The sequence below is a fragment of the Streptomyces sp. Da 82-17 genome (assembly GCF_046098215.1).
Classification (GTDB): domain Bacteria; phylum Actinomycetota; class Actinomycetes; order Streptomycetales; family Streptomycetaceae; genus Streptomyces.
This window is the reverse complement of the sequence record NZ_JBJURH010000024.1, coordinates 55798-141599: the sequence shown is the minus strand read 5'-3', so window position 1 is coordinate 141599 and position 85802 is coordinate 55798. Positions and strand designations below refer to the sequence as shown.

At 71.1% G+C, this 85802-nt stretch carries 63 protein-coding genes and 1 pseudogene (1 of these 64 running past the window's edge); 28 read left to right on the top strand and 36 right to left on the bottom strand.

Annotation, left to right across the window (positions count from 1 at the left end; translation table 11 throughout):
* Positions 1-89 precede the first annotated feature (89 nt).
* Together ACIDOF_RS31710 and ACIDOF_RS31705 are read left to right on the top strand one after the other, a co-directional pair.
* The gene (locus tag ACIDOF_RS31710) at positions 90-794 is read left to right on the top strand and encodes a CBS domain-containing protein (protein ID WP_409009621.1); all 705 of its coding nucleotides are present in this window, start codon (positions 90-92) and stop codon (positions 792-794) included.
* A 137-nt stretch (positions 795-931) separates the two neighbouring features.
* Complete coding sequence (locus ACIDOF_RS31705) at positions 932-1393, top strand: cyclic nucleotide-binding domain-containing protein (RefSeq protein WP_409009620.1); 462 nt, start codon at positions 932-934, stop codon at positions 1391-1393.
* 537 nt (positions 1394-1930) lie between these two features.
* Here ACIDOF_RS31705 and ACIDOF_RS31700 read toward each other — a convergent pair.
* Both ACIDOF_RS31700 and ACIDOF_RS31695 read right to left on the bottom strand, forming a co-directional pair.
* Positions 1931-3454, bottom strand: a complete 1524-nt coding sequence (locus tag ACIDOF_RS31700; protein WP_409009619.1) for an aldehyde dehydrogenase family protein — start codon at positions 3452-3454, stop codon at positions 1931-1933.
* Positions 3455-3725: 271 nt separating this feature from the next.
* Entirely contained in the window at positions 3726-4988 is a 1263-nt protein-coding gene (locus tag ACIDOF_RS31695) for a GAF domain-containing protein (RefSeq protein WP_409009618.1), read from the bottom strand.
* Between the two features lie 413 nt (positions 4989-5401).
* Here ACIDOF_RS31695 and ACIDOF_RS31690 point away from each other — a divergent pair, with 413 nt between their 5' ends.
* Positions 5402-5773, top strand: a complete 372-nt coding sequence (locus tag ACIDOF_RS31690) for a DUF6479 family protein (RefSeq protein WP_409009617.1) — start codon at positions 5402-5404, stop codon at positions 5771-5773.
* Positions 5774-5906: 133 nt separating this feature from the next.
* Here the strand turns inward: ACIDOF_RS31690 and ACIDOF_RS31685 are convergent, their stop codons facing one another.
* The 8 genes from ACIDOF_RS31685 to ACIDOF_RS31650 all read right to left on the bottom strand — a co-directional run bounded on the left by ACIDOF_RS31685 (position 5907) and on the right by ACIDOF_RS31650 (position 18601).
* The gene (locus ACIDOF_RS31685) at positions 5907-7469 is read right to left on the bottom strand and encodes an FAD-dependent oxidoreductase (RefSeq protein WP_409009616.1); all 1563 of its coding nucleotides are present in this window, start codon (positions 7467-7469) and stop codon (positions 5907-5909) included.
* Positions 7470-7612: 143 nt separating this feature from the next.
* Positions 7613-8245, bottom strand: a complete 633-nt coding sequence (locus ACIDOF_RS31680) for an N-acetylmuramoyl-L-alanine amidase (RefSeq protein WP_409009615.1) — start codon at positions 8243-8245, stop codon at positions 7613-7615.
* A 151-nt stretch (positions 8246-8396) separates the two neighbouring features.
* Entirely contained in the window at positions 8397-9413 is a 1017-nt protein-coding gene (locus tag ACIDOF_RS31675) for an acetamidase/formamidase family protein (RefSeq protein ID WP_409009614.1), read from the bottom strand.
* Positions 9414-9868: 455 nt separating this feature from the next.
* Positions 9869-11293, bottom strand: coding sequence for an FAD-dependent oxidoreductase (locus ACIDOF_RS31670; protein WP_409009613.1), 1425 nt, complete (start codon positions 11291-11293; stop codon positions 9869-9871).
* A complete protein-coding gene (locus ACIDOF_RS31665) occupies positions 11290-12492 on the bottom strand; it encodes an MAB_1171c family putative transporter (protein ID WP_409009612.1) in 1203 nt (400 codons plus the stop codon). Before ACIDOF_RS31665 ends, ACIDOF_RS31670 begins: the two co-directional genes overlap by 4 nt.
* Positions 12489-13958: a xylulokinase gene (xylB, locus tag ACIDOF_RS31660; RefSeq protein WP_409009611.1), complete on the bottom strand. Its 1470-nt coding sequence runs from the start codon at positions 13956-13958 to the stop codon at positions 12489-12491. The genes ACIDOF_RS31665 and xylB overlap by 4 nt, the downstream gene beginning before the upstream one ends.
* Positions 13959-14294: 336 nt before the next feature.
* Entirely contained in the window at positions 14295-15626 is a 1332-nt protein-coding gene (locus ACIDOF_RS31655; protein ID WP_409009610.1) for an SWF or SNF family helicase, read from the bottom strand.
* Entirely contained in the window at positions 15623-18601 is a 2979-nt protein-coding gene (locus tag ACIDOF_RS31650) for a DEAD/DEAH box helicase (RefSeq protein WP_409009609.1), read from the bottom strand. The genes ACIDOF_RS31655 and ACIDOF_RS31650 overlap by 4 nt, the downstream gene beginning before the upstream one ends.
* A 292-nt stretch (positions 18602-18893) precedes the next feature.
* On the opposite strand from ACIDOF_RS31650, the gene ACIDOF_RS31645 reads away from it, so the two are divergent.
* From ACIDOF_RS31645 to ACIDOF_RS31635, 3 genes are all read left to right on the top strand, one after another.
* Complete coding sequence (locus ACIDOF_RS31645) at positions 18894-19994, top strand: fatty acid desaturase family protein (protein WP_409009608.1); 1101 nt, start codon at positions 18894-18896, stop codon at positions 19992-19994.
* A 229-nt stretch (positions 19995-20223) separates the two neighbouring features.
* Entirely contained in the window at positions 20224-20406 is a 183-nt protein-coding gene (locus ACIDOF_RS31640; RefSeq protein WP_409009607.1) for a hypothetical protein, read from the top strand.
* Positions 20407-20552: 146 nt separating this feature from the next.
* On the top strand, positions 20553-24209 hold the full coding sequence (locus ACIDOF_RS31635; protein WP_409009606.1) for a hypothetical protein: 3657 nt from the start codon (positions 20553-20555) through the stop codon (positions 24207-24209).
* 67 nt (positions 24210-24276) lie between these two features.
* Here the strand turns inward: ACIDOF_RS31635 and ACIDOF_RS31630 are convergent, their stop codons facing one another.
* The 3 genes from ACIDOF_RS31630 to ACIDOF_RS31620 all read right to left on the bottom strand — a co-directional run bounded on the left by ACIDOF_RS31630 (position 24277) and on the right by ACIDOF_RS31620 (position 26593).
* On the bottom strand, positions 24277-25209 hold the full coding sequence (locus tag ACIDOF_RS31630) for a hypothetical protein (RefSeq protein ID WP_409009605.1): 933 nt from the start codon (positions 25207-25209) through the stop codon (positions 24277-24279).
* A 178-nt stretch (positions 25210-25387) separates the two neighbouring features.
* The gene (locus tag ACIDOF_RS31625) at positions 25388-25729 is read right to left on the bottom strand and encodes a hypothetical protein (RefSeq protein WP_409009604.1); all 342 of its coding nucleotides are present in this window, start codon (positions 25727-25729) and stop codon (positions 25388-25390) included.
* Positions 25730-25960: 231 nt separating this feature from the next.
* On the bottom strand, positions 25961-26593 hold the full coding sequence (locus ACIDOF_RS31620; RefSeq protein WP_409009603.1) for a class I SAM-dependent methyltransferase: 633 nt from the start codon (positions 26591-26593) through the stop codon (positions 25961-25963).
* A 206-nt stretch (positions 26594-26799) separates the two neighbouring features.
* Between ACIDOF_RS31620 and ACIDOF_RS31615 the strand changes: the two genes are divergently transcribed.
* The 5 genes from ACIDOF_RS31615 (at position 26800) to ACIDOF_RS31595 (ending at position 31928) form a co-directional block, all read left to right on the top strand.
* Positions 26800-27576, top strand: coding sequence for an MHYT domain-containing protein (locus ACIDOF_RS31615; RefSeq protein WP_409009602.1), 777 nt, complete (start codon positions 26800-26802; stop codon positions 27574-27576).
* Positions 27577-27649: 73 nt separating this feature from the next.
* A complete protein-coding gene (locus tag ACIDOF_RS31610) occupies positions 27650-30139 on the top strand; it encodes a nitrate- and nitrite sensing domain-containing protein (protein ID WP_409009601.1) in 2490 nt (829 codons plus the stop codon).
* Entirely contained in the window at positions 30136-30573 is a 438-nt protein-coding gene (locus ACIDOF_RS31605; protein WP_409009600.1) for a roadblock/LC7 domain-containing protein, read from the top strand. Before ACIDOF_RS31610 ends, ACIDOF_RS31605 begins: the two co-directional genes overlap by 4 nt.
* 22 nt (positions 30574-30595) lie before the next feature.
* Entirely contained in the window at positions 30596-31018 is a 423-nt protein-coding gene (locus tag ACIDOF_RS31600; protein ID WP_409009599.1) for a DUF742 domain-containing protein, read from the top strand.
* A gap of 298 nt (positions 31019-31316) precedes the next feature.
* Entirely contained in the window at positions 31317-31928 is a 612-nt protein-coding gene (locus ACIDOF_RS31595) for a GTP-binding protein (protein ID WP_409009598.1), read from the top strand.
* Between the two features lie 23 nt (positions 31929-31951).
* On the opposite strand, the gene ACIDOF_RS31590 is transcribed toward ACIDOF_RS31595, so the two are convergent.
* Positions 31952-32383, bottom strand: coding sequence for a PPOX class F420-dependent oxidoreductase (locus ACIDOF_RS31590; protein ID WP_409009597.1), 432 nt, complete (start codon positions 32381-32383; stop codon positions 31952-31954).
* 76 nt (positions 32384-32459) lie between these two features.
* On the opposite strand from ACIDOF_RS31590, the gene ACIDOF_RS31585 reads away from it, so the two are divergent.
* Together ACIDOF_RS31585 and ACIDOF_RS31580 are read left to right on the top strand one after the other, a co-directional pair.
* Positions 32460-32867, top strand: coding sequence for a roadblock/LC7 domain-containing protein (locus ACIDOF_RS31585; RefSeq protein ID WP_409009596.1), 408 nt, complete (start codon positions 32460-32462; stop codon positions 32865-32867).
* Positions 32868-33098: 231 nt separating this feature from the next.
* The gene (locus ACIDOF_RS31580; protein ID WP_409009595.1) at positions 33099-34082 is read left to right on the top strand and encodes a DUF6397 family protein; all 984 of its coding nucleotides are present in this window, start codon (positions 33099-33101) and stop codon (positions 34080-34082) included.
* A 64-nt stretch (positions 34083-34146) separates the two neighbouring features.
* Here the strand turns inward: ACIDOF_RS31580 and ACIDOF_RS31575 are convergent, their stop codons facing one another.
* The 3 genes and pseudogenes from ACIDOF_RS31575 to ACIDOF_RS31565 all read right to left on the bottom strand — a co-directional run.
* Positions 34147-34644: a tetratricopeptide repeat protein gene (locus ACIDOF_RS31575; protein ID WP_409009627.1), complete on the bottom strand. Its 498-nt coding sequence runs from the start codon at positions 34642-34644 to the stop codon at positions 34147-34149.
* A gap of 89 nt (positions 34645-34733) precedes the next feature.
* Entirely contained in the window at positions 34734-35621 is an 888-nt protein-coding gene (locus ACIDOF_RS31570; protein ID WP_409009594.1) for an acyl-CoA thioesterase, read from the bottom strand.
* A gap of 119 nt (positions 35622-35740) precedes the next feature.
* Positions 35741-38251 (bottom strand): annotated as a pseudogene (locus tag ACIDOF_RS31565) (DEAD/DEAH box helicase); the annotation flags it as partial.
* A gap of 144 nt (positions 38252-38395) precedes the next feature.
* On the opposite strand from ACIDOF_RS31565, the gene ACIDOF_RS31560 reads away from it, so the two are divergent.
* On the top strand, positions 38396-39187 hold the full coding sequence (locus ACIDOF_RS31560; RefSeq protein ID WP_409009593.1) for a metal-dependent hydrolase: 792 nt from the start codon (positions 38396-38398) through the stop codon (positions 39185-39187).
* A 318-nt stretch (positions 39188-39505) separates the two neighbouring features.
* The gene (locus ACIDOF_RS31555; protein ID WP_409009592.1) at positions 39506-40249 is read left to right on the top strand and encodes an SDR family oxidoreductase; all 744 of its coding nucleotides are present in this window, start codon (positions 39506-39508) and stop codon (positions 40247-40249) included.
* Between the two features lie 114 nt (positions 40250-40363).
* Here the strand turns inward: ACIDOF_RS31555 and ACIDOF_RS31550 are convergent, their stop codons facing one another.
* Both ACIDOF_RS31550 and ACIDOF_RS31545 read right to left on the bottom strand, forming a co-directional pair.
* Positions 40364-42145: an ABC transporter ATP-binding protein gene (locus ACIDOF_RS31550; RefSeq protein ID WP_409009591.1), complete on the bottom strand. Its 1782-nt coding sequence runs from the start codon at positions 42143-42145 to the stop codon at positions 40364-40366.
* Positions 42142-44133 (bottom strand): ABC transporter transmembrane domain-containing protein, encoded by a 1992-nt coding sequence (locus tag ACIDOF_RS31545; protein WP_409009626.1) that lies wholly within the window; start codon positions 44131-44133, stop codon positions 42142-42144. The genes ACIDOF_RS31550 and ACIDOF_RS31545 overlap by 4 nt, the downstream gene beginning before the upstream one ends.
* 196 nt (positions 44134-44329) lie before the next feature.
* Here ACIDOF_RS31545 and ACIDOF_RS31540 point away from each other — a divergent pair, with 196 nt between their 5' ends.
* Together ACIDOF_RS31540 and ACIDOF_RS31535 are read left to right on the top strand one after the other, a co-directional pair.
* Positions 44330-45115, top strand: coding sequence for a L,D-transpeptidase family protein (locus ACIDOF_RS31540; protein WP_409009590.1), 786 nt, complete (start codon positions 44330-44332; stop codon positions 45113-45115).
* Positions 45116-45351: 236 nt separating this feature from the next.
* The gene (locus tag ACIDOF_RS31535; RefSeq protein WP_409009589.1) at positions 45352-46848 is read left to right on the top strand and encodes a cation:dicarboxylate symporter family transporter; all 1497 of its coding nucleotides are present in this window, start codon (positions 45352-45354) and stop codon (positions 46846-46848) included.
* Positions 46849-46922: 74 nt separating this feature from the next.
* On the opposite strand, the gene ACIDOF_RS31530 is transcribed toward ACIDOF_RS31535, so the two are convergent.
* From ACIDOF_RS31530 to ACIDOF_RS31520, 3 genes are all read right to left on the bottom strand, one after another.
* Positions 46923-48407, bottom strand: a complete 1485-nt coding sequence (locus ACIDOF_RS31530; protein WP_409009588.1) for a Gfo/Idh/MocA family protein — start codon at positions 48405-48407, stop codon at positions 46923-46925.
* A gap of 302 nt (positions 48408-48709) precedes the next feature.
* A complete protein-coding gene (locus ACIDOF_RS31525) occupies positions 48710-51631 on the bottom strand; it encodes an FAD-binding and (Fe-S)-binding domain-containing protein (protein WP_409009587.1) in 2922 nt (973 codons plus the stop codon).
* Between the two features lie 152 nt (positions 51632-51783).
* Entirely contained in the window at positions 51784-52221 is a 438-nt protein-coding gene (locus ACIDOF_RS31520) for a MarR family winged helix-turn-helix transcriptional regulator (protein WP_409009586.1), read from the bottom strand.
* A 120-nt stretch (positions 52222-52341) separates the two neighbouring features.
* On the opposite strand from ACIDOF_RS31520, the gene ACIDOF_RS31515 reads away from it, so the two are divergent.
* Both ACIDOF_RS31515 and mltG read left to right on the top strand, forming a co-directional pair.
* Entirely contained in the window at positions 52342-54243 is a 1902-nt protein-coding gene (locus tag ACIDOF_RS31515; RefSeq protein ID WP_409009585.1) for an ABC transporter ATP-binding protein, read from the top strand.
* A gap of 89 nt (positions 54244-54332) precedes the next feature.
* The gene (mltG, locus tag ACIDOF_RS31510) at positions 54333-55286 is read left to right on the top strand and encodes an endolytic transglycosylase MltG (RefSeq protein WP_409009584.1); all 954 of its coding nucleotides are present in this window, start codon (positions 54333-54335) and stop codon (positions 55284-55286) included.
* Positions 55287-55402: 116 nt separating this feature from the next.
* Here the strand turns inward: mltG and ACIDOF_RS31505 are convergent, their stop codons facing one another.
* The 6 genes from ACIDOF_RS31505 to ACIDOF_RS31480 form a co-directional block, all read right to left on the bottom strand.
* On the bottom strand, positions 55403-56536 hold the full coding sequence (locus tag ACIDOF_RS31505) for an NAD(P)-binding domain-containing protein (RefSeq protein WP_409009625.1): 1134 nt from the start codon (positions 56534-56536) through the stop codon (positions 55403-55405).
* 219 nt (positions 56537-56755) lie between these two features.
* Positions 56756-57964: an LLM class flavin-dependent oxidoreductase gene (locus ACIDOF_RS31500; RefSeq protein WP_409009583.1), complete on the bottom strand. Its 1209-nt coding sequence runs from the start codon at positions 57962-57964 to the stop codon at positions 56756-56758.
* The gene (locus ACIDOF_RS31495) at positions 57964-59052 is read right to left on the bottom strand and encodes an ABC transporter substrate-binding protein (protein WP_409009582.1); all 1089 of its coding nucleotides are present in this window, start codon (positions 59050-59052) and stop codon (positions 57964-57966) included. The genes ACIDOF_RS31500 and ACIDOF_RS31495 overlap by 1 nt, the downstream gene beginning before the upstream one ends.
* 39 nt (positions 59053-59091) lie before the next feature.
* Positions 59092-59907 carry an ABC transporter ATP-binding protein gene (locus ACIDOF_RS31490; RefSeq protein WP_409009581.1) on the bottom strand — a complete coding sequence of 272 codons (816 nt, stop codon included), beginning with the start codon at positions 59905-59907 and terminating at the stop codon, positions 59092-59094.
* Positions 59880-60761 carry an ABC transporter permease gene (locus tag ACIDOF_RS31485; protein ID WP_409009580.1) on the bottom strand — a complete coding sequence of 294 codons (882 nt, stop codon included), beginning with the start codon at positions 60759-60761 and terminating at the stop codon, positions 59880-59882. The genes ACIDOF_RS31490 and ACIDOF_RS31485 overlap by 28 nt, the downstream gene beginning before the upstream one ends.
* 256 nt (positions 60762-61017) lie before the next feature.
* A complete protein-coding gene (locus ACIDOF_RS31480) occupies positions 61018-61101 on the bottom strand; it encodes a putative leader peptide (protein ID WP_349817350.1) in 84 nt (27 codons plus the stop codon).
* A gap of 155 nt (positions 61102-61256) precedes the next feature.
* Between ACIDOF_RS31480 and ACIDOF_RS31475 the strand changes: the two genes are divergently transcribed.
* Entirely contained in the window at positions 61257-61679 is a 423-nt protein-coding gene (locus tag ACIDOF_RS31475; RefSeq protein ID WP_409009579.1) for a secondary thiamine-phosphate synthase enzyme YjbQ, read from the top strand.
* 54 nt (positions 61680-61733) lie between these two features.
* Here ACIDOF_RS31475 and ACIDOF_RS31470 read toward each other — a convergent pair whose 3' ends face one another.
* The gene (locus tag ACIDOF_RS31470) at positions 61734-62810 is read right to left on the bottom strand and encodes a LacI family DNA-binding transcriptional regulator (protein WP_409009578.1); all 1077 of its coding nucleotides are present in this window, start codon (positions 62808-62810) and stop codon (positions 61734-61736) included.
* Positions 62811-63167: 357 nt separating this feature from the next.
* Between ACIDOF_RS31470 and ACIDOF_RS31465 the strand changes: the two genes are divergently transcribed.
* From ACIDOF_RS31465 to ACIDOF_RS31445, 5 genes are all read left to right on the top strand, one after another.
* Positions 63168-64331 (top strand): ABC transporter ATP-binding protein, encoded by a 1164-nt coding sequence (locus ACIDOF_RS31465; RefSeq protein WP_409009577.1) that lies wholly within the window; start codon positions 63168-63170, stop codon positions 64329-64331.
* A 134-nt stretch (positions 64332-64465) separates the two neighbouring features.
* The gene (locus ACIDOF_RS31460; protein ID WP_409009576.1) at positions 64466-65779 is read left to right on the top strand and encodes an ABC transporter substrate-binding protein; all 1314 of its coding nucleotides are present in this window, start codon (positions 64466-64468) and stop codon (positions 65777-65779) included.
* Positions 65780-65990: 211 nt separating this feature from the next.
* Positions 65991-66914, top strand: coding sequence for a carbohydrate ABC transporter permease (locus ACIDOF_RS31455; protein WP_409009575.1), 924 nt, complete (start codon positions 65991-65993; stop codon positions 66912-66914).
* Positions 66911-67744, top strand: a complete 834-nt coding sequence (locus ACIDOF_RS31450) for a carbohydrate ABC transporter permease (RefSeq protein WP_409009574.1) — start codon at positions 66911-66913, stop codon at positions 67742-67744. The genes ACIDOF_RS31455 and ACIDOF_RS31450 overlap by 4 nt, the downstream gene beginning before the upstream one ends.
* Positions 67745-67806: 62 nt before the next feature.
* Entirely contained in the window at positions 67807-69447 is a 1641-nt protein-coding gene (locus ACIDOF_RS31445; protein ID WP_409009573.1) for a glycoside hydrolase family 13 protein, read from the top strand.
* A gap of 90 nt (positions 69448-69537) precedes the next feature.
* On the opposite strand, the gene ACIDOF_RS31440 is transcribed toward ACIDOF_RS31445, so the two are convergent.
* From ACIDOF_RS31440 to ACIDOF_RS31430, 3 genes are all read right to left on the bottom strand, one after another.
* Entirely contained in the window at positions 69538-70656 is a 1119-nt protein-coding gene (locus tag ACIDOF_RS31440; protein WP_409009572.1) for a sensor histidine kinase, read from the bottom strand.
* Positions 70649-71323, bottom strand: a complete 675-nt coding sequence (locus ACIDOF_RS31435) for a response regulator transcription factor (protein WP_409009571.1) — start codon at positions 71321-71323, stop codon at positions 70649-70651. The genes ACIDOF_RS31440 and ACIDOF_RS31435 overlap by 8 nt, the downstream gene beginning before the upstream one ends.
* Positions 71324-71564: 241 nt before the next feature.
* On the bottom strand, positions 71565-72269 hold the full coding sequence (locus tag ACIDOF_RS31430; protein WP_409009570.1) for a VanZ family protein: 705 nt from the start codon (positions 72267-72269) through the stop codon (positions 71565-71567).
* A 315-nt stretch (positions 72270-72584) separates the two neighbouring features.
* Here ACIDOF_RS31430 and ACIDOF_RS31425 point away from each other — a divergent pair, with 315 nt between their 5' ends.
* Positions 72585-73034, top strand: a complete 450-nt coding sequence (locus tag ACIDOF_RS31425; protein WP_409009569.1) for a nucleoside deaminase — start codon at positions 72585-72587, stop codon at positions 73032-73034.
* Here the strand turns inward: ACIDOF_RS31425 and ACIDOF_RS31420 are convergent.
* The gene (locus tag ACIDOF_RS31420) at positions 73029-75548 is read right to left on the bottom strand and encodes a SpoIIE family protein phosphatase (protein WP_409009568.1); all 2520 of its coding nucleotides are present in this window, start codon (positions 75546-75548) and stop codon (positions 73029-73031) included. The two genes, ACIDOF_RS31425 and ACIDOF_RS31420, sit on opposite strands and share 6 nt — an antisense overlap.
* A 145-nt stretch (positions 75549-75693) precedes the next feature.
* Between ACIDOF_RS31420 and polX the strand changes: the two genes are divergently transcribed.
* Complete coding sequence (polX, locus tag ACIDOF_RS31415; protein ID WP_409009567.1) at positions 75694-77454, top strand: DNA polymerase/3'-5' exonuclease PolX; 1761 nt, start codon at positions 75694-75696, stop codon at positions 77452-77454.
* A gap of 26 nt (positions 77455-77480) precedes the next feature.
* Here the strand turns inward: polX and ACIDOF_RS31410 are convergent, their stop codons facing one another.
* The 3 genes from ACIDOF_RS31410 to ACIDOF_RS31400 all read right to left on the bottom strand — a co-directional run bounded on the left by ACIDOF_RS31410 (position 77481) and on the right by ACIDOF_RS31400 (position 81562).
* Positions 77481-78209, bottom strand: coding sequence for a peptidoglycan recognition protein (locus ACIDOF_RS31410; protein WP_409009566.1), 729 nt, complete (start codon positions 78207-78209; stop codon positions 77481-77483).
* 102 nt (positions 78210-78311) lie between these two features.
* Entirely contained in the window at positions 78312-79958 is a 1647-nt protein-coding gene (locus ACIDOF_RS31405; protein WP_409009565.1) for a flavin monoamine oxidase family protein, read from the bottom strand.
* A gap of 11 nt (positions 79959-79969) precedes the next feature.
* Positions 79970-81562, bottom strand: coding sequence for an APC family permease (locus ACIDOF_RS31400; protein WP_409009564.1), 1593 nt, complete (start codon positions 81560-81562; stop codon positions 79970-79972).
* Between the two features lie 238 nt (positions 81563-81800).
* Here ACIDOF_RS31400 and ACIDOF_RS31395 point away from each other — a divergent pair, with 238 nt between their 5' ends.
* Positions 81801-85802, top strand: partial view of a caspase family protein gene (locus ACIDOF_RS31395; RefSeq protein ID WP_409009563.1) — the 5' portion only. It continues 1233 nt past the right edge of the window; only the first 4002 of its 5235 coding nucleotides appear in the window; the start codon lies at positions 81801-81803; the stop codon falls past the right edge of the window.

The window sequence follows — 85802 nt, the reverse complement described above, 5'->3', positions numbered from 1 at the left end:
GTTCCCACTCCACCGGCCGACGGAGACAGCCCGGGCGGCGGGGATCGATCACAACGCCCTCTGGGCCGAGGAGAGTTGAGGAGTCGGCCATGAATGATTTCGAGAGGTTCTCGGCGGGTGCGGAAGCCCGCCGCGCCGCGCCCGGTCGCACGCCGAGGCCGGACGAGGAGAGGCGTGAGGACCTGCTGACGCGCTACATCGGGGCGGTGGCCTCCGTGTCCGCGAAGCACGCAGCCGTACGACTGTCCGCCGCCGTCCAGAACGCGGAGAAAGCCGAAACACCGGAGAAGACCCCCGCGCGGACCACCCAGGCCGGCAACAGCACTGACACGCATACGGAGCCTCCGCTGGTCCGAGAGGTCATGGACGTGCCGGCGGCATCCGTGCGCGAGGACACGCCCTTCCTGGAGGTCGCGAGGATGCTCACCAGGGAAGACGTCGGCAGTCTGCCGGTGGTGGATGCCGAGGACCACGTGCTCGGCGTGGTGTCGGAATCCGACCTCCTCGCCAAGGCGGCCGTCGAGGCGTCCGGGCACCACCCCGGCGTTCTCGCGCGGCTGCGGGAACGGCGGCTCCACGACAAGGCCCGCGGCGAGACCGCGGAGACGCTGATGACCTCGCCCGCGATCACCGTGTACCCGCGTCAGACGGTCGCCGAAGCGGCTTGGCTGGTCGCCCTGTCCCGGCTCAAGCGCCTGCCGGTGACCGACCACTCCGGACGGCTCGTGGGCGTGGTGCACAGGAACGCACTCCTGAACGCGCTGATCCGGGACGAGACGCAGACCGGTGAGTGACGGCGGACGACGCCCTCGTCGCACGGGGCGCGGCCTGCTCCGATGAGCCGCTCGGCCCGCGCACAGGGACCGGTCGGCCCATGCCCACGGGGCCGGCGCCGGTCAACGCTGAGGACGGAAGAGGAACGGAGACACCCATGCGCTCACCCATACCGACCTCGATCAGCACCCTCCCCGTGACCTGCCGCAAACGGCTCCTCGAACACGCCCAGGAGGTCAACTACCCGGAGGGCACCCGGCTGTTCAGCGAAGGAGGAAGCGCGGACAAGTTCTGGATCGTCCGGTCCGGCGCCGTCTCCCTGGAGATCCGCGTCCCCGGCCGACGCCCGGCGGTCATCGAGAACCTGGGCCCGGGCGACCTGGTCGGCTGGTCCTGGCTCTACCCGCCGTACCGCTGGCACCTCGATGCGACGGCCACCACGCCGGTACGGACGTACGAGTTCGACGCGCGGAACGTCCGCATGCTCATGGACACCGACCTGGCCTTCGGCTGCGCCGTCTCGCACTGGGTGGGCCAAGTCATCGCCCACAGGCTGCAGGCGACCCGCGTCCGCCTGCTCGACCTTTACGCCCCGCACGGCAGCGGAAGCGTGGTCTAGCCGTCCTTCTGCAGCCCGGTGCTCGCCCTTGGCCGGTCCCATGGAAGCACTAGGCATCCTCACCGCATGCAGGACGACCGGCCCGGTGCCCTGCCGCAGGACGTGGAAAGGCCGCAGGGGCCGGTTCCCGGCGAGTTGCGACGGTGTGATCGCCTGCTGTCTGTCAGCGCCGACACGTCCGGTGGGGAAGCGGAACTGCCACCGATGTGACTCCCCGGAGCCTTTGAGGGGGGCGGCGACTCAGTTCCCCGTTTTCTGCCCACCCGGTGCTACGTGGCCAAGTCCATGTCGGGGGGGGAGACCATGGTGGTGTCACGCTCGCCGGACAGGCTAGAGCATTTCTGGAGTCTGAACTCGGGTGCCTGAAGCGGCCGTTGTCCCGGTCAGGCGCCCGAACCACGGCGACCAGGCGTGACGGGGTCGGAACGTCCGGGTCCACCTGGAAGGAGGTGGACCCGATGCACACGACCGCCGCGATTACCACGTGGCGGGCGCCTGACCGGAGCGACAACCCCTTCAGGCGCCCGACTTCAAGCTCTAGAAGAACCCGAGCTTGTCCGGCGAGTACGACACCAGCATGTTCTTCGTCTGCTGATAGTGGTCCAGCATCATCCGATGGTTCTCGCGGCCGATGCCCGACTGCTTGTAGCCGCCGAAGGCGGCGTGGGCCGGGTACGCGTGGTAGTTGTTCACCCACACCCGGCCCGCCTGGATCGAACGGCCCGCGCGGTAGGCCGTGTTGACGTCGCGGGTCCAGACGCCCGCGCCCAGGCCGTACAGCGTGTCGTTGGCGATCTTGATCGCGTCGTCGTAGTCGTCGAAGGACGTCACCGCGACGACCGGGCCGAAGATCTCCTCCTGGAAGACCCGCATCCGGTTGTCGCCCTCGAAGATCGTCGGCTGGACGTAGTAGCCGCCCGCCAGCTCCCCGCCGTGCTCGATGCGCTCGCCGCCCGTGAGGACCTTCGCGCCCTCCTGCCGGCCGATGTCGAGGTACGAAAGGATCTTCTCCAGCTGGTCGTTGGAGGCCTGCGCGCCGATCATCGTGTCCGTGTCGAGCGGGTTGCCCGGCACGATCAGCTCGGTGCGGGCGACGGCCGCGTCGAGGAACTCGCGGTAGTGGCCGTTCTGGATCAGGGCCCGCGATGGGCACGTGCACACCTCGCCCTGGTTGAGGGCGAACATCGTGAAGCCCTCCAGCGCCTTGTCGCGGAACGCGTCGTCCTGCGCCCACACGTCGTCGAAGAAGATGTTCGGCGACTTGCCGCCCAGCTCAAGGGTGACCGGCTTGATGTTCTCCGAGGCGTACTGCATGATCAGCCGCCCCGTCGTCGTCTCACCGGTGAACGCCACCTTCGCCACCCGCGGGCTCGACGCCAGCGGCTTGCCCGCCTCCGCGCCGAATCCGTTGACGATGTTCACCACGCCCGCCGGCAGCAGGTCGGCCACGAGCTCCAGCCACACGTGCACCGACGCCGGGGTCTGCTCGGCCGGCTTCAGGACCACCGCGTTGCCCGCTGCGAGCGCCGGCGCCAGCTTCCATGTGGCCATCAGGATCGGGAAGTTCCACGGAATGATCTGCGCGACCACACCGAGCGGCTCGTGGAAGTGGTACGCGACCGTGTCGTCGTCGATCTCGCTGAGCGTGCCCTCCTGTGCGCGCACCACACCCGCGAAGTAGCGGAAGTGGTCGATCGCGAGGGGAATGTCGGCGGCCAGCGTCTCCCGTACCGGCTTGCCGTTCTCCCAGGACTCGGCGACCGCGAGGAGTTCGAGGTTGGCCTCCATCCGGTCGGCGATCTTGTTGAGGATCTGGGCGCGCTCGGTCGTCGACGTGCGCCCCCACGCGGGCGCCGCGGCGTGCGCCGCGTCGAGGGCGCGCTCCACGTCCTCGGCGGTGCCCCGCGCGATCTCCGTGAACGGTTTGCCGTTGACGGGGCTGGGGTTCTCGAAGTACTGGCCACGCGCGGGCGGCACGTACTCGCCGCCGATGAAGTGGTCGTAGCGCGACTTGTAGGACACGAGGGCGCCCTCGGTGCCGGGCGCGGCGTAACGGGTCATCTCTGCGGGCCTCCCCGGGAACGGCCGCCCACCGTCGGGCGGCGCTCTGCCGGGGAGAGTAGGAACGGGGAGGTTGCAACCACGTTGCCCCTGATGCCCACGGGCGTCGCCACCTGATGCCCACGGGCGTCGCCACCTGATGCCTACGGGCGTCGCCACCTGATGCCTACGGGCGTCGCCACCTGATGCCTACGGGCGTCGCCACCTGATGCCTACGGGCGTCGCCACCTGATGCCTACGGGCGTCGCCACCTGATGCCCGCGGGCGACGACTACAACCCCGCCTGTTCCGCGTCCAGTTCACGCTGCCGCGACCGTGCCGCCGCATGCTCCGGGGTGCCGGGCCGGGTCGCCGCGACCAGGGCCTGCCACACGTCGAGATCGTCACCGCCCCAGGGGCTGTACGCCCAGTCCGCGAGCAGCTGCGGATCGGCCCGCTCGATCAGCGCGTCCCGCAGCGCCCGCTCCAGGAGGTGCCGGAGCCGCGCCACCTCCGGCGCCTGCGACAGCGGCAGCAGCGGTCCGTTGTACGCACTCAGCGCCCCCGACACCGACCCCGCCGCCAGCCGCCGCTCCGCGAGCAGGAAGTCCGCGTCGACCGGCACGGTGAAGCGGTACGGGCGGGACGCCAGCAGCTCCGCGCCGAGCAGGCCGCGCAGCCGCGACAGTTCGGCCCGCAGCGTCACCGGCGACATCGACTCGTCCTCGTACAGGCCGAGCAGCAGCTGGTCGCCGGTCAGGCCCTCCGGGTGGCGGGCCAGGAGCACCGCCAGCTCGCTGTGTCTGCGGCTGAGGCGGGTCTTCCGGCCGTGCGCGACGAGCAGCGCCTCGTCCCGGCCGAGCGCGTACAGCTCGACCGTCTCGCGGCTGGACGGGCGCCGGTCCAGGGCGAGTTGGGACTCCGCGGCCCGCGCGACCGCCTGCACGAACGCCAGGCTCATCGGCTCCGCGAGCCGGTCGCCGCCCGTGATGTCGACGGCGCCGAGCAACCGCCCCGTGTGCGGGTCGTGCACCGGCGCCGCCGCGCACGTCCACGGCTGCACCGGCCTGCTGAAGTGCTCGGCCGCGAACACCTGCACCGGGCGGTCCACCGTCACGGCGGTGCCCGGCGCGTTCGTGCCCATGGCGGACTCTGCCCAGCGCGCGCCCGGCACGAAGTTCATCCGCCCGGCGCGCGCCCGCGTCGCCGCGTGCCCCTCCACCCACAGGAGCCGGCCGTGCGCGTCGCACACCGCGAGCAGATGCTCCCCGTCCATCGCGAACGTGCCGGTCAGCTCCCGGAACAGCGGCATCACCCGGGCCAGCGGATGCTGCGCGCGGTACGCCCCCAGGTCGCCGTCGACCAGCTCCACCCGCGCCGTGCCCTCGGGGCTGACCCGCGCCCTCGCCGAGCGGCGCCACGAGTCGGCGACCACGGACCGGACCGGGCGGGCCACCGTCCCCGCCGACGTGAACGCCGAGTGGGCGCGGCGCAGCATCCGCACCCGCTCGGCGCGGTCGGTGTCCGGCTGGAGTGCCACCCACGGATCGGTCAACTGTGCCTCCCTGAAAGGGCCGTACGGGCCGATCCTCCCGGCGGGGAGTGCGGCCGTGCGCATCCGGCTCCGATGCCCCCGCGCATGCAGCCATCGTCACCCTCCGCGCCCGCACCGACAACAGCCGTGACGACAGAAGACGTGTCCGGACGGTGATGATGTCGTCACACGGGGTTCACGGGGGCGGGCCGGAGAGCTCTTGCCCGGGCTGGTGGGCGCCCCTGCCGATATGTCCGGCAGGAGTAAAATAAACGTGCGAAGAGTGTTCAAGAATGCCCCAGAACGCCTGGTGAGCAATCCCCGGTGAGGCTCGGCGAGACTCGAAGAGCCTGCGGGGAGCGCGAGTTCGTGGATCACCCCGTCTGTTGTGGGAGGTGCGAGGGCACCCCGTGGGTCGCCCCACCAACATGATCATGGCAACGAGTGAACTGTTCGACCTGGCCGCTTCCGATGGCGCTTTCGGGCGGATCGCAGCTTTCATCGGCGGCATGCTCGTCGTCGGTGGCCTGCTCGGGGCCTTCTGGCTGGGCAACAGGATCAGAGACCGGGAGCCGCGCCGGCCGCGGCCGGAGGAGCAGCCGAAACTGCCCGAATCCGGCCCCGTCCGGGAGGAGAAGGAAATGCGCGAGGCCGACGAGGTCCCCCGCGCGAAGCAGGAGAGCGAGCGGCTCATGCCGTACGCCCTGCACACCTCCGGCACGCGAAGGAGCAAGAACCAGGATCCGCCTCGCTGGAATCCGGGTTCCAGCGGATCGTTCGGCAGCGGCGGGATCGGCCACCATTGAGTGAACCGTACTGAGCGAACCGTTCAGCCTCGCCGTTCAGCCCCGAATGGGCCCGGGGCACGCGAAATCCCCGACCGCCTCCCGCACTTGCCGATCACTCGGCAGGACTCGGCAGGACTCCCGGACTTGCCGGTCACTCGGCAGGATCCGCCAGGTCGGGGATTTCGCGCTGCTTCAGCGGCTGCGTCGCCGGGCCCTGCAGCACGGACCCGTCCGTCCCGAACCGCGAACCGTGGCAGGGGCACTCCCACGTCTGCTCGGCGTCGTTGTAGTGCACCAGGCAACCGAGGTGCGTGCACCGCGCGGACAGCGCCGTGAGCTTCCCGGCGTCGTCCCGGTGCACGGCGCACGGCTTGCCGCCCAGACGTACGACCGCGCCGCCCTCGCGCGGAACGTCCGCGAGGGAGTCCGGCTCGCCGGTGTGCAGCCGGTCCCCGATGAAGTGGCCCGCCACCGACGCCTGTTGCGCCACCGCGTGCCCGGCGTCCCGGACCGGCGGCAGCCGCCGCGGGTCGTACAGCTCGGTCCACGCCGGCCGCGGCCCGCCCGCGATGTGCGCCGCGAGCAGCCGCCCCGCCATCACGCCGTTGCTCATCCCCCAGCCGCCGAACCCGGTGGCCACATACAGGTGCTGGCTCCCGGGATGTGCGTGGCCCACATACGGCAGCCCGTCCGCGGAGTCGTTGTCCTGCGCCGCCCACCGGTACACGCTGTCCGCCTCCGCGAACCCCGGCAGATGTGTGCGCGCCCACCCGTCGAGCCGCTCGAAACGCTCCCGTACGTCCCCGTCGCCCGGCTCGAACGCCTCGCCCGTCACGACGAGCAGCCGCCGCTCGGCGTCGTACGGGGCGCTGCGCAGCGAACGCGTGCGGTCCTCCGGGGTGATGAACATGCCGACGGGCGCCGCATCCGTCGGCACAGGCGCGGCGAGGACCAGTTCGCGCCGGGGACGCAGCAGCGTGAGCAGGAGCGTGCGGTCGAACACGGGGTAGTGCGTGGCGATCACCGCGTCCCGCGCGTGCACCGTCACGCCGTCCTCGGTGGTGAGCCGGCAGTGCGTGCCGTCGTGCAGGGCGGTGACGCGCGCCTGCTCGTGCACCCGCCCGCCCGCCGCGACGATCCGCTCCGCCAGGCCGAGCAGGAACTTCCGCGGGTGGAACTGGAGTTGGCCGTCCACGCGCACGGCGCCCGCGACGTCGAAGGGCAGCTCCGTCTCCGTCACGAACGACGCGTCGAGCCCGGCCCTGCGCGCCGCGGCCGCCTCCTGCTTCAGCTCGACGAGCCGGTCCGGGTCGCGCAGATATGTGACGGCCGGAGCGCGCTCCAGGTCCGCGTCGATGCCGAGCTCCGCGCAGAGCGTCACGGTCCGCTCGACGGCCTCCTGCTGCGACAGCGCGTAGAGCCGCGCCTCCTCGGCGCCGTGCTCCGCTTCCAGCCGCGCGTACTTGAGGCCGTGCGCCGACGTCATCTTGGCCGTGGTGTGGCCGCTCACTCCCGCCGCGATCCGGTCCGCCTCCAGGACGACCACGTCGAGGCCCGCGCTCACCAGGTCCCAGGCGGTGCACAGGCCCGCGATGCCGCCGCCGATCACCGCGACGTCCGCCTCCAGGTCGGCGCCGGGCGGCGGGTGGTGCGGTCCGGACGCGGTGACCATCCAGTAGGACGCGTCCACGGTCGGTCGCTGCTGCGTAGCCATGTCGTCCCCTGCGGGTGTGCCTCGCAGGTGTCCCCTGCGGGTGTGCCTCGCCTCCTCATCGTGGCACGTCCGCACACCCGGAGCACATCGGTCCGTCACGTACGGTGGTGAGCGCTCACTCACCGTACGCGGCCTCCCATCGGCTACAGGGAGTTGACCAGGTCCATGTAGTGGTCCCAGTCCCACAGCGGCCCCGGGTCGGTGTGGTCCGCGCCCGGCACTTCGTTGTGGCCGATGATCCGCTCCCGGGTCCTCGGAATGCCGTATGTCGCGCACAGATACGCCGTGAGCTCCGCCGACGACGTGTACATCGCCTCCGTGAACCACTCCGGCTGGTCCACCCAGCCCTCGTGCTCGATGCCGATGCTGCGCGTGTTGTAGTCCCAGTTCCCCGCGTGCCAGCCGACATTCCTGTCCCGCACGCACTGCGCCACGTGCCCGTCCGCGGAACGCACCACATAGTGCGCGGACACCTGCGCGTCCGGGTTCTGGAAGATCGCCAGGGTGTCGGCGTACGTCTCCTGCGTGACGTGCACGACGACGAAGTCGACCGGGTACGTGAGGGGACGGTTCGCCGCCGTGTAGTTGGAACTGCTGGCCGGCACCCACTCGGCGTCCGGATAGTCGGCGGGCCGCTTCGGCAGCCGGGGCAGCTTCGGCAGGGCGTCTGCCGGGGGAGTGGCGAGGAGTGCGATGGGGACGGCGGCGAGGGCGGCGCCCTGCAGCAGACGGCGCCTGGTCGGGCCGCCGGTGGGGTTCCTGCGTGCGCGGTCCATGGCTGAACCTGCCTTTCCTGTGGGGGATTTCAGGTGCGGGATGTGCTCCTCGGGTTGCGCGGTACGGGAGTCGGGGACGGGTCGGTGGGGTGGTGTACGGGCTGCGGGGCTGCTGGGCTAGGGCTGAGGTTGCGGCCTGTGGGCTGAGGGGTCAGAGAGTGCCGAGGGCGGCTGCCGCGCGGCGGAGTGCGGCGTGGGCGGAGCGGTGGGTCTCCCGGTCGGGCAGCCACTCCTTGCGGACCTTCGCCACGCTCGTGTAGTTCGTGTCGCAGACGTTGGCGAGCGGCGACTCCACGGCCTGGGTGAGGAACTGGTACGCGTCCATGTCGCTGAACCCGTAGTCCCGAACCAGCCAGTGCACCAGGTCGAGTTGGGCGATCCGGAACGCGTCCTCCAGGGGGCGCGCGGAGCCGGTCGAGATGAGATGCGTGTCGGACTCGATGCGTGGCCAGGGCGTCGCCAGGCCCTTCAGGAGGTCGACGATCACGACCGTGTGCATCGCGCACTCGACGGCGACTCCGCACGTCTCGCCCTCGCCCTGCCGCGCGTGTCCGTCGCCCAGGCTGAACAGCGCGCCCTCCACGTTCACGCCCAGGTAGCAGGTCACCCCGGCGCGCATCTCCGGCGTGTCCATGTTGCCGCCGTGCGCGTCCGGAACGAGCGCCGACCGCACCTCCAGGTTCGCGGGCGCCACCCCGACGGTGCCGTGCATCGGGTCGAGCGGCAGGTCCACGGTGAACTCGCTGTCCCGCGCCGTGAATCGGGCCGTACGCCGCTCCCGGTCGAACTGCCAGATCCACACCTGCTCCGGAAGCGGAGGCTGCAGCCCGGCCGTGGTGTGCGTGCCGGTCAGAGCGCCGAAAAGCGGCACCGTCGTGGACGCCGCCCAGTCCCGCGCCGGCTCCACCGACACGAAGTGCACGGCCAGGGTGTCGCCCGGCTCGGCGCCCTCGACGTGGAACGGCCCGGTCTGCGGATTGAGGTACGGGAACTCGCACACCTCGGACACCAGGTCCTTCTCGGACCGTACGCGCCCTGCGAAGCAGTCCTCCGTGTACAGGTCCAGGACCGTGCCGGGTCTGATGCGGGCCACGGGCGGCGCGCCGCCGAACGTCCAGGCGTACTCGCCGGGTTCCGGCCGCACGGTCAGGATCAACGGGTCGCTCATCGCGGCACGTCTCCGCTCTGTCGTGGTCATGGGGGCCGTGCCGGTGAACTCTCAACCACCGTACGGCGCACGGGCGTTGGGGCGGAAGAGGGCAGGCCACAGCCCCGCACGGAATCATTGGCCCGCCCAATGACGGCAATCGGCCGCACGATCGGGTTGTGCCCGCGCGGACGGCCCGTCACGCACGCGTACGCCCACGAAATCGGGCTCTGTGAGGGGCGGTTGACGGGGCGGTTGACGGGACGAAACCCGCCTCTACGCCCGTGTGCTGGGCGTGCGGAATCCGTCTCTACGCGCGCGTGGCGAGCGTTCGTGATCTGTCTCTACGCGCGCGTGGCGAGCGTACGAAGGGGCCCTCCACGCGCGCGTGCCAGATGTACGAGAACAACCGCCACGCGCGCGTGGTGCCCGACGAAAACGGCCTCCACGCGCGCGTGCCCCGCCGGCGACCGCGTCTACGCCGGCGACCCCGGCCGGTCGCACTGCACCGAGGCGCGTTCCTCCGCCGTCAACGGCGGTGCGGTGAGCGGCGCACGGCTCGGGCCGCGGAGCGCGGTGAGGACGAGGGCGGGGCGGAACAGGCCCGTCGCCGGGGCGGACAGCGTCATGACCTCCAGGAGGCTGCGGGTCGCGTACGGACGGGACGTCGCCGTGGCGGTGAGGCGGTCGATGTAGCGCTGCCCGGCGCGCTCCAGGAGCGTGGGCCGCGGCCCGGTCGCGTCCGGGTAGAGCACGTCCTGCCCGGCCGCCATCTGCCACGCCATGTCGATCGGCCGGGCCACCGCCCGCTGCACACGGCGCGCGAGGCCCAGCGCCTGCGGCCCGTTCCTGCGCAGCTCCGCCCGCAGCGCGAGCACCCCCTGCGCGGCCACCGACATGCCGTGCCCGTACACCGGGTTGTACGTCGCCACCGCGTCCCCGAGCGCGACGAAACCCTCCGGCCAACCCCGGGCCTTCTCCAGGAAGCGGCGCCTGTTGTACGTACTGCGCGACAAGGTGACCTCGTCGCCCAGCGGCTCGGCATGCGCGATGAGGTCGCCCACCACCGGATCGCGCACCTCGCGCGCGAACCGCTCGAACCCGTCGGGGGACTGCGGCGGATGTGCACCGCGCGTGCCGCACAACGTGACCAGCCAGCGCCCGCCCTCGACCGGCGCGATGATCGAACCCCGCCCCGGCGTACCCCTGTTGGCCTGCGGCTGCACATTGACCAGCGGGAAGTCGCCGACGCCGGGCGGAGCCTGGTACAGGCGGCTCGCGTACAGCACTCCCGCGTCCACCTCCGCCTCGCGCACCGGACCGACGCCGAGCCCGGAGAGCCACTGCACCACGCGCGTGCCGCGGCCCGAGGCGTCCACCACCAGGTCGGCGGGGAACTCCTGCACACCACCGTCCACGGAGTGCGCCCGCACCCCGCGCACCCGCCCCGCGGACCCCAGCAGGCCCGAGACCGAAGTCCGTTCGAGCACCCGCACCTGCGGCAGTTCGAGCACCCGCCGCCGTACGCAGAAGTCCAGCAGGTCGCGCGTGCAGGAGATCAGGAACTGCATCTCCGCGTCGCCCCGCCGGAACCAGCCCTGCGGCGTCATCGACACGAGCGCAGACGGCAAGGGTATGCGCCGCGCCCCCGCGGCGAGCCACTCGTCGACGACACCGGGTAACAGCTGCTCCATCGCGCGGGCGCCGCCCGACCACAGGATGTGCGCGTGCCGCGCCTGCGCCAGGGACTTCCGCGGCGACGGCTCCCGCGGCAGGGTGTCGCGCTCGACGACCGTCACCTCGTCCACCTGCTCGGCGAGCGCCGCGGCGGCCAGCGTGCCGGTCAGGCCGCCGCCGATCACTACGGCGCGGCGGGGGCGAGGGCGGGGGAACGTGCTCATACGTGTTGTCCTTCTTCTTCGGCCGCCTCCCGGCGGAACCGGGCCACGACCGTCGAATGACGCATGGCCTGCGAGATCCTGCGCAGATCGCTCTCGTCCGCGGGGATCGGTTCGTGCGCCCCACCGGGCCGTGCGGGCACGTCCCGGCCCGCGGACGGCCGGTCCGGAGCGACCCGTTCGAGGTGCGCGGCCACCGCGATCATCGCCGCAGCGCCCTCGACCTCCGCGTCCCGCTCGGCCGCTCCCGCGCTCCTGGCGGCCGCCTTGGCCCGCTCACGGACCGAGCCGTCGAAGGCGGGGCCGAGACGCAGGAGAGCGTCGTGGATGGCCGTCTCACGCTGCATCACGCGCATCGTCAGCGGCGCGAACGGGCCGAGCGGCACCTCGTGCGGGCCGTTCGCCGACGCCGAGTCGAGCTCCCGCAGCAGCGGCCCCAACTGCCGGTACGCGCGCCAGTCCCGCCACTTGCCGACCACCTGCGGGCCCGCCATCGGCAACAGGAAACCGGCCGGGCACAACGTCCCGCCCACAGCGGCGAGCGGCGGCCCGATCGACGTGCTGAGCACGTCCCAGTCGACGCCGTACCAGCGCACCACCACCGCCGTCAGCTTGCACAGCGCGTTCCCCAGCGTGATCGCGAACGCGTACACGAGCACCAGCAGCCCGCCCCGCAGCCACCCCGACGCCTTCCGCGACCAGCGCAGGCACAGCACGCTCATGCCCACGCAGAACGCGCCGTGCGCCACCAGGTAGAGCAGGATCATCTCCCTGATGTACGGGGAGTTGGCGTAGTACGTGTCGAAGTCCTGCAGCCGCTCCACGGGCGCGTGCCCCAGGAAGAACAGCGCGAACAGCGCAGACGACACCGCGAGGAACCCGCCCGCGCACCACCGGGTGACGCGCCGCACGGTCGCCTGGTCGCCGCTGTGCCAGCAGATCAGCAGCACGAAACAGGACGCACTGAGCGCACTGAGGATCGAGTACGTGACCGGCGCGGCCAGATTCGGGATCCCCGACGACGAGTTGACGATCTCGATGGTCGGGGGCGCGGCGAACGTGAAGACGAGAGCGGCCAGGAAGATCAGCGTGCACAGCGACCACAGCAGCGGGTCGCGCCAGTTCCTGATCAGCGCGGGCAGCTTCAGCGCGAGGGCGAAGCCGAGGACGTACGCCGGTATGTAGTAGTCGCCGGGGCTCACGCGCGCGCCCCCGAGCCGCCCTGTGCGCCGAGCAGCGGGCCCGCGTCCCCCAGCACCGCAGCGAGCCGCTCCAGGGCCTCCTCGTCGCGGCGTACGGGCTCCAGGAGCGGGCCCCGCGCGGTGTCCCAGCGGCGGGCGACCTCGGCCGGGTCCTCGCCGGTCAGCAGTCCCGCCGCCTGCGCGGCCGCACCGAGCGCCACCAGCTCGCGCGCCTGCGGCACCTGCACCGCGCGCCCCGACAGCCGGCGCACGGTCTGCTGCCACGCCGCCCCGCGCGCCCCGCCGCCGATCAGCAGCAAGGGGGCGCCGTCGCTTTCGGGGACGGTGCCCTGTTTCGGGCCGAGGACCAGATCCAGCGCCCTGAGGAGCGCGAACGCCGCCCCGTCGTACGCCGCTTGCAGCAGCTGGCCCGCGCTGGTGTCGTGCCGCAGGCCGTGCAACAGGCCCGACGCGGCAGGCAGGTTGGGGGTGCGCTCCCCGTCGAGGAACGGCAGGAACGTGGCCCCTCCGCCCGGCTCGACCGCCTCCCGGTCCAGGCCGAGCAGCGCCGCCACGCGGTCCACGGCGAGCGTGCAGTTGAGGGTGCAGGCCAGCGGCAGCCAGTCCCCGCGCGCGTCCGCGAAACCCGCCACAGTGCCGGACGGATCGGCGGGCCGCTCCTGCGACACCGCGTACACCGTGCCGGACGTCCCGAGGCTCACCACCGGCGTGCCGGGACGCAGCCCGAGCCCGAGCGCCGCGGCCGCGTTGTCACCCGTACCCGCCGCGACCAAAACGCCCTCCGCGAAGGGAAGTTCGGCACAGGCGCGTACGGTGCCCGCCGCGCCGCCGGGCCGCACCACGCGGGGCAGCAGCGCCGGCTCGAGGCCGATCGCCGACAGCACGTCACTGTCGTACGTCTCGGTGGCGGCGGCCCACCAGCCGGTGCCGGAGGCGTCGCCGCGGTCGGTGGTGGCCTCGCCGGTGAGGCGCTCCGTGAGGTAGTCGTGCGGCAACCGCACCGCCTTCGTCGCGGCCGCCGCGTCCGGCTCGTGCTCGCGCAGCCACGCCCACTTGGGCGCCGTGAACGCCGGCGCGGGCACGCTTCCGATGCGCCCCGCCCACCACTCCGCGCCGCCCAACTCCTCGATCAGCCTGGCGGTTTGGGGCGCGGGCCGCACGTCGTTCCACAGCAGCGCGGGCCGTACGGGCCGGCCGTCGGCGCCGAGCGTCACGAGGCCGTGCTGCTGCCCGCCCACCGACACGGCGGCCGCCTCGCGCGCCGGATCACCGCACTGTCGCAGTGCCTCCGTCAACGCCTGCCACCACTGCTCGGGATCGCTCTCACGCGCGGCGCCCGACGACACGGTGTGCGGTGCCTGCCCGCTCGCCACGACCCGCCCGGTGGCCACGTCCACGACGAGCGCCTTGGTCGACTGCGTGGAACTGTCCACGCCCACGACCAGCGGTCCATCGACTGCTGACATGACGGCTCCGATCGCGACGCGGCCAACCCGGGCGCCCCGGTGCAGGGCGCGGCGCCCCGGATACTAATGGGGCGTGGCCAGCAAATTCAGCCCCTGGGGGCGGTCGAGCCTGCGACGCGATCGGAGCCGCTTTCTGCGGGCGGCCCGCTGTGGCTGGTCTCTGCGGCGCCGGGCAGTGACTTCTCCGGGCCAGGCGGGCTGTTACGGGACTGCGAGGGGGCCTTACCCGGGGCGTGAGCCTTGCCCAGGCGGTGAGCCTTGGCCCAGGGCGTGAGCCTTGTCCAGGCTGTGAGCCTTCGCCCAAAGAGTGAGCCCTGCCGCGCCTGCCCGTTGCCGCTACTCCTCCCCGACGGCTGCCGCCAGCGCCGTGGCCGGATCGTGCGCAGCGGGCCCCGCAAGGACCCATCGCCCGCGCTCCTTGCGGAAAGGCCACCACCGCCCGTCACGCCCCAACCGCAGCTGCGCACCCGTTCCGGACACCGTCCACCGGTTCTGGGCCGCCCGCAGCACCGGACGCTCACCCTCGTCCCACGATTCGTCGAGCGCGGCACGCGCGCGTGCAGCCGTTTCTGCCTCGGGGCTCCACTCGTCCTCCAGCACGGCGAGCCCCGCCGCGCCGCCCGACTGCCAGGCGCGCACGGCCAGTCGGAGACCTTCCCGGTCGCGCCCGGTGCCGTCGGCGAGGCGCGCGAGCACGCGTACGTCCGGGTCGGGACCGGCGTCCGCGACGAGCCGTACGGCGTCCTCAGCGGCCGTCAGCGGCCCTTCCGCGGCCGTACGGGCATGGCCGGGCGTCAGAGCCTCGGCGAGCGCCCTGTGCGCGTCTGCGGCGGCGACCGTCGCCAGGAACTCCACGGCAGAGGCGTCCACTCCGGGCGCGGGCGCCGTCTCCGTGTCCAGGGACGGCGGCGTACCGGGCTCCTCGGGCAGCATGGGAAGCGCCGGCAGCGGCGGCAGGATCCCGCCCGTCGCGTACGCCTCGTCGGCCCGCACCCCCTGCGCCTCCGCGGGCCCCTCAGGTGCCTCCTCGGGCTCGCCCTGATCGGCCGCCGCGCGGGCCACGCTCCGCACCTGCAGCTCGTCGAGCAGCTCCCGCTCGCCCCGGCCGCGCAGCAGGAGCAGCACGAACGGGTCCTGGTCGAGCAGCCGCGCCAACTGGTAGGCGAGCGCCGCCGTGTGCGCGCAGTGGTCCCACGCCTCACAGGTGCACTCGGGCTCCAAGTCGCCGATCCCCGGCAGGAGTTCCACCCCGGCCGCCGCCGCGTCCTCCACCAGCAGCGGCGGCATCTCGCGGTCGAGGAGCGCGGCGATGTGCCCGGCCCGCTCCACGGCCATGTCGAGGAAACGGTCCCACTCGTCGTCGCCGAGCCGCTGCAGCAGCACGTCCGAGCGGTGCCCTGTCCGGTCCCGGTCGCTCACCACGGCCGTGATCCGCCCCGGCCGCACCGACACCGCGCCGACCGCGCCCGCGCGTGCCAGCCTGCGGCCCGCCTTGAGCTGCGCCGTGTCCAACGCCGTGTCCTCCAGCGCCTTCAGCCAGGCCTGCCCCCACCAGGTGACCGCGAACCCGCGCCCGTGCGCCGGCGGCATCGCGGCGAACGTCCGCTCCTCCGCGGCCTGTTCGGCGTCGTCGTGGAAGTCGTCCAGCTCGTCGTGTCCACCGCTCATCGCGTACCCCCTCGAAGCGCCACCAGGTCGGCCAGCTCGGCATCGGTCAGTTCGGTCAGCGCCGCCTCGCCGGAACCGAGCACAGCGTCGGCCAGTTCGCGTTTCCGCTCCAGCATCGCCGCGATCCGGTCCTCTACGGTGCCCTCCGCGATCAGCCGGTGCACCTGCACCGGCTGCGTCTGCCCGATGCGGTACGCGCGGTCCGTGGCCTGCGCCTCCACAGCGGGGTTCCACCAGCGGTCGTAGTGCACGACGTGCTCGGCCCGCGTCAGGTTCAGGCCCGTGCCCGCGGCCTTCAACGACAGCAGGAAAACCGGCACTTCACCGCCCTGGAACCGCTCCACCATCGCCTCCCGCTCCGGTACGGGCGTACCGCCGTGCAGGAACTGGCTCGGCACGCCCCGCGCGGACAGGTGCTGTTCGATGAGCCGCGCCATCTGCACGTACTGCGTGAACACCAGCACGCTCGCGTCCTCGGCGAGGATCGTGTCGAGCAGCTCGTCGAGGAGCTCCAGCTTCCCCGAACGGCCCGCCACCTGGGGCCGCTCCTCCTTGAGGTACTGCGCCGGGTGGTTGCAGATCTGCTTCAGGCCGGTCAGCAGCTTCACGACGAGGCCGCGCCGCTCCATCCCGTCGGCCTCGGCGATCGCCGCCATCGTCTCCCGTACGACCGCCTCGTACAGGCCCGTCTGCTCCTTGGTGAGGGACACGGCGCGGTCCGTCTCGGTCTTCGGCGGCAGCTCGGGGGCGATGCCGGGATCGGACTTGCGGCGCCGCAGCAGGAACGGCCGCACCAGCCGGGACAGCCGCTCCGCGGCCGCCGGGTCGGCGCCGCCCTCGACGGCCTGCGCGTACCGCGACCGGAACGTGCCGAGGCGGCCGAGGAGACCCGGCGTGGTCCAGTCGAGAATCGCCCACAGCTCGGACAGGTTGTTCTCCACCGGGGTGCCGGTCAGCGCCACGCGCGCGTGGGCCCTGATTTTGCGCAGCTCCTTCGCGGTCGCGGAGAACGGGTTCTTGACGTGCTGCGCCTCGTCGGCGACGACCATCCCCCAGGTGACGCCCGCAAGCCGCTCCGAGTCCAGGCGCATCGTGCCGTACGTGGTGAGGACGAACTCGCCCTCCGCCAGGTCGTCGAGGCTGCGTGTGCTGCCGTGGAAGCGGCGGACGGCGGTGCCGGGCGCGAACTTCCTGATCTCTCGCTCCCAGTTGCCCATCAGCGATGTCGGGCACACCACCAGCGTCGGCCCGGCGGACGTGTCGTCCTGCTGCCGATGCACGTGCAGCGCGATGAGCGTGATGGTCTTGCCGAGGCCCATGTCGTCCGCGAGGCAGCCGCCGAGGCCGAGCGACGTCATCTGGGCGAGCCAGCCGAGGCCGCGCAGCTGGTAGTCGCGGAGCGTCGCGGCGAGCGCCGCCGGCTGCTCCACGGGCTCGGCCGCCTCCGGGTTGGCGAGCCGCTCCCGCAGCCGCGCCAGCCACCCGGAGGGCTCCACCTCGACCCGGCGTCCCCCGACCTCCGTCGAACCGGTCAACGCGGCGCTCAACGCGTCGACGGGGCTGATCTTGCGGTCCTGCTCGGCACGCGCGCGTTGTGCCTCTTCCGGGTCGATCAGCACCCACTGGTCGCGCAGCCGTACGACCGGCCGGGCGGACTCCGCGAGCCGGTCCAGCTCCTCGCGCGTCAGCTGCTGATCGCCCAGCGAGAACCGCCAGTTGAAGGAGAGCAGAGCGTCCGCGGAGAGATAGGAGGGCGTGCCGTCGCTGAGCCGGTTCTCGCGGTTCTCGCGGCCCGGGTCGGTATCCGACTCGGGGGCGCCGATGACGGCACGCGCGGTGAGCTTCCGCGCCAGCTCTCGCGGCCAGTGCACGTCGACGCCCACTGCGGCGAGCGTGCGCGACGCCGACCCGAGGAGCTCGGTCACGTCCTCGTCGACCAGCTCCACCGCGTCCGGCACGGTGGCCGACAGAAGCGGCCCGAGCGGCGCCCAGGCACGCGCGGCGCGACGCAGCGCGAGTAGCGCGTCGAGCCTGGCCCGCGGCCCGAACGACCGCGCGGCGGGCCCCGATTCGGCCCACACGTCGGCCGCGTCGGCGACGAGCCCGGGGTCGCTGACGCTGTGCATCTGCAGGACGGCGCGGAAGGCGCCGGGGGGCTTGGGGGAGTCGGGGGCGCTCTGGTCGGCGGCCTCGCTGTCCGGGAGGCCGCCGCTCGTGAGGTCTCCGTCGGCGAGGTCGCCGCTGGTGAGGCCGCCCAGCTCGACCCGCAGCGAGACCCGTACGCCCGCGTCCTGCCCGGCCGCCACATCGGCGGCCCACTCCCGCTGCTCGGGCATCCGCTGCGGCGCGTCCACCGCGAACGCCCGCTGCCCTGTGGCCAGTTCGGCGGCGGGGGAGCGAGGCAGCGTGTCCGCCACGGCATCCAGGAACGCCCGCAGGAGGCCCTCGGGGTCGGGCAGGAGCGGCACGGAGGGGGGTCCAGGGCGCTCGGTGGCTTCGAGGGGCACGGCGTGTGCCGCGGGCGGCATCGCGGCGGCCAGGTCGCGAAGCAGCCGCAGGTCGTCGGCGGTCAGCGGGCCCACGCGCCAGGCGTCGTGGTCGTCGGCCGAGAGACCGGGCAACAGCAGCCCTCGCGCGACGAGTTGCAACCCCCAGACCGAAGCGGCACCCCAGAACGCGGAGGCCGAATCAGCCTCTTCAAGGGTGCGCGCCCGCGTCAGCACAGGCAGCGCCTCTCGTACGGACAGGAACCGCGCGGGTACGTGGACGAGCTCCACCGATCCGGCTCCGGTCGCTGTGGGCAGGGCGACGGTCAGGGCCTCCACGGTGCCGATCCCGGCCTCCGGCGGTTCCTGGCCGTCGGTGTGCCAGAACGCCACACGACCGGTACGTGCCGGGTCTCCCGGCAGAAAAACGGCACTACAGAAGGAGAGTTCAAGGATCTCGGAGAGTGTGGCTGAGGGTGGCCTGTGCACAGCGATGTCAGATTCCTCAAATTTGACTACCGGAGCGAGTCGCCGAGGGTACTCCGCCGGGCGAGGTTCGCGCCAGCGGATGTGATGTGACTGTGGTCACTCTCTCTTCGGGTCGGCTCGACCGCGCCCGCACCCTGGGGAAAACCCCCGCCCTGCGGAGGGAAACCCCTACCCCGCGGCAGGAGAACCCCCGCCCCTATACGGGTGGTCGTCCCATGGTTGCGCACGGTCACGTCTCCGTACGTTCGAGTCCACCATCGCCGCACCTCACACCATGGACCGGAGACGTCTGATGCCGCAGCCCAGCCTGCTGGAACCGCAGCCCAGCCCAGCGGAAACAGGGGAACCACAGGAGGCGACCGAGGCGAGTTCCGCGCGGGCCGCTGATACGGGCAGCGGAAGCGAGTTCGCGCCCCTGCTCCGCACCGTGCGCGAACAGGGACTCCTGGAGCGCCGCACCGGCTGGTACGCGCTGGGCATCGCCGCCAACGCCACGGCCCTCGCCGCGATCGTCACCGCCCTGTTCACCGTGGGCGACACCTGGTGGGCACTGCTTCTCGCCGTACCGCTCGCCGTGTTCTCCGCGCGTACCGCCTTCATCGGCCACGACGCCGGGCACGCCCAGATCACCCGCAGCCGCCGCGCGGGCCGGATCATCGGCCTGATCCACGGCAACCTCCTCCTCGGCATGAGCGCCGCCTGGTGGAACGACAAGCACAACCGCCACCACGCCAACCCCAACCACCTGGAGAAGGACCCCGACGTCGCCCCCGACGTCCTGGTCTTCGCCGCCGCACACGCGGAGGGCCGTACCGGACGGGGCGGCTGGCTCACCCGCCACCAGGCCTGGCTGTTCTTCCCGCTGTGCCTGCTCGAAGGCATCAACCTCAAGGTGCAGGGGGTACGCGACCTTCGCCGGCAGTCACCGCGCGAGCGAGCCGTGGAGGCGCCCCTGCTCCTTGCCCACGCCTGCGGGTACGCGGCTCTGCTCCTCACCGTCCTGCCGCCCGGCAAGGCCCTCTCGTTCGCGCTGCTCCACCAGGCGCTGTTCGGCCTCCACCTGGGCATGGCCTTCGCGCCCAACCACAAAGGCATGGAGATGCCCGACGGCACGGGCGAGCGCTGGGGCCATCTGCGCCGCCAGGTCCTCACGTCCCGCAACATCCGCGGTGGCGCGGTCACCGACTGGTTCCTCGGCGGCCTCAACTACCAGATCGAGCACCACCTCTTCCCGAACATGCCCCGCCCCCACCTGCGCCTCGCCAGGCCGCTCGTCCGCGCCCACTGCCGCAGCCTCGACCTCCCGTACGCCGAGACGAGCTTCGTCGACTCGTACCGGCAGGCACTGCGGCACCTCCGCGAGGTGGGGGAACCGGTTCGCGCGGGGCGTTGAGATTGCGGTCGAGCCGACTCAGGGTTCGGCTCGGGGCTCGACTCCGGGACAAGTCAGGGTCGGATCAGGGGCCGGGAACCTCGACAGCACGGGGGCCCGCGGAGGGAGACTGGAACCAGCACGTGCTCGGCTGCGTTCTCCGTACGAAGGCGGTCGCAGACCGGGGACGGCACGCAGAGCGCGGCAGCGTCCGCACGGCGCGGCGCGGGCCGCAGAGGAGGCGACAGACATGTCGAACAACGCGAAGATCGCCATCGGGGGCGTGGCGCTCGGCCTGTTCCTGTGGATCTGGCTGCCTCTGTGGGCCGTCGTCCTGATCATCGTCGGCGTCCCCACAGCGGCGTACCTCACGCTCGACCCGTCCCAGCGCCGCAGACTCCGGCGCATACGGCGGCGTGAGATCGGACGCTGATCGACCTGGTGCGGGTGGCCGGACGACCAGGCGGAGCGAGCACAACTTCCGCCTGGAAAAAACAAGTTGCCCACCCGCACCCCCGGCACCATCCTGTACCGCATGACTTCCGGAAAGGAGGCCCGGCGATCCCACGGTGATCGCTGATGGCCACACCCGCATCCCCTCAGCCCCGACGACCCCAGCAGCCGTCGACGCCCGCGCCGCAGCCCGTCACACCGGGCCGGCTCAGCGCCCACTTCGACCCTCTGCCGTTCCCCGCTCGGACCAGTGCCCTGGCACGCTACGCCCGAGCCCTCACACCGGCGGCCTACACCGCCCTGCACCGCGCCCTCGACGCGGGCAACGACCACGAACGGCACACGGCACTCTTCCTCGCCGTCGCCCGCCGCGACCTGACCACCGTGTCAGCCGCCCTGGCCGACCCTCAGCTGCGCCGACGCGCCCTGTCCGCCGCAACCCGACTCCCCGTACCCGAACCGCCCCTGGAACAACTGGCGTTGAGCCCGATCCGGGCCCTGCGCCACGACACGTACCGCGTCCTGAAGCGCAGCCGACGCCAGGCCCTGGCGGAAGCGCTGCTGCCGCGCGTGTACGACCAGTACGGCTCAGACGACGCGGCGCGGCTCCTCACCGCCTGCTCCGCCGCCACGGCCGACACCTGGCTGCCCCGCCTGGAACCACCGCACGGCGTCCTCCGCACGCTCGCCCGCACGGCACCCATGGCGGTGGCCCGCCACATCGCCGACCGGTACGAGCAACTCGTCGCGCAGGACCGACGTGCCCTGGCGGCCTTCGACCGCCGCTACCGCGCCCTCGTCTGCCTCACGGCCCGACAGGACTCGCACGCGGGCGTGGTGCTGGTCCGCGCCGTGCCGCACTTGCTCGAAGGTAAGGCGGCGCTCGCCGTGCTGCGCCGCCCCGCCGACGTACTCGAAGCGTTGCGCGCCGCCGCAGAGTCGGTCGCCGCCCGACGCGCGGAAACGGACGAACGGGGGGCGTGGAGCGACAGTTCCCGCGCTGAACTGTGCTTCCCGCCGGGCCCGTTGCCCCGAACCGTGAGGAAGGCGCTGCAGCGGTTGCCGCAGGAAGACCTCATGGAGTTGGCGGAGCGGTGCACGGCGGGCGGGCGCAGCACTCGGGGCCGTCAGCGTCACGAGGTGGCGCCGGACGGCATCCTGATGCTGCTCCCGCCTGCCGAACGCCGTCGGAGCGTCACCCGCAGGGCGGACGCCCGTCGGGCGTCATGTCGCTGCGGCGCGACGGACGAGGGCTGTCGCAGAGGGCTCGACGCGGTGCCCGTCAGCGCGCTCGCCGCCCTCGCGCAGGAGGACCGCGCGGAACTGACCGCCTCCCGGCGACAGCGCTGGACGCGTAGGCCGCGTGCCGTGACCCGTCTAGGATTCGCGCTCCCTCTGGAGCAGGCCGAACCCGCCCTCCTTGACGTGGCCGCGCAACCCCACTTCCACTACCGCGCCCTCGCCTGGCCCGCCCTGCTCGCCAGCGCTGAACTCAACGGCGATCCGGCCGAGTTCGTGCGCATCGCCACCCTCTGCGAGCGCGCCTGGCACGACCGGGACGAAGTCCGGCTCCGTACCCTCACCCAACTCGCCGGCACACCTCGGCACCTCCTCGACGCGCTCCCCGCAAACCTCCTGCGCGACGTCACCCTCGCCACCGTCCAGGCCGCCGACACCTCACAAGCCACACTCCTCCAAGCGGACCGACTGCTGCGCCGCACCACCCTCGGCGCGGCAGCCCGACAGGACTACGAAAAGGCCGCCCATAGCGCCGGACTGCTCTGCGAAGTCCTCACCGCCCCACGACACCAGTCCACCAGGCAGGGCAGAGGCCCCGTACCGCCCCTTCCGCTGGACGCTGCCGCCGCACAAGCGCTCTGGGAGGCCGCAGCGCCCCGCACCAAGAACACCCCGACGCTGTGCGTCCCGCTGGCCGGACTCCTCGCCCCGAACCTCCCGGATGTGCCGGAACTCGACCAGAACGTGCACAGCATCGCCCTGACCGCCGACGACCCGGCGCTTGCGGCACGTGCCGCCGAGGCATGGGTGGCGCCGCGCGGGCTGCGCGAGCAGCGCTGCGCCGAACTCGTCGTCCACGACTCCTCGTTCGCCTCCGTACCGCGCATCCTGCACACCCTCGCCACCCGCCGCACCGACCTCCTGGACCAGGTCTTCGAGGCTGCGGAACACGGCCTCACAGGCCACCTCCGGCCACGCGCCACTCCCTGGGTGCCGAGCATCGCACCGACCATTGCGCGCCGCTGGCTGCCGGAGCAGCGCCGAGCCCAAAACCGGCACTACGCGCGCGTGGCACAGGACGAAACAGCCCCACTGCACACCAGAGCCACCGCGGCAGCCCACCTCCGCACCCCCGACGTCCTGGCCGCGCTAGCCACAGATGTCCCACAACCCGTCGCTGCCGCAGCACTCACCGCCCTCGGCGCGACTGAGGAACTCCTCCCGTCCCAGCCTGAGTTGCCGTCCCTGCTGCTCCACCACGCGGGCAGAGGCGGCGCACGCGGACGGGCCGCCACAGCCGCGCTACGACGACTGCTCACCGCCCACCACCCAACGAGCCACGCCGTCGCGCTCCTCCGCGGTGTCCTCACGGGCGTCGACGGCGCGGCGCCCGGTACGCCGGTCGGCAGTCGCAAGGAGGCCGCCCGCGCTCTCGGCGAACTCCCCGGCAGCGCCGCCTTCGAGGCCCTCCTCGCGGCCTGGGACACGGAAGGCCAACACTGCGACGTACGGGCTGTACTCGCCCGCCATCTCCTCCCTCACCTCGACCGCCCCGATGTGGCCGACCGGCTCGCCGCCCACGTTGCCGAGCCCGCCATCCGTGAAATCGTGCTCCACGCGCGCGTACACCACCATTCCCCGCCCCTCGGACCTCCGCCGGACGCGTATCTGTCGTTCCTCATCCGCCTGCTGGGCTCGGCGGAGACGGACCGCGAGACCACCGTCAGGGTGTGCCGGCTGCTCCCTGACCGCAGCGCCCTCGACCCGGAATCCGCACTCCGCGCGCTGGCAGCCCTCATAACCGACCCTGAGCGAGACCGTGTGGTGTGGGGCGCGGCGGCAGAGGCCGTGGGCCGTCTTCCGACCGAAGGACCTGGCGCACGCAGGCTGTTGCTGCCGCTGTGGGCGGAACTCGGCGGCCGAGCCCGTGCCGGATCGGGAACGGAGTCGGACTCTGTCGCGGGACGCGCCGACGCCCTGAGCCGACTGGTCGCCTGCGCGGACACCTTCCAGAACGCCGCTCGCCCCGGCTACGGATACCGATTCGCCGTGCACGGGCCTGTTTCAGGCCGTCCCGCGCCGGGCGGGGACGCGGCCGAGGCAGGCGAGCAGGGCGACGTGATCGACGGACTGGCGTCCGCCCTGGAGGAGGTCGGGCTGCACGCGCGTGCAGCCGGATTGCGCCGGACCGCATTGGTGGGCGCCGTGCTGCGCGGGCACCGCTACCAGCCGGACCGCTGGGACCGATTCCTGCGCAGCGTCGAAGAGCGCGCGGCGCTGTCGCCCGAGCACCCGCGCGATGCGGTCGACTCACCGCCGCAGACGCGGGACGAGGTCGCCCTCACCGCCGTCCGCGACCTCCTTGCCCGGCGCACCCCCGAGGCGGCTCGGCTCGCTCTCGACCTCGTACGAGCCGTGGGGGAGCGCTCGTCCTGGCCCGCCCCATGGCGAGCCCAACTCGACGCACTGCGGCGGCACCAGGACCCGGAAACGGCCGCCGAGGCGCTGCTTGTCGACGCGGAAGGCCGTGCTCGCACCGCCTGACGTCTTACGCCTGACGTGACGCCTGGCGTCTTACGCCTGGTGTTTGGCGGGCCGGGTGGTCAGGCCGTCAGGCAGGCCGTACCGCCATCCTGTCGAGGGCCTCCAACAGGCCGGGCAGTTCCGGGCCCCGGCCCACGGGAAGCACCTCTCCCGGCTCGTCGTCGAGGAGCACGAACGCGATGTCGTCGGTCCGCGCGACCAGGGACCAGCCCGGACCGTCGGCCCGCAACGTACGCGCGTCCTGCGTGGCGAACGCCGACCGCACCCGCCCCAGCGGAGGCGGAGCATCGACGTATGCCCGAGCCTCCTCCAGCACCCGCCGCACGCCGGTCGTGGCAGGCGCGGAGTCCTCCACGTGGCCGGTCCCGGCGTGGGCGTCGCCCTCGGAGTCCGAGTCGGCGTCAGCGCCGCCACCCGCGTGGGCAGACCCCGACCCCGAGCCCGAACCCGTGCCCGGCCCCGAGCCCGAAGTCGCCCCGGTCCCCGCGTCCTCGAACTCCGAGTCGTCGATCTGCCCCCGCCACGTCGCCCACTGGAGGGCGATCTCGTCGGCGCCGAGCCGCCGTTGGGCGGGGCCCCAGGTGCTGGTGTCCGGTGGCGTGAGCACGCGGGCGTCGGGCGCGTCAGGGTCCGGCTCGGGGTCGTGCGGGGCAGGCACGTCGGGCGCGGCGACGGCCACGTCCAGCGGCCAGCCGGGCAGCGCGGCCACGACGGTGCGGTCGTCCGGCGAGAGGTCGTACTCCATGCCGCAGTCCCAGGACGCGATCGCCACGGCCACCAGGGACACGTCGTCCACGACCACTGTCCATCGCGCACCGTCGCCGTCCTGCCCGAGCACGAGCCCGTACCCGTCGGCGGCAGGGGACAGGCCGAGCGCTCCGCACGCCTCCGGATAGTCGTCGCCGAGCACGCTCGGGAACTTCGCAGGCGTGAGAAGCACCGCTGTGAGCACGTACAGCGCGTCGTCGTCGGCGGCGACGGCCTCGCCCGTCCCGGCCATGGCATCCTCCACATCGGTTCGTCCGTCGGCGCACCTTAACGAGTGGGTAACTCGCGCGTCGAGGGCCGGTGATACGGAAAATCGCTCGTCGACGTACTGATCCACTCCGCGTGAGCGAGCCGCACGCCACACAGGGCCGGACGAGACCGAACCGCGCCCGCGCGGGCACTCCTCAGCGTCAGCCCTCCCGCGCGCCCACGCGTTCCGCGGCTGGTACATCGAGGAGTGCCCGCGCCACGGCCTCTGGTGTCTCGCCGCGTTCGCGGGCCAGGTTGAGCACCGCGCGTGTGGCGAGTTCACTCACTCCGAAGGACAGCGCCTCCGGGGAGACCCAGCCGGCGGCCTCGTCCATGCGCTCGTGATCGTCGTCCGCCGCGGCGGATATGTAGGTGGCGGCCGCATCGAAGAGGTTGTGGTTCGTTCGGGTCTTGGCCTGCTGCCGCTTCGCCTCCTTGGCGGCCGACTCACTGGAGCCGTGCTGCCCGCCTCGCCGAAAGATTCTGCGGATCCTGTCGCGCATGTACTGATCCCCTCCCTGCTTCCCGTGGTCCTGCGCTGGTTCCTTCAACTCCCTTTGCCAGTCCCTGAGTTCCTGCGATCTGCCGCGGCCGCGTGCACCCGCGCCCTCGTCGACCCCCGCCTCGCAATCAGACCGCCCCCGCGCGCGAAGCGCGAAGGCAGGCCGACCACGAACCAGTGCAGACCCCTCAACCCTCCCGCACCTCCGCCCTCCCGCACCCCCTCGCGCACCTCAGTCCTCCCGCACCGCGAGGGCCAGGAACCGCGTGTCCTCGTCAACGTACGACACCATCCGCCATCCCGAACTGGCCAGCAAGGGGCGCAAGTTGGCCTCGGCGCGCAAGTCGTCGGGTGTCAGTGGACGGCCGTGCCGCGCGGCGAGTGCGGCCCGACCGACGGCGTGGAAGAGCGCGAGCTGTCCGCCGGGCCGTACGACCCGCGCCAACTCCCGTAGATTCTCCGCTGGTTGCGGCAGGTGCGCGATGAGTCCGGCGGCGAAAACGGCGTCCAGAGAGCCTGTTCGTATCGGCAGCCGCGACACGTCGGCGCGCACCAGGAGGCCTGCGCGCCCCCGGCCCGCCTCGGCCGCGGCGGTCAGCATCTCGGCGGTCAGGTCCGCGCCCACGACCACACCGCCGGCGCCCACGGCGGCGCGCAGCGCCGGCAGTGCGCGCCCCGTGCCGCAGCCCGCGTCGAGCACGGCGGCTCCGGGGCGCAGACCGAGCTCCGCGACCGCCGTGGCGTACGCCGGGCCGTCGTCGGGGAACCGGGAGTCCCAGTCGGCGGCGCGCGCCGCGAAGAACTCCTGGACCCCGGCGGGGTCGTACTCCTTGGTCTGCCGTCCTCGGCCGGTGTTCTCGCTCATGAGCCCATCATTGCCCACCCCACTGACAACGGAGCCGCCGAAGCAGAGCACCGGCCCGGGACTGTGGACGACCGTGGCCTCGCACGCACGTGCGGTGCGCATGTTCGACCCTGGCTCGGTCGTTCAGGAACATCTCGCTGTCATATTCCGCCAGCTTTCGAACTGCGCCCCCTGTGCGCCCCCTTGAGGTCTAGCGTCCCTGGGCCATGGGACACCTGGACCACGCCGCCTTCGGCTGGCTGACCCCCGTGCTTTCGTACGTCATGGCGTGCATCGGCGCCGCCCTCGGGCTGCGCTGCACCGTCCGCGCCCTCGCCGCCTCCGGTCGGGCCCGCCGCAACTGGCTGATCACCGCCGCCTCCGCGATCGGCACCGGCATCTGGACGATGCACTTCGTCGCGATGCTCGGGTTCGGCGTCAGCGGCACCGAGATCCGCTACGACGTGCCGCTCACCGTCCTCAGCCTCCTCGTCGCGATGCTCTTCGTGGGCGCGGGCGTGTTCGTCGTCGGGTACGGCCGTGACCGGCGCCGCGCACTGTTCGCCGGAGGAATGGCCACCGGCCTGGGCGTCGCGAGCATGCACTACCTGGGCATGGCCGCGGTCCGGCTGCACGGCGAAGTGCGGTACGAGCCGCTGCTCGTCGCTCTCTCTGTGGTGATCGCCGTCGTCGCCGCCACAGCAGCCTTGTGGGCGGCGCTCAACATCACTTCACCGCTCGCCGTGGCCGCGGCTTCCCTGGTGATGGGCGGAGCGGTCAGCAGCATGCACTACACGGGCATGTTCGCGGTGACGGTGCGTGTCGACCCGTCGAGCGCCGCACTGCCCGGGGCCACGGCGATGCAGTTCGTCTTTCCCCTCGCTGTCGGACTCGGCTCCTACCTGTTCCTGACGTCGGCCTTCGTCGCGCTCTCTCCGACGGCCGTGGAACGCGCCGCCTCCGCATCCGCACAGCGCCCCGTCGAAAGCGCCACTGCCCACTGACCCGCCGCCTCCCGGATCCACCTCTGGCGGTCACCGCACGGCTTCCATCCACCACGGCCCGAGCGAGGAGGCCATGCGCACACCCCGCGACATACCCGGCCCCGACTTCCCACCGGAGTACGGCACTTCACCCGTCGAACCCGCCGAACAGTCGACGCCCACCCCGCAACCCGACCGACCCACCGCGGAAGAACCGGCACCACGCACGCGTGCAGCACGATTCCGGCTCCGCCCCCGCACTGTCCGCGCCAAGGTCGTCTGCCTGCTCATGGTGCCCGTCGTCTCCCTGCTGGCCCTGTGGGCGTACGCCACCGTCACCACCGCGCAGGACATGGCCCGTCTGCGTCAGGTGCAGCGCGCGGACACGCAGGTGCGCACACCGGTCAGCGACGCCGTCACCGCGCTTCAGGCCGAACGTGAAACCGCCGTCCGCTACGCCACCAAGCCCGGCAATCAACTGGCCACTGAACTCGAACAGCGCGCGGCAGCCACCGACCGTGCCGTCGACCGACTCCGCCTTGGGCCCGGCCACACCATCGCGGACAGCGGCGACTTCAACCCCCAAGTCGCCCAGCGCCTTCGCAACTTCATCACCCAGGCCGACGCCCTCACCGGCCTCCGCGAAACCGTACTCACGCAGAGCGGCAAGTGGGACGACGCGTACGCGCAGTACACCGAAACCATCACCGCCGCCTTCGGCGTCAACAGCGCCCTCACCGGGGTGCACGACGCCCGACTCGGCTCGAACGCGCGCGTACTGCTGGAACTCGCCCAAGCCGCAGAAATGCTCGCCCGCCAGAACACCCTCCTCTCCTCCGCCCGCCTCACCGGCTCCCTCGACGGCAAGCGCCTCAACGCCTTCGCGGGCGCCGCCGAAGCCCGCCGCACCCTCACCACGACCGCCGCACACGACCTGCGCCCAGCCGACCGACAGGCCTGGCGCCAACTCCAGAGCACCGGCGCCTACCGCAACGTGCAGAAGACCGAGGAGGCAGCTCTCGCCGCACCCAGCCCGGCGAAGGCCTACGAGGCCCTCTCGGGCGACAGCACGCCGCAGGCCTACGCGGACCTCGCCGACGGTCTCCGAGCCGTCGAGCGCGGCGCACAGCGCGACGCAACGGGCCGTACGAACCCCGTCTCCCAGGGCGCGCTCTCCCCGGCCGGCGCAGCCGTCCTCCTCGGCCTCCTCGCCGTCGCCGCTTCCCTCGTCATCTCCGTACGCATCGGACGCGGCCTCGTCGTCGAACTCGTCGGCCTCCGCAACAGCGCCCTGCAGATCGCCCGCCGCGAACTCCCGGACGCCATGCGCCGGTTGCGAGCCGGAGAGGAGCTCGACATCGACGCGGAAGCCCCGAAGGGCCCCGCCGCCGACGACGAGACCGGGCAGGTCGCCGAAGCCCTCAACACCGTGCACCGCGCTGCCCTGCACGCCGCCGTCGAGCGCGCCGAGCTCGCCGGCGGCATCTCCGGCGTCTTCGTCAACCTGGCCCGCCGCTCCCAGGTCCTCGTCCACCGGCAGCTCAACCTGCTCGACGCCATGGAACGCCGTGCCGACGACCCGAACGAACTCAGCGACCTGTTCCGGCTCGACCACCTCACCACGCGCATGCGCAGGCACGCCGAAAGCCTGATCATCCTGTCCGGCTCCCCACCCGGCCGAGCCTGGCGCGCACCCGTTCCCCTCACCAACGTCGTCCGGGCCGCCGTCGCCGAAGTCGAGGACTACGCGCGCGTGGACGTCCAACACCTTCCCGAAGCAGCGGTCGTCGGCTCGGCCGTCGCCGACATCACCCACCTCCTCGCCGAACTCGTCGAAAACGCCACCCAGTTCTCGCCCCCGCACACCCGCGTCCGCGTCAGCGGCGAACCCGTCGGCAACGGCTACGCCCTCGAAATCGAGGACCGCGGCCTCGGCATGGGCAAGGAACGCCTCGACGCCGCCAACCGGCGCATCGAGCAGTCCGAGGCCCTGGACCTGTTCGACAGCGACCGCCTCGGCCTGTTCGTCGTGAGCAGGCTCTCCGCCCGCCACACGATCAAGGTCCACCTGCGCACCTCGCCGTACGGAGGCACGACCGCCGTAGTCCTGCTCCCGACGGCCGTCCTGCAGCAGACCCTCGACGAACGACCACCCAACAGCCCACTTCACCAAGTCACTTCGAGCGCATCAGCCCTCCGCCCCCGACCCGAACCGGACCCCCCTCCGACCGACCCTCAGCGCCCGCCACGCCGGCAGCCCGACCACGCCGGGATCGCCACTCTCAAGCTCCACACCGACACCACCCACCCCGACCGCAGCGCCCCCACCGGCGACCCCGACAGCCTGCCCCGCCGAGTCCGCCAGGCCAGCCTCGCCCCACAACTCCGCCAACAACCCACCCCCGAGAACCCGACCGACCCGCTCGACGCGGGCCCCGAAGAACGCACCGCAGAACAGGTCAGGGCCCGCATGACGGCCTACCGCGACGGCTGGGCCCGAGGCGGCGGCCGCCCACCCGGAAGCCCCGGAGGCCGACGCACAGCGACACGACGAGGCGACCACGACGAAGGAGACCGCACATGATCGACGGAACAGGCCACGCGGACGCCGACAACCCCGGCCAACTCGACTGGCTTCTCGACGACTTGGTGACCCGCATCCCCGACATACGCCACTGCGTGGTGCTCTCCGGCGACGGACTCGCCGTCGGCTCCTCCCACACGCTGCGCCGGGACGACGCCGAACACCTCGCCGCCGTCGCCTCCGGCTTCCACAGCCTCGCCAAGGGCGCGGGACGCCACTTCGGCGTCGGAGGAGTGCGGCAGACCATGGTCGAGATGGACCAGGGCTATCTGTTCGTCGCCGCTGCGGGAGACGGTTCGTGCATCGCCGTCCTCAGCACGCCCGGCGCCGACATCGGCCTCATCGCCTACGAGATGGCCCGCCTCGTCAAACGCGTCGGCGAGCACCTCCGCACCCCGCCCCGGCACGCCGCCCAGCCGCCCACCACGCGATGAGCACGAAAGACGGCCGCCACACATGAACACCCACCAGAGCGACGAAGGCAGCGAGCGCCCCCGCCCCGGCAGCCAGTGGTACGACGCCGAAGCCGGCCCCGTCGTCCGCCCCTACGCCATGACGGGCGGACGCACCGACCCCGGCCCGAACGCAGCCCACTTCGACCTCATCGCCCTCGTCACCCTGACCGGCGGCGCAGCAGCCCCCGGCGCAGACCCCTCCCTCGGCCCGGAACACCGCGCACTCCTCGAACTGTGCCGCACCGAAACCCAGTCGGTCGCCGAACTCGCCACCGGCGCCGACCTCCCCGTAGGGGTGGTACGCGTCCTCCTGGGCGACCTCATGGCGCGCGGCCGCATCAGCATCAGCCGCCCCGTACCACCGGCCCAACTGCCGGACACACGCATCCTCCGCGAGGTGATCGACGGCCTGCGCGCACTCTGAACAGAGCGAGGCGAAACGTGACCGAGTCACACCGCACCACCGCAGCGAAAACGACCACAGCGCAGCCCGAACGCGCCCCTATATGAGAACCATTCGGACTCGCGACGATCAGAACCCGCAAACCACAGTCCAGGCCCCGGAACGCGAGTACCGGACCGAAATACTGCAGACCACGCCCGCCCGAAAACACAACAGAAACCACGACAGAAGCCGCAGCAGCAACCAGCTGCGGACCCACAGCAATCCCGCAGCCAACAGCAGAAGACCGCAACAGGAACGCCACCAGAGAGAAGTGACCATGGCCCCAGAGCGCCTCTACACCGACACCGGCGACACGAGCGCCCTGGCCCTGAAGATCCTCGTCGCCGGCGGATTCGGCGTAGGAAAGACCACCCTGGTCGGATCGGTCAGCGAGATCCGGCCACTCCGGACGGAAGAACGCCTCAGCGAGGTGGGCGAGTTCGTCGACGACACCGCAGGCGTGGACCGCAAGACCACCACCACCGTCGCCATGGACTTCGGCAGGATCACCATCAGAAGCGGCCTGTCCCTCTACCTCTTCGGCACTCCGGGACAGGACCGCTTCTGGTTCCTCTGGGACGAGCTGTCCCACGGAGCTCTGGGCGCCGTCGTCCTGGCAGACACCAGGCGCCTGGAAGACTGCTTTCCCGCGGTCGACTTCTTCGAGCACCGCGGCATCCCCTTTGTAGTGGCGGTCAACTGCTTCCCCGGCGCCCGCAATTACGGAGCCCACGACGTGTCCCGCGCCCTCGACCTCGACCCCGGCACACCCGTCGTACTGTGCGACGCCCGCGACCGCGACAGCGGCAAAGAAGTGCTGATCAGGCTCGTCGAGTACGCCGGACGGATGCACACCGCCCGCCTCCTCGACAGCGTCGGCCAGAACTGAAACCGACGCAGCAACCGCACGCCTCAGTCGGAGATACCCGCCTCCGCCACCACCTTCGTGATCCTCACCCGCACAAGGAGTTCACCCGGCACGCCATTGCGCGCACCGAACTCCTCCGCCCGCTCGGAGCCCATGTAGCGGGCAGCGATCCGCGTAGCCCCGTCACGCACCTCCTCCAAGTCCTCGATGAGCTCGGCCTGCCCCTGAAGCACGACGTACGAGAACGGCGGCCGGTCGTCGTCCACACACAGGGCGACCCGGCCGTCCCGCGCCAGATTGCGGCCCTTCACCGTGTCCTTACCGGTGTTGAAGAGCAGATGCTCGTCGCCGTCGAGCACGAACCAGACAGGAGCGATATGCGGCGAGCCGTCGGCCCGTACGGTCGACAACTTCCCGGTACGGGTCCCATGCGAGACAAAAGCGTGCCATTCGGCCTCAGTCATCTTCTGTGCCATGTCCCCATCCTGTCTTGCCCGCAGCGCGACGGTGGTGAAGGCTTGCGTGCAAAGGCGGAACGGGGAGGTCCGAAACATGGTGCAAAACACAGGACTCGGCTGGTTGCTCGACGACCTGACCAAGCGCGTCGAACACGTCCGGCACGCACTTGTCCTGTCCAACGACGGCCTGGTGACAGGAGCGAGTTCGGACCTGCGACGAGAGGACGCCGAACACCTGGCGGCGGTCTCCTCGGGCCTGCACAGCCTGGCCAAGGGATCAGGCCGCCACTTCGGCGCAGGCAACGTACGCCAAACCATGATCGAGTTCGACGAGGCGATCCTCTTCGTGACCGCCGCGGGCGACGGCAGCTGTCTCTGCGTCCTGAGCTCCGCGGACGCCGACATCGGTCAGGTGGCGTACGAGATGACACTGCTCGTGAATCGCGTCGGCGAACACCTCGGAGTCGGAGCACGCCACAGCTCACCGGCCGTCGATCTCTGATCCGGGGCACGACCAGCCGTCGGCGTCATCGGACGGCCCGCCGCCACCGATGACGCCGACACGTACCCGCCGTGAGACAGCGGTTCGCGGCGGCTCGCGACACCGCAACCGAGCCGTGATGACGGGGTTTCCGGGCCGTCGAGCAGAGTTATCCACAGGCCGAGCGGCGTGAGCCGGACCCGGCTACGGTCTTCACCGAGAGTAGTCAGACCGACCTCACGGGGGACCACCATGTCCGGAAAAGCCGTACCCACCAAGTCAGTTCACACACTCGCGTCGAGCTACGCACCCGGCCGCGCGGCCGCCGACCTCGGCCTGAAACGAACCGAACTGCTCCTCGCAGTCCAGCTCGGCCTCGTCCGCACCATCGCCGGCCAGGAACCCGGGCGCTGGCGCATCCCGCGGGCTGAGATCGAGCGACTCCAGTCCGCGCCGGGATTTCCGCACGCGTTGCGGGAACGCGTCAAAGTCGTCGGCACCACCGAAGGCGCCGAACTCATGGGCGTGACCCGCGACCGCTTCACCAAGCTCGCCCGCCTCGGCTTCCTCGCCCCCGTCAAGTTCTACCTGAACCGGTACCGCACACTGGTGTGGCTCTACCTCGCCGACGACGTCCGCCAGTTCGCCGAAGCCAACGCCTCACTCCTTTCCGGCCAGGCACCCGTCACCCTGCGCAGCCGCCTCGGCGCGGGAGAGGACCGCCGCGCCCGCAGCTGGCGCGAACGCCACTGCAGCCACCTCCTCAGTCTCGCCGACGGACCCTGGCAGACCGCCGCAGTGACGGCATCCATGCTCGACCCCACGCAGGTCGCGGACATCGTGCCCGACCCGTACGAGCGCGCCTACCTCAACCGTCTCCGCCCCGAGTCGACAAACCTGCCCGGCGGCCCCGACTCACCCACTGCAGAAGTCGCCGCACGCGTCCTGCAGGCGGACGACCCGGACGAGATCCGCTGGCTGCGCACGACGCTCGGCCTCGTCATGGATCAGGCGAGGAACGACCACCCGGCCCCACGACCGGACGGCGAAGTTCCGGCTCCCGTAACAGCGTTTGGGCCAGAGCAAGGCGACGGCGGCAGCCTGCGGGATGCCGACACCATCCAACCCGACCGCCCCAGGGAAGAAGCAACCCAGGAAGCCTCAGGCGAGCCCGCCACTCAAGGACGCAAGCGCCGCCGCGCACTGCTGAGCTGGATCGGCCGCGGAAACGGCTGACACTGCTTGCCGATAAATCGTCAACAAGCTGTCGAGAACGCCGAATTGAGAGGGGGAGCCAATGCTACGGATGGCTTTCAGGGACGCTCTCGACCGTCTCGTTCAGATCCTGCGCATAGTGCTGAATCGCTGGGCGGTACTCGGCGACGTTCGGATCGTCGCTCGTCGTGGCGACCAGCGTGAGCAGCAGCTCCATCGCGTCGTGATGGCGACCCACGTTGAACAGCGCCATCGCGAGGAACGCCTTGAGGGCACCGTTCTCGGGGAACTCCGCAGACGCCGCCGTCAACGTGTCCACGGACTCCTCGTACCTGCCGAGAACGCGATACGTGGAGCCGAGCCCGAGCAGCGCGTCGGCGCGGTCGCCGGCAGAGAGGCTGCCAGGGCCTCCGGGGATCTCCAGCGCACGCTGATAGTGCGGCACCGCGTCGACCTCGAGCCCGAGCACGTCGTGCACCCAGGCCGTCTGATAGGCGACCTGGGTGTCGCCCGGCAACTCCTCGGCGAGCGCGAGGAATTGCTCCCGGGCCTCGGCCGGCTGCCCGCTCTCGCGTAGCCGTATCGCTTCCGCGAGTCGCTGATCCGCGGGTCGGTGGTCCGCAGATCCGGCCTCCGAGTGCCCGCCGTCGTCGAGTCGAGTGTCCTGGTCGGTCACGAGGCGGCCCCGGGCTCGTTCCGACGGAACAGGCCTTCCTGCACGACAGAGACGAGAAGCTGACCCTGCTGGTCATAGATCCGCCCACGCGCGAGACCACGGCCGCCCGTCGCGATCGGCGACTCCTGGTCGTACAGGAACCACTCGTCGGCGCGGAAAGGACGGTGGAACCACATGGCGTGATCGAGGGAGGCCATGTCGAAGCCACGCGGACCCCACAACGGCTCGACGGGGATGCGCACAGCGTCCAGGAGCGTCATGTCGCTCGCGTACGTGAGGGCGCAGGTGTGGACGAGCGGATCGTCACCCAGCGGTCCGACGGCGCGCATCCACACGGCGCTGCGCGGCTCGGCGCCCTGCACCTCGTCCTGCGTCCAGCGAAGCCGGTCGACATACCGGATGTCGAAGGGCTGCCGCCGAGCCATCCGCTCCAACTGCTCGGGCAGCGCGCCGAGATGGGCCCGGATCTCGTCCGTGACGGTCGGCAGCGTCTCGGGGGCGGGAGCGTCGATACGAGGCGGCAGCTGATGCTCGAAGCTGCCCTCCTCGGCCTTGTGGAAGGAGGCGGTGAGGTTGAAGATCGTGCGGCCCTGCTGCACGGCGGTGACCCTGCGGGTGGTGAAGGAGCGGCCGTCACGGACGCGCTCCACCTGATACACGATGGGCACGCCGGGGCGGCCGGGACGCAGGAAGTAGGCGTGCAGCGAGTGCACGGGCCGGTCGCCGTCCGTGGTGCGGCCCGCGGCGACGAGGGCCTGGCCGGCGACCTGGCCGCCGAAAACGCGCTGCAGTGACTCCTGCGGACTGCGGCCGCGGAAGATGTTGACCTCGATCTGCTCCAGATCGAGCAGGTCGACGAGTCTCTCTGCGGGATTGGTGGTCATCAGGGGCTCCCGGTGGTCATCTTCACGAGGGGCGGGGCGGGGCGGGCTGGGCGGGGGCTGGGCTGGGAGGAGGGGAGGGGGGCGGGGGGAAGCCCCCCCGGAACCCCCCCCCCCCCCCACAACTGCCCCACCCCCGTAACCCGAACAACAGCCCGGCCTTCCTCGTCTGATACGGCGAGGTCGACTTCGGCGCTGATGCCCCAGTCGTGGTCGTTGTTGGGGTCGGCGAAGGTCTGGCGGACGCGCCACAGGCCGTGGGCGGCGTCTTCCTCGATGGAGAGGAGTTTGGGGCCGCGGGCGTCGGGGCCGGTGCCGAGGTCGTCGTACTCGTCCCAGTAGGCGTCCATGGCTTCGCCCCAGGCGTCGGCGTCCCAGCCGGAGTCGGCGTCGAGTTCGCCGAGTTCGTCGACGTTGTCGAGGGCGGCGAGTTCGACGCGGCGGAACATGGCGTTGCGGACGAGGACGCGGAAGGCGCGGGCGTTGGCGGTGACCGGCTTGACCTGGTCGGCCTTTTCCTGGGCTTCTTCGGCGGTTTCGACTTCGGGGTTGGCGAGCTGTTCCCACTCGTCGAGGAGTGAGGAGTCGACCTGGCGGACCATTTCGCCGAGCCAGGCGATGAGGTCTTCGAGGTCGTCGGACTTGAGGTCGTCCGGGATGGTGTGTTCGAGGGCCTTGTACGCGCTCGCCAGGTAGCGGAGGACGATGCCTTCGGTCCGGGCGAGTTCGTAGAAGGAGGTGAACTCGGTGAAGGACAGGGCGCGTTCGTACATGTCGCGGATCACGGACTTCGGCGAGACCGGGTGGTCGCCGACCCACGGGTGTGAGCGCCGGTAGAGGCCGTAGGCGTGCCACAGCAGCTCTTCGAGGGGCTTCGGGTACGAGATGTCCTGGAGCCGTTCCATGCGCTCCTCGTACTCGACGCCGTCGGCCTTCATCTGGCCGACGGCTTCGCCGCGTGCCTTGTTCTGCTGGGCGGCGAGGATCTGCCGGGGGTCGTCGAGGGTGGATTCGACGACGGACACCATGTCGAGGGCGTACGACGGGGATTCGGGGTCGAGGAGTTCGAAGGCGGCGAGCGCGAACGTGGACAGCGGCTGGTTGAGCGCGAAGTCCTGCTGGAGGTCGACGGTGAGGCGCACGATGCGGCCGGTGGCGTCGGGTTCGTCGAGTTTTTCGACGACGCCGCCGTCGAGGAGCGAGCGGTAGATGGCGATGGCGCGGCGGATGTGGCGGAGCTGGTTCTTGCGCGGCTCGTGGTTGTCCTCGAGGAGGCGGCGCATGGCCTCGAAGGCGTTGCCGGGGCGGGCGATCACCGACAGGAGCATGGTGTGGGTGACGCGGAACCGGGAGGTGAGCGGCTCGGGTTCGGAGGCGATGAGCTTCTCGAAGGTGTTCTCGGTCCAGCCGACGAAACCTTCCGGCGCCTTCTTGCGGACGACCTTGCGGCGCTTCTTCGGGTCGTCTCCGGCCTTGGCGAGTGCCTTTTCGTTCTCGATGACGTGCTCGGGCGCCTGGGCGACGACGAATCCGGCGGTGTCGAAGCCCGCGCGTCCGGCGCGGCCTGCGATCTGGTGGAACTCGCGGGCGCGCAGGACGCGTACGCGGTTGCCGTCGTACTTGGCGAGGGCGGTGAACAGCACGGTCCGGATGGGGACGTTGACGCCGACGCCGAGGGTGTCGGTGCCGCAGATGACCTTGAGGAGTCCGGCTTGTGCGAGTTTTTCGACGAGGCGGCGGTACTTGGGCAGCATGCCCGCGTGGTGCACGCCGATGCCGTGGCGTACGTAGCGGGAGAGGTTGCGGCCGAATTTGGTGGTGAAGCGGAAGTTGCCGATGAGTTCGGCGATCTGCTCCTTCTCGGCCTTGGTGCACATGTTGATGCTCATCAGGGACTGGGCGCGTTCGACGGCCTGTGCCTGGGTGAAGTGCACGATGTAGACGGGCGACTGCTTCGTCTCGAGCAGTTCGGTCAGCGTCTCGGTGATGGGGGTGAGGCGGTACTCGTACGAGAGGGGTACGGGCCGGGTGGCGGAGCGGACGACGGAGGTGGGCCGTCCGGTGCGGCGGGTGAGGTCCTTCTCGAACATGGAGACGTCGCCGAGGGTGGCGGACATCAGGATGAACTGGGCCTGCGGGAGTTCGAGGAGCGGGATCTGCCAGGCCCAGCCGCGGTCCGGTTCGGCGTAGAAGTGGAACTCGTCCATGACGACCTGGCCGATGTCGGCGTCCTTGCCGTCGCGGAGGGCGATGGAGGCGAGGACCTCGGCGGTGCAGCAGATGACGGGGGCGTCGGCGTTCACGGAGGCGTCGCCGGTGAGCATGCCGACGTTCTCGGTGCCGAAGAGCTTGCAGAGGTCGAAGAACTTCTCGCTGACGAGGGCCTTGATCGGCGCGGTGTAGAAGGTGACCTTGTCGGCGGCGAGGGCGGCGAAGTGCGCGCCGGCGGCGACCAGGCTCTTGCCGGAGCCGGTGGGCGTGGACAAGATCACGTTGGCGCCGGAGACCACCTCGATCAGCGCCTCCTCCTGAGCCGGATAGAGAGTGATGCCCCGTTCCTCGGTCCATGACGAGAAGGCGTCGAAGAGGGCATCGGGGTCGGCGTCCGGCGGCAGCTGATCGATAAGGGTCACACCCCCATCTTGCCTGCCCGCACCCCCGATCAGGGAACCGGAGGTCGGCGGGAAGATCACGAGCGTTACGCTGTGCCGTCGACCGGGCGCCCGACCATGCGTCAACTGGGCGTCAGCAGAACGAGATTTGGGGCGGGCACGGCCATGATGGGTCCAGCACACTCACTGTCGGGAGCGGCGGCCTGGCTGGGGGTGGGAGCGGCGGCGGCTGCCGCGGGGCACCCGATGCCCTGGCCGGTTCTCGTCGTCGGCGCACTGATCTGCGCGGGTGCGGCGCTCGCCCCTGACCTGGACCACAAGTCGGCGACGATCTCCCGGGCCTTCGGTCCGATCTCGCGCGGCTTGTGCGAGGTGGTCGACAAGCTGTCGTACGCCGTCTACAAGGCGACGAAGTCGCGGCACGACGCGCGGCGCAGCGGGGGGCACCGGACGCTGACGCACACGTGGCTGTGGGCGGTGCTGATCGGCGGCGGTGCGTCCGTGGCGGCGATCACGGGCGGCCGGTGGGCGGTTCTCGCGATCTTGTTCGTGCATCTGGTGCTGGCGGTGGAGGGCCTGCTGTGGCGGGCGGCGCGGGTTTCGAGTGACGTCCTGGTGTGGCTGCTCGGTGCGACGAGCGCGTGGATTCTCGCGGGTGTCCTGGACGAGCCGGGCAACGGGGCGAACTGGCTGTTCACGGGCCCGGGCCAGGAGTACCTGTGGCTGGGGCTGCCGATCGTCCTCGGCGCGCTGGTGCATGACATCGGAGATGCGTTGACGGTGTCGGGCTGCCCGATCCTGTGGCCCATCCCGATCGCGGGCAAGCGCTGGTACCCGATGGGCCCGCCGAAGGGCATGCGGTTCCGTGCGGGCAGCTGGGTGGAGCTGAAGGTGCTGATGCCGGTGTTCATGCTGCTGGGCGGCGTGGGCGGTGCGGCGGCGCTGAATGTGATCTAGAGGCTGTGCTGCAGGTGATCTAGGCGGTCTCTGAGCGTCCTCCAGGCGTTGCCGGAGGGCGCTCAGCGGCATTTGGCTCCCTGGCGCCTCGGGCTCTGCCTCAACCTCGACTTCAGGGTGAGACTCCACTCGACCGTCGGCTCAGGAAGGCTTCTTCTGGCCTCCCCACGCGTTAGTGCCGGGCCTGGTTTCATGCCGGTCCGCGCTCTGCTCTCAGCGAATGTTCCAGCCTGTGGGAACGTCAGATTCCGGGTGTTTCAGGGCGTAGATTCGAGTCGTGTCCGAGGGGCGGGGACGTCACGAGACGGGGAGGGCGTAATGGGCGTGCTGACGGGCAGGACGGCGGTCGTCACCGGGGGTTCGCGGGGCATCGGCCGGGCGATCGTGGAGCGCTTGGCGCGTGACGGGGCGAGCGTGGTGTTCAACTACGCGCAGAGCGCCGACGCGGCAGCCGATGTCGTACGAGCAGTCGAGGACGCCGGCGGCAGCGTTCACGGGGTGCGGCTCGACCTGGCCGAGCCGGGGGCGCCCGAGCGCCTGATGGAGATCGCCGACGAACGGTTCGGCGGGCTGGACATCCTGGTCAACAACGCGGCGTTGAACTTCACGGTCGCGCCGCTCGCGGAGACCGAGGAACACGTCTTCGACCGGGCTATGACGGTCAACGCCAAGGCCGCGTTCCTCACCATCCGGTACGCGGCCCGGCACATGCGGGACGACGGCCGCATCGTCACCATCTCGACGCTGAACACGGTCCGCCCGGCTCCGCGGAACGCCCCGTACGCGGCCAGCAAGGGCGCGATCGAGCAGCTGACTGCAGTGGCGGCGCAGGAGCTGGGGCCGAGAGGGATCACGGCGAACACGGTGTCGCCCGGCGCGACCGACACCGATCTGCTGCGGGGCACCAACTCGGCGGAGAACCTGGACATGGCCGTCGCCATGACCCCGCTGCGCAGACTGGGGCAGCCGTCGGACGTGGCCGACGTCGTCGGGTTCCTCGCGGGCCCGGACGGGCGCTGGATAACGGGGCAGAACATCCGGGCGACGGGCGGCATCGGCTGACGGACGCGGGACGGTGAGTGGAGGTGCTGCCGTCCGACAGCACCTCCTGTCCTCCCCGCAGGGCTCGGCCGTGCCGGAACTGCAAGAGCTCGGCCGTGCCGGGACCGTAGGGGCTCAGCCGTGCCAGGAGCGCCAGAGCGCCGCGTACGCGCCGTCGGCGGCGACCAGCTCGTCGTGGCTGCCCAGCTCGCTGATCCGGCCCTGCTCGACGACCGCGATCACGTCGGCGTCGTGCGCGGTGTGCAGGCGGTGCGCGATAGCGACGACGGTGCGGCCGTCCAGCACACGCGCCAGGGACCGCTCCAGGTTCCGGGCCGCGCGCGGGTCGAGCAGCGACGTCGCCTCGTCCAGGACCAGCGTGTGCGGATCGGCCAGGACCAGCCGCGCCAGGGCGATCTGCTGAGCCTGAGCCGGAGTGAGCGTGAAGCCGCCCGAGCCGACCTCGGTGTCCAGGGCGTCGTCCAGCGACCTGGCCCACGTGTCGGCGTCGACCGCGCCGAGCGCCGCCCACAGTTCGGCGTCCTCAGCGTCGGACCGGGCGAGGAGCAGGTTGTCGCGGAGTGAGCCGACGAACACGTGATGCTCCTGGTTGACCAGCGCGACATGCTCGCGGACCCGCTCGGCGGGCATCCGGGACAGCTCCGCGCCACCGAGGGCGACCGAGCCGGTTCGCGGGCCGTAGATCCCGGCGAGCAGCCGGCCGAGGGTGGACTTGCCGGCGCCGGAGGGGCCGACCAGTGCGACCCGGCTGCCGGGCTGCACGGTGAGGGACACCTGGCGCAGGACGTCCACACCCGGGCGGTACGCGAAGTGCACCTGGTCCGCCGTGACCTCGCGACCGTCGGGGGCGATGGACGAGTCGCCGGCGCCGGGCTCGATCTCGCGGACGCCGACGAGCCGGGCCAGGGACACCTGGGCCACCTGGAGCTCGTCGTACCAGCGCAGGATCAGGTTGACCGGGTCGACCATCATCTGGGCGATCAGGGCGCCGGTCGTGAGCTGGCCGACGTTGATCCAGCCCTGCAGGACGAAGACACCGCCGATGAGGAGGACCGACGTCAGGACAGTGACATGCGTGGCGTTGATGACGGGGAACAGCACAGAACGGAGGTAGAGCGTGTACCGCTCCCACGCGGTCCATTCCCGGACACGCTGGTCGGACAGGGCGACGCGGCGGGCGCCGAGCCGGTGCGCCTCCACGGTGCGGCCCGCGTCCACGGTCTCGGTGAGCGCGGCGGCGACCGCAGCGTACCCGGCGGCTTCCGAACGGTACGCGGACGGGGCGCGCTTGAAGTACCAGCGGCAGCCGATGACCAGCACGGGCACCGCAAGCAGCACGGACAGAGCGAGCGGCGGCGACGTGAAGGCGAGGCCGCCGATCAGCAGGCCGATCCAGACGACGCCGATGGTCACCTGTGGCACGGCTTCACGCATGGCGTTGGCGAGCCGGTCGATGTCCGTGGTGATGCGGGACAGCAGGTCGCCGGTGCCGGCGCGCTCCAGGACGCCCGGAGGCAGCCCCACGGAGCGGATCAGGAAGTCCTCGCGGAGGTCGGCCAGCATCCGCTCGCCCAACATGGCGCCGCGCAGCCGTACGAGCCGGATGAACACCGCCTGCAGGACCAGCGCGGCCGAGAACAGGGCGACGGCGCGGCCCAGTTGGAGGTCGCCGTTCCCGTCGGCGGCCTGCTGGACGAGATCACCGAGGAGGGAGGGGCCGACCATCGACGCGATCACCGCGACCGCGTTCACCGTGATCAGCAGGGCGAAGGCCTTGCGGTGCCGGCCGAGCAGTTCACGCACATACGCCCGTACCGTCGCGGGGCTGCCGACCGGCAGGGTCTCCGTGGTGCGGGGAGCCGCCGGATCGTACTCCGGTGGCGCCAGGCCGATCATGCTGTCTCCTCGATATCGAGGCCGAGGTCGGACGCGCCGACCCTGGCTGAGGTCTTCCCTCCGGCCGCCCGATCGGAGTCCGTGGACCCGATGCGGGGGCTGTCGGTGCCGCGCTCGCGGTCCTGCTGCTCCGCGTCCGTCTCGCGGGTCACGACAGCTCGGTAGAGGGGCTGGGTATGGACGAGTTCACGGTGTACGCCGACCGCTGCGACCTCGCCTTCGTGGACGAACACCACACGCTCGGCCCGGTCCAGGAGCAGCGGGGAGGAGGTGCAGACGACGGTGGTGCGGCCTCGGCGGAGGGTGCGCAGGCCGTCCGCGATGCGTGCCTCGGTGTGCGAGTCGACGGCGGAGGTCGGCTCGTCCAGGACGAGCACCTCGGGGTCGGTCACCAACGACCGTGCCAGGGCGAGGCGTTGGCGCTGCCCGCCGGAGAGCGACCGGCCGCGTTCGGTGATGGGCGCTTCCATCGGGTCGTCGTCCACCGAGTTCTGCGCGAGGGCGTCCAGGACGTCGGCGCACTCGGCTGCTGCCAGCGCGTCCTCGACGGTGACCTTGCCGGAGGCCGGTACGTCGAGGAGCTCGCGCAGCGTGCCGGACAGCAGGACCGGGTCCTTGTCCTGAACGAGGACGGCGGTACGAGCCGTGGCTAGGGGAAGGGCGTCGAGCTGCGCGTCTCCCAGGCGTACGGAGGGGGTGGGAGTGTCGAGGGCGGCGTGCCCGCCGAGCCGTTCCGCGAGCCGACCCGCCTCGTCGGGATCGCCGCAGACCACGGCGGTGAGCCGGCCCTCGGGGGCGAGCAGGCCGGTCAGCGGGTCGTACAGATCACCGCTGGGCACGACAGCATGCTCGGGCCCGCCCGGGGCGGCGAAGGCTGCCTCGGGAGCGCCCGACAGCCCGGCAACCTCCGGCGCCTCGGCAACCTCCGGTACCTCGGTGGCTTCCGACACCCCGGCGGCGTCCGACGGCCCGGCGATCGCCCCGCCCGCGGTGTCGCGCTCCAGCGAGAGAACGCGGGCGGCGCGTTTCGCGGACGGGCGGGAGAAGGAGTACGCCATGGCGATCTCCTCGAAGTGCCGCAACGGATAGCCCAGCAGCATCACCGCGCTGTACACGGTGACGAGTTCGCCGACGGCGACGCGGCCGTCCCGTACGAGACCGAGGCCGTGCCAGACCACGGCGATGAGCAGCAGACCAGGGAGGAGCACTTGAACGGCGCTGATCAGCGACCACATGCGGGCGCTGCGCACGGCGGCGCGGCGCACGTCCTGCGAGGCGCGGCGGTACCGGTCGAGGAAGAGTTCCTCACCGCCGATCCCGCGCAGCACCCGCAGCCCGGCGACCGTGTCCGAGGCGAGCTCGGTGGCCTTGCCCGCCTTGTCGCGCTGGGCGTCCGCGAGCCGGGTGGCGCGCGGCAGCAGCGGCAGGACGCCGAGGCCGACGAGGGGTACGCCGACGGCCACGACGAGACCGAGGTCCGGCTGGTAGACGACGAGTCCCACGCAGACGAGCACGACTGTGAGGGCCGCGGCCGTGAACCGGGAGACGGCCTCGACGAACCAGCCGATCTTCTCGACGTCGCCGGTCGACACCGCGACGACCTCGCCGGCGGCAACGCGTCGCGTCAACGCGGCCCCGAGGTGGGCGGTTTTGCGGGCGAGGAGCTGCTGCACGCGGGCGGCGGCGGTGATCCAGTTGGTGACGGCGGTGCGGTGCAGCATGGTGTCGCCGAGCGCGATGCCGACGCCGGAGACGACGAGCATGACCCCGGCGAGCGCCAGCCGCGAACCGGACCGCTCGACGACGGCCTGAACGGCGAAGCCCACGCCGTACGGAAGCGTCATCACGGTGATGAAGTGCAGCAAGCCCCAGGCGAGCGACCTGAGTTGGCCACCCGTCTGGTTGCGTCCGAGCCACCACAGGAACCGGGGGCCCGAGCGGGCGTCGGGCACGCCCGGGTCGGCGTACGGAAGATCGCTGATCTGCATGACGTCCCAGAGGTCGATCGGCGCGCCGCGCCGGCGCACGCGGCGCTGAATGCGTGGGGGAAACCGTGCAAGGCTGACTCCGAAACGGGGGCCGAGGCAAACGGTTTTCTGTCTGCTTGCAAAGAACCGGTCATTCCTGCGGCGGGCGCCGCCCGGAGGGCGGGTGGCCGCGCCAACGGGTGGGACGATGGTGCGTATGCGGACATCGGGGGTGGGCGGAGTGCGGACTGTGCGCACGGTTCTCGGGGCGGCTGTCGCGACGGCGCTCGCGCTGGCGACGCTCACTTCCTGCAGCTCGGCGGAGAACAGCCACGCGAAGAGCGGCCGGGAGGACGGCGGTTCCGTCGGGAAGACCGGAGGGAAGGGCGGGCAGGGCGCGGAGCAGCGCACACAGGACCTCACCCGCTTGCCCGACGTAGGCACCCGCCTGCACCGCCGCATCCCCGCCGACTCCCGCCAGGCCCTGGTGGTCCGCGGCGAGGGCGAGGACTCCGCCGACTCCACGGTGTTCCTGTACGAGAAGCACGGCAAGACCTGGGACCGCACCCGCAGTTGGCCCGCGCACAACGGCAAGCGCGGCTGGACCACCGATCACCGCGAGGGCGACAAGCGGAGCCCCGTCGGGGTGTTCACGCTGAGCGACGCGGGCGGTGTGCTCGCCGCGCCGGACGCCCGGCTTCCGTACACGGAGTCGCCGGCGTTCCAGGCCTCCCGCGCCTGGCCGAAGACGCATTGGCACGACTTCGACCACGTCATCGCGATCGACTACAACCGCGTCAAGGGCACCCCGCCCAACGACCCGAACCGTCCGCAGGGCCAGTCCAAGGGCGGGTACATCTGGCTGCACCTGGACCACGGCAGCGGCACATCGGGATGCGTGAGCGTGTCCAAGTCGGCGATGCAGTACCTGCTGCGCGAGCTGGACCCGAAGGCGCACCCGGTGATCGTCATGGGAGACAAGGGCAACCTCGCCGACTCCTGAGCCACGCGACCGCGCGCACGTGCGCGCGTACGAGCCCGGCCTGACAGCCTCCCGGGCCTACTCGCGCGTATCTCCACCCTTCGGGCAGGCGACCTCACATCGCCACTCCTTGTAGCAAGATCCAAGATTTACGCGGATCTGACACCGACGTCTTCTCCAAGGCTCATCTCTCAGTCAGAGTGACGCCTCGCGGAAGTCGCTTTCCGCATACCAGAAGTCCCTTCGGAGGAGTGCCCGTGCCGCAGTCCGTACCGTCCATACCGCGACGCGTCGCACGTTTGTTGCGTACCTCATTGTTCGCGCAGGTCGCCTGCGCTCTTGTGATCGGAGTCCTCGTCGGACGGCTGTGGCCCGAGGTGGGCTCCGCCGTCCAACCGCTCGGCGACGGCTTCGTACGACTCATCAAGGCGATGATCGCCCCGCTCGTGTTCTGCGTGGTCGTCGCCGGCATCACCAAGGCGGGCGACCTGAAGGCCTTCGGCCGGATCGGGCTCAAGGCCCTGATCTGGTTCGAGGTCGCCACCACCGCCGCGCTCGTCGTCGGCCTCGTCGCCGGAAATCTCGTACGTCCCGGCGACGGCATGAACGTCGACCCGTCGAAGCTCGACGCGTCCGCCGTCGACGAGAAGACCGGTGGCGGCGAGCTGCCGTCCACCTCGGAGTTCATCCTGCACTCGCTGCCGGACAGCGCCGTCGGCGCGTTCGCGGAGAACTCCCTGCTCCAAGTCCTCGTCCTCGCCTGCCTGGTGGGCGCGGCGCTGCTGCACCTCGGCAACACCAAGGTGCCCGCGATCCTGCCTGCCATCGAGCAGGCGCAGGAAGTCGTGTTCGCGGTCGTCGGCTTCATCATGAAGCTGGCCCCGATCGCGGTGTTCGGCGCGACCGCCCACCTCGTGGGGGAGTACGGCCTCGGCGCGCTCTCCACGTACGGAAAGCTGATCGGTGTCTGTTACGCGGTGGCGCTGATCTTCCTCCTGCTGCTCGCAGTCGCACTGAAGGCCGTCACCGGGCTGAGCCTGTGGAAGTTCATCCGCTACACCCGTGAGGAGATCCTGCTCGCGCTCGGCACCGCGTCCAGCGAGACCGTGATGCCGCGCATGATGCAGAAGCTGCGCCAGGCCGGCTGCCGTGACGACTCCGTGGGGCTGGTTCTGCCCACCGGCTACTCCTTCAACCTCGACGGCGCCTCGATCTACCTCTCCATCGGCACGCTCTTCATCGCGCAGGCCGTCGGCGTGGACCTGACGCTCGGACAACAGATCACTGTCGTCCTGGTGTTGATGCTGACGAGCAAGGGCATGGCCGGAGTTCCCGGTTCCGCGTTCCTTGCGCTGTCCGCCACCGCGTCCGCACTCGGAGTCATCCCGGCCGGCGCCGTCGCCCTGCTCCTCGGCGTCGACCGGATCATGGACGCGATGCGCGTCTCGGTGAACCTGCTCGGCAACTGCATCGCGGTCTTCGCGGTCTCCCGCTGGGAGGGCGCGCTGGACCGGGACAAGGCGAAGAAGGTGCTGTCGGGGGAGATCGCGTTCGTACCGGAGGAGGAAGGGGAGGAAGCCGCGGGCACGCCGAAGCTCTCGAAGTCGCCGAGCTCCCAGGACTCGCAGGGCTCCCAGGGACCGCAGGGTCTGCAGGAATCCGGGGACGTGCGGAACTCCCCGGCCTCCTCGGACTCCGCGAAGGCCCCCACGGACTCCACGAACCCGAACCTCTCGAAGGCGGAGGCGAGTTGATCTAGCCGCCATGTGGTCCGGCCCCACAGCACGAGGGGCCGGACCACATCACGCGTGCTGCCCCGGCCGCGCACTCACCCGGCCGGCTTTTCCGAATCCACCCCCGACCGGGCCTTCTTCCACAGGCCGCGCGTGAAGTCGGGTATCTCCTGCGGCGCGCCGTTCGCCTTGATCGACGCGTGGCTCAGCGGCACCGGAGCGGTCCATGTCACCGCGTCGTACACGTCGAAGTCGGGTACGAGGCCGAGCTGCATGCACTGCATCAGGCGGAACACCATGATGTAGTCCATGCCGCCGTGACCGCCGGGCGGGTTGGAGTGCTCCTTCCACAGCCAGTGGTCCCAGTCGGCGAACTCGGCGAAGTCGTGCCACTTGTCGTCGGTGTGGCCGGGCTCCAGGTAGATCCGCGACGGGTAGTCCTCGAACACACCCTTCGTGCCGCCGAGGCTGTTGATACGCGAGTACGGATGTGGCGTCGACACATCGTGCTCGAGCCGGATGACTCGGCCCTTCTCCGTCTGCACGAGGCTGATCGTGCGGTCGGACTCGATGTACGTCTCCTTCCAACTCGGGTCGCCCGGCGGCATGTTGGCCTTGCGGTACTCGGCGAGGCCGAGCGCCGGGGTGCCGAAGCTGGAGATGTGGGTGACGCGGTCGCCGCGGTTGACGTCCATGTAGTTGGAGACGGGGCCGAAGCCGTGGTTCGGGTACAAGTCGCCGCGCAGCCGCGTGTGCCAGAGGCGACGCCAGGGCCCTTCGTAGTAGTCCCGGTCGAACATCAGGCCGCGCAGGTCGTGGTTGTACGCGCCCGCGCCGTGCAGGAGTTCACCGAAGAGTCCGGCGTGCGCCATGCGCAGGACCCGCATCTCGTTCTTGCCGTAACAGCAGTTCTCCAGCTGCATGCAGTGCTTGCGGGTGCGCTCGGAGAGGTCCACCAGCTCCCAGAGCTGGCCGAGTTCGAGGGCGATCGGACATTCCACGCCGACGTGCTTGCCGTTCAGCATCGCCGTCTTGGCCATGTCGAAATGGAAGTCCCACGGCGTCGCGACGTACACGAAGTCGATGTCGCTGCGCTTGCAGAGGTTCTCGTAGTCGTCCTCGCCGTTGGTGTACGTGGCTGGGGCGGGCTGCCCGGCGTCGGTGACCTTCTTCGCGGCGGCGGCGGTCTTCTCCTTGACCGGGTCGCACAGCGCCACCACTCTGACCTGCGGCAATGCGAGGAACAGGTCGATCATGCTGCCGCCGCGGTTGCCGAGCCCGACGATGCCGACCCGTACCGTGGACCGCTTCTCGAACGGCACCCCGATCATGGTCTCGCCCTGCCGGGGCGGGGCCGCTGCGGCCGCGGTGGCCTGCGCGGGAGTCGTCGCGGCGGCGGGGTTCGCGTGCGCGGTGCCCCCGGTGAGCCCGGCGAGGCCCAGGCCCACACCGGCGATCCCGGCGTTGCGCATCATGGTTCTGCGGGACACACCGGAGCCGTCCTGCCCGGGACTCGCGCCCGTCTCCTCGACCGAACCGTCGGACTGCGCGGACTGCGGCAGGGACTTGTCGTCGTGCATGGGACCTCCGTACGCGTAGGTGGTACGTGGGTGAAGCAACGGCGACGCCACCCTGTCCGGAAGATCACATCTCGCGCAAGGGACCGACAGGGACGGGGATTTGGACTTATCGCGAACGGACTTGGACTCCCTGATTCCGCGCAGCGCACGGCGTGGCACGGCCTGCGTTCAGGCAGGCGTTCAGGGCAGGAGCTCAGGACAGGACAGGGCAGGGCAGGGCAGGGCGTACAGGCCGGCACGGTCAGGCCGTTGCGTTCAGGGCAGGGTGTACAGAACCGTTGTCGGCTCAGCGCTGACGGCCCTCACTCCCGAGTGGCCCGCTCCAGTTCGACCAGCACGGAGTGGTAACTGCGCCCCGTCGCATGGTCCATGCCCACCTCGCACATGCGGTTGGCCGACAGGTGCGCGTCGTAGTGGCGGGAGGTGACTTCCGCCGCCTCGCGGGCCGTTGCGGCGCGGGTGAGTTCCTCGTGGAGCATTCCGCGGTCGCCGGCGAAGCCGCAGCAGGCCTCGTCGTCGGGCGTGACGACTTCGTCGGCGCAGGCCTCGGCGAGCTGTCTGAGCTGGTCGCCGTCGCCGAGGTGCCGCATCGAGCAAGTGGTGTGCAGGACGGCCGAGTTGACGGTGCGGTGGACCGTCAGATGGGGGAGGAGTTCCTCCGCGGCCCACACCAGCGAGTCGACGACGGTGAGTTCCGCGTGCAGCTCCCGGTTGTCGTCCGAGAGATACGGGACGACCTCGTGCGCGATGCCCAGCGTGCACGACGAGGCGTCCACGACGAGCGGCAGCCGACCGCCGGCCGTCCAGCCCCAGGCGGCCTCGACGATGCGGTTGGCCATGACGCGGTTGCCCGCCTCGTACCCCTTGGAGTGCCAGATCGTCGCGCAGCAGGTGCCGTTGACGTCGTCCGGGATCCACACCGGCTTGCCCGCGCGGGCGGACACGGCGACGACGGCCTGCGCGAGTGACAGTTCCTCGCCGGGGCTGCCGAAGATGCGGTTGACGCACGCCGGGTAGTAGACGGCCGTGGCCCCGACGCGTGAGGTCGGCGGCAGTCTGCGGGCGGCCGGGCCGGGGATCTCGGGGAGCCACTCGGGTACGAGGTCGGGGCGGACGGCCTTGCGCGCGGTGCGCGTCACGGAGGTGAGGAGTCGGTCGCCGATCTTGTCGGCGGCGGCCACGGCGAGCCGCGCTGAGGCCTCGACGGCCTTGAAGTTGCGGGCGGCGAGCGCGGCGATCCGCTCCTCGCGCGGCGTGTGCCGGGCGTGCCGGAAGTCCTTCATCAGCAGTCCCGTGTCGATGCCGACGGGGCAGGCCAGCTTGCAGGTGGAGTCGCCGGCGCAGGTGTCCACGGCGTCGTATCCGTATGCCTCGACGAGGCCGTCCTCGACCGGGGAGCCGGGGGACTGGCGCATCATCTCGCGGCGCAGCACGATGCGTTGGCGCGGCGTGGTCGTCACGTCATGGCTGGGGCAGGTCGGCTCGCAGAAGCCGCACTCGATGCACGGGTCGGCGATCGCCTCCACCTGCGGGATCGTCTTGAGGCCCCGCAGATGCGCCTTCGGGTCGCGGTCGAGCACGATGCGGGGCGCCAACACCCCGTCGGGGTCGATGACTTGCTTGGTCCGCCACATCAACTCCGTCGCCTTCGGCCCCCACTCCAGCTCCAGGAACGGTGCGATGTTGCGGCCGGTGGCGTGCTCGGCCTTCAGGGAGCCGTCGAACCGCTCCACGGTGAGGGTGCAGAACTCGTCCATGAACGCCGCGTACCGCTCGACGTCCGCCGGTTTGCCCGCGTCGAAGGCGAGCAGGAAGTGCAGGTTGCCGTGGGCGGCGTGCCCGGCGACGGCCGCGTCGAATCCGTGCCGCGTCTGCAGCTCGAGGAGAGCGGTGCAGGCGTCGGCGAGCCGCGCGGGCGGCACCGCGAAGTCCTCGGTGATCAGCGTCGTACCGGAAGGCCGGGATCCGCCGACGGCGGTGACGAAGGCCTTGCGTGCCTTCCAGTACCCGGCGATCGTCTTCGCGTCACGCGTGAACGCATTCGTCACCGACGCGACGGGCGCGACGAGTTGGAGCCCCTCCAGGACTCTCCCGGCTTTCTCCTCGTAGGCACGCTGTCGCTCCTCGTCGGGGGCGCGGAACTCGACGAGCAGGGCTGTGGTGTCCTTCGGCAGGTCGGCCCAGTCGGCGGGCACGCCGGCGACGCTCACGGAGGCGCGCAGCGTGTTGCCGTCCATCAGCTCCACGGCGAGCGCCCCGGCCTCGTTGAACTTCGGTACGGCGGCCGCGGCGGCGGGCAGCGACGGGAAGAAGAGGAGGGCCGTGGAGACCAGCCGGTCGAGCGGCAGGGTGTCGAAGACGGTCTCGGCGATGAACGCGAAGGTGCCCTCGGAGCCGACCATCAGCCCGCGCAGGATCTCCACGGGCGTGGCTCCGTCGAGGAACGCGTCCAGGCGATAGCCGTTGGTGTTCTTGATCTCGTACTTGGCGCGGATCCGTGCGACCAGCTCCGGGTCCGCCTCGATCTCCGCCTTGAGCGCCAACAGGCCCTCGCAGAGCGCGGGTTCGGCATGCGCGAGAAGCTCGTCGGCATCGTGCTCGCCGGTGTCGACGACCGTCCCGGACGGCAGGACGAAGGTGAGCGAGGCGAGCGTCCGGTACGAGTTGCGGGTCGTCCCGGCCGTCATGCCGGAGGCGTTGTTGGCGACGACCCCGCCGAGTGTGCAGGCGATGGCGCTCGCCGGGTCGGGGCCGAGGACGCGGCCGTGCCGGGCGAGGGTGGCGTTGGCCCGCACCACGGTCGTGCCGGGGCCGATCCTGGCCCGCGCCCCGTCGTCGAGGACTTCGATCCCGGCCCAGTGCCGGCGCACGTCGACCAGGATGTCCTCGCCCTGCGCCTGCCCGTTGAGACTCGTCCCGGCCGCCCGGAAGACGACCTCGCGGCCTTTGCCGTGTGCGTAGGACAGGACGGCCGAGACGTCGTCGATGTCCTCGGCGGCCACCACGACCTGCGGGACGAAGCGGTACGGGCTGGCGTCCGAGGCGTAGCGCACCAGGTCGGACACCTTGTGCAGCACCTTGTCCGCGCCGAGCAGCGCGATCAGGTCGCTGCGGAGCGGCTCGGGCGTGCCGCCTGCCTGCCGGTCCGGGACGCGGTCCGGGGCCGGCGCGGCTTCCCGCACGGTGGGCCGCAGGGCGTCCGCGTTGGGCTCCAGCAGGGGCATGAGCGTCTCCTCCGTCGTCGTCCGTTCGTCGACCGCGCCGCGGCAGGTCGACCACACAGGGTCAGGTCAGGCACACCGGGCCGCCTGGTGGTCTCTCACCCGCCGGTCGCCCGGTGCTCAGCACTTACCCCGGATGTCCGCCGGAGCAGCGGTCAGCAGTGCCCCGGGTCGGCCACCAGGGTGGTGAGCAGTCCGTCGAGCACCTTGCGCTGCTCGGCGGTCAATGGGGCCAGGATGTCCTCTGCCGCGGCCCGGCGCGCGTCACGCAGGGTCCGCAGGGTCTTGCGGCCCTCGTCGGTCAGCTCGATCCGGGTCACGCGTCTGTTCGCCGGGTCGGGCGCCCGCCGTACGCGGCCGGCCGTCTCCAGGCCGTCGACCAGCGTCGTCACGGCCCGCGGCACGACCTCCAGGCCCTGCGCGAGATCGGCCATGCGCGGCGGCGCCTCGTGGTGCGCGACGAGACGGAGGAGTCTGGACTCGGCCGGGGTCAGGCCGATGGGTTCGAGGTGGCGCTTCTGGACGCGGTGCAGCCGCCGGGCCAGGCGGAGCAGATGGTCGGCGAGCAGGCCGTCCGGATCGGTCGAGGTCATGGCGGCAGCCTAGCAGGACAAAGCTCATTGTGAATAGAGGTAACAATGAGCTAGGCTCCGTTCCGGCATCGCGAAGCGTGCGATGTCGCTCGCATTCTCAAGATCATTCTCAGGAGGCCCATGCACCCCGAAGACTCCGGCTGGACGCCACCACCTCCCGACCCCGACCAGCCGCGCCAGATCCGCCGTATCCTCCGACTCTTCCGCCCGTACCGCGGCCGGCTCGCGCTCGTCGCGCTGCTCGTCGCGGCCTCCTCGCTGGTCTCGGTCGCGACGCCGTTCCTGCTCAAGGAGATCCTGGACACCGCGATCCCCGAAGGGCGGACGGGGCTGCTCAGCCTGCTCGCCCTCGGCATGATCCTCAGCGCGGTCGTCACCAGCGTCTTCGGCGTGCTGCAGACGCTGATCTCCACGACGGTCGGCCAGCGCGTCATGCACGACCTGCGCACGGCTGTCTACGGCCGACTGCAGCGCATGTCGCTCGCCTTCTTCACCAGAACCCGCACGGGCGAGGTCCAGTCCCGCATCGCCAACGACATCGGCGGCATGCAGGCCACGGTCACCTCCACCGCGACGTCCCTGGTCTCCAACCTGACGAGCGTCGTCGCGACGGTCGTCGCGATGCTCGCGCTCGACTGGCGGCTGACCGTCGTCTCGCTCGCGCTGCTGCCCCTGTTCGTGTGGATCAGCCGACGTGTCGGCCGTGAACGCAAGAAGATCGCCACGCAGCGGCAGAAGCAGATGGCCGCGATGGCCGCCACGGTCACCGAGTCGCTCTCCGTCAGCGGCATCCTGCTGGGCCGCACGATGGGCCGAGGCGACTCGCTCACCCGCTCCTTCGCCGACGAGTCCGAGCGCCTCATCGACCTCGAGGTCCGCTCCAGCATGGCGGGCCGCTGGCGGATGTCCGTCATCGGCATCGTCATGGCCGCGATGCCCGCCGTCATCTACTGGGCGGCAGGCCTGGCGCTGCACTTCGGCGGCCCGACGATCTCGCTCGGCACGCTCGTCGCGTTCGTGTCCCTCCAGCAGGGCCTGTTCCGGCCGACGGTCAGCCTGCTCTCCACCGGCGTCCAGATCCAGACGTCCCTCGCCCTGTTCCAGCGCATCTTCGAATACCTGGACCTGACCGTCGACATCGAGGAGCCCGCCGAGCCCGTCCGCCTCGAGACGGTCAAGGGTGAAGTCCGGTTCGAGAACGTCGAGTTCCGCTATGACGCCGAGCGCGCGACGGACGTGGCGTCTGCGGAGCCCGAAGCCGCCATGGTCGCAGGGTCGAACGTGCCCACCGAGGCGCCCGACGCCCCCAGAGCGCTCGGCGCCCCCATCCTCGACTCCGTCGACCTGACCGTCCCCGCCGGCGGCAGCCTCGCCGTCGTCGGGCCCACCGGCTCGGGCAAGTCGACGCTCAGTCACCTCGTCCCGCGCCTGTACGACGTGACGGGCGGCCGGGTCACGCTCGACGGCGTCGACGTCCGGGACCTGGACTTCGACACCCTCGCCCGCGCGGTCGGCGTCGTCTCCCAGGAGACGTACCTCTTCCACGCCTCGGTCGCCGACAACCTGCGCTTCGCGAAGCCCGACGCGACCGACGAGGAGCTGCGCGAGGCGGCGAGAGCGGCGCAGATCCACGACCACATCGCGTCGTTGCCCGACGGGTACGACACCGTGGTCGGGGAGCGCGGGCACCGCTTCTCCGGCGGCGAGAAGCAGCGCCTGGCCATCGCCCGCACCATCCTGCGTGACCCGCCTGTGCTGATCCTCGACGAGGCCACCAGCGCGCTCGACACCAGGACCGAGCATGCCGTGCAGCAGGCGATAGACGCCCTGTCCGCGAACCGCACCAGCATCACGATCGCCCACCGGCTCTCCACGGTCCGCTCCGCCGACCAGATCGTGGTCCTCGACGCGGGCAGGATCGCCGAACGCGGTACGCACGAGGCGCTGATGGAGCAGAACGGAAGATACGCGGCCCTCGTCCGCAAGGACGCCCGCACTGAGTTGCGCGCCGCCGCGGGCTGAGCGAGAGGCGGTGAGCAGAGGGTGAACTCCGGGCTGAAGATATGCCGCGTGTGCCCGGATTGTCCTAACTCTCGGGGTACCGTGCGCACATGGTGAACAAGACTCCGCGCCAAGGCAAGATCCGGCTGACCCGCCGTGGCCGGGTCGCGCTCGTTGTGACCGGCGCTCTCGTGATCGGCACGGCCGTGGCGGTGCCGCTGCTCCTCCTGGACCGCGAGGCCGACCGTCAGAAAACCCTGCTCGTCCCGGAGGGCTGGCGTTCGGGCCAGGTGTACGAGGCGGTGGACAAGGCGCTCGGCGTCGAGAAGGGCAGTACGAAGAAGGCGGCCGGGTCGGCGGGCCTGAAGCTTCCGGGCGAGTCCGGCGGCAACCCCGAGGGGTATCTGTTCCCGGCGACGTATCCGCTGGGCGGCAAGACCACGCCGAAGTCGGTGCTGGCGTACATGGTGGACACGGCCAACAAGAAGTTCGGGGCGGAGGCGGTCGCGGCGGGGGCGAAGCGCAACACCGTGTCCGTCTACCAGTTGGTGACGATCGCGAGCATCGTGCAGTCTGAGGCGGACACCAAGCAGGACATGGGCAAGGTGGCCCGCGTCGTCTACAACCGGCTGGACCGCGGCATGCCCCTGCAGATGGACTCGACCCTCAACTACGCCCTGAACCGTTCGACCCTCGACACCAAGAACGCGGACACGAAGATCAAGAGCCCGTACAACACGTACGAGAAGACGGGGCTGCCACCGACTCCCATCGCCAACCCGGGGGACGAGGCGCTGCAGGCGGCGATCGCGCCGCCGGAGGGGGACTGGCTGTACTTCGTGACGGTGAAGCCCGGCGACACCCGGTTCACCGCCGACTTCGAGGAACACCGGCGCAACGTCGAGGAGTTCAACCGCAACCGCGCGAGCGAGCAGTCGGGCGCGACCCAGGGCGCACAGCCGCAGGATCGGCAGCCGAACCAGCAACAGAATCAGCAGCAGAACCAGCAACAGAATCAGCAGCAGGCAGGCCCGGAGGGGGTGAAGGCGAACACTGAGGGGTGAGCGGAGAGCTGGCAGGCGGCCCGCCTCGGCACAAGCCCTGACTCGGCACAAGCCGACTCAGCGCAAGCCGACTCAGCACAAGCCGAACTCGGCGCAATGCCCTGCGCCGGCCCCAGTCAGACCGTCGAGTGGTCGGCGCCCACGCCGCCGACCCCGACCCCGGCCCCGGCCGCGCCACCCACGGTCGCTCCGCTCCTCAACCCGCGCCCCTCCGCGAGCAGTTGACGGATCTCCCGTACCGCCGCCCGGCCCGCGCGGTTGGCGCCGATGGTGCTGGCCGAGGGGCCGTAGCCGACCAGGTGGATGCGCGGGTCGCGGGACGCGCGGGTGCCGTCGAGGCGGATGCCGCCGCCCGGTTCGCGCAGCCGCAGGGGCGCGAGGTGGTCGATGACCGGGCGGAAGCCGGTGGCCCACAGGATCACGTCGGCCTTCACCTCGCGACCGTCGGCCCAGGCCACGCCGTCCGCGGTGATCCGGTCGAACATCGGGAGCCGGTCCAAGGTGCCGTCGGCGAGGCCCTTGCGGACGGCCTCGTTCAGGGGAAGGCCCGTGACCGAGACGACGCTGCGCGGGGGAAGGCCGTCGCGGACGCGTTCCTCCACGAGGGCCACGGCAGCGCGGCCCTGCTCCTCGCCGAACTCGTCGCCGCGGAAGACCGGTTCGCGGCGCGTGACCCACGTCGTGTCCGCGGCGAACGGAGCGATCTCGAGCAGATGCTGCACGGCGGACGTGCCGCCGCCGACGACGATCACGCGCTGACCGGCGAACTCCTGCGGTCCCGGGTACTGGGCGGTGTGCAGCTGGCGCCCGCGGAACAGCTCCTGCCCCGGGTAGCGCGGCCAGAACGGCCGGTCCCAGGTGCCGGTCGCGTTGATCAGGGCGCGGGTCGCGTACGTGCCCTCCGAACTGTCGACGAGCAGCAGTCCGTCGTCGCCCTCGCGGACGGCGCGCACGTCCACGGGCCGGTGTACGCGCAGGTCGAAGGTCTCCTCGTACGTCGTGAAGTACTCGCCGATGACCTCGGAGGACGGCCGCTGCGGGTCGGCGCCGGTCAGGTTCATGCCGGGGAGCGCGTGCATGCCGTGGACGCGGCCGTAGGTGAGGCTCGGCCAGCGGAACTGCCAGGCGCCGCCGGGGTGCGGGGAGTGGTCGAGGACGACGAAGTCGCGGTCGGGTTCGAAGCCGGTGCGCCGCAGGTGGTGGGCGGCGGACAGGCCTGCCTGCCCGGCGCCCACCACGACGACCTGCACGTTCCGTACCGGGCCGGTCGCCGCGTGCGCCCGTACCGCGTCCGTCGCTGACTGCGCCCGAACCGTCTCCGCCCGTACCGCGTCAGTCGCTGTGTGTGCCTCGATGTGGTTCACGTTTCTACTAACTCGTGCGGGCCTGGGAATCTTCCCGGTCCTGGTCTGCCCGCTGACGGCCCCCGAGCCCGCACGGTTAGGGGCCGCCGGTTCCGCGGAGCAACCTCAACGCCCGCCCGCCACCAGCAACGGAGCCCCGCCCGGGGCCGAGGCCGGGCGGCCGTTCGCTGCCGGGACGCCGAGGAGCGGCGAGGCGGGTACGCGGGGGAGGAGGCCGCGGCCGGCGAGTTCGGGGATGACGCCCTCGCCGAACCAGTACGCCTCCTCCAGGTGCGGATAACCGGAGAGGACGAAATGGTCGACGCCGAGCGCGTGGTACTCCTCGATCCGGTCGGCGACCTCGGCGTGGCTGCCGACCAGGGCCGTGCCCGCGCCGCCGCGCACCAGCCCCACGCCCGCCCACAGGTTCGGCGCGATCTCCAGCCGGTCGCGCGAGCCGCCGTGCAGCGCCAGCATCCGTTGCTGGCCCACCGACTCGCTTCTGCCCAGGGCCTGTTGGGCCGTCGCGACGGTCTCCGGGTCGAGGTCGTCGAGGAGCCGGTTCGCCGTACGCCATGCCTCGGCGGAGGAGTCGCGCGAGATGCTGTGCAGGCGGATGCCGAAGCGCACCGTGCGCCCCTTCGCCTCCGCGAGCCCTCGAATCCAGTCGATCTTCTCCTTGACGGCGGCGGGTGGTTCGCCCCACGTCAGGTACACGTCGGAGTGCCGCGCCGCGACCGGCCCGGCCGCCGCCGACGAGCCGCCGAAGAAGATCTCCGGCAGCGGGTCGGGCGGCAGCGCGGTGAGCCCGCCCTCCACCTGGTAGTGCTCCCCGGCGAAGTCGAACGGCTTGCCCTGCCACACGCCGCGCACCACGGACAGGAACTCGTCGGTCCGCGCGTACCGCCGGTCGTGGTCGAGGTGGTCGCCGAAGCGCCGCTGCTCGGTCGAGTCGCCGCCCGTCACGACGTTCAGGAGCAGCCGACCGCGGGTGATGCGCTGGTACGTGGCCGCCATCTGGGCCGCGAGCACCGGCGAGATCACGCCCGGCCGGAACGCGACCAGGAACTTCAGCCGCTCGGTGTGCTGCGCGAGCGCCACCGTCGTCAGCCAGGCGTCCTCGCACCACGTGCCCGTGGGCGTCAACACCGCCTCGAAGCCCAGCTGTTCGGCCGCCTTCGCGATCTGCGCCAGATACTCGATGTCGGGTGCGCGCACCCCGCTCACCGGAGTGATCCGCTCGCGGCGGATGCCGCCGTCGGTGTAGGCGTGCCGGTCGACGAGGGTGCGCCCGTCGCCGCCGGTCGGCAGGAACCAGTGCAGGTGAACGGTCATCAGGAGCTCTTCTCGTCGCTCTTGTAGCTGCGGGCCGGAGTCGTGGAGGGCGGCAGGTCGCCGTTGAAGCGCCGGTCGACGAAGTCCTCGAACGCGACGCGCCGCGGGATCAGGTCGAGCTTGGCGAAGGTGTCGACGATCTCCTGCTCGGACGCCACCACGTTCTCGTCGACGGCGACCGGCACCCGCGTGCCGTTGCTCCGCTTCACGGCCGCGAGCGCCACCTCGTACGGCAGACCTGTGTCCTTCGCCCACACCTTCGCCCAGGCCTCGGGGTGCTCGAACACCCAGTCCTGGGCGCGGCGCAGCCGCAGCAGATAGTCGTCGATGGCCGCGGTCTTCTTCTTGTCCTTCAGTGAACTCGGCGCAGCGACCTGAAAGTTGAGCCCGTTCACCACGCCTTGCCCGTCGGTGAGGACCCGCCCCTGCTTCGCCTCCAGGACCTGCGAGGTGTACGGATCCCACACCGCCCACGCGTCCACCTTGCCGCCGGTGAACGCGGCGAGCGCGTCGGCGGGCTGCAGATACTTCACGTGTACGTCGTCGAGGGTGAGCCCGGCCTTCTTCAGCGACGCGATCAGCTGGAAGTGGGCGGAGCTGCCCTGGGCGACGGCGATCGACCGGCCCTTGAGCTGCTCCGCCCGCTTCAGCGGCGAGCCGTTCGGCACGAGCACGGTCTCCCCGTACGCGGTGCCGTGCGTCGCGGCGACCACCGTGATCTTCGAGCCGGCGCCCGCGGCGAAGACCGGCGGGGTGTTGCCGACGGCGCCGATGTCGACGGCCTGCGCGTTGACCGCTTCGAGCAGCGGCGGGCCGGAGCTGAACGTGGACCACTTGATCTTGTAGTCGAGGCCCTTCAGCTCCCCGGCCGCGGCGAGCACGGCCCGCGAACCGCCCTTCTGGTCCCCGACGTTGAGCGTCAGCGAGCCTTTGCCGTCGACGGCGCCCTGCCCGGCAGCCGCCGTACCGCCCGTGGAGCTCGCGGCGGACGACGCCCCGGAGCAGGCGGAGAGGAGGAGGGGGAGGAGCAGGGCGGCGGGCAGGAGCGCCCGGCGGCGTACGCGGGGACGTGGAGCTGGTCGTGGCATGGGAATTCCGTTCCTTCGGCTGACGTGGGGCTCGGGAGGTCACACTTCGGCGGCGTGATCCGGGGCTTCGACGCCCAGGTGGTCGAGGAGGTGGGCGCGGAGTCGGGCGAAACCGGGGTCGGAGATGTCGCGGGGACGCGGCAGGTCGATCTCGGTCTCGTGGGCGATCACGCCGTCGTCCATGACGAGCACGCGGTCGGCGAGCAGCACCGCCTCCTCCACGTCGTGCGTGACGAGCAGCACCGCGCAGCCGCGCCGCTGCCACAGTTCGCCGACGAGCCGCTGCGCCTTGATCCGGGTGAGCGCGTCGAGGGCGCCGAACGGCTCGTCGAGCAGCAGCAGATCGGGTTCGCGTACGAGGGCACGGGCGAGGGAGGCGCGCTGGGCCTCGCCCCCGGAGAGCGTCTTCGGCCATGCGTCTACGCGGTGATCGAGGCCGACCTCCGCCAACGCCCGCTCGGCGACGGCCCGTTCGGGCTTGCCGGGCAGGCCGAGCAGAACGTTGCGCCAGACCTTCTTCCACGGCATCAGACGCGGCGCCTGGAACGCGGTGGCCTTGCGTCGCGGCACGAACACGGCGCCGTCGACGTCCCGGTCGAGCCCGGCGAGGATCTTCAGGAGCGTGGACTTGCCGCATCCGCTCCGCCCCAGCAGCGCGACGAACTCCCCGGCGCGCACGGTGAGGTCGAGCTCGTCGATGACCCGGCGTCCGTCGAACGTACGGGACAAGCCGCGCACGCGTACGGCCTCGGAGCCTGCGACGAAGGAGGGGGCGGACCTCGCGGACGCGGGTGCCTCGGGGGCGGGTGCCTCGGGGGCGGGCGGGCTCACTGCCCGGTGAACGTCGGTCGCCATTGCAGCAACAGCCTTTCGAGGGTACGGACGACGAAGTCGGCGAGCAGGCCGAGGAACGCGTAGACGATCAGGCAGACGACGATCACGTCCGTCCGCAGGAAGTCCCGCGCCTGCACCATCAGGAAACCGATGCCGGAGTCGGCGTTGACCTGCTCGGCGAAGACCAGCGCGAGCCACGCCACGCCGAGCGAGAACCGCAGCCCGGTCATCGCCCCGGGCAGCGCGCCCGGCAGCACGACATGCCGTACGAGCCCCCACCGTGACAGCCCGAGCGACTGCCCGGCCTCGATCAACTGGGCGTCGACACCGCGGATTCCGGCGTACACGTTCAGATAGAGCGGGAACGTCACGCCGAGCGTGATGATCGCGACCTTCGGCGCCTCACCGATCCCGAACCAGATGATGAACAGCGGAATCAGGCCGACGAACGGCACGGTCCGCAGCATCTGCACGCTGGCGTCGACGAGGTCCTCGCCGACCCGGAACAGCCCCGCGAGGAGCGCGAGCACGGTTCCGATGACAGTCCCGAACACCAACCCGAGCGCGACCCGCTGCACGGACACGCCCATGGCGGAGGTCAGCGACCCGTCGGCGACCAGGTCACGGGCGACCCCGGCGATCGTCCCGGGCGAGGCGAGCACGTCGGCCGTCAACAGCCCGGTGGCGCTGGCCAGTTGCCAGACGAGCAACAGCAGAAGGGGCCCGGTGGTACGCCGCAGCCAGCGCGGCACACGGAGGGCGGCACGGCGACGGCCGGAGGAGGGGAGGGGTTCGAGGGCGAGGGCAGGGAGGGCCGGGGCCGGGGTTGTCGAGGGCGAGGTGCTGGACGGAGGCGGGGCATGGTCGATGGTCATGGGGATGCTCCGGGGGAGGAACCGGCGGCGAGCCGATGGACCGACGTACCGACGTACCGATGTAGAGACATGCCGACACACCGAGACATCGCGATATCGACACGACGAGACACGCGACATCGCGGGACGACGGCACCACGACGGACGGCAGCAGCCGGGAACTGACCCCTACTCAGAACTCACACTGAGGGAGGGGCGTGAAGGAAAGGAAAGAAGAGAAGGGAAAGCGAGAAGGCCGACGAACCGAAAGGGAACGTCAGCAGCCGCGGCGACAGGCGGCGGAGGCCACCCGCAGCAGGTCGATGTGACCGCGCGTGGTGAGCAGTGCAGAACGCAACATGCCGCAGAACGTAGCGAGCCGGTCCACGTACGGTCAACGGTGTCTCGTACTGCGGACGTACGAAGCGGCCGAGACCGAGGCAGAGGCCGAGGCCGGGGGAGGGCTCGCGGTGAGGTCATCGGGCGTACGGCCGCGACGTGCGCGACGATGGCGGCATGTCCGATTCCTTCACCACGCACGTCCTGAACCTCACGACCGGCACCACCGAACGAGTCGTCGACCTCACCCGTGACTGCGAGCGATTCCTCGCCGAGGCGGCGGGCGGGCGCGACGGCCTCCTGAACATCTTCGTGCCGCACGCCACCGCCGGCATCGCGGTCATCGAGACGGGCGCGGGCAGCGACGACGACCTCCTCGCCGCCCTCCACACCCTCCTCCCCGCCGACAACCGCTGGCAGCACGCCCACGGCACCCCCGGCCACGGCCGCGACCACGTCCTCCCGGCCCTGGTGCCGCCCCACGCGACGCTGCCGGTCGTCAACGGGCGTATGGAGCTGGGGACTTGGCAGTCGGTGTGCCTGGTCGACACGAACAGGGACAACCCCGACCGGCAGGTGCGGTTGAGCTTTCTCGGCTGACCGAGCCTCGGCTCGACGGGACTGCCGGGTGCGCGTGCCTGAACTGCGCGCGTGCTACCCGTGCGTTCCGCGTTCCGCGCTCCCGTCGCCCGTGGGCTGTGCCTCGGCTTGGAAGGGCGGCGCGGTGGTGCCCCGGGGGATCAGGTGGGTGGGGAGGACGATGTGCCGCGACTGCTCGGCGTCGGGGTCGTTCATGAGGGAACAGACCAGCTCGCCCGCGGCGTGACCGATGTCCGCGGGTGACTGGGCGATCGTCGACAGGTCCCACCACTTGGCGATCTGGTGGTCGTCGAACCCGATGACGGACATCCTCCCGGGCACCTCGACACCGGCCCTGCGCAGGGTCGAGACGATCGAGGTGGCGTGCTCGTCCTGCTCGGCGAAGATCGCAGTGGGTGGTTCCCGAAGGCTGAGGAGGTCTCCGACCGCCTGCGTGACGAGGCGTTCGTCCCCGACGGGTGCGGCGACCACGAGATCGTCGTCCAGCGGGATCCCCGCTTCGGTCAGCGCCTGCTGATAGCCGGTCAGCCGTTCGCGAGAGCTGAACGTGAAACCGGCGGGGCCGACGGTCTGCGCGAAGGCGATACGGCGGTGTCCGAGGTTGAGCAGATGCTGCGTCCCGCGGCGTGCACCGGCCACGTCGTCGATGTACACGCTCGGTCGGCCCTCGGCGTACTGGCTGACGTAGACGACCGGCATGCCGAGGCTGTCGAGGCGCGCGCTCTCCTCGTCGCTGAGGTCGAAGGTGAAGACCAGCAACGCGTCGGCGTTCCGGCGGGCCGGAAGGCGGTCGAAGAAGACGGCGCGCTCGGTCATGTCCGGGACGACGTAGACGACCAGGTCCATGCCCGCCGTACGCAGGACCGGCCCCAGGCTGTCCAACGCCGAGCCGATGAACCATGAGTTGAGCATGGGCACGAGGACCGCGACCCGACCGGTCTTGCCGGTGACCAGGCTCGCGGCCTGCCGGGAAACCGCGAAGTTCAGTTCCCTGGCGGCCGTTTCGACCCGGGCCCGCACCTCCGGCGAGACGGAGGAGAGGCCGCGCAGGGTGCGCGAGACGGTGGAGGGCGAGACCCCGGCCCGTTCGGCGACGTCGGCCATGGTGGGGTGCCGTTGGGGTGCTGGCATGAGCGGACGTTAGCACAGGCGAGCGACCTCGACGGCATCATTGTGACAGCGCTGTCATGGAGGATCGCGGCTCCATAGTTCTCTTCACCTCCCCTTCAAAGGGGGTATTTCGGGCTAAATGGCCTGCAGATTACTTCGGCGTAACGCATTGACTTCCGCAATGTGTCCTCCTAGCTTGAAATCGCTATCTCGAAAGGGCTCACGTCACCCACGCGGAGCGGCCCTCAGTGGCAATGAGCTGTGGATTCTCGCAGCTGAGCAGTCATGACAGCGCATTCATCAGCTGTCGCCCCCCTCTGTACTGAACGCCCCTCCATACCGTCCGGCGTCCCCGCCGGTGAAGGGATGAGGTCCCGTATGGCCACAGTCAGTTACGAGAAGGCCACCAGACGTTATCCAGACGCGGATCGGCCGGCCGTGGACGCGCTGAGCCTGGACATCGCCGACGGCGAGTTCCTGGTGCTCGTCGGCCCGTCGGGGTGCGGCAAGTCCACCAGCCTGCGGATGCTGGCAGGGCTGGAGGACGTCTCGGACGGGGTGATCCGTATCGGCGAGCGCGACGTCACGCATCTGCCGCCGAAGGACCGGGACATCGCCATGGTGTTCCAGAACTACGCGCTCTATCCGCACATGTCCGTCGGCGACAACATGGGCTTCGCCCTGAAGGTCGCCGGCACGTCCAAGGACGAGATACGCCGACGGGTGCGGGAGGCGGCCCGGATCCTGGACCTCGAGCCCTTCCTCGAGCGCAAGCCGAAGGCGCTGTCCGGCGGTCAGCGGCAGCGGGTGGCCATGGGTCGGGCGATCGTCCGCGAGCCGCGGGTCTTCCTGATGGACGAGCCGCTGTCGAACCTGGACGCCAAGCTGCGCACGCAGACCCGTACCGAAATCGCCGCCCTGCAGCGGCGGTTGGCCACGACGACCGTGTACGTCACCCACGACCAGGTCGAGGCGATGACGATGGGCGACCGGGTCGCCGTACTCAAGAACGGCCTGCTCCAGCAGTGCGCCGCGCCACGGACGCTCTATGAAGAGCCGGACAACGTCTTCGTGGCCTCCTTCATCGGCTCTCCCACCATGAACCTCACCACGGTCCGCATCGAGGACGACGGTGTGCGGATCGGCGGCGCCCACCTGCCGCTCAGCCGTCGGGTCCTCGCCGCCGCCGCGCACGAGGACAGCGACAGCATCGTCTTCGGCTTCCGGCCGGAGGCGTTGGAGCAGGTCGGCGCCGACGAGAGGGCGTTGAGCATGTCCGTGGCGATGGTGGAGGAGCTCGGGGCGGAGGCGTACGCGTACGGAACGCTCGACGGCACCGGCACCGGCACCGGCACCGGCACCAACACCCGAGGCTCCGCCCTCGCCCCGGCCGGACTCGGCACCGGTTCCGAGGGGCAGATCATCGCGCGGGTCGACCCCCGGAACGCACCCGCCAAGGGCGAGCGGATCAGCCTCCGCATCCGCCCCGGCGGCGGCTACTTCTTCTCCGCCAGGACCGGTCGGCGGATCGCCACCGACTGACCGACGGACCGACTGACCGGCGCCGGTCCGCGCATCGCCAGGCACTGACCGGCGACGGGTCGGCCGACCGCACCCCTCAGCCCACCTCCCACCCCGTATCCCCTCCCGTCCCGCACGACCAGGAGAAACAACCGATGAAGACCTCGACGACCAGAGCAACACAGTGCTCGGCCGCCGTCCTCGCCGCCGGGCTGTTCACGACCGCCTGCGGTTCGTCCGGCGGCGGGCCCGCCCAGAACGTCGGCTCGTTCGAGGGGCGCGGCCCCATCACGTACGTCGCGGGCAAGGACGTCAGCGGCACCGTCCAACCGGTTCTCGACGCGTGGAACAAGCAGCACCCGAAGGAGAAGGTCACCTTCGTCCAGCTGCCGACGGACCCCGACTCGCAGCGCCGGCAGATGATTCAGAACGCGGAGACGAAGTCCGACGCCTACACGGTGCTGTCCCTCGACGCCGTGTGGACCTCGGAGTTCGCCGCCCACCGATGGGTCGACCGGCTGCCTGAGGACGAGTTCCCGCTGGACAGGATGGTGAAGCCGGCGGTCGAGACGGGGCGGTACCGCGGCGGTCAGTACGCGATACCGCGCGACTCGGACGGCGGCCTGCTCTACTACCGCAGCGACCTGCTGAGGAAGGCCGGCGTCGACGAGCCGCCGGTCACCTGGGCGGCGATGAAGGAAGCCTGCGCCAAGGTGAGGAAGCTGCCCGAGGCCCGGAAGATGTCCTGTTACACCGGGCAGTTCCAGAAGTACGAGGGCCTGACGGTCAACTTCGCGGAGGCGGTGCACTCCGCGGGCGGCGTGGTCACCGACGCGAAGGGGCAGCCGGACGTCGACACCCCCGAGGCCGAGCAGGGCCTGGACTTCCTGGCCGGCTCCTTCAAGGACGGCACGATCTCGAAGGACTCCATCACCTACCAGGAGGAGGACGGCCGCCGCGCCTTCCAGAACGGCCAGGTGATCTTCGAACGCAACTGGCCCTACGTGTACACGGCGGCCGCCAAGGACGACGGCTCCAGCAGGGTCGCCGGGAAGTTCGATGTCGCGCCGCTGCCAGGACTGGACGGTCCCGGCTCCTCCAGCCTGGGCGGCCACAACCTGGCGCTGTCGAGCCATGCGCGGAACAAGGCCACCGCCCTCGACTTCATGAAGTTCTTCTCCAACGCCGAGAACTCCCGCAAGAACCTGGAGAAGGGTTCCCTGGCACCGGCCTACGCGAGCCTCTACGAGGACGAGGAGCTGGTGAAGAAGTACCCGTACCTGCCGGTGCTCAAGGAATCGATCCTCCGGGCCGAGCCGCGGCCCCGCGTCGTCCAGTACGGCGACACCAGCAAGGCGATCCAACAGGAGGCGTACGCGGCGCTGACCGGCGCCAAGAGCAGTGACCAGGCACTGAAGGACCTTCAGGAGGAACTCCGGAAGGCCCTTCGGACGACCGCGGCGCAGTGAGGAGCCCCTCGTGGTGAAGACACCCATCCCCTCGGGCTCCGCCTCGGACCGTAGGGACAGAACAGATGGAACGGGCGCAGCAGTGGAGCAGCCGGGCGCCGGACCGGAGGGCCGTGCCCACGGCACCGACCGGGGCGGCGCGTCCGCCGAGGCGTCGGCACCGCCGAAGCATCGGCGTCGGCGGTCCCGGGCGACGTCGGGGGCGGGCCGGGTGGCGGCCTTGCTGGTGTCGCCGACGATGCTGGTGCTCACCCTGGTCGTGCTGTTCCCGACGATGGTGGCGCTGAAGGACTCCCTGTTCGGCGAGGCCGGGTTGGACCCGGAGACCGGTTTCGTCAGCGAGACCGAGCCGTTCGTCGGCCTCGACAACTACACCGCTGTCTTCAGCGGGGAGGCCGGCGACCGCTTCTGGAACGCCTTCTACAACACCACCTTCTTCACCGTCACCACGGTCGTCCTGGAGACCCTGATCGGCGTGGCGATGGCGCTGATCATGCACAAGGCGTTCAAGGGCCGCTCCCTGGTGCGCGCCGGCATCCTGGTGCCCTGGGCGGTCCCCACCGCCATCTCCGGCCTGCTGTGGCGCTGGATCTTCAACAGCGACGGCGTCGCCAACGCCGTCCTCGGCGAGCAGATCCTGTGGACCACCGAAGGCGTCCAGGCCCAACTCGCCGTCATCATCGCCGAGGTGTGGAAGACCGCCCCCTTCATCGGTCTCCTCGTCCTCGCCGGCCTTCAGGTGATCCCCAAGGAGGTCTACGAGGCGGCCCGGATCGACGGCGCCGGCGCGCTCCGCCAGTTCTGGAACGTCACCCTGCCGCTGGTCAAGCCCGCTCTGCTGGTCGCGGTCCTGTTCCGCACCCTGGACGCGCTGCGCATGTTCGACCTGCCCTACATCCTCATCGGCGCCCAGAAGCACTCGGTGGAAACCCTGTCCATGCTCGCCCAGGACGAGGCCTCCAACGTCCGCTTCGGCCCCGCCGCTGCCTACGCCGTGATCCTGTTCGTCTACGTCTTCCTCATCGCGCTGGCCTTCGTCCGGCTGCTCGGCGCCGACGTCGTGGGAGACGGCGACGGCTCCCCGCGTCGCCGCAAGGCCCTCCCGGCGCGCCGCCGCACGGAGGTGACGGCATGACTCTCTCCCTGAACTGGCGCAAGTGGCTGTCGTACGCCGGTATCGCCCTGGTCGTCGGCTACTGCATGGCCCCGTTCTACTGGATGCTGGTCTCCAGCCTCCGCCGCACCTCCGACATCTTCGACAACTCGGCCTGGCCCAGCGCGTTTTCGCTGGAGAACTACCTGGCGGTCATCGACCCCGCCCACGGCTTCACCCGGGCGCTGCTCAACAGCGTCGTCGTGGCCGGCGTGACCACCGCGGCCGCCCTCGTGCTGGCGACCCTCACCGCCTATGCCATGGCCCGACTGAACTTCCGGTTCAAGCGCGTGGTGCTCACCGCGATCATCGCCACCTCGATGTTCCCGGTGGTCTCGATCGTGGTGCCGCTGCTGAAGACGTTCACCGACATCGGCTGGATCAACACGTACCAGGCCATGATCGTGCCCTCGATGTCCTTCGCCCTGCCATTGGCGGTATGGAATCTGACCACCTTCTTCCGGCAGATGCCCGACGAGCTGGAGCACGCCGCCATGGTCGACGGCTGCACCCGCGGCCAGGCCTTCCGCAAGGTCATCCTGCCGCTCGCCGCGCCGGGCATCTTCACCACCGCGATCATCACGTTCATCGCCGCGTGGAACGAGTTCCTCATCGCCCTGACCATGACCAACAAGCAGGAGATGCAGACCGCGCCCGTCGCGATCTCCAAGTTCTCCGGCGCCAGCCAGTTCGAGACCCCCTTCGGCAGCCAGATGGCCGCCGGCGTCCTCGTCACCGTCCCACTGGTGGTCCTGGTCCTGGTCTTCCAGCGCCGCATCGTCGCCGGCCTCACCGCCGGCGCCGCGAAGTAGCCCTTCCGCAGCGAGGCCCCGCAACCTCGCATCACTACTCACCCACAGGAGTGCGCAGCACCATGTCCAACACCGCACCGTGGTGGCGCGACGCCGTCATCTACCAGGTCTACATCCGCAGCTTCGCCGACGCGAACGGCGACGGCGTCGGTGACATCGCCGGTATCCGCTCCCGCCTCCCGTACCTGAAGTCCCTCGGCGTCGATGCCATTTGGATCAACCCGTGGTACAAGTCGCCGCAGGCCGACCACGGTTACGACGTGGCGGACTTCCGGGAGATCGACCCGCTGTTCGGCAGCGTGGCCGAGGCGGAGGCGCTGATCGAGGAGGCGCACCAGCACGGCCTGCGGGTCATCCCCGACATCGTTCCCAACCACACCTCCGACGAACACGCCTGGTTCCAGGCGGCGTTGGCCGCCGGCCCCGGCAGCCCGGAGCGGGACCGGTACGTCTTCCGGGACGGGCGCGGCGAGAACGGCGAAGAGGCCCCCAACGACTGGGTGTCCTGCTTCGGCGGCCCCGCCTGGACCCGGCTGCCGGACGGCCAGTGGTACCTGCACCTGTTCGACGCCAAGCAGCCGGACCTCAACTGGGAACACCCCGAGGTGCGCGCGGAGTTCGAGGACATCCTGCGGTTCTGGTTCAGCCGCGGCGTGGACGGCTTCCGTATCGACGTGGCGCACGGCCTCATCAAGCACCCCGAGCTGCCCGACCTGCCGCCCCGCCGGGACGCGGCCGGCCCCGCCTCCCACGAGCCGGTGGACCACCCGCACTGGGACCGTGACGAGGTGCACGAGATCTACCGCGCGTGGCGGCGGGTGGCCGACGAGTTCTCCGGCGACCGCAAGTTCGTCGCCGAGGCGTGGGCGCCCGACCCCGAGCGGCTCGCCAGGTACGTCCGCCGGGACGGCCTGCACACGGCGTTCAACTTCGACTTCCTGATGGCCAGTTGGGATGCCGAGGACCTGCGCGAGGTCATCGACCGCTCGCTGGGCAGTCTCGGCGCGGTCGGCGCTCCGGCCACCTGGGTGCTCTCCAACCACGACGTGTGCCGCCACCCCAGCCGCTTCGGCCGCAGGACGACCAAGAAGTGGGTCGCCAACGAGGTCTACCGGCCCGAGGGCCCGCTCGACTTCGAGCTCGGCACCCGGCGGGCCCGCGCGGCAGCCCTGCTGATGCTCTCCCTGCCCGGCGGTGCGTACGTCTACCAGGGCGAGGAACTGGGCCTGCCGGAGGTGGAGGACCTGCCCGACGAAGTGCTGCAGGACCCGTGCTGGGAGCGCTCCGGCCACACCGACCGGGGCCGGGACGGCTGCCGCGTGCCGATCCCGTGGTCCGGCGAGACCGCCCCGTACGGCTTCAGCCCGGAGGGCGCCACCGGCGAGCCCTGGCTGCCCCAGCCCGCGCTGTGGAAGGACCACAGTGTCGAGGCGCAGACCGGCGACGAGAATTCGATGCTGGAGCTCTACCGCCGCAGTCTGAAGCTCCGCCGTGAGCTGCCTGCGCTCGGCGAGGGCGACCTCACCTGGCTGGACGCCCCGGCCGGTGTGCTCGCCTTCACCCGCGAGCCGGGCTTCACCTGCGTCGTCAACCTGTCCTCCGAACCGTACGAGCTGCCGGAGCACGAGTCGGTGCTGCTGGCCAGCGGCCACTTGGAGGACGGTCGGCTGGCCCCCGACACCGCGGCGTGGCTCGCACGGTGAGCGAAGGCGCCGCACTCTCCCCGCTGCCGGGCCGCTGACCCCGACGCCGGTCGCCGGAGGACCCTCCCCTCCGGCGACCGGTGTCGGCGGCTACGGCGTGCCGGGAAGGCGGACCGTGACGACGAGGCCGCCGGTGGGGCGGGGGGTGAGGTCGAGGGTCCCGTCGTGGGCTCGGACGATGCTGTGCACGATGGCCAGCCCGAGGCCGACGCCCGCGTGATCGTCGGTGCGTACGCGTTCCGTGCCGCGCTGGAAGGGTTCCGTGAGGGTTGGCACCAGTTCCGGCGGGAGTGGAGGCCCGGTGTTCTCGACCCGCAGCACGCTCGCGCCGTCCTGGGACGCGGTGTGGACCGTCACGGTGCCGCCGGTGGGGAGGTTGTGGGCGACGGCGTTCTGGACGAGGTTCGTCACCATCCGCAGGAGAAGCTCCGCGGAGCCGACCGTGTGCGCGGTCCCGCCGGTGACGTCGAGTCCGACACCGCGCCGTTCGGCCGAGGGGAGCAGCGTTTCGGCGGCCTCCTCGGCGAGGAGGGAGAGGTCGACGTGCTCACGCGGGACGTGCCTGCCGTCGCTGCGGCTGAGCAGCAGGAGGGCCTCGGTGAGTTCGATCGCCCGGGTGTTGGCCGCGTGGAGGCGTTCGAGGAGCTCCTCCCGGTCGTGTGCGGGGTCCCGGCGGGCGAGGTCGAGGAGCGACTTCGTGACGGCCAGGGGCGTACGCAGTTCGTGGGAGGCGTTCGCGGCGAACCTCCGCTGTTCGGCCACGTGGGATTCGAGTTGCCCGAGCATCGTGTCGAACTCGTCGGCGACGTCGCGGAATTCGTCCACGCGGCCCTCCATACGGATCCGGTGGGAGAGGGAACCGCCGGCGGCCAGCCGTGCCGCGTCCGCGATCCGGTCCAGCGGCGCGAGCATCCGTCCGGCCAGGATCCACCCTCCGACGAGGCCGAACACCAGCAGGAAGACGATCACGGTGGCCGCGGCGGGCACGAAGTCCCGCATGACCGCGGCCCGGCTGGGCCCGAGGACGATGAGCACGCCGTCGGCCGGGAACTCGCCCGACCTCCGGACGGCATCGGCGTCCTGGTCGGTCAGCCAGCGCAGCACGAACACCCAGATCACGGCCAGCATCGCAGCGCCCGCGACGAAGAGGAACCCGGCGTAACTGAGGGCGAGTTTCAGCCGGGCACTGAACCGCGGGCGGCTAGGCATGCGTACGGCCGGTGTCGATGCGGTAGCCCACCCCGGGCACCGTCGCGATGATCCAGGGCTCGCCGAGCCGCTTGCGCAGGGCGGAGACGGTGATGCGTACGGCGTTCGTGAACGGATCGGCATGCTCGTCCCAGGCCCGCTCCAACAGCTCCTCGGCGCTGACGACACCGCCCTCGGCGGCCACGAGCACTTCGAGTACGGCGAACTGCTTCCGGGTCAGTGCGACGAACCGTCCGTCGCGGTGGACCTCCCGGCGGAACGGGTCGAGACGGAGCCCCGCGATCTCGCGGACCGGCGGCCGGGCATGCGCGCGCCTGCGGTCGAGCGCCCTCAGCCGCAGGACGAGCTCGCGCAGCTCGAACGGTTTGGTGAGGTAGTCGTCGGCGCCCAGCCCGAACCCGGACGCCTTGTCGTCGATCCGGTCGGCGGCGGTGAGCATGAGGATCGGGATGCCGCTCCCGGAGTCGACGATGTGCCGGGCGATCTCGTCGCCGGAGGGCCCGGGGATGTTGCGGTCGAGGACCGCCAGGTCGTACGAGTTGAGGCTGAGGAGCCGCAGGGCGGAGTCGCCGTCGTAGGCGATGTCGGCGGCGATCGCCTCCAGCCGGAGACCGTCACGGACGGCCTCGGCCAGATGGGGCTCGTCCTCCACGATTAGCACGCGCATCCCGCAAGCGTAGGCAGCACGGCATATCGCCGACGTATGCAAATCGGGCATTCGGAACCGGGGCAGCCGGGCAGCCGGGCAGCCGGGTGCGCGGACACCCGGGGCGCCTCCCCGGGCGGGCCTCGGACCGGAAGGCAGGCGGCAGGAGACCAGAGACAGACGACCGGCGTCGAGAGACCGGCGACCGAAGACGGGCGACCGGAGACCAGCGACCGGAGACCGGCGACCGGAGACCCGAGGCTCAGCGCGTAGACGCGAGGGCCGGTCGTGGCCGCTCCGAAGGCGCCCCGGTCGCCGTCCGCCACCAGGGGCGCGACGCCAGCGCGGCCAGTGCGGCGCCGGAGGCGTTGAGCAGAACGTCGTCCACCGAGGACACCCGGTCCAACTGCAGGACGTACTGCGCGATTTCGATCAGGACCGAGCAGCCCGCCGCGAGGCCCAGGACCCGCGGCACCGACGCCAGCGCCGTGAACCGCTGCGGGGCGAGGAACCCCAGCGCGGCGAAGACCAGCAGGTTCCCGACGATCTGGCCGGTGTCCATCGTGAGCAGGTCGCGCAGCGGTACGAGGCTCAACGTGCCGGGAACTTCACCGGCCCGGGCGCCGGGCTGCAGGGTGATGATGACCCACGGCACCGTTCCGTGGACGAGGCCGACCTCGGCCACCGACATCCGCCACGCCGACGGGACGCCGGCGGCCCTCCGCCGCTGCGCCGTCCACCACACCGCCAGCGCGGACAACGGCAAGGCGCCCAGGGTCAGGAGCCCCACACCGTTCCACGTGCTGAACAAGCCCTCCCACCCCAGGTGGCCGACCATCCGGAAGGACCCCACGAACGCCCGCCGCAGCACGAAAACGGCGAACGCCAGCCCAAGGGCGGCCAGGGTGACGAGCACGATCCGGTACGCGCGCAGGGCTGGTGACGAGGATGACGTTTTGTGGTTCATGCCTCCACTGAAGAGGAAGAGGTGTTGCCGGGGCGTATGCGATTTTCCATACACCCGCGATACACAGCGGCGGCGTCGGGACCGGCGAAGAGGAACTGCGGCGGGAATCCTCGGAGTTGCCGCCCGATGGCCCGACGCGTGGAGCGGGGGAGGGGCACGGACGTTGCGGATGAGCGTGTTCCGCGACGCCGCAGACCTACCCGCCCTACCCGCGAACCACGGCCCGCGGGCCGCTCACCGGAGGCCCGCGGGGTGCAGAATTCTGCTGCGCAGCGATTCACTTCATCCGGCGAGCGGGTCCACCGGGAGGCTCCAGTGTCCGAGTTCGACGCATTCATGCGGCACGCGATCGAACAGGCACGCCTCGGCGCCGCCGAGGGCGGAATCCCGATCGGCGCCGCACTCGTTTCGCAGGACGAGGTGCTGGCCGTCGGACGCAACCGCCGCGTCCAGCAGGCGAGTCCGACCCGGCACGCCGAGATCGACTGTCTGGAACGGGCCGGCCGGCAGCCGGCCTCCGTGTACCGGCGGACGACCCTGTTCACCACGCTGTCACCGTGCTTCCTCTGCGCGGGAGCGGTGCTGCTCTACGGGATTCCCCGCGTCGTCGTCGGCGAGAACCGCACGTTCTCGACCAGCGAGGATCTGCTGCGCAGCCACGGCGTGGAGGTGGTGGTCCTCGATCTCGACGAGTGCGCCGAGCTGATGCGGGACTTCATCGCCGCCCACCCGGAGCTGTGGCGGGAGGACATCGGTACGTCATAGCGCCCCGGGCTCCGTTCCGCCCGGCTCCCCGGGAAGGGCCTGTTCGGTCCAGATGGTCTTGCCGGAGCGGGTGTAGCGCGTTCCCCACCGCTGGACGAGCTGCGCGACGATGAACAGGCCGCGCCCGCCCTCGTCGTCCTCCCCGCTGTGCCGCAGGTGGGGTGAGGTGTGGCCCCGGTCGGCGACCTCGCAGAGCAGGGTGCGGTCCCGGATGAGGCGTACCTGGATCGGACCTTCCGCGTACCGCACCGCGTTGGTCACCAGCTCGCTGACGACGAGCTCGGTCGCGAAGGACAGCTCTTCGAGCCCCCAGTCGTGCAGCTGCCGCGTGGCCAGGTCCCGGGCGCGGCCCGCGGCGACCCGTTCCGCCGGCAGCTCCCACTCGGTGACCTGCGAGGCGTCGAGCTCGCGGGTACGTACGAGCAGCAGCGCGGTGTCGTCGGTGGCCGAGCCGCCCGGCAGGAGCTCCGCCACGGCCCGGTCGCACAGCGCCTCCAGCGACGCGTTCCGGTCGGTGAGCACCTGCCCCAGGATGTCGAGCCCGTGATCGATGTCGCGCTCGCGGGTCTCGACCAGACCGTCGGTGAACAGCGCGAGGAGGCTGCCCACCGGAAGTTCGATCTCCGTCGACTCGAACGGCAGGCCCCCGACGCCCAGCGGCGGCCCCGCCGGCAGCAGCGGGAACGACAGCCGCCCCTCGGGGTCGACGACCACCGGCGGCAGATGCCCCGCCCTGGCCATGACGCAGCGCCTGGACACCGGGTCGTAGACCGCGTACAGGCAGGTCGCGCCGGTCGTCACGTCGGCGCGGGACCCGTCGGGCATGCCCGGCTCGCCCCACTGCTCCTCCACGGACTGCGCCACGAGGTCGTCCAGCCGGGACAGCACTTCCACGGGGTCCAGGTCCATCTGGGCGAACGCCCGTACCGTCGTACGCAACCGGCCCATGGTCGCCGCCGCCTCCAGGCCGTGGCCGACCACGTCCCCGACGACGAGCCCGACCCGCGTACCGGACAGCGGGATGACGTCGAACCAGTCACCGCCCACGCCCGTCATGTCGTCCGACGGCAGATAGCGGTAGGCCAGGTCGACCGCGGACTGCTCCGGCACGTGCTGCGGCAGCAGTTGCCGCTGCAGGGTCAGGGAGGCGGTGCGCTCGCGGGTGTAGCGGCGGGCGTTGTCGACGGACACGGCCGTACGCGCGGCCAGCTCGTCGGCCAGCGCCACCTCGCCGCCGTCGAAGGTGGGCGCTCCGGCGCCGCGCATGAACGTGACGAGCCCGAGCGTGCTGTGCCCGGCCCGCAGCGGCACGACCAGGGTCGTGTCGTCGAGCACGAGCCCGCCGGAGGAGAGGCTGCGGTACTGCGGCGAGCCGGGCGGGTACTCCACGGCCGAGCCCGGGGAAGGAGGCGGAGGAGCTGGAGGAGGTGGAGGCGGTGGCCCGGCCGAACGCCACGCGACCCGCACCAGAGAGACCGCCGAAGCCCCGCCCGCAGTCGGAACCTCCCCCTCCAGAACTTCCGGCGCTAGGTCGACCGTCACCGTCTCCGCGAAGTCCGGCACCGCGACCTCGGTGATCTTCTCGGCGGTGGCCCGTACGTCCAGGGCCGTTCCGATGCCGCGGCCCGCCTCGACGAGCAGGGCGAGCCGCTGCTGCGCCTTGTAGCGGTCGGAGATGTCGAAGGCGTCCTCGCACACGCCGATCACGTGCCCGTCGGCGTCCTGGAGCCGGTAGTAGGCGCAGGACCAGACGTGCTCCGTCTCCGGGTCGCTGGGCGGCCGTCCCTGGAAGTGCAGGTCGACGAACGGCTCGCCGGTGTCGAGGACGTGATGCATGACCGCGTCGAGCGTGGGCGGATGCCCGGTGGTCACGAACCTGCCGTCGGAGTACAGCTCGTCCGCCCGCAGCCCGCGGAACTCGCTGAACGGCCGCCCTATCTCGCGCTCGAACATCGTGTTGCACCAGGTCAGGCGCAGTTCGGCGTCGTAGATGGCCAGGCCGAGGGGCGACTGCGCGGCCAGTCCGCGCAGCAGCGCGAGACGGGACTCCCACAGCCGGAGCTCCTGCAGCTCCGTCGCGACGAGGACGCGCGCCGCCGACCCGGCGCCCGGCAGGGGACACATCGCGGTGGCGACGACCAGCTCACGCCCGTCCCGGCGCCGGGCGACCCCGATCGCGTTCCCCAGGAAGGACACGGGGAGCGGGCCGGCCGACGGCATCGGCTCGACAGACACCGCCGGGTCCGGGGAGCCCGCAGCGTCCGCGGAAGCCGCCGGGTCCGGGGAGACCGCCGCGTCCGACGAGACCGCCGGGTCCGGGAACGGGAACGGGAACGACAGGAACGCGTCCAGGGCCCGGCCGACGGCCTCCTGCGACCCGTAGCCGAGGAGCCGCTCCGCCGCCGGGCTCCAGCCGATGACCGTGTCCTGGGCGTCGACGACCACCGTGGCGGCCCTGGTGACGTCGAGCGGACCACGAAACTCGGCGCTCTGCTCCGCGTTCGATGCCGTCATCGCGCCACATCAGCCCTGTTCATCCCCTACAGAATCAGCCGTCCCCGGGACGCGCACAACCGTGGTGCGCCCACTCCGCCGTACGCCCCGCCGGGTCCGAAGGCCGCGCATGCATGAACCGGCGTCGCCTGCCTACCCGTACGGCATGACTCGTTCCAACGACGAGGTCGCGGAGCTGCTCCGGGAGTACGCGGACCTGATCTCGATCACCGGCGGAGAGGCCTACCGGGCGCGCGTCTACGAGAAGGCCGCCCGCTCGATCGGCGGCCACCACACCGACGTGTCCACCCTCGACGCCAAGGGCCTGCGGGAGATCCCCAACGTCGGCAAGTCGATCGCCGACAAGGTCGTCGAGTACTTCGGCAGCGGCAGCGTGGCCGCGGTCGAGGAGCTGCGGGCGAAGATCCCCGACGGCGTCCGGCGCCTCACGGCCATCCCCATGCTCGGCCCGAAGAAGGCCTTCCTCCTGTACGAGGAGCTGGGCATCGCCTCCGTCGAGGAGCTGGCCGACGCCATCCACGAGGAACGGCTGCGCGACCTGAAGGGCTTCGGGCCGAAGACGGAGGAGAACATCCTCCACGGCATCGAACTCCTCCAGTCCGCCGGAGAGCGGGTCCTGCTCGACACCGCCACCGACCTCGCCGACGACCTCGTCACCGCGCTGTCGCAGGTGACCGGCTGCCTGCGCTGCACGCACGCGGGGTCGCTGCGCCGCTTCCGCGAGACGATCGGCGACATCGACGTGCTCGCCGCGGCCGACGCCTCCGCGCCGCTGATGCGGGCGTTCACGGAGCTGCCGTACGTCTCGGAGGTCATCGTGCACGGCAGCAAGAAGACGTCGATCCGCACCGCCAAAGGCCCCCAGGCCGACCTGCGGGTCGTGCCGCCGGACTCCTGGGGCGCGGCGCTGCAGTACTTCACCGGCTCCAAGGCGCACAACATCCGCACCCGCGAACTGGCCGTCCACCAGAAGCTCAAGCTCTCCGAGTACGGGCTGTTCGACACCGAGACCGAGGAGAAGATCGTCTCCGAGACCGAGGAGGAGGTGTACGCCCGGCTCGGCCTGCCGTGGATCCCGCCCACCCTGCGCGAGGACCGCGGCGAGATCGAGGCCGGGCTGCACGACGAGCTGCCCGCACTGGTCGAGGAACAGGACATCCGCGGCGACCTGCACACCCACACCGACCTCACCGACGGCCTCGCCTCGCTGGAGGAGATGATCGCCGCGGCCGCGGAGCGCGGCTACGCCTACTACGCGATCACCGACCACGGCCCGGACCTCGTCATGCAGCGGATGACCGACGAGCGGATCCTGGCCCAGCGCGAGCGCGTACGGGAACTCGACAGAACCCGGCGCGGCAGAGGCGGCAGGGGCCTGCGGCTGCTGCACGGCGTGGAGCTGAACATCGACACGAACGGCGAGGTGGACTGGCCGGCGGAGTTCCTCGCCGGGTTCGACGTGTGCGTGGCCTCGGTGCACTCGCACTTCAACCAGGGCCGCGAGGCGCTGACCAGGCGGATCGTACGGGCCTGCGAGAACCCGCACGTCAACGTCATCGGCCACCCCACCACTCGCATCATCGGCAAGCGGCCGCCCGTCGACGCCGACCTCGACGAGATCTTCGCCGCGTGCGCGCGCACCGGCACCGCCCTGGAGATCAACGGCCACCCCGCCCGCCTCGACCTGCGCGACGAGGACATCCTGCGGGCCCGGCGGCACGGCGTGAAGTTCGCCGTCGACAGCGACGCCCACTCCGTACGCCACCTGGCCAACATGCGCTACGGCGTCGGCATGGCGCAGCGCGGCTGGCTCACCACGGACGACGTGATCAACACCTGGCCGTGGACCCGCCTGGAACGCTTCCTGCGCAAGGGCAGAACCGCCCGCCGTGAACCCCACGGCTGACGCCCCCGGAGGGGCCCGTACGCGCCTCAGTCCTTCCGCAGCGAGGCCACGGCGTCCCTGATGGCGGGCAGCCGTCCGTACAGGGCGTCGCCGGGGCAATTGGTGTGGAAGCTGTCGCGATGGCCGGAGATGACGTGCAGCCGGGCCGCCTCGCCCTTCTTGAAGAGGCTCTCGTCGTTCGTCGAGACGAGCCGGACCGTGCCTCGGGCGTCGACGCCCGGCTTCAGCTTCCACGCGGCGACCTTCGCGAGCGCGGCCTCCAGCGCGGGCGGCACCTTCGTACCCGCGTCGAAGGTGCCGAGCGCCGCGATGCCGATGGTGCCGGCGTTGAACCCCTTGGTGTGCGCGCCGTGTATCGGGCGTCCGATGCTGCCGGCCCGGCCCTCGTAGATGGTTCCGCAGCGGTCGACGACGAAGTTGTAGCCCATGTCGTCCCACCCCTCGCCCTGCACGTGCGCCCGCTGCATCTCCCGCAGCATGCGCGGGACGTCGGCGCAGTCGTAGTCGTTGGAATGCCCGGTGTGATGGACGAAGACCGCGTTCACCGGCCCCGACTGCGTCGGCCGCTCCTTGACCAGCCTCTCGTCGGCCCGCCATGCCTTGCGGGCGACGATCGCGGGCCGAGGCGCGGCCGGTCCGACGGCGACGGACTCGGGCCTGGGCTCGGGACGGGTGTGCCGGGTCGGTGCGTCCTGCAGCACGAGCAGAGCCGTCACCACGACCCCGGCACCCAGCAGCATCCGACGGGACCACATCGAACTATTCTGCGACCGCCCGGCGTCACTCGCAGGTGGGAGGACTGGCCGGGCTCACCGGCGGCCGCCCCCGCCGGTGCGCCCCGCCCCGGGCCACCGCCGCTACACCACCTTCCCGATCACCCCCCGAGCAGCCCGTTCCCCCTCCGTCGCCCCGCCCTCCATGAAGCCCTGGAAGTCGTACGAGCAGTGTTCGCCGGCGATGTGGAGGTTGCCCTGCGGGGTGCCCTCGTAGCCGGCGTAGCGGTGGAGGTAGCCGACGGGCCAGTAGGAGTAGGCGCCGCGGGCGTACGGGTTCTTGTGCCAGGCGGAGAGTTGCGCCTTGCCCGTCCAGGCGGTCGAGGTGCCGGGGAAGACCTGGTCGATCTGGGCGAGGTAGCGGCCGGCGAGGCCGCGTACGTACGGGTCGGTCTCGACGTTGAACGGGCCCGCGGGGGAGAGGGACTCCGCGAGGCTGCCGCCGCCGTACTGGATGAGGATGCCGCCCGTGCCGGGCTGGATCTTGGTGGTGTCCCAGGTCTGCTGGAAGTCGGCGTCGGTGAAGCAGTCGCCCGCGCTGACGCCGGGCCAGGGGCCGGTGCCGCGCCAGGGGCGGCTTGAGAACTGCATGTTGAGCTTGGTGCAGTGGCCCATGCGGGCGTCGCGCAGCAGGTTCGTCATGCGGGGGTCCAACCCGGCCCGGCTGAGGTCGAGTTCCTTGAGCACCGGCAGCGGCACGCACAGGATCGTGTGGTCGGCGGTGGCCGTGCGGGTCGCGCCGGCCTCGGTGTACGTGAGGGTGTGCGTGCCGTCGGCGTTGGCGCGTACGGCGGTCAGGGCGCAGCCGGGGCGCAGGGTGCCGGCGGGCAGGAAGTCGGCGATGGCGCGCGGGAGTTGGTCGTTGCCGCCGACGATGTGGTACCGCTCGTTGGACAGGCCCCAGATGTTGAAGTGGCCCGGATTGGTCTGGTAGCCCATCAGCAGGACGAGGGCGAGGGACGACTGCAGGGTGGTGTCGGCGCCGTACTCGACGTTGTAGGCGACGTCGAACCAGCGGCCGAGCGGGGAGTCGTGGCCGCCGGGGACGCGTGACTCGATCCACTCGTAGATCGACATGTTGTCGAGGGCGGTGCCGGCCGGTGTGGTCTGGTTCCACATCACCTCGCCCGCCTCCGACAGGTCGCGGTGCAGGAGTTGGTAGACCGCCTTGAAGTCCTCGTCGGCCTGGGCGCGCGGATAGTAGCCGCCGTTGAACCAGAGGATCTCCTCGGCTCCCTGCGGGCCGCCGCCGAGGAAGTCCTCGACGGGCAGGCCGAAGCGGCGGCACAGCTCCAGGATCTTCTTGTGGCTGGTGTCGATCAGCTCGCCGCCGATCTCGGAGGTCTGCCCGTACGCCCAGTGGTCGCGCTGGGTGTACATGCGGCCGCCGACGCGGTCCGGGTTCGCCTCGTAGAGCGTGCAGTCGAGGCCCGCGTCGTGGAGCGTGAGCGCGGCGGTCAGGCCCGCTATCCCGGCTCCTACGACGGCTATGCGGGGTGCGGCGCCCGCGGCCCGGGGCGTGGCGGCTCTCGCCCGCGGCGCCGAGGCGACGCCCGCGCCGACCGCGAGGCCCGCCGCGGCGGCGCCCTTGAGGACGGCCCGGCGGCCCGGCGGCGCCGCCTGGGCTGCCGCGGCGCCGCGGAGTTCCGCGACGGGGATCCCGAGGCGCCGGGCCGCGCCGTGCTCTGCTGCCAGTCGCTTCAACGCGTGCATGGGGTGAGTACGAGACACGGGAGAACTCCTCAGGCTGTGGCGGAAGTTGACTCGGCGTCAGTGCTGTTCTCGGTGCTGTTCTGGCTGCCGTTCTCGGTGCCGTTCTTGGCGCCGTTCGCAGTGCCGTTCTCGGGGCTGTGCTCGGTGTCGCGTTCGACCGCGTCCTCCAGGACGATCCGGCCGATGATCTCGTAGCGCTCCGGCTGCCGTGCCCGCAGGTAGAGGCCGAGGGCGAGGCCGCCGAAGAAGACGAGGCCGACGATCCACGGGACGGCCTTGAAGAACACGGAGCCGGCGGCCGTGCCCGCCGCGGTGTCCATGTTGACCACGAGCAGGACGACGACGGCGGTCATGCCGACGCCGCCGAGCAGCGGGGCGAGGAAGGTCCTGAACCAGTGCCGGTCCTCGGGGTGGTTGTGGCGGAAGTAGCCGATGACGGCGAAGGAGCAGAGGGTCTGCACGATGAGGATCGCCATCGTGCCGAGGATCGCGAGCAGTGTGTACAGGTGTACGTACGGGTCCTGGCCGGTGATCCAGAACGCCCCGACGAGGGCGACGGCGATCGCCGACTGGACGTACGAGGCGACGTACGGGGAGCCGTGCACGGGATGCGTACGGCCGAGGCCCCGGTGCAGGAAGCCCTCGCGGCCGATCGCGTACAGGTAGCGGGACGCGCACTGGTGGAAGGCCATGCCGCAGGCGAACGAGCCGGTGATCAGGAGCCATTGGAAGGCGTCGACGGCCCAGGCGCCGATGAAGCTGTGCGCCGGGTCGAAGAACAGGTCGAGCGGGCTCGTGGACTGCGAGACCTGCACCGCGCCGGTCAGGCCGTTGCCCGCGATGGTCATCCAGGAGACGTAGATGTAGAAGAGGCCGACGCCGACGACCGACACGAGTGTGGCCCGCGGGATCACCTTCTTCGGGTTGCGGGACTCCTCCCCGTACATGGCGGTCGACTCGAAGCCGACCCACGACCAGAACGCGAAGAACAGGCCGAGCCCGGCGGAGGTGCCGGTGAAGGCGTTGGCCGGGTTGACGGGTTCGACGGGAATGCCGTCGGGGCCGCCGCCGTGCAGCAGTACGGCGGTCGCCACGGCGAACAGCACGGCGATCTCGGCGATCAGCATCACGCCGAGGGCCTTCGCGGTCAGGTTGATGTCGAAGTACGACAGGACGCCGGTGACCGCGAGCATCGCGGCCGCGTACACGATCCACGGCAGGTCGACGCCCAACTGGTCGTGGACGGTGGTCTGCGCGAAGTACGCGAAGACGCCGACGATCGACGCCTCGAAGACGACGTACGCGAGCACGGCGAGCATCCCGGACGCCATGCCCGCGATCCGGCCGAGCCCGTGCGAGATGTAGCCGTAGAACGCCCCGGCGGCGGTGATCCGCTTGGCCATGGCGACGTAGCCGACCGAGAAGACGGTGAGGACGAGGGTCGCGAAGAGATAGCCCGCAGGCGCACCGGTGCCGTTTCCTGCCCCGACGGCGATGGGCAGGTTCCCGGTCATGGCCGTGATCGGCGCCGCGGTGGCCACGGCCATGAACACGACGCCGACGAGCCCGACGGAATTCGCCTTGAGCCGGTGGACCTCGGGTGTGCTTGGTGTCTCTGACATGGCGGGCACCCTGCCGCGCAGTGACGTACGCCACAACCGACAGGAGGTCGCGCAATTCCCTTGCGGGGGCGACGAGTTGTCGGGGGCGGGGTCCGCTCGTCCGCTGGCTCGGGCGTGGCTGGACAGCGGTGGCGTCATCTGTCGCTCGCTGGTGAATCCACGCTGTCACAGGCGCCGCCCCAGGGTCTGCGGATAGAGTTGAACCCGGGCAACGAGCGCTAGAGACAGGGCGGTTGAGGTGGGGCGGCGGTACTTCGTTGCGCTGGGAAGCGGCCGTTACCGCCATCTTCCCGAGGATGCACAGCTGGAATCCGTCCCGAGCGACGTCAGGGCGGCGGCCGAGCTGTTCGCGTCATTCGGGTACGAAGTCGTACTGCCCGGGCTCGGTGAGTACGACGGGGCCGAACAGATCCGCCAGAAGCTGAGGCACTGGTCGGCGGACGCTCGGTTGGCGGCCGACGACGTGGTCGTCGTCTACTTCGCTGGACATGGCGTCGTGGAGGACCGGGACCGGCACTACCTGCTCTGCTGGGACTCCCAGGACGAGGACCTGGCGGCCACTGCTCTGGCCACCGAAGATCTGCTGCGGATCCTGTGCAGAGGAGATCTGCGGCACCTGCTGCTCATCCTCGACACCTGCGCGGGCGGCGCGGGCAGCGCGGAGGCCTCGGCGGTCGCGCTGCAGTCGATCGCCTACCGCAACACGGGGCTGCGGACGTCCACCGGAATGTGGTTCCTCGCCTCCGCGCGACGCAAGGACATCGCCGAGGACGGCGCCTTCGTGGCCGCGCTGGTCGACGCTGTACAGAAGACGACCGAACGCACGGGACAGCGGCAGCAGTTCCTCGACCTCACCGAGCTCGTCAAGGCGGTCAACGAGCGGTTCGACGCCGAAGGCCGAGGACAGCGGGCCGAGTTGGCGAGCGGACTCGTGACCGGGCTCGCTCCTTTCCTGCCCAACTCCGGCTACCAGGAGGGACTTCCTCCGCTCGGCACCGACCTCGAGGTGCAGCGGCGGGTGGCGGCACGGGACATCACCGAACACTTCGGACCGAGGTCGCGTGGAGTCGAGTTCGAGTCGGAGCAGGGCCTGTACTTCAGCGGACGTGCGCGGGTCCTCTCCGAATTGGTCGGATGGCTGTCGGCTGTGAACGGGGACGGCCGGGGCAGGGTGGTCACGGGCAGCCCCGGATGCGGCAAATCAGCGGTGCTCGGCCGGATCGTGGCCCTGTCGGACGGGCGCTACCGATCGAAATTCGACCTGTCGAGCCTCGACCCGCAAACCGTGGTACCCGAGGGCCGAGTCACAGCCGCGGTGCATGCGCGGCACAAGCGTCTCGAAGAAGTGGTCGAGCGGATCGCCACCGCTCTGGGAACCGCGGCGGAGGGAGTCGCGGATCTGCTCCAGGAGCTCACGCGGCGCGGCCGTCTCGGCCACACCTCGGTCATCGTCGTCGACGCGGTGGACGAGGCTGGATCCGACACGGCGGCGGACGCCGGGGGCCACGGCGAGCCACGCCGGATCACCCGCGAACTGCTCCGCCCCATGTCCGAGATCCCCGGGGTCAGGCTGCTCGTCGGGACCCGTCATGAACTGGTCGGCCCCCTCGGCCCCACGTTCACCACCATCGACCTGGACCTTCCCGACTACCGGGCCGGAGAGGACGATGTCGCCGGCTACGTCACCCGTGTTCTCCTCGCCACCGAGGAAGACAACGTAGGCACTCCGTACCGTGGTCTGCCGGACCTGGCCGCGACCGTCGCCCGCGGTGTGGCCGAGAAGGCCGCCGGTGTCTATCTGTACGCCAGGACGACAGCCCGCACACTGCGCTCCGACCAGCATGCGGTCGACGTCAACAGGCCAGGGTGGGCCGACGCGTTGCCCAGCGAGGTGGGGGAGGCGTTCGACGACTACCTCGCACGGTTCGGCCCGGACGAGCCGAGGGTGCGCCGGATGCTGCTCGCCCTTGCGTTCTCCGAGGGGAAGGGGCTGCCTCGTGGCCGCGTCTGGACCGCTCTGAGCTCCGTGATCTCAGGCCTTGAGTGCACGGAAGAGGACGTCGCTTGGGTGCTCGACGTCGCGGAGGCCTACATCGCCGAGGTCATCGACGACGATCAGCGCTCCGTCTACCGGCTCTACCACAAGGCCCTGGCTGAGCACCTGCGGGCGACGGCGGACCGGCCCTCGGAGGTCGTCCAGCGGGCCGTCGTCAAAGCGCTGGGCACGCTCGTGCCCACGTCGCCGGACGGTCGCCGGGAGTGGTTCGCGGCCATCCCGTACGTACGCCAGCACTTGGCCACGCATGCCGCGGCGGCCGGCCAGCTCGCGGAACTCATCGAGGATCCCGGATTCCTCCTGGCCAGTGAACCGCTGTCGCTGTTGCGGGCGTTCGCATCCATCGAAGGCGACGGGCCGCGCCGCATCCGAGGCTCGTACGAGCAGGTGGCGCACCGGTTGACGGCCGACCGTCCGCTCGGAGAGCGCGCGGCCGACCTGCAGCTCTCGGCGCGGCGTTGCGAAGCCGACCGCCTGGCCGACCGGATCGAGCAACTCGGCGTCGACTTGCCGTGGTCGGCCACGTGGGCGTGGTGGTCGACCAGCGGAGTCCACCGGCTGCTCAGCGGCCACGCCAAGTCCGTGGGCTGCGTCGCGGTAGGAGTTCTCGACGGCCGCCCGATCGCGGTGACCGGAAGCCTCGACGGTACGGCCCGGGTCTGGGACCTGACCTCGCAGCGGCAGATCGGAGACCCGCTGCGCGTGGGGATCGCGGTGAGTGCCATCGCCATCGGGGACCTCGGCGACTACACCGTGGCCCTCACCGGCGGACAGGACGGCACGGTCCGCGTCTGGGACCTGTCGGCGGGCCAGGAGTACGGCCTGCCGCTCGCCGGGCACACCAACCAGGTCCAGAGCATCGTGGTGGGAGCCATAGACGGCCACCCCGTGGTCCTCACCGCCAGCGCCGACGGCACGGCTCGGGTCTGGGACCTCGTCACCCGGCGGCAGTTGGGCACTGCCCTGAGCGCTCACCGCCGCACGGTATGGGACGTGGATCTGGGCGAGCTGAACGGGCGCCCGATCGCCGTCACCGGTGGCGACGACAAGTCGGTGTACGTGTGGGACCTGAGTGAAGTCCTCCACGGTGGTGATGCGCGCCCCGACGGCAGCCCGCTGATCGGTCCCGCGGAGGCCGTCAACACGGTGTGCCTGGCGCGGCTCGACGGGCGGACAGTGGCACTGGTCGGTGACCGGGCGGGCATGCTCAGCCGCTGGGACGTGGAGTCCCGTCGCCAGATCGGCGAACCGGTCACGGCACACGTCTACGAGGCGCGCAGCGGTGTCGCTTCAGCCGTCGTAGGTGAGTTCGGCGGCCGCCCGGTGGCACTGACCAGCGGGCGCAGGGAAGCACGGCTGTGGGATCTGCGGACCCTGCAGCAACTGGGGCACCCGCTGCGCGGGCACGTAGCGGACATCACCGCAGCCGCCTTCACCGACCATACCGACGCCCCGCTCGCAGTCACGGTCGGCCAGGACCGTACGGCACGCATGTGGGATCTGACGGCTGATCAGCCCGTGGAGGGCCATGCCCGGCCGGTGGGCTCCCTCGCCTTCGCCACGATCGGCGGCCGCCCTCGGATCCTCACGGGAGGCGAGGACGGTACGGCGCGCCTGTGGGACCCCTGCACGCGTACCCAGGTATGCGGGCCGATGGAGGGCCACTCGGGTCCGGTGCTCGCGGTGGCCCTCGGGCAGGTCCGGGGCCGAACAGTGGTGGCCACCGCCGGGGCGGACACCACCGTCCGTTTGTGGGACGCCTCCGCCGCCGCGGCGCCCGTCGCCCCTCTCGTGGGCCACACCAACGCTGTGCGCTGCCTGGCCTTCGGTGAACTGAGCGGGACCGCGGTAGTCGTCAGCGGAGGCGAGGACGGGACCGTCCGCCTCTGGGACGTCGCCACCGGAGACGCCATCGGCAGCCCCCTCGTGGGGCACATCGGGGGCATCCGGCACCTCGCGGTCCAGACGCTGGGCCGTGGGATGGAGATCGTCCTGTCCACCCAGCTCGACCACGCGTACGTCTGGCAGGTGGAGGGTGCCACGGAACCCGGACCAGTCGCGCCGAAGGCACACTTCGACGTGGAGGACCTCACGGAATCGGCCCGGGCTGTGGGGGTGGCGTTCCACGAGCGACGCCCTGTCGTCCTGACCGTGCTCGAAGGCAACAACCTGTACGTGCACGAC

What these genes read in the sequence shown, in the direction of transcription:
- ACIDOF_RS31710 (WP_409009621.1), top strand. Translation starts at nt 90, where the DNA reads ATGAATGATTTCGAGAGGTTCTCGGCGGGTGCGGAAGCCCGCCGCGCC.
- ACIDOF_RS31705 (WP_409009620.1), top strand. Translation starts at nt 932, where the DNA reads ATGCGCTCACCCATACCGACCTCGATCAGCACCCTCCCCGTGACCTGC.
- ACIDOF_RS31700 (WP_409009619.1), bottom strand. Translation starts at nt 3,454, where the DNA reads ATGACCCGTTACGCCGCGCCCGGCACCGAGGGCGCCCTCGTGTCCTAC.
- ACIDOF_RS31690 (WP_409009617.1), top strand. Translation starts at nt 5,402, where the DNA reads ATGGCAACGAGTGAACTGTTCGACCTGGCCGCTTCCGATGGCGCTTTC.
- ACIDOF_RS31685 (WP_409009616.1), bottom strand. Translation starts at nt 7,469, where the DNA reads ATGGCTACGCAGCAGCGACCGACCGTGGACGCGTCCTACTGGATGGTC.
- ACIDOF_RS31680 (WP_409009615.1), bottom strand. Translation starts at nt 8,245, where the DNA reads ATGGACCGCGCACGCAGGAACCCCACCGGCGGCCCGACCAGGCGCCGT.
- ACIDOF_RS31675 (WP_409009614.1), bottom strand. Translation starts at nt 9,413, where the DNA reads ATGAGCGACCCGTTGATCCTGACCGTGCGGCCGGAACCCGGCGAGTAC.
- ACIDOF_RS31670 (WP_409009613.1), bottom strand. Translation starts at nt 11,293, where the DNA reads ATGAGCACGTTCCCCCGCCCTCGCCCCCGCCGCGCCGTAGTGATCGGC.
- xylB (WP_409009611.1), bottom strand. Translation starts at nt 13,958, where the DNA reads ATGTCAGCAGTCGATGGACCGCTGGTCGTGGGCGTGGACAGTTCCACG.
- ACIDOF_RS31655 (WP_409009610.1), bottom strand. Translation starts at nt 15,626, where the DNA reads ATGAGCGGTGGACACGACGAGCTGGACGACTTCCACGACGACGCCGAA.
- ACIDOF_RS31645 (WP_409009608.1), top strand. Translation starts at nt 18,894, where the DNA reads ATGCCGCAGCCCAGCCTGCTGGAACCGCAGCCCAGCCCAGCGGAAACA.
- ACIDOF_RS31640 (WP_409009607.1), top strand. Translation starts at nt 20,224, where the DNA reads ATGTCGAACAACGCGAAGATCGCCATCGGGGGCGTGGCGCTCGGCCTG.
- ACIDOF_RS31635 (WP_409009606.1), top strand. Translation starts at nt 20,553, where the DNA reads ATGGCCACACCCGCATCCCCTCAGCCCCGACGACCCCAGCAGCCGTCG.
- ACIDOF_RS31630 (WP_409009605.1), bottom strand. Translation starts at nt 25,209, where the DNA reads ATGGCCGGGACGGGCGAGGCCGTCGCCGCCGACGACGACGCGCTGTAC.
- ACIDOF_RS31625 (WP_409009604.1), bottom strand. Translation starts at nt 25,729, where the DNA reads ATGCGCGACAGGATCCGCAGAATCTTTCGGCGAGGCGGGCAGCACGGC.
- ACIDOF_RS31620 (WP_409009603.1), bottom strand. Translation starts at nt 26,593, where the DNA reads ATGAGCGAGAACACCGGCCGAGGACGGCAGACCAAGGAGTACGACCCC.
- ACIDOF_RS31615 (WP_409009602.1), top strand. Translation starts at nt 26,800, where the DNA reads ATGGGACACCTGGACCACGCCGCCTTCGGCTGGCTGACCCCCGTGCTT.
- ACIDOF_RS31610 (WP_409009601.1), top strand. Translation starts at nt 27,650, where the DNA reads ATGCGCACACCCCGCGACATACCCGGCCCCGACTTCCCACCGGAGTAC.
- ACIDOF_RS31605 (WP_409009600.1), top strand. Translation starts at nt 30,136, where the DNA reads ATGATCGACGGAACAGGCCACGCGGACGCCGACAACCCCGGCCAACTC.
- ACIDOF_RS31600 (WP_409009599.1), top strand. Translation starts at nt 30,596, where the DNA reads ATGAACACCCACCAGAGCGACGAAGGCAGCGAGCGCCCCCGCCCCGGC.
- ACIDOF_RS31595 (WP_409009598.1), top strand. Translation starts at nt 31,317, where the DNA reads ATGGCCCCAGAGCGCCTCTACACCGACACCGGCGACACGAGCGCCCTG.
- ACIDOF_RS31590 (WP_409009597.1), bottom strand. Translation starts at nt 32,383, where the DNA reads ATGGCACAGAAGATGACTGAGGCCGAATGGCACGCTTTTGTCTCGCAT.
- ACIDOF_RS31585 (WP_409009596.1), top strand. Translation starts at nt 32,460, where the DNA reads ATGGTGCAAAACACAGGACTCGGCTGGTTGCTCGACGACCTGACCAAG.
- ACIDOF_RS31580 (WP_409009595.1), top strand. Translation starts at nt 33,099, where the DNA reads ATGTCCGGAAAAGCCGTACCCACCAAGTCAGTTCACACACTCGCGTCG.
- ACIDOF_RS31570 (WP_409009594.1), bottom strand. Translation starts at nt 35,621, where the DNA reads ATGACCACCAATCCCGCAGAGAGACTCGTCGACCTGCTCGATCTGGAG.
- ACIDOF_RS31560 (WP_409009593.1), top strand. Translation starts at nt 38,396, where the DNA reads ATGATGGGTCCAGCACACTCACTGTCGGGAGCGGCGGCCTGGCTGGGG.
- ACIDOF_RS31555 (WP_409009592.1), top strand. Translation starts at nt 39,506, where the DNA reads ATGGGCGTGCTGACGGGCAGGACGGCGGTCGTCACCGGGGGTTCGCGG.
- ACIDOF_RS31550 (WP_409009591.1), bottom strand. Translation starts at nt 42,145, where the DNA reads ATGATCGGCCTGGCGCCACCGGAGTACGATCCGGCGGCTCCCCGCACC.
- ACIDOF_RS31545 (WP_409009626.1), bottom strand. Translation starts at nt 44,133, where the DNA reads ATGCAGATCAGCGATCTTCCGTACGCCGACCCGGGCGTGCCCGACGCC.
- ACIDOF_RS31540 (WP_409009590.1), top strand. Translation starts at nt 44,330, where the DNA reads ATGCGGACATCGGGGGTGGGCGGAGTGCGGACTGTGCGCACGGTTCTC.
- ACIDOF_RS31530 (WP_409009588.1), bottom strand. Translation starts at nt 48,407, where the DNA reads ATGCACGACGACAAGTCCCTGCCGCAGTCCGCGCAGTCCGACGGTTCG.
- ACIDOF_RS31525 (WP_409009587.1), bottom strand. Translation starts at nt 51,631, where the DNA reads ATGCCCCTGCTGGAGCCCAACGCGGACGCCCTGCGGCCCACCGTGCGG.
- ACIDOF_RS31520 (WP_409009586.1), bottom strand. Translation starts at nt 52,221, where the DNA reads ATGACCTCGACCGATCCGGACGGCCTGCTCGCCGACCATCTGCTCCGC.
- ACIDOF_RS31515 (WP_409009585.1), top strand. Translation starts at nt 52,342, where the DNA reads ATGCACCCCGAAGACTCCGGCTGGACGCCACCACCTCCCGACCCCGAC.
- mltG (WP_409009584.1), top strand. Translation starts at nt 54,333, where the DNA reads ATGGTGAACAAGACTCCGCGCCAAGGCAAGATCCGGCTGACCCGCCGT.
- ACIDOF_RS31500 (WP_409009583.1), bottom strand. Translation starts at nt 57,964, where the DNA reads ATGACCGTTCACCTGCACTGGTTCCTGCCGACCGGCGGCGACGGGCGC.
- ACIDOF_RS31495 (WP_409009582.1), bottom strand. Translation starts at nt 59,052, where the DNA reads ATGCCACGACCAGCTCCACGTCCCCGCGTACGCCGCCGGGCGCTCCTG.
- ACIDOF_RS31490 (WP_409009581.1), bottom strand. Translation starts at nt 59,907, where the DNA reads ATGGCGACCGACGTTCACCGGGCAGTGAGCCCGCCCGCCCCCGAGGCA.
- ACIDOF_RS31485 (WP_409009580.1), bottom strand. Translation starts at nt 60,761, where the DNA reads ATGACCATCGACCATGCCCCGCCTCCGTCCAGCACCTCGCCCTCGACA.
- ACIDOF_RS31480 (WP_349817350.1), bottom strand. Translation starts at nt 61,101, where the DNA reads ATGTTGCGTTCTGCACTGCTCACCACGCGCGGTCACATCGACCTGCTG.
- ACIDOF_RS31475 (WP_409009579.1), top strand. Translation starts at nt 61,257, where the DNA reads ATGTCCGATTCCTTCACCACGCACGTCCTGAACCTCACGACCGGCACC.
- ACIDOF_RS31470 (WP_409009578.1), bottom strand. Translation starts at nt 62,810, where the DNA reads ATGCCAGCACCCCAACGGCACCCCACCATGGCCGACGTCGCCGAACGG.
- ACIDOF_RS31465 (WP_409009577.1), top strand. Translation starts at nt 63,168, where the DNA reads ATGGCCACAGTCAGTTACGAGAAGGCCACCAGACGTTATCCAGACGCG.
- ACIDOF_RS31460 (WP_409009576.1), top strand. Translation starts at nt 64,466, where the DNA reads ATGAAGACCTCGACGACCAGAGCAACACAGTGCTCGGCCGCCGTCCTC.
- ACIDOF_RS31450 (WP_409009574.1), top strand. Translation starts at nt 66,911, where the DNA reads ATGACTCTCTCCCTGAACTGGCGCAAGTGGCTGTCGTACGCCGGTATC.
- ACIDOF_RS31445 (WP_409009573.1), top strand. Translation starts at nt 67,807, where the DNA reads ATGTCCAACACCGCACCGTGGTGGCGCGACGCCGTCATCTACCAGGTC.
- ACIDOF_RS31440 (WP_409009572.1), bottom strand. Translation starts at nt 70,656, where the DNA reads ATGCCTAGCCGCCCGCGGTTCAGTGCCCGGCTGAAACTCGCCCTCAGT.
- ACIDOF_RS31435 (WP_409009571.1), bottom strand. Translation starts at nt 71,323, where the DNA reads ATGCGCGTGCTAATCGTGGAGGACGAGCCCCATCTGGCCGAGGCCGTC.
- ACIDOF_RS31430 (WP_409009570.1), bottom strand. Translation starts at nt 72,269, where the DNA reads ATGAACCACAAAACGTCATCCTCGTCACCAGCCCTGCGCGCGTACCGG.
- ACIDOF_RS31420 (WP_409009568.1), bottom strand. Translation starts at nt 75,548, where the DNA reads ATGACGGCATCGAACGCGGAGCAGAGCGCCGAGTTTCGTGGTCCGCTC.
- polX (WP_409009567.1), top strand. Translation starts at nt 75,694, where the DNA reads ATGACTCGTTCCAACGACGAGGTCGCGGAGCTGCTCCGGGAGTACGCG.
- ACIDOF_RS31410 (WP_409009566.1), bottom strand. Translation starts at nt 78,209, where the DNA reads ATGTGGTCCCGTCGGATGCTGCTGGGTGCCGGGGTCGTGGTGACGGCT.
- ACIDOF_RS31400 (WP_409009564.1), bottom strand. Translation starts at nt 81,562, where the DNA reads ATGTCAGAGACACCAAGCACACCCGAGGTCCACCGGCTCAAGGCGAAT.